The organism is Bradyrhizobium sp. BWA-3-5, from assembly GCF_032917985.1.
Classification (GTDB): domain Bacteria; phylum Pseudomonadota; class Alphaproteobacteria; order Rhizobiales; family Xanthobacteraceae; genus Bradyrhizobium.
The window spans coordinates 997,501-1,112,843 of sequence record NZ_CP136626.1 but is presented as its reverse complement, the minus strand read 5'-3'; the positions used below and the strand labels follow the sequence as shown (position 1 = coordinate 1,112,843).

Below are 115,343 nucleotides of genomic sequence, written 5' to 3'. Positions count from 1 at the left end.
AGGCAGGGAGGCCCCTGCCCTATGGGCTCAGCGCGCCGGTCAGGGCCTTTATATTGTGCCTGACCATCGCAATGTAAGTGGGAGAATCACCCTTTTCGCCCGTTAGACTGTCCGAATAGAGCGTTCCACCGACCCTGGCACCGGTCTCGGCCGAGATCCGGCCCATCAGGCGGGGGTCGGTGATATTTTCGAGGAACACCGCCGGTATTTTGGCCGCCCGGATCTGGGTGATGATCTTCGCGATGTCCCGCGCACTCGGCTCGGATTCGGTGGAAACGCCGAGTGGCGCGATGAACTCGATGCCGTAAGCCGCAGCGAAATAGCCGAAGGCGCTGTGGGTCGAGATCACCTTACGCCGGCCTTCCGGAAGCTTTGCGACGGCGTCGCGCACCTCGCGGTCGAGTGCATCGAGTTGTTCGATATAGCCTTGCGTATTCTTCATGAACTGCTCGGCGGAGGCAGGATCGGCGGCCGAGAGCGCGAGGCTGATATTGGCGACATAGACCTTCGCATTGTTGACCGATTGCCAGGCATGCGGATCGGCGGACGAACCCAATCGGAGGGGAGAGATGCCATTGCTCGCGGTCACGATCTTCGCCTTGCTGCCGGCGGATTGCACCAGCCGCGGCAGCCAGCCTTCGAAACCGAGACCGTTGACGAAGATCAGCCTGGCATCGGCGATCTTCTTGGCGTCAGCCGGCGTGGGCGTATAGACATGCGCATCGCTGTCGGGACCGACCAGCGTGGTGACGCTGACCCGATCGCCGCCGACATTGCGAACGAAATCACCGAGGATCGAGAAGCTGGCTACGACATCGAGAGGCTCCGCAGCGCGCGCCGGGTTGGCGGCCGCGAACATGGCGAGAGCGACGAGCCAGAACCGGATCATGCTCACGCCTCCAGATGCCGGCCGGGAAACATCTGCCGGATAAGCCCGCTGACGGAGCCGAACAGCAGCGACATCACGTAAAGCCCGGCAGCAATCAGGATGATGGCGGGGCCTGAAGGGATCGTGGTCTGGAACGAGAGCACCAGCCCGGCATAGCCCGACACGATCGCGCTGGCGACCGCGATGCAGATCATGCCGGTGATGTCGCGCGACCAGAACCGCGCGATGCCGGCGGGGAGGATCATCAGGCCGACGCCGAGCAAGGTGCCGAGCGCGTGAAAGCCGTTGACCAGATTGATCACGACGAGGGCCAGGAACGCCAGATGCGCGGGCGCACCGGCGCGGCTGACGGTGCGCAGGAATACCGGGTCGACGCATTCTATCACCAGGGGACGGTAGATGATCGCCATCACCAGCAGCGTGATCGTCGCATTGAAGGCGATCACCAGCAGCGTCTGGTCGTCCATGGCCAGAATGTTGCCGAACAGCACGTGCAGCAGGTCGATATTGGTGCCCTTGACGGAGACGATGGTGACGCCGAGCGCGAGCGAGACCAGATAGAAGGTCGCCAGCGAGGCGTCCTCCTTCAGCTCGGTATTGCGCGCGACGAGGCCGGCGAGCAGCGCGACGGTGAATCCTGCGATCAGGCCGCCGGTGGTCATCGCGAACAGATTGAGCCCGGAGACCAGGAAGCCGATCGCCGCCCCCGGCAGGATCGCATGCGCCATTGCGTCGCCGACGAGGCTCATCCGCCGCAGCATCAAGAACACGCCGATCGGCGCGGCGCCAAGCGCGAGCGCGATCACGGCGGCGAGCGCGCGGCGCATGAACTCGAACTCGGTAAAGGGCGCGATCAGCGCGTCGTACAGCATCAGGCGGCCTGCGACGGCATGTCGTCCGCGCATGCTGCGGCGCTGTCGTCGAACGCCTCGCACATCCGCAAGGCGACCATCAGGTTTTCGGCGTTAAGCACCTCGGCGGTCGGACCCCAGACGACAGGCCCGCGCGCGAGCAGCAGGGTTTCCGGAAAATGGTCGCGCACCAGCTCCATGTCGTGCAACGCCGCCAGCACCGTGCGGCCCTCTCCGTGCCAGCGCTTCACCAGCGCCAGCAGGTCGGCCGAGGTCTTGGTGTCGATGGCGTTGAAGGGTTCATCGAGCACAATCAGGCGCGCGTCCTGCAGCAGCACGCGCGCAAACAGCATGCGCTGGGTCTGGCCGCCCGACAGCGTGCCGATCGAACGGCTTTCAAACCCGTTGAGGCCGACGGCGGCGAGCGCTCTTGTGATCTTGTCCCGCGCCGGCTTTCCCATGCCGCCGAAAAATCCGACCGTGCGCCAGAGGCCGGTGCCGACGAAATCGAACACCGAGATCGGGAAGCTGCGGTCGATGTCGACGCTCTGCGGCAGATAGGCGATGTCCCTGACATCGAGGCCGCCGAGATCGATCGATCCGGAGAGCGGCTTCAGAATGCCGGCGAGGCCGCGAAACAGCGTCGATTTGCCGGCGCCGTTCGGCCCGATCACCGCCAGCAGCGCGCCGGCGGCCACCTCGCCGGTGAGATGATGCACCGCCGGATGTCGGTCATAGCCCAGCGTGACGTTGTGGAGTTTGAGCTGCGCCGCCATGCTCACCTCATCGCAACCAGCACGACCGCCCACAGCACAGCGGAGACCGCCAGCGCCGCCGCCAGGCGGGCGGCAACCGTCATCCGCAGGATCGACCAGGGCGCCGCCTGCGCCGGATGGGGCGTGGCCGGGTCATGGGAATGGGCGTGATGGGGGTGGTCATGGGTATGGGAGTGCGGCATGGAAAAGACGTTATAATATAACATTACGGGTGTCTACGCTGGGGCGGCGTAGCGGCCCGCCGATCGTCATTTCGGGGCTCGCGAACCCGGAATCCATTGCGCCACTGGCTCTGCCGCTCGATGGATTCGGAGCTCGCGCCGGGCGCGCCCCGGAATGACGAGCGGAGAGAGTTGGGCGGCCCCCCTTGAACGCGGCCACCGCCGGGGGCGACCAATCCCCGTGATGACCGTGAACCCCACCTCAGCGAACCTTCCTGCCGATCCCGAGCCTCGCCGCACGCTGCGCGAATGGCTGGTCGATGTGCTCGCTCTGATCATGGGCGGGTTGGCCGTTCTCTACTACAAGCCGGACGGCTTCGTCGTCGGCCTCCTTGTCTTCGTCGGCGCCTACACGATCACCAATCAACTGCAAGCCGTAAACTCGAATCGCTCGCCGGAATTTGCCAAATTCTGCTGACCTGGCTTGCCATCGTGATCCACCTGACGACGCTGATGACGGCCCCAACAAGCTTCACGGGACTGGTCCTTACGTTCCTGCTGCCCGGAATCGCACAAGCCTACTGGCTTTGGGAATTGTGGCCGGCGACGGGCGCCTTGTCTCACCCGCTGACTGCGATGTGCTCGGCCTGGCTGGCCCTGCTTGCTGGATTGCCGCGAAGATGAAAGCGAACTGACCTCACGGCTTGCCGATCACCATCGCGATCGCTGCGGCGAGAAACGGAAACGGTAGCGACACCGCCGCGCGAAACCAGACGAATTTTGCCGGCATGAACGGGATTTCCCAGAGGATCATGCGCTGAAATGCGAATAGCGCCCAGGCCACGACATAGGCGATCACCTGCGGCGATCCGCCGCCGACCTTCAGCGCCACCGCGCCGATCGAGAAACCAACCACCGGTCCGCCTGGCGTGGCCGCGCCGGCGATCACCGCGGTCAAAACGCCAAACCAGCCGCTGTCGGGCCCGAGCCAGCCGGTGATCACTTCCGGCGGAATGACGGCGGCGATGTAGCCCGAGCCGATCACGCCGAGCGCGATGCGCGGCACGATGTTGATGAAGTCCATCGAGCCTTCACGCACCGAGGACACCAGCACGACGCGCCCGCGCCGCCAGGCCATGAAGCCGAGGAGTGCGACCGAGCCCCACAGCGTGAGGTCGATGATCAGTGCCGATGCCGTCACTCGGGCTCGCCCTTCGGATACATCCGCACGAAGACGAGGCGGCCGAGCGCGCCGGCCAGCACCGGGATCGGCAGCGAGATCACGATACGCCACAGCGTGAAATCGGTGCCAAGGATCGGCAATTCCCAGGCGACCGCGCGGCCGTAGCCGATTAGCGTCCAACTCACCACCATGGCAATGGTGGCGCCGAAATCCGCGCCGACGGTCAAAAGCGCCGCCGCCACCGGATAGGCAGTGAACGGACCGCCGGGCAGGATCGCGCCGAACGCGGTTCCGATCAAAAGCCCCTTCAGGCCGGATTCCGGGCCGAGCGAGCGCGAGATTTTATCGTGCGGAAGAATTTCCGCGATGAAGGCTCCTAACAGGCAGCCGGCCAGCACACGCGGGATGATCTCGCCGAACAGCAGGAGATCGTGGGAGAGAATCTTGAGCACGCCGTCGATCCCGTCGCGCCGCCACACCAGCGCGGCGCTGACGGCGACGAGGACGCCGATGAAGATCATCGACCAGCCGACCGGCTTGCGGGCGCGCCTGGGTTTTGGCTCGGCGTCGTCGGCGGGCGCCGGATCTGTTAGCGAAGGTTCGGACAAGGCGATGGGGTTGGCGGGTGATGCTCTTGCATCCTGCTTAGTCCGCCGCTTGTGGCGAAGCAAACGGAAGCTCGCACGATACCCATGCGCTTCTCAGACATGCCCATGCGAGGATGTCACGCAGCTCCGTGTTCGCACGGATTCAGGCGAAGTGGCGGACCAGCGCGAGGCCGCCGAACAGGCCGGCGATCGAAAGCCCGACGGAGCCGATTACGTAAAGCGCCGCCAGCATTAGCTCGCCACGCTCCCAGAGCAGCGCCGCATCGAGCGAGTAGGCCGAGAACGTGGTGTAGCCGCCGAGAATGCCGGTCATCAGGAACAGCCGCCAGGGCTGCGACGCCTCGCCCTTGAAGGCGAGATAGCCGGCGATCAGCCCCATCACGGTCGAGCCCGTGATGTTGATGATGAAGGTGCCCCAGGGAAATCCGGTACCGATGAAGCGCGCGCAGGTGACGTTGATAAAGTGACGCAGCGTCGCGCCCAGGCCACCCCCGACAAAGACCAGCAAATAGCTCATTGCAGCAATCTTCCACGTCAGCGAAGTCACCCGGCAGAGTGCTTGTGCCGCAGGTGGGAAGTCTGTGCAAGGAGCGCAGCGGCCAAAATGAAAGGCGGCAGTCAGATGCTGCCGCCTCGTAGGCTCTATCCAGTGTCATTCCGGGATGGTCCGAAGGACCAGACCTCAGATGCGCAATTGCGCATCGGGGAATCTCGAGATTCTCAGGTGCGCAATCGCGCACCGTAGTTCGATGCTTTCGCATCGCCCCGGAATGACGGTACGTCAGGCACCGGCCTTGCCGAACAGCTCGTCGACGTAGTCCCAGTTGATCAGATGATCGCAGAACGCCTTGAGATAATCGGGACGGCGGTTGCGGTAGTCGATGTAGTAGGAGTGCTCCCAGACGTCGCAGCCGAGGATCGGCGTCGCGCCATGCACCAGCGGGCTTTCGCCGTTCCCGGTTTTGGAGATTTCCAGCTTGCCGTTCTTGACCGACAGCCAGCACCAGCCGGAGCCGAACTGGCCGACGCCGGCGGCGGCGAAATCGGCCTTGAACTTCTCGAGGCCGCCGAGGTCCTCGGTGATCTTCTTTTCCAGACGGCCCGGCAGCTTGCTGCCGCCGCCGTTGGGCTTCATCCAGTTCCAGAAATGTAGATGGTTGTAGTGCTGGCCGGCATTGTTGAACACGGCCGGATTCTTGCCGAACGAAGCCTTGACGATCTCCTCCAGGGACTTGCCTTCGAATTCCGTCCCCTTGATCGCGTTGTTTCCGTTGGTCACGTAAGCCTGGTGATGCTTGTCGTGGTGGTATTCCAGCGTTTCCTTGGACATGTGGGGCGCAAGGGCGTCGTGGGAATAGGGCAGATTGGGCAGCGTGAAGGTCATGGGGTGTGTCCGAACTGATGGAAGACTGGTCTAACGGGAAACTCTTATAGAAGGTTCCATTGCGCTTAAACACCGCAATTTGGCAAAACAACGCCGTTCTCCGGTAAGGCATCTCCGCGTCCAGCGTATGACGGGGCACCGAACGACCGGGATTTGGCGCAGCATGGCAATGAAATGAGCATCGAAATCGACGTTCTGAACGGGGACTCGTCATGGCCGCGGGCCGAGCCGCTGATGCAGGCGGTCTGGCCGCGCCATGTTCTGGAGAAATTGCCCTGGGGCCGCATCAAATGGGCCCATGCCGACCTGCGCGTGCTGATCGACGCACCGGAGGATGGGCCTAATCCCGGCCTGGCCTGCCACGTCGGCATCTTTTTCCGCACCGGCACCTGGGACGGTCGCAAGGTGCAGATCGGCGGCATTGGCGGCGTCTCGACCCGCGAGGATTGCCGCGGCCGCGGCTACGCCACGCTGGCGCTGAACGCCGCGGTCCGAATGCTGCGCGATCACGAGGCCGTCAGATTTGCGATCCTGTTCTGCGAGCCGCACAACGAGGCGTTCTACCAAGCCCGCGGCTGGCATCGCTTCAACGGTGAGGTCTATGCCGAGCAGCCGGAGGGAAGAATTCGTTTCGATGTGATGGCTCCGTACATATTCGATTTCACGCGCAAGCCGCGCGATGGAATAATCGACCTATGCGGCCTGCCGTGGTGACCCCTGCATTCGCAGCGGGTGGCTTGTGCCGCGACCGCTCGATAGTATGTCATCCATAATCTATTTTGATTTGGATGACGTAACGCATGACCATGGAGATCCCGATCGACGCGCGTCCCGCCGCAGTTCCATCAGCGCCGACCAATGCGATCCTCACCTCTCCGATCCTGCCCACTCTCCTGAAACTCGCGCTTCCCAATGCGATCGCGATGGTCGGCACCACAATGGTGGCGGTGGCAGAGACCTCCTATATCGGCCGGCTCGGTACCGAGCCGCTCGCCGGGATCGCGCTGGTGTTTCCCTTCGTCATGCTGACGCAGATGATGTCGGCAGGCGCGATGGGCGGCGGCGTTTCCTCCGCCATCAGCCGCGCGCTAGGCGCGGGCAATCGCGACCGCGCGGCGACACTGGCGCTGCATGCCGTCACGATCGGCGCCTGCGCGGGCCTGTTCTTCACGGCGATGATGCTGGTGTTCGGCCGTGCGTTCTACACGCTGCTCGGCGGCCGCGGTGGCGTGCTGGAGCAGGCGATGCAATATTCGCACGTGCTGTTCTCCGGCGCGCTCTCGATCTGGCTAGTCAACACGCTGGCGTCGGTGGTGCGCGGCACCGGCGACATGCGGATTCCATCGGTGACGCTGATCGGCACCGCGTTCGTCCAGATCGCGGTCGGCGGCGTGCTCGGTCTCGGGCTGTTCGGCCTGCCGCGACTCGGCATGGGCGGCGTCGCCGCGGGCCAGCTCACCGCCTTCACGCTCGGGGCGATCTTCCTGGCCTGGTATCTCCTTAGCGGCAACAGCCGCCTGGCGCTGAACTTCAAGGGGTTCAAATTCCAGCGCGAGATGTTCTTCGACATTCTCAAGGTCGGCGCGGTGGCCTGCCTGTCGCCGCTGCAGACCGTGCTCACGGTACTGATCTTTACCAAAATCCTCGCCGGTTACGGCACCGCGACGCTGGCCGGCTACGGCATGGGCTCGCGGCTGGAATTTCTGCTCACCCCGATCGCTTTCGCCTTCGGCGTCGCCTCGGTGCCGATGGTCGGCATGGCGATGGGCGCCGGCCTCGTGTCGCGCGCGCGGCAGGTAGCGTGGACCGCAGGCGCTGCGGCCGCCATCACGGTGGGCGCGATCGGACTTATCGTCGCAGTCATGCCCTCGCTCTGGGTCTCGATGTTTACCAGCGATGCCGGCGTCACCGCCGCTGCTTCCGCCTATCTCGCCCTGGCAGGACCGGCGTTCGCCTTTTTCGGGATGGGCGCATGCCTCTATTTCTCTTCGCAAGGCGCGGCGAAGGTCGGCGGGCCGGTGATGGCTGGCACCGCGCGACTATTGATCGTCGGCGGCGGTGGCTGGCTGCTGGCCGCAACGGGCGCGCCGGCATGGGCCTTGTTCGCGCTGGTCGGCGGCGCCATGGTCGTTTATGGCCTCGGCACGGCGCTGTCGATTCGCCTCGCAGACTGGGGCAAATAACCAACAGCTCACGCCGCACACACGCAATCGTACGTTGCGCAAATCTGATTTGTTGCTATGCAGGCCTGCTTTTTTCGAAGGAATGATTCATGGCTTGCACAAAAACTCTCGTCATCGCTGTTACGGCGGCATTGCTGGCCGCCACGCCCGCTCTTGCTCAAGGCGCCGCTGAGCCGAGCGGCGTCTGGCAGACCCAGGCCGGCGACGCGCGGGTGAAGATCAGCAAATGCGGCGGCGGTATCTGCGGCGTGATCGTCAGCCTGAGGGAGCCGATCGATCCTGCCACCGGCAAGCCGCAGGTCGACGACAAGAATCCGAATCCGGCGCTGAAGAAGCGACCGATGCTCGGACTGCCGCTGTTCAGCGCCATGCAGCCTGTCGCTGCCAACAAATGGTCGGGCCAGATCTACAACGCCGACGACGGCGGCACCTATGCGAGCAGCATCTCGGTGGCAGGGCCGGACACGCTGCGCGTCGAAGGCTGCGTCGGCGCGCTCTGCGGCGGCGAGACCTGGACGCGCGTGGGAAGGTAGATTTCGTAGGGTGGGCTGAGCGAAGCGAGCGCACCACATCAAGCAACGATATCGGAAAGACGGTGGGCACGCTGCGCTTTGCCCAGCCTACAGGAGCTACGCCGCCATCGCCTTCAGCGCGGTCGCGGCGGATGCGTAGCCGCCACGGGCGCCGTCGATGAAATGGACGTGATCGCTGCGCATTACTGACGGCGTAAAGCAGGTCATCATCGCTGCGTCCTGCCGGTGCAGGCCGTAGCGCACGATCTTTTCCGACGCCGCCTTGGCCAGAAGGTCGGCGAGCGCGCTCTCCAACTCTATCGTGCAGTCGAGGATCATCCGCAGGCCGTCGTCATATTTACGGAAGTCGGAATTCTCCACCACCTGCTGCACATAGTTCTTCGGCACGAAATTGCCGACCTTGATGCCGAAGCGCATCACGACATAGGCCCACAGCGTCACCGCGAGCACGACGGTACGCCGCTTCAACAGCGGGCCGCCGCGCGCGGCGCGCGCTTCATACTCGACGCCGGCCGGCGGCCAGCGCAGCGGCGGCCCGCTGGAGGGCACCGGCCGCCCGGCATCCGGCGAGTCTTCGACCAGGCTGATGATATCTTCGATTACCTTGCGGAAGGCGCGCGGATCCGCGCCCTTGGCGGGCACCACCAGCACGGAAAGAATGAGCCCGCGCGTTGCGGGAATTTCCTCGAAGCGGCACGACAGGCCGGACAGGTCAGGCTGCGAGCCCGGTGGCGCCGCCGGCACGGCGAACTCGCCGCGCTTCATCGCCGCATCCGCCCAGCCCAGACCTCCGCCGGAAAACATCGCATAGGAAAGATTGGCCGACGGACCGAAGCGGGCCACCCTGATATCGAGGCCCTGGGCGCGAATATCCTTCACCGGCACCAGCGCCACCCGCATCGAGAGGTCGAGATCCTCGCGAACCCATGCGGCTGTCGCCGCCAGCGCCTCGCGGGCGCGCGCGAGGTCGCTGGGCGCTACCGCAAAGCTCGCGCCGTCGCCGCCGAACACGAACGGGAATTCCCGCCCGTCCAGCGCATTGGTGACGGCCGCGATCACAGCGGCGCCAGCCATGTTGACCGCCTTGTAGCGCTGGTTCGCGATTGCCTTGGTCGATTCCACGATGTCGGCGACGCCGACCGACCAGTCATCCGGCAACGGCGCATACATCGCGGGGTCCATCAGGCGGCCAAAGCCGCGAAAGACCGGAATTGATCCGTAGAAGATGTCAGTGCCGTCGGACGTCATCATGGTAATCTGGGCTACCCCGGTTCCAGCGCTGTGGCAGATACGGCCGGATTTGGAATCCGGTTCAGCGCGCGGCGAAACGCCCTACCCCTTCACGACCCCCCGCAGCACCAGCTGATTGAGCCGGCTCGCAAACGCGGCCGGATCTTCCGGCAGTTCGCCGTCGAGAATTTGCGCCTGCTCCAGCAGCAGGAACGACAGATCCTTCGCGGCGTCCTCGTCGCCGGCAATCGCCGCGACCAGCGGATGGCGCAGATTGATCTCCAGGATCGGCTTGGTCACCGGTCCCTTGTTCTGCATCGCGAGCAGCCGTTCGAGCATGCGGTCCTGTGCGCCGCCGCCGGCGACGAGACATGAGGCGCTCGAGGTCAGACGCTGCGAGGCACGCACGTCGGAGACGCGCTCGCCGAGTGCATCCTTGATCAGTGCGATCGTGGTGGCTTCATCCGCGCCAGGCGCGTCCTTCTTGTCCTCGGCCTTATCGTCGAGCAACGGGATCAGACCGAAATCGATATCGCCCTGACTCAGCGACTTCAGCGGCTTGCCGCCGAAATCGAGCGGCGCCGAGGTCCAGAACGCATCGACCGGGTCGGTCAGCAGCAGCACCTCGATGCCTCGGGCGGTGGCGGATTCCAGCTTCGGATTCGACTTCAGCCGCTCGATGCTTTCGCCGGTGAGATAGTAGATATCGGTCTGGTTCGGCCTGATGTCGTCGACATATTGCTTGAGCGAGCGGTTCTCGCCCTTTGTCGTCGTGAAGCGCGACAGCGCGAGCAGCTTCTCGCGCCGCTCATAGTCTTCCCAGAGACCTTCCTTGATCACGGCGCCGAATGCGTCCCAGATCTTGGCGAACGCCTCCGGCTCCTTGTCGCCGAGCGTTTCCAGCTCCGAGATCACGCGGCCGGTAACCGCTTTCCGTATCTGCGCGAGCTGCGGATTGTTCTGCAGCATCTCGCGGGAGATATTGAGCGGCAGGTCCTCGCTGTCGATCACGCCGCGGATGAAGCGCAAATAGGCCGGCAACAGATCGGCGTCGTCGGCGATGAAGACGCGGCGGACATAGAGTTTGACCTTGCCCTTGCGCGCCTGGTCGAACAGGTCGAACGGCTTTGTCGACGGCGCGAACAGCAGCACGGCGTAGGACTGTCGGCCCTCGGCGCGGTAATGCAGCGTCATCGCAGGCTCGTCGAAGGCGCCGGCGGCCTGCTGGTAGGCCTGCTTGTAGTCTTCCGGTGTGAGCTCGGATTTCGGCCGCTGCCAGAGCGCAGAGGCCGAATTGATCTGGCGCGGCTCGCCCTCCTCGGGCACCAGCTCGATCGGAAACTGGATGTTGTCGGAATAGGCGCGGACGATGCGCTCGATCTCATAGGTCTCGAGATATTTCGCCGCGTCCTTTTTCAGGTGCAGGACGATCTCGGTGCCGCGCGTGATGCGGGCGGCATCCTCCTCGCTCGCCGGCGCGATTTCAAATCCGCTGCCGCCGGAGGACGACCAGACGAAGACCTGGTCGGAACCGGCGCGGCGGCTGGTGACCACGATACGCTCGGCGACCATGAAGGCGGCATAGAAGCCGACGCCGAACTGGCCGATCAAATTGGCGCCATCCTTGGCCTCGGTGAGGCGGGCGAGGAACGATTTGGTGCCGGAGCGCGCGATGGTGCCGAGATTATCGATCAGTTCCTGCCGGTCCATGCCGATGCCGCTGTCGAGGACGGCGAGCGTGTTGGCCTGCTTGTCCGGCGCGATGCGGATTTTCGGCGGCGCGCCGTCGGCGATCAATTCGGGCGCCGAGATCGCTTCATAGCGCAGCTTGTCGCAGGCGTCCGACGCGTTCGAAATCAGCTCGCGCAGGAAGATGTCGGTCTCCGAGTAGACCGAGTGCACCATCAGGTTCAGAAGCTCGGCAACCTCGGCCTGGAACGGCTGGGATTCGGGGGCGGTGGTCGTGGTCATTGGGATCTCGCAATCAACGCAAAGGCAGGAGGGAAAGCTCTGATATAGCGCCGCCATCTGAAGTGGCAAGATTGCGGGAACTCTCCGTTCAGCTCTCGTGTCGTCGTGGCCGAGCTTGTCCCGGCCATCCACGCCTTACTGTGCGACCAGCACGTAGAATGCCCGGTCAAGCCCGGGCATGACGGGTTTGCAGGCTACCGCTCGACGAAGGCGCGCTGGAACTGGTCCAGGATGGGCTTGAACAGGTAGCTCAGCATGGTCCGACTGCCGGTCTGCATGAACACTTCCGCGGGCATGCCGGAGACGAGCCGCAACCCCGCGAGAAGCCGGCGCTCCTCTTCCGGCAGCATGATCCTGACCGTGAAATAGGACGTGCCGCCCTGCTGGTCCTTTGTGGTATCGGGCGAGACGAATGATACCTGGCCGATCAACTGCGGCGTAACCCGCTGGTTGAAGGCCGAGAAGCGGACGAACGCCTGCTGACCCTTGCGCACCTGATCGATATCGTTCGGCTGCAAGCGCGCCTCGATCTGCAGATCGTCGGAGTCAGGCACCACCTCCATGATGGTATCGCCGGCGCGAATGACGCCGCCGATGGTGTGGGCCGCAAGCTGGTGGATCACGCCTGAGGTCGGCGCGCGCATCTCGATGCGCTCGAGCACGTCGCGCGCGGCGACTGCGCGCTCGGAGAGTTCGGCTTCCTTGCCCTGCGCCTCGCCGAGCTCCTTGACCACTTCGGTACGGGCGTCCTGGTCGAGCCGGACCATTTGCAGCTTCGCCTCGTCGACCTTGGCTTTGGTCTCGGCGATGGTGGAGAGCAACTGGCCGCGCTCGCCCTCGATTCTCGCGCTCTCGCGCTGCAGGGTCGTGAGCCGCGCCAGCGGCACCAGGCGCTTGTCGAACAGGTCCTGAACGCCGGTGAGTTCGCCGGTGATCAGCTCGAGCTGCTTGGCTTTGGAAACGACCTGCGCGTCGAGGCCGATGATCTCCTCGCCGAGCTGCGACACCTTGCTCTGCAGCAACTCCTTCTGGCTCTCGCGCGCGGTCACCCGCGCCCTGAACAGCGAAGCCTCGGAGGCCAGCAGCGTCTTGACGTTGGCATCTTCCAGCCGGGTCGACAGTTCGGGCGGTATCGCCGGCTTCGGCTGGCCGTCGCGCTCGGCAACCAGCCGCGCGATCTTGGCGCGGACTTCATCGAGCTGCTTGCTGACGACCTGCAGGCTTGCCTGCGCCTGCGTCGAATCCAGCCGCAGCAGAAGATCGCCGGCATCGACCCGCATGCCGTTATGAACAGGGATTTTCGCGACCACGCCGCCGGTCGGATGCTGGATGGCCTTGACGTTGGACTGCACCACCAGATTGCCCGGCACCACGACGGCGCCCGACAGCGGCACGAAGGCCATCCAGCCGCCCGCCAGCCCGCCGACGATCAGCAGCGCCCGCAGGCCGGTGCGCAATTCATTCTCGTAGGCGCGCCCTGCCCGTTGCGTGATGCTCTCGCCGGGCTCGGCCGTCTGCGCCGATGCGTCGCGATTGGCGAGGAAAGCGACCCCGGCAGTCACGCCGTTGCGGACGATTCTCGCCACCGAACGGTCGGACGCCACACCGGCCGGAGCCGGCGGCGCCAATTGGGGCGCCTCGATGCGCGGCGGCTCCCGTCGCTCCTCGATCTGCAGAACCTCCGGACGCGACCGCGGTATGTTCAGGAGCGAGGGATCATCGGGCGCGATGATCGGACCGCGCGCCTGCCGCTCGTTCCGCAAGGCGTGATCCAACGGCGCGGCTCGCGCACGGCTGCGCGGTGGCGCTTCTGGCGGTGGCGTGAACTCCGGCTCGCGCGCGCGGCGGGCGCGCGGCGGCGGAGGCTCGATATCGACATCGTCCGGCTGGGACGATCCGAAGGGACCGAGCCACGCATCGAGCACGCGTCCCATCTTGCCCTTCTTCCGCCACTTCGGACGACCCGGGCGCGGCCGGCGCGCGGCGGCGCGGCCGTCCTGCGGCGGACGACGAAGCGGCTGCCGCTGCACCGGCAGATTGTCCTGCTCGAACGCCTGCCGCAGCCGCTGCAATTCAAGGATCAGCGCCTGGCCCTGCGGCGCAGCAGCCTCGGCCTCGGTTCCTTCGAACCGGCTCCGCACCACTCTTTCATCGGCGCGATCGAAACTAGTCATGATGGAACACTCTCGGCAAGTGACGCGCGTGGTTCGGCCTTGGCCTGCGCCTGCGGTGGGGGCTGCTGCGCCGGTGCAGGCGGGCCCTTGCCATTGGCCTTGCGGACGCGCGCGAAGACTTCCTCGCTCGGCCCGAACGCGATCGCCTTGCCCTCATAAAGCACCATCGTCATGTCGAGCGCGGAGAGCGCGCTCGGGCGATGCGAGATCACGACGACGATCGACTTGTTCTGGCGCATGATCCCGATGGCGCGCGTCAAGGCATTCTCGCCGTCGGCATCGAGGTTGGCGTTGGGTTCGTCGAGCACCAGCAGAAACGGATCGCCATAGACGGCGCGCGCCAGGCCGACGCGCTGCTTCTGGCCTGCGGACAGCGATATGCCGCCGGCCCCGATCCGGGTCGCGTAGCCTTCCGGCAGGCGCAGGATGATGTCATGGACGCCGGCGATCTGCGCCGCCCTGAGGATGGCGTCCGAACTAGGATTCTCCTCGAAACGGGAGATGTTCTCGGCCACCGTCCCGTCGAACAGGCCGACATCCTGCGGCAGGTAGCCGATATGCCGGCCGAGATCCTCGTTGCGCCATTGATCGAGAGATGCACCGTCAAGCCGCACCGCCCCGCGATGCGCCGGCCAGATTCCCACCAGCGCCTTCGACAGCGACGTCTTGCCCGACGCGCTCGCCCCGAGCAGCGCCAGTCCTGAGCCGGCCTTAAGCGAGAACGTGACGCCGGCGACGATCGGCATATCGCGGCCCGGCGCAGCGACCGCGAGATTCTGCACGGACAATTCGCGGGTCGGACGCGGCAGCATCACCGGCGGCGTCGGCGGCGGCGCCGTCGCCTTGCAGATGTCGCGAAGCCGGGCGAGGCCCTGACGCGCCGCAGACAACTGCTTCCAGGTGCCGAGCGCGATTTCGACCGGCGCCAGCGCGCGCCCCATCAGGATCGAGGACGCGATCATGATGCCGCCCGACGCCTTGTCGGCGATGACGAGATAGGCGCCCATGCCGAGCATGCCCGACTGCAGGACATAACGCAGCACCTTGGCGGCCGAGCCGAGATTGGCATGGACGTCGGTCGAGCGGATGTTCTCCTGCAGGTAGCGCTCATTGGCCTCCGACCAGCGTGCCGTCAATCGGTCGGTCATGCCGAGCGCCCGCACGATTTCCGCATTGCGCTGGGTCGCATCCGCCAGCACCTGGCGCTGCGCGTTCATGTCCATCGCCGCCTTGGCCGCACCGCGCGAAATCCGCTCGTTCAGCAAGGTCATGGAAATGATCGCTATCGTGCCAAGCAGCGCAGTGAAGCCGATCGCCGGGTGAAACAGGAACAGGCCGATCAGAAAGACCGGGATCCACGGCATATCGAGGAATGCCGTCGGTCCCATGCCCGACATGAAGGTGCGCACCTGATCGAGATCGCGCAGCGGCTGCTGCATCAAGACCGGCTTGACACCGCGCAGCGGCAGGATGGCGAGCGCCCAATGGATCGAGGACTGCAGGCCGGCATCGAACAGCGTGGCGATCCGGCACAGCATCCGCGACCGCATCGCGTCGAAATATCCCTGCACGATATAGGCGATCAGCACCATCACCGACAGGCCGAACAGGGTCGCGAGGTTGCGGCTCGGAATCACCCGATCGTATACCTGCAACATGTAGACCGATCCCGACAGCATCAGGATATTGATGACGCCGCTGAATACGGCGACGCCGATCATGCGGCGTGCGCTCGCGCGCAGCGCGGTCGCGACCGGATCGTCGGCAGCCAGCGTCGAACGCAGGCCGGAAATTGCGCGCGACACCTGCACTGCTCGCGCCTGTGGCTGGCCTTGAGCCATACTCATTGCATTGCCCTTCGACCCGCGACCGACGGATCTCCCTGATGGTCTCCTTGACGCGCGATGCGGACCATTTTTCGGCGAGAATGCGACGAATGCCGATTGTTCGCGTTCGCTCGTGGGTAGAACGATGGCAAACCGCGCCTTGTGTCGCGTCGCCGCGGCGCTGAAGAAGGGAAATCCATCGGCACCTCGGCTTGTTACAAAGCGTACAAAACACACGCCTATTGGCACGTGCCTCATTCGTCATGTTTTGGCGCGGTGTGCGTCACGGATTCGTCCGTCTATAACCTTGCTTCGGCGCTCAATGGTCGCGGTGTCGGCCGAAAGACGCCACGAAGCTCGACGATCCTTCACCCTGCGCGCATCCTGCTCCCCGGCGGATGGCCGCGCCCATACGTCAAGAATTCCAAGGAAATAACAGGGGACCAACAATGGCTCGCTTCGCTTCCGGAGATCAGCCCAACGCCGATACCGATCTCCCGATCGGTGACGTCGCCAGTCCGCCCGTCGCACCGGCCTCACCGTCGCCGACGTTGCCGGAGGAAACGCAGCTTCCCAACCAGCCGGCGGCACGACCGATCGGCTCAAGCTTTTCCAATCTTGGCGCCACTTCCATCGGCACGACCTCGCCGGCGATGGATGATTCGTCGCCAAGCATCGCCGACCCGGGCGCCGTCAGCCTTGCACCTCGTACCAATGATCTCGCCATGGTGCAGAATAATCTGCTCGCCGAACTCAATGCCGGTCAGTTTTCCGGCGCCGCCGCGGTCGGCCATGTCCAGGCGATCCTGTCCGATATCACCAGCGCCATTTCAGCTGCCAACGCCACCACGGCCGTGGCAGGGGCGCTGGTCAGCGCCGCCGGCGCCCAGCAAACGCTGCGCGCCAGCAGCATTATCAATGCCGTCAGCACCGATACGGCGCTGGCGAATCCCACGCCCGACGTGCCCGCCGCGCCAGCCCCAACGCACAGCCTCGCCGAGATCGGCGCGCTGTTCGACGATGTCGCCAGCCAGATCCTTGGCGGGGTGAACGACGACAACCGCGCGCAGATCACCGATGACATCAATGCCGTGATATCGGATATCCAGGCGCTGATGGAGGCCGACCCAAAGCTGTTCGACGGACTGACCGCCGTCCATGCCGACAAGATCGTGCAGCAGTTGCAGCTCGAACTCGTCTATGTCAACGATGCCGAGGTAAGTCCCGCGGCGGCGCAGGCCAGCAGCGACAACATCCACGACATCATCGAGATCATTCAGGGCGACGCCAAGCTGGCCGACATGGCAATGCAGGGCGGCGTCAGCAGCATTCCGCGCTTGCCGGATGCCACCGGTCCGGGACATCTCGACAGCCCCGTTGAGACGGCGCTCGTCGCCAACTTCATCGCGCAGTCCAACTCGCTTGGAAAGCAGGCCGTCGACCTGGTGGGCAGCCAGGACGGCAAGGCGATCGCCGCGCTGATCGACGATCTCAGGGCATTCGAGAAGGCCGCTGGCGAACTCGACGGCACGCTGGGCGGCGAGATCGCCGCGATGATCAAGGGATTGCAGACGGGCAACGCGGCGCTGGTCACCGCGGCAGCGGACCAGATGCATGGCAATGCGGCCGATATCGGCGGCCACAGCGTCCCGCTGACCGGGGGTACCTATAATGCGGACGGCGTGACGGTCGCCGAGGTGCTGGGGACGCCGGCCGCGCCGCCGCTGGCAGCAGATACACCGACCACCGCCGAGCCAGCGGCGCTTGCGACCGCCGACGTCACGGCGCCGACGAGCGTCGACTACGACCATTCACCGGCGCCCGAATTGGCGCATTTGCATCATATGTGGGGATAGCGGCGCGCGGCGCGGCCTCCGGCATTCCCGATGCTGTCGGGGACGCTGGAGGCCGATACATCCAGAAAAGCGCGTTCGCCGATCCGGCTCACGCGGCGGGCATGAAGGCATTCTCGTCATCCTGTGCCCGCCAAAGGACGATCCAAACGAGAGTCTCGGCTACGGCCCAAGAGACCATCATCGATACGGCAGCGACATCGGCGGTTGATGGGATCGGCGCGGTTGCTGCTTCGGAAGTGAAGTAGTGGGGCGTATGCGTGCGGCAGCGTAAGACGGATTATGGGACCATTATTCTACACTGGACGTTCGTCGCGGCATTCGTCGTTGCGCTCGTTACCGGTCTGCGCATCGCGACCGAAACACCCGACCGCACCTGGATCAACTGGTTCGATGCCGTATTGCCGCGCGACAGCATATGGATCGCCCACATGCAGGCGGCCATCGTCCTGGTCGCCGTGGCGATCGGTTACATCGTCTACATGCTCCGCTCCGGCCTCGGACGCCGCGTTCAGCTCGACAGGGTTCGCCTGCGCGGCCTGTTCAGGCGCGGCCAAGGCAGGCTGAGCGCGGTGATCGCCCTGATGTACTGGATCTTCTTCATCACGATGTCAGGCCTGCTGGTCAGCGGCGGCCTGCTCTATTTCGGCTTCTATTCCGGCTATGACGTCGCGATGCTGCACTGGGTGGGGACCTGGGTAATCCTCGCCTTTGTCGTGCTTCACGTCCTGACGCAGTATAAGAGCGGCGGCGTTGCGCAGCTCCTGCGTATCTTCCGGCCCGCGCCCCTGCCCGCGCCACCGCCGAAGCTCGATGCGGTCGAACTGCTGGGGCTGCTTGTCGAGAAATCGGCGCGCCGGGCGGAACACGAGGCCGAGGCGCCGCCCGAGGTGTCCCACCCGCTGCAGCCGCGCGTCGACACGCGCCGCGACAGAGCGCCGGATGCGGGTCCGGCGCCGCGGCCGAAGGGAGGGCCGGCGCGCTCGCGAAACCCGACCCTGCAGGCCAACGCTTTCGTCGTGGCCGCCGCCGCTGCGATCACCGGCGCCTCGCTCTTGGTGGCGACCGACCGGCTCGCGGTGGACAGCGTGCAGATTCGCCGCATCAGTCCCGCCGACGCTCCCGTTCTCGACGGCGACACCTCCGATCGGGCCTGGCGTAACGTCAAACCGTTCTCGCTGCTGACAGGCGAAGGCGGAAACTTCGACGGCAAGGGCGAGACCCGGATCGAAATCCGCGCGGTGCATGACGGCACCTACGCTTACTTCCTCTTCACCTGGGAAGATTCGACGCGCTCCCTAAAACACCTGCCGCTGATCAAGCAGACCGACGGATGGCACCTTCTGCATTCCGGCTTTCAGGTCGGCGACGAGCACCAATACAACGAGGACAAGTTCTCGGTGCTGCTGACCACCTCCGACGTCACGCTGGCCGGCGGACGCACCTTCCATCCCGGGCCGCAACCGGTGGCCGGCGCGCCGGCCACCATGAGCGGCCGCGGCCTGCACTACACGGCGTCAGGCTATGCCGATGTCTGGCAGTGGAAGGCGACCAGCAGCGCGGCCGGATGGATGGACGATGCCCATTTCGGACCGCCGCTCAATCCGACACCGATGCAGGCGGCGAACGTCGTGCCCTACAAGGGCGGCTTCGCGCCCGATCCGGGAACGGCGAACTACCGCGACAATTTCACGGTCGAGCCCGATCTCACCGGCGGTCCGCGGCGCAGCCGCCTGGTCGCCCCGCTGCGCCTGCCGAAAGTTGTGGCCGCCACATCAGACGCATTGGGCGACATCGATCTCGATCCCGATCACGGCGAAAGCGACGGCGCCCGCTGGTTCATGACCGAACAGGACTCTGTTCCCTATTCGACCGAGCTGGATGGGCGCATCCCGATCGGGACCGTGATCCCCGGCGTCATCCTGAGCGGCGAATTCTCAGGCGACCGCGCCGACGTTCGATGCGCCGCCCGCTGGGCCTCCGGCCTGTGGGCGCTGGAGGTGAAGCGCCGGCTCGACACCACAAGCGAGTTTGATGTGCCGATTCGAAGCGGCGTCCACATGCGGGTCGCCGCATTCGACCACAGCCAGATCAGACATACACGGCACGTCCGGCCTATTCGTATCGAGGTGGAATAAATGACGAAGATTTGCAAGGTCACGATCAACGACGAGCCGTTCCTGGCGAACCGCGGCGAGCTGCTGCTCGATTGGGCGTTGATGAACGGCGTTGATCTCCCGCATGATTGCCGCTCCGGCATTTGCGGCGCCTGCCGCGTTCGCCTGGTCGACGGCCAGGTGTATGGCGGCCACAGCCCGGGCGACGAGATGATCCATGCCTGCCAGGCGCGCATCGTCTCTGATCTCGCGATTTCGATCGAGGCTGCTCCCGAGCCGGTGGCACTGACGGCGGAAGTGGCGCAGACGGTTCAACTCGCGCCCGATGTGGTGGGTGTCGACATCGAACTGCCGAAGCCGCTCGACTATCTTCCCGGCCAGTACTGCAAGCTGCAGTTTCACGGCTTCCCGGCAAGGTCCTACAGCCCGACCTTCCCGCTGGAAGGATCGCCGCACGACCACCTCCTGCATTTTCACATCCGCAAGGTTTCAGGCGGGCTGGTCTCCTCGGCGCTCGGCCACGACATCCGCCCTGGGCACCGCGTCAAGTTGATGGGGCCGTACGGCCGCGCGTTTTTTCGGCAGGGTCATGAAGGCCGTATCGTGCTGGTGGCGAGCGGCACCGGCTTTGCCCCGATGTGGTCGGTCGCGGTTGCTGCGATCATGGAGCAGCCGAAACGCGAAATGGTGTTCATCGTGCAAGCGCGGAGCCTGCGCTCGCTCTACATGCACACCGCGCTGTGCCGCCTGGCGCTGTTTCCCAACGTCACCCTGATCCCGATGGTGTCCGAGCCGCAGCAGGTCTCGCACGCCGTCCGCAGCGGCGGCCGCCCGACCGATCATCTGCCAAAGCTTACGCCCAACGACGTGGTCTATACCGCGGGCGCGCCGGCAATGACGGACGCGGTAGCGCGGATCGCCAAGGCCGCGGGCGCCCAGTGCTACACCGACCCATTCGTGCAAGAAGCCCGGACGGTCGAGCAGCCGGGCCTGATGTCGCGCCTCACCGGCTGGCTCAACGAGCCCAAGAGCGCCATCCCGCTGCAGCCGTCGCAAAAGCCGGCGCCGATGCCGCGCGGCGCAGCCGCCATTGGGGTGGGCAACCGCTAGCGCGCGTCCCATTCAACCCGAGATCGCAGCAATATAGCGCTTTACGGACCTATCGAAGGCGGCCTTGGCGCCGCCTTCGATGTTGCGGCCCCACCACGCGCCATAGATGCGGTCGAACACCAGCGGCGCGACCGCGCTGACGATGCACCGCACCGCTGCGGCATTGAGCGGAATGTAGTTCGGATAGCTGTACATAAAGGACAGCGAGCGGCGATCCATCGCGACCATCGCGATATCCCCTGTGAGCAAGGCGCCCTTCCCCTGCGCGCCGGCCCGCCAATGCAGGACGGTCGCACCGGCGAAATGGCCGCCGGTTCGCACCAGCAGAATGTCGTCCGAGAGCCGGTGGCTGTCGCCGGTCCACGGCACGATGGTTCGATGCGGCCGCGTGACGAAGGCGCGATCGTCGCCATGCAGATAGACCGGCACGCCGCCGAACGCCTCGCTCCAGTCGGCGACGGCGCCATAGTAATGCGGATGCGAAACCGCGATCGCCTTCAGGCCGCCAAGCGAGCGGATGTAGTCGATGGCCTCGCGCGTGACCATCGGAACGCAGTCCCACATCACGCACCCGTCGGCCGCCGGCACCAGCAGCGCGCGTTGCCCGATCGCAAAACCCGGCTCAACGGCGATGCCGGGAATCCCGAGGTCGTCGCGCCAGGCAAGCTTGTGCCCCTTCGCCAGCTCTTCGCGCGTCAGCCATCTTTGGCCCTTCCAGTTCACAAACTGCCGCTCGTCCTCACAGACCGGGCACGCCGGCGGCGGCCCGGCACTTTCGGGAAACTGGGCGCCACATTGTTCGCAGGTCCAAAACGGCATCGGCGTCACTCCACTCACAAGGAGTGGTAGCGCAAAACAAAGGAGCAGGCCAATGACAGCCCTGTGCTAATAACCGATCGCCGCGCCATCGCTGCGCGGGTCGGAACCGCCGCTCAAGGTGCCGTTCCGTGGATCGATCGTGATACCATGCGCGTGGCCGGCCATTTCGTTCCACGCTTCCCAACGATTGATGATGTGGCCGCGCTGCGCGAGCGTATCGATCGTTGCGTCTGAAAAGCGGCTCTCGATATGCAGCGTGTCGCGCGCTTCGCCGAGCGCGAAACGGCCGGACAGGAATCGCGGCATCTCGATCGCTTCCTGGATATCGAGACCGAAATCGATCATCGCCGAATAGAGCTGCAGCTGGATCTGCGGCTGGCCGTCGGCACCCATGCAGCCGAGCACGCTCAAGAGCCTTCCATCGCGCTTGGCCATCGATGCGATCAGCGTATGCAGCGGAATCTTGCCGGGCTCCAGGCGATTGGGGTGGTTGCGGTCCAGCGAGAAATAGGCGCCGCGATTTTGCAGGATGACGCCCGTGCTTCCCGCCACCACGCAGGAGCCGAACGCCCCGTACAGGCTCTGGATCAGTGACGCCGCGTTGCCGTCGCGATCGACGGCGGCGACATAGACCGTGTCGCCGGCCAGGCTGCCGTAGGACGGCACCATATCCCACCTCAATGCCGATCGCCCGTCGATCAGCCGGCCGCGCGCGGCCGCATATTCCTTCGAGACCAGCCGCGCGACCGGCATCTCGGCAAAAGCGGGATCGGCGAGCATCTGGTCGCGGTCATGATAGGCGATCTGCTTGGCCTGCACCATCAGATGCACATGGTCGGGCCCGAGGAAATCCTTGCGATGCAGCTCGTGAGGCTCGACGAGGTTGAGCATCTCCAGCACGGTGAAGCCTTGCGTCGGCGGCGGCGTGTTGAAGACCGTGACGTCGCGGTAATGGCCGACGAGCGGCTCGCCCCAGACGGCCTTTTGCCGGCCGAAATCGCCAAGGCGGAACAGGCCGCCATTTTCCTCCGAGAAGCGCGCCATCCCGGCAGCGACCGGGCCGCCATAAAATCCATCCCATCCATGATCGGCGATCGACTGCAGCGTGCGCGCGAGATTTGCGTTGGTCAGTTTCGCGCCGAGTGGCGCGGCCGTGCCTTGCGGAAAGAATAGCGCGGCGGCTTCGCGATCTTTCAGGAGATCATCACGCATCATCTCGATGAAGCTTGCCAAGCGGCCGGTGACCGGAAAGCCGTCACGCGCATAAGCAATAGCACTCTCCAGGACGCGGCCGAGCGGCAGGCGACCATGCACAGCGTGCGCCTCGATCCAGCTTGCCGCGGCGCCCGGCACCGTCAGCGTCGCTGGCACGATGCCGCGAAGCGGAATCTCGTTCAGCCCGCGCGCTTCGAGTGTGGAAATGGTTGCCGCCTCGGCGGCTTTGCCGCCGCCATTGAGGTAACGGATCTCGCCGCTGGCACCATCATGAATCAACCAGAACGCATCGCCGCCGAGCCCGGTCATGTGCGGATAGACCACCGCAAGCACCGCGCTGGTCGCAATCGCGGCATCGATCGCGGAGCCGCCGGCGCGCAGCACGTCGAGGCCGGCAGCGGAGGCCAGCGAATGCGGCGACGTCACCATGCAGTTTGTCGCCAGCGTGACCGGCCGGCCGGTGCGGATGTCCACTTTCCAAGCCCCCGATATGCCGGCCGTCAGGCGCGAATGCGCCTGATCATGTAATTGTCGTAGGTGGCCTCGCAGACCTGATGCCACTGATACTGCTCGTTGCGGAAGGCGACCACCGAATCATACAGTGCCTTGAACTTCGCGTTCTTGGCCGAAACCTCGGCGAACAGCTCATTGGTTGCCTTGAACGAGCCGTCGAGAATGTCGTTCGAGAACGGCCGCAGGTGTGCTCCGGCCGCAACCAGCCGCTTGATGGCAGCGGCGTTGCGGGCGTCATACTTGGCGGTGAGGTCGGCCGCGACTTGGCCTGCGGCAATCGTCACCATGCTCTGATAGAGCTTTGGCAGCTCGGCCCATTTTGCGCTGTTGATATAGAGGAAGCCGTTGGCGCAGCCCTCCCACCAGCCCGGATAATAGTAATAGGGCGCGACCTTGAGGAAGCCGAGCTTCTCGTCATCGTAAGGGCCGATCCACTCGGCGGCATCGATCGTGCCCTTCTCGAGCGCAGGATAGATGTCGCCCGGCGGAATCTGCTGCGGCACGACGCCGAGCCGGCTTAGCACCTGTCCCGCCACGCCACCGACGCGGAATTTCAGTCCCTTGAGATCATCGAGCGTCTTGATCTCCTTCCGGAACCAGCCGCCCATTTGCGCGGTGGTGTTGCCGAACGGAAGGCCGACAACGCCAAACGTGGCATAGAGCTCGTTGAGCATCTCGAGGCCGCCGCCATAGGTGAGCCAGGCATTCATCTGCCGTGTATTGAGGCCAAACGGAACGGCGGTGCCGAAGGCAAACGCGAGGTCCTTGCCGATGTAGTAGTAGGAGGCGCTGTTTCCCATCTCCACGGTGTTGTTCGCCACCGCATCGAAGATCTGGAATGCCGGCACGATCTCGCCCGGGCCAGATACGCCGATCTGAAATTTCTGGTCGGAAAGTTCGCCCATGGCTTTCGCGAACATCTCGCAGGCGCCATACAGCGTATCCAGCGACTTGGGAAACGAGGTGGCGAGACGCCAGCGCAAAGTCGGAGCTGATTGGGCGATGGCGGGCGCCGCGACGCCTGCAGATGCGATACCGGCACCGGCAATTCTGAGGAGCTTCCTGCGATTCATGGTCAGTCTCCCTGCTGAATCTAGTTGAAAAGCGAGCACCCACCGTCAGCCACAACACGAGCCTTCGTCGCGGTTGTCGCGGCTGGCGCTGTTTCGATCGGGCGGCAGGTCCATCGCGGGATTCTCGGCAAAAAAGCCGTTCGGCTTCAGCGTGAAGCCGACATACTCAACCGGCATCACCGGGAAATCCTCGGGACGGCAGACATGCGTCGCCCCGAAACTGTGCCAGACTACGATATCCTCGTTCTCGATCGAACGGTTCTTTGCAACGTATTTCGGCAAGCCGTCGCCGCCGGCATGCTGGTTCGGAAATTCGCCGCTGGCATAGCGCTCTTCGGCGGCATAGCGCGTCACCCAGATATGCTTGGTCGCAAAGCCGCCGCGCTCGGTCATGTAGCAGCCCGGCTGCGCCAGCATCGCGGGCGCGCTGTGCGCGATCAGCTTGTAGGCTGTCGGGCCGCCGACGCTGTTCTTTTGGTTGGGATTGGTGATCTTCCAGTACCGCCCGGTCCGGCCGTCGGCTTCGCGCACCGCGTCGCGCTCGCGCGATAGCACCCGTTTCGTGGTGTCGAACACGTTGCCATAGGGGTTATCAGTGCCCCATGGCCGCGGCCGGAACTCATGCTCGGTGACCGTGTTCCCCTCGCCGTCCAGCATCATGTGCAGGCGGGCGTTGAAGAAATGCTGGTGGGTGGGGCCGCCGAGATTGTCGGCGACCATGCCGCCCCACGGATAGGCCTTGCCGGATGCGACTGCTGCCGTTTGGATGATGCCGGTGAGCTTCACTTCAAGCTGGATGGTGCCGTCCTGGTAGAAGTACCAGAAGAACCCATAGTCGTAATTTCCAACCGTGGTGAAGAACGAGATGACAAGTCGGCGCGAGCGGCGTACCTCGAAGGTCTCGTTGCGGAATTCATAATGCTTCCAGAGGATGCCGTAGTCCTCCTCGTGCAGGCAGATCGCATTCTTCATGATCGTCGGCTGGCCGTAATCGTCGGCGACCGGCACGTCGAAATAATGGATGTGGCCGAGGCAGTCGCAGCCGAGCTCGAGCGCGTTGGCGAGCTTGCCCAGGCCATATTCCCCGGCATCGAAGGCGCATTTCCAGAAATGGTTGGCGGTAGGGTCCGCGTAGGGCACGATCATGTCAGTGATGCTGGCGCGATAGATGATCGGCCGTTCCTGTTCGCGATCGCGAAACGCGATCTGGTGCAACACCAGGCCTTCGCGCGCGGTCCAGCCGACGCGGAACGACCAGTTCTGCCAGGCGACGTTCCAGCCCTCGACCGTAAAACTCGGGCCACTCTTCTGCACGATATCGAGCGGCTTCACATCCTTGCGGGTGTGCGGGATCGATGCGCGGTCATAATTGCGCGATTTTTTCGGGATCGGAATGATGTCGGGCTCGTCGACCAGATGGACGATCCTGTTCTCGATCAGGTCGACCAACGCGACTACGCCCTCGATTGGGTGCGCATAGCCATTGTCCTTTGCATCCTTGCGCCAGTAGGACACAGCGCTGACCAGGCGACGGCCCTTCTCCACCTCACGGTCGAAATAGCCGGCCGAAAACGGATCGACCTGCACCAGCTCGATGTCCGCATCGTTGATGCCGCGCCGCGTCATCGCGCGCCGCCAATCCGCATCGGCCTTGACGATGTCGCCGACCTTGAAGACTTCCTCGATCGTGATTGGCGGCTGGCCGTAAGGATGGGCCTTGGTCGAATACTCCCGCCATTCCGTGACCGTCTCGTTGTCGAGATCGACGGTCGCGATGTGCGTCGCGCCGGTCTTGCTGTCGAACAAGGTGACGGCGGCGCGCCGTGTGGCGGAATCGCCAGGCTTCCAGCCAAGGACGTCGGGCTTGGCCGGCTCATCGAGCTGCACATGGGTAAACCGTGCGTGCGGCCCGAGCTGCTTTTGTCGCTTCAATATTTCGGCCGCCTGCGCGACTTCGGCTTCGCTGAGCGGGGCGAGCGGGTGACCGGCGGCGATGCCGGCAGACGGCTTTGTGCGTACCATATCGGACCAAATTCTCCGGGAACTGGCGGTCAGGCTACGGCTGCGCGGGCACCCCGTCTTGAATGAGCCTGCCACGTCACGCCGGTAGCCCTTGCCAGAGCCACCTCTCCTGGGCGACGCTGCGGGACCGCAACCGGCCTCGTGCAGCCAATGCCGATCAGCGTTTCCACCGACCCGATCCGTCCGACCGAACGAGCGGCCTATTGGACCGAGGCGATCTGCCGGTCGTTCGCCCATGTCGAGACCAGGCCGCTCGGTTCGGCCATGGTCAGCGGCCATTTCGAATTCGTCGAGATCGGCGGCGCCAAGCTTGTCCGTTTCGACAGCAGCCCGCAATGCTATACACGCGACGCCAAATTGGTGAGCCGCGCCGGCTCGGACGAATTCATGTTCGATTTTCAGCGACGCGGCCGAAGCTCGATGGTGCAGGCCGGCAATGAAGGCACGATCGATCCCGGATATGGCGTGCTATACGATGCACGACGTCCGTTCGAGGATCGCCTGTTCGGCCCTGGACAGCGTGTGGAGCTGCTGATCGCAACCGTCCCCGCCGCCTCGCTGTTGCGGTCCGTTCCCGGGGCTGAGCGGTTCTGCGCCAGACCCGTGCCGCTATCCGGTACGATGGCGCGTTCGATTGCCGCGCTGTTTCGCGAAACCATTGCGTTATCCGATGCGCCGGCGCAACAGAGCGAGTCCGATATCGTCGCCTATCTGTCGGCCCTGCTCCATCTCGCCGCCGGCGCCGGCCATGCGCTGTCACGGCCCGACCTGTTCAGCCTGATTGACAGCCATCTGCGGGCCAACATCGCCGCCATCCGGCCCGTGCCCGCGCTTGCCGCCGAATTCGGCATTTCCGAGCGGACGTTTCACCGCATCTTCGCCGACCGGGAGACCACGTTCGAACGGCACGTGCTTTGTCTCCGCGCCGACCTGTTTCGCGGCCTCTTGCGCCAGGCTTCGCTGGCGAATGTTCCGATCGCGCGGCTTGCGCATCAATGCGGTTTCGCCGATGCCGCCCACGCCACGCGCACGTTCAAGGACCGATTCGGCACGACGCCACGGGACTTTCGAGCAAACGTGGCCGGCTAGGCCGCGCAATAGCCGCGATACCAGGCCGCGAACCGCTGAATGCCGTCCTCAATCGGGGTCGCGGGGCGGAAGCCCACGTCGCGCACGAGGTCGTCGACGTCGGCATAGGTGGTCGGCACGTCGCCGGGCTGCATTGGCAGCATTTCCTTGTTCGCCTTGCGACCCAGCGCCCGCTCGAGGATGTCGAGCACGAGCAGCAGTTCCTGCGGCTTGTTGTTGCCGACATTGTAGATGCGCCAGGGCGCGGTGCTCGACCCCGGATCCGGCGCGGCACCCAATTGGTGCTGACCGCCCTGCGGCGCACGGTCGATCAGGCGGACCAGCGCTTCCGTCACGTCGTCGACATAGGTGAAGTCGCGCAGCATCCGGCCGCCATTGAACAGCCTGACCGGATCGCCGCGGCTGATCGCGTCAGCGAACACGAACAGCGCCATGTCGGGCCGGTACCATGGGCCATACACCGTGAAGAACCGCAGGCCGGTGCAGGGGATGCCATAGAGGTGGCTGTAGGAATGGGCCATCAGCTCGTTGGCTTTCTTGCTCGCCGCATAAAGGCTGATCGGATGATCGACATTGTCATGCACCGAGAACGGCAGCTTCCTGTTGGCGCCATAGACCGACGATGACGAGGCGAACAGCAGATGACGGCAGCCATTGTGCCGACAGCCCTCCAGGATGTTGGTGAAGCCGACCAGATTGGCATCGACATAGGCGTGGGGGTCCTGCAGCGAATAGCGCACGCCCGCCTGTGCCGCCAGATGGATGACGACAGGAAACCGGTAACGGGCGAACAGCGCCGGCATGGCGACGCGATCGGCGACGTCCAGCCCTTCGAATTGGAAGCGCGGGTCGTTCTGCAGAATCTCGAGCCGCGCCTCTTTTAGCCGCGGGTCGTAGTACCCATTGAGATTGTCAACCCCTACGACGCGGTGTCCGGACTGCAATAGCTTCTGCGTCACGTGGAATCCGATGAACCCCGCGGCGCCCGTTAAAAGAATGGGCTGATCCGGCATCATGCGTGCATGCTCCCACCGATGTCATGACAATGCATGTCAGTACGCCACCGATTTCGGGCGGCCCACGCCGCAATACAGAAACCCGTTCCGTTCGACCTCGTCCTGCGAGTAAATGTTTCTGAGATCGACGATGACGGGACAGGCCATGACGGCCGACAATTCCTTAAGGTCCAGCGCCCGGAACTGCTCCCATTCGGTAACGATGACGAGTGCATGGCATCCCTTGGCGCAGCGATAGGCGTTCTCGCAGAAGGTGACGTTTTCGAACACCTTCTTTGCCTGCTCCATGCCCACGGGGTCGAAAATACGGACCTCGGCGCCCATATCCTGCAGCGCAGTGATGAGCGGAATGGAAGGCGCGTCTCGCATGTCGTCCGTGTCGGGCTTGAAGGTGACGCCGAGCACCGCGATCGATTTTCCGCGGATGTTGCCGCCGAACGCGTTGGCAACCTTGCGCGCCATCGCCCGCTTGCGCTGATCGTTGACGGCGACCACCGTTTCCACGATCCGCACCGGCGATTCATTGTCCTGGCCGGTCTTGATCAGCGCCATCGCATCCTTCGGGAAGCAGGAGCCGCCGAAGCCCGGGCCGGCGTGCAGGAATTTCTGCCCGATCCGGTTGTCGAGACCGATGCCGCGCGCGACTTCCTGCACATTGGCGCCGACCTTTTCCGCAAGATCCGCGATCTCGTTGATGAAGGCGATCTTGGTGGCGAGGAAGGAGTTGGCGGCATATTTCGTCAGCTCCGCAGTGCGACGGTCGGTATAGAGGATCGGTGCGGCGTTGAGGTGAAGCGGCCGGTATACCTCGGCCATCACGCCGCGAGCGCGCGTATCGTCCGTTCCGATCACGATCCGATCGGGATGCTTGAAATCACGGATCGCCGCCCCCTCGCGCAAGAACTCGGGATTGGAGACGACGGCGACGGCAGCGCGCCGGTTCTCTTCGCGGATGATGCGCTCGACTTCGTCGCCAGTGCCGACCGGCACCGTCGATTTCGTCACCACCACCGCCTTCTCCGGCAGCGCGATCGCGATCTCGCGCGCCGCCGCATAGACATAGGAAAGGTCGGCATGGCCATCGCCGCGGCGCGACGGCGTGCCAACCGCGATGAACACGACGTCCGCCTCGCTGACGGCCGATTTCAGGTCGCTTGCGAACGACAGCCGGCCCTGGGCGACATTCCGCGCCACCAGTTCGGCGAGGCCGGGCTCGTGGATCGGCATCTCTCCCTGATTGAGGCTCGCCACCTTCTCCGCGTTGCTGTCGATGCAGACCACCTGATGTCCGAAATCGGAAAAGCACGCCCCTGACACCAGCCCGACATAGCCGGCGCCAATCATCGCTATATGCATTACGGTTCCTGTCTGAAGAGGCCGCGGCGCGGCGTCGCCGCACCGGCGGAGATGTAAGGTGAAACGGCGAGCTAGCTGCTCAGTAGCGATTCACCGTCGAGATGGCGGGGAAAGAAAAAGAAGTTGTTGACGTAGAACCGACCATCCTTGCGGCCGCCGTCCGGCCGCAAGGCATCTGCATCCTGGAGCCTGGCGGGATCGAACTGCTCCACAGCGATGACGTCATTGTCCTTCAGGTAGAAGCCGCGATAGGCCTTTTCCCGAAAGAACTCGAATACCGACCCCGTTGCCTCCGCGCGATGGCGATCCTCCGCCTCGACCAGGAAGACCGGCTGGCAGCGTTCCACGAGCTCAACCGCACCATTGAGGACATTCAGTTCGTGGCCTTCGACGTCGACCTTCACAAACGCGACATCCTGGTCGATGACGGCGTCGAGCCGCGCGATCGGCACATGAGCGGAGATTGCTCTGCCCGACGTGCCGACCCGCTCCTCGAGCGAGGCAAGGCCATAGACCAGGCCGTCCTCGCCCTGCGGAATGAACAGCTCGGCACCGCCGTCATGGTCCGACAGCGCGATCTCGTGAATACGCACGTTGCGCGCCGAGGTCCGGCGCAGCAGCCTTGCCATCTGCTGCGACGGCTCGAAAGCATGAACCTGCCGGGAAAGCCGCGCCAGCCGCCGCGTGTAGAGGCCGCAATTGGCGCCGACATCGACCGTCACCGCGTCATCGGGAATGATCTTGTCGAGATAGGAAAGTTCCCGTTCCGCCGATTTCGGACGCCGCATGAAATGCCACTGCAGCCATACCGAAGGAAACGCATCCTTCACCAGTTCCTTGACCTGTTGCTTGGCGCTCATTGCCGCCTCCCTTCGTAGCGCACGCAAATGTGACCATCGGCGCGCGGCGTCCTCGATGCGAATGCTGCCTCCCCAAGGCGCATCTCAAACGCGGTCATAGATATCCTGAACACGGACGATGTCGTCTTCGCCGAGGTAACTGCCCGACTGCACCTCGATCAGATTGAGCGGGACCTTTCCCGGATTCTCCAACCTGTGCATGCATCCCAGCGGCACGAAGATCGATTCGTTCTCGCGCAGGAGGATCTCTTCATCATCGCGCGTGACGATCGCGGTGCCGTTCACCACGACCCAATGCTCGGCGCGGTGGTAATGCTTTTGCAAGGACAGCTTGGCGCCGGGATTGACGGTGATGCGCTTGACCTGAAAACGCTCGCCGGCATGGATCGACTGGTAGTAGCCCCAGGGGCGATGAACACTGTGGGTCTGGGTTGCCGAGCGATGGCCATTGGCTTTCAGGCGTTCGACCAGCTTTCCGACGTCCTGGTCACGCTTGCGGCTGGTCACCAGCACCACGTCGGGCGAGGTGGCAATGACGAGATCCTCGACACCGAGCGCCGCGACCAATTGCCCATCGCCCCGGACGTAACAGCCCGATACGTCTTCCACGACGGCATCACCGATCACGACATTGCCGGACCGATCCTTTTCGGCCATCGACCACAGCGCCGACCAGCTTCCGACATCGCTCCAATCAAACGTGGCGGGGACGACCACCGCGTTATCGGTCTTTTCCATGATCGCATAATCGATCGAAATCGACGGGCACGCTTCAAAGGCCCTCGCGTCCAGCCGCAGAAAATCGAGATCGCGCCTGGCGCCGGCCAAAGCGTTGCGGCAGGCCGCGAGAATTTCCGGTGCCCGTTTTGCCAGCTCGTCGATGAATTTACGCGCCGGCAGCAGGAAGATGCCGCTGTTCCAGACGTGTTCGTCGCAGGCCAGCAGGCGCTCGACCGTGACCAGATCGGGCTTCTCGATAAAACTCGCTACGCTGCGAATATGCGGCGCGGCCTCCAGCTCGTCGCCCATCCGGATGTAGCCGAACCCGGTCGCGGCTGATGACGGCCGCACGCCGAACAGGACGAAGCGGCCATAGCTTGCCGCGGTAATGCCGGGCGATATGGCCGCGCGAAACGCGGCGTGATCGTGCACCCAGTGGTCCACCGGCATCGCCAGGATCACGGCATCGGGATCTCTTTCGCCGACGAGCAATGCTGCGATGGCGACGGCAGGCGCCGTGTTCCTTCCGAACGGCTCGAGCACGATGTTCGGACGCTCGATGCCGACGGCGCGCAACTGTTCGCCGATAGCAAAGCGATGCTCGGCATTGGCGATCACCACCGGATCGGTAAACAGCGTGCCATCGTCGACCCGCAACGCTGTCTGTTGCAAAAGCGTGTTGTCACCGAGCAGCGACAGCAACTGCTTGGGATAGGTCTCACGCGACAGGGGCCATAGCCTCGAGCCGGTGCCACCTGACAGGAGAACGGGTACGATACGGCCGCGCGGCTCGATTATCGCCATTGCATGGTCCTTCGATGCTGAAGCTAAGGGGATCAGAACCCGCTGCCCGACAAGAACTCTTTGCGGATCGTGCGGATGATGATCATGATGTCGAGGCGGAGCGACCACCGCTCGATGTAGTGGAGATCGTAGTCGATCCGCGAAACCGCGGGCCCGAACTCGGCCGTGCTTCCCCTGCAGCCCGAGACCTGCGCGAGTCCGGTGATGCCCGGGCGCGCCGTGTGGCGCTGAAAGTAGTAGGGCACGAGGTCTTCGTAAGGCAGATCGGCCGCCAGCATTCCCGGCACGTGCGGCCGCGGCCCGACCAGCGACATGTCGCCCTTGATGACGTTGAGCAGCTGCGGAATCTCGTCGAGGCTGGTCTTGCGCAGAATCCTGCCGATGGACGTCACGCGCGCGTCGCCCTGCACCGTCTGCGTGACACCGCGCACGTCGCATGCATCACTGCGCATGGTGCGGAACTTGTAGATTTTGAAACGGCGGTTCCGATAGCCGTAACGATACTGAAAGAACAGCACCGGGCCCGGCGACGTCGCCTTGATCAAGACCGCAATGGCGATGAGCAGCGGAGAAAAGAACATGAGCGCGGCGCTTGCCGCGCTGACGTCGAAGATGCGCTTGGCAATCGACGCTGACGGCTCCCTTCGCGCGATGTGGCGTGACCGCCGACGGCCTCTGTGCGCGCGATGCGCACCACCGCCGGCGAGCTCAACAGGACGGACCGATATCTGGGTTCGCTCCCTTCGAATCGGCGCAACGTTGCTGTTCCGATCGAAGTTGGCTGTCACGATCGAGGCCATGACTCTCCTCTGTGCTGGACACAAATGCGATGCACTGCGCGCACCGATCGGCGCGCGCGACGATTTCGCAGCAGCGAATATCCGCTTTCGCAGCCGCTAAGACTTTCCAAAACTTTGAACGAAATTGGGCGCGAACGTGGAAGTGATGGCGATGACGCGCGGAACTGAATCGTTAAGAAGATATTGCGACGCGATATTCCGATTTGTTCGGAGATGGTTAGTCCCAATATGCCTGGTTAACGAGCTGCGCGTTGTTTGACGCAGCTATGCATAATCAAAATTTTCGGAACAAAATCAGTTCTTGCATTCTCGACTCACAATTGAACGAACGCAGCGACTATATGCGGCAACAAATCGCCGTCACGTCGTTGTCGTGAAACGAGATTGGTTATCGAAAGCCAGGCGATACGTCCTGACTTGTTGACCATCGACGCGACATTCGATGGACAACTCGGAAGAAACAGAGGCGGCCACGATTTGTGAGCCACCCGCTCGCGGAACTTCCGGGAGGCGCCCATGACGGCAGAACGCTTGCATAGCCGCGCGCTGGTGCAACACGGCAGGCTGTTGCCCGACCGCAGACTAAGAAACCGAATCATTATCGGGAACGCGATTGCATGGGTGACGATCGCCGTTCTGATTCGCGTGATCTTCTTTTAGAGCCGCATCGTCCCATACACATCTCGATTGACGGCCGCGCGGTTCCATGGTCGACGTTGCGGATCATGCATCGATCTGTGGCATCTTCGCGCACTGTGCCCGCGTCAACACCGGCCGACACGCGGATCTATGCCGTCGGCGACATCCATGGCCGCGCCGACCTTTTGAGTGAGATCACCTCACGAATCGATGACGACATCCGGCGTCGACCAGTCCCGCATACGGTCGAAGTCTATCTGGGCGACTACATCGACCGCGGACCGCACTCCAAGGAGGTGATCGATCTGCTTGCGATCCGCCTCGTCGCCAATCACGCAGTGTGTCTGCGAGGCAACCACGAAGCTGTGATGGAAGGGTTCCTTCAGGAGGCAACCATTCTTCCGTACTGGCTGCAGTTGGGCGGCACCGAGACGCTTGCATCCTATGGCATTGAACTGCACGACGACAACGAAACGGCGCTCGACGTGCATCGCCGCTTTGTCGACGCGTTTCCCCGTGCTCACGAATTGGTCATGCAATGCATGCGCCATCAATTCATATGCGGTGATTTCCTGTTCGTGCACGCCGGCATTCGCCCGGGCATTCCCCTCGATCAACAGGATATCAATGACTTGATCTGGATTCGAGACGAGTTCCTCGACTCGACGCGGAAGCACGAACGCTTCGTCGTGCACGGTCACACGCCGGTGCCGCACCCCGATATCAGGCACAACCGAATCAACATCGACACCTGCGCGTGGCGAACGGGATCATTGACCTGCATGGCGATTGAGGGATCGACTGTTCTCTTCCTATGATGTGTATGCGACTTATGCTGCGTACACGAGTTGTGAACCATGAAGCGCGCGCGACTCGCTTTCACCAAAATGGAACTCGTGTCTCACATTTTTTTGCCGTGTTTACTTCCATAACATCGGAGGCTGTACGCGCATTCACGGAGATGCAGCCATGCAGCAACGGTCGTCCAGCGCCGGCCTTACGCTTCACCTAGTTCTCTTCATCCTTGCGATGGCCGGCCTCTGTGCCGGTTTTTCGCTTCGAGCTTTGGCACAAACGCCTTCATCTGCGTCATCCGCGGAGAGTTACGTACTCGGGCCGAACGACCGAATCAGGCTGAAGGTCTATGGCGAGCCCGACATCACCGGTGAGTATGAAATCAGCAACAGCGGTCAGGTTTCGATTCCGCTCGCGGGCCATATCAAGGCGGCAGGCGCCACGACGCGGCAACTCGAGAAGGCAATCGCGGCCGCGCTCGCGAAAGGTATCGTGCGCGATCCGCGGGTCAACGTCGAGATTGCGCAGTATCGTCCGTACTACATCCTCGGCGAGGTCAAGAAGAGCGGCGAGTATCCATATCGTAATGGATTGACAGTACTGGATGCAGTCGCGAGCGCCGGCGGCTTCACGTACCGCGCCAATGAAAACAAGGTCTTTCTGCGGCGGGCGGGCGCCGGCGCGGAAGAGACGTTCCCTCTCGATGCTCCCGTTCCGGTTTATCCGGGCGACAACATCAGGATTCCGGAGCGCTACTTTTAGCTGGCCACGCAAGTGATGAGGTGACTGCTGCTCGCGCGGCGAATGGCGACGTTCGTGTTGCGCGATCGTCACGACATTTTGCATTTGCGAAAAATTTTGCAACGCGGGGGAAACTTTCCCGGCAAGGCGCGTTGCAGGCGTGCGCATCACTTCAATCTCACACAACTCAATGACCTTGCGCCCGCGTACCGAGTATGAGGCCTGCCTTTCTTATGCGCAGTCGACGATCATTTTCTGAGCGATGGTCTTCGCCCGTTAAGTGTTCGCCGCCTTCGCGCTCCCGCAAGAGATGGGTGATGGGATTCGAATCTGAACTTGCATCGCTAGAGGGAGGCGGAGAACGATTCGGTTCGACGCGCTTGCTGGATCGGGGCCGCTTCAGCCTACTGCCCGCACCGGCGGCCGCAATCTTGCTGGGTCTTGGATCGTCGGCGAATGCGCAAGCAATTCCGTGGGTCAACGGAGAGTTCGCTTCGCCATGGAACGCGCAAAAGATCTTCGAGCCGTCCTCGCTGCCGGATCGAACCGATCCGGAGACCCGCGAGGAGGTTCCGCCCGAGGACATGCCAGTAAAGAAGCGCCAACAACCCGGCTATGAGCCGGTGGGCATTCGCTCCGGCTCGTGGATGTTCAACCCGTCGGTAACAGCCGGAACCTTCTACGACAGCAACGTCTTTTCATCGAACACGACGCAGCGTTCCGATATCGCGGCGGTGATCGAGCCGACGCTGCGCGCGCATTCGCTATGGGGACGGCACGGCCTCGACATCAAGCTCGATACGCAGTCGACGGTCTATAACCAGTTCTCCAGCCTGAACCAGACCAATGCCAGCCTGAAGGGCAATGGCTGGATCGATATTGCAAAGGACACGATGCTGCTCGGCAGCTTTCAGATCGCGCATCTGAATGAAGGCGTCGGCACGCTCTCTTCGCCCGGCAACGCCATTTCGCCGACGCCGTACAATCTGATGTCCGGCGACGTCACGCTGCGCAAGGAATTCAACCGCCTTACGACGTCGATCGGCTTTCGCACCGATTCATATGACTATGGATCGACGCGCGCGCAGGACGGCACCGTCATCAACCAGGACGCCCGCGACGGCCAGATCTACTCGCTACATAGCCGGATCGATTACGCCATTTCCTCCACCCTCGGCTGGTTCGGCGGCGTCGAGGGCAATCAGCGCGACATCAGGGGCACGCCGGGCCACACGCTCGATTCGCAAGGCTATCGCGCGCTGACCGGCGTCACCGTCGGCCTCAGCAATCTGGTGACCGGCGAATTCGGCGCCGGGTATGTGCAGCAGCGGTTCGACGATCCGTCGATCGGCATGATCGAGGGTCCTTCCTATCGCGCGCGGCTGACATGGCGGCCGACGCGCCTGCTCGACGTTCATTTCAATGCCGAGCAGCTCGTCACGCAGACGTCCGATACCAGCGCCACCGGCGTGCTCGCGAACGCGATGCAACTCGGCGTCGATTACGAGCTGCGGCGGAACATAATCGTATCGCTCGCCGGCGGGTACGAGAACGACAAGTTCTTCGGCCAGCTCCGCAAGGACAACGTGCTGACGTCGGACACCCGCGTCAAATACCTCGTCAACCGGTTCGCCGCCGTTTCCGCCTACTACCGCTATACCAAGCGCGACAGCGACGTTCCCGTCTTCAGCTTCGACAAGCACCTGGTAGGAATGAATGTTACAGCGCAATTCTGACCTGCCCTATGTGATTCCCGACGAGCCTCCGCCCCGCCCGGCCGAAGGCTGGCAATATCCGAGCGTCGATCTGCGGGAAATGGGCCGCATCCTCCGCCGCCGCTACAGGATGGTGGCCCTGCCGGCCGTTGTCCTGCTCGGCCTCGCGCTGACTTATCTGCTGTTCGCGACGACGTTATACACGGCGACCTCGACCGTGCTGGTCGATCCGCGCCGCGCCAATGTCGTTGAGACCAACCAGTCCGTGCTGTCGAACTTCGGCACCGACGATGCGACGATCGAAAGCCAGACGCTGCTGATCCAGTCGGTCGCGATCCTGACCCGCGTCGTTGGCAAGCTGAAGCTGACCGAGGACGAGGAGTTCACGCCGAAGCCCGGCCTGCTCGACCCGATCAAGAGCCTGTTCCGTAGCAGCGGCCCAAGCGACGGCGCCAGCCCGGAGGAAGCCGCCAAATCCCGCTCCATCGATATCCTTCAAAAGCGAATGAAGGTGACGCGGCAGGGCACCACCTTCCTGGTCGATATCGCCGTCAGCTCGCAATCGCCGCAGAAGGCCGCCACCATCGCCAACGCGATCGCGGATGCCTATTTCGACGAGCAGGTCCGCGCCAAATATGACGCCACCCGCATTGCCGCGAACTGGCTCGGTGGCCAGATCGAGGATTTGAAGGCGCGCGTCGTCGCCTCCGAAAAGGCCGTCGAGGACTATCGCTCCGCCAATAATCTCATGGTGTCGCAGGGCGTCACGCTCAACGATCAGCAGATCACCGATCTCAACGGCAAGCTGATCGCCGCCCGCGCGCAAACCGCGGAGGCGCGGGCGAAGTACGAGCAGGTTCAGGACATCGCCAAGTCCGGCGGCGATCCCGGCGGCATCAACGCGGCGATTTCCTCGGAGATGATTACCAAGCTGCGCACGCAATATGCCGACATCGCCAAGAACGAGGCGGAGATGTCGAGTAAATACGGCGCGCGTCATCCTGCCGTCGCCAATGTTCGGGCGCAGCGGCGCGACACCCAGAAACTGATCAACGAGGAAATCCGGCGGATCCTGGAGAGCACCAAGCACGACTACGACGTCGCCCGCTCCCGCGAGACCTCGCTGCAGCAAAGCCTCGAGCAGCTCCAGGGCGTCTCGACCTCCTCGGGACAGGCGCAGGTGCGCCTGCGCGAGCTGCAGCGCGAGGCCGAGGCCAATCGCACGCAGTATGAATCCTATCTGGCACGCTCCAAGGAAACGACGGCGCAGGAGAGCCTGGAGATGCCGGATTCCCGGATCGTCACCAAGGCCAGCGTTCCGATCAGGCCGTCATCGCCCAAGACGATGCTGATCCTCGGCCTCGCCTTGACGCTCGGCCTTGGCGCGGGCAGCGTGCTGGCGTTCCTCGCCGACTATCTCGACGACCGCATCAAGACGCTCGACCGGGCCGAAGCCATTGCGGGCGTGCCCGCCCTCGCCGCGGTTCCGCTGATCGGCTCGCGGGAGCTCGCCGGCCTCGCCCGGCGTGGACGAAAAGAGCTCGGCCGCTATGATCCGAAAACCATGAAACTGCTGCCGGCGCCGCTGCAGCCGCCATTGACGCGCTATGCGATCGACGAGCCCGGGACGTTCTTCGCGGAAGCGATCCGGGCCGTTCGCCTCGCGCTGCAACGAACGATGCGGTCGCAGCCGGTGAAGGTCGTGCAGGTGACCTCCGCACTCGACAGCGAGGGCAAGACCACGCTTGCGATCAACCTGGCGCAGTCGCTGGCAACCCTCGGCATCCGCACGCTGCTGATCGACGGCGACCTGCGCAATCCGCAGGTGACGCATGCGCTCTGCCCGCGCGCCGATGCCGGACTGCTGGAAGTCGCCATCGGGCACGCCGCCCCGGAGCGCGCGATTCTCGTCGACCAGAGCACGGGACTTTCGATCCTGCCGTCGACCAAGATCAAGCAGGTCGAATACATCACCGAGTTGATGTTCTCCGAGCGGATCGTCGACGTACTGGATCATTTCCGCCATCGCTATGAGCTGATCGTGATCGACTCGCCGCCGCTGGTGCCGCTGGTCGACGGCCGCGCGCTGGCCGAACTTGCCGACCGCATCATCCTCGCGGTGGCCTGGGACCGGACGCCGGGCGAAGTACTGTCGCACGCGATGGATCTGCTATCCCCGGTCAGCGACCGGGTCATGGGCACGGTGCTGACCCGCGTCGATCTCAGTCGCCTGCAGTTCTACGACTATTACCGCAGCTCGGCCTATCTCAAGCCCTACGGCACTGCGAGCCTGCACGCCGGAGCCGCGCGGTGAGAATGCGCGGACCCTTGCCCGGATCGACCGGAATAGCGCAGGTGCATCGCCGCCCTTCTGCGCCAGCGGTATCGCGGCCGGCTTCCCGCCGCGCCGCCCGCGCGGCGAATGCCGACGCTTTCATCGAACGGCTCGCCGCCGGCCTGATGCTGTTGGCCGTCACCGCAACGTTCACGCTCTCGTCTTCGGTTCTGACCAACTGGAAAATCCACTACCTGACCGCAGGCGGAAACTTCTATGAAAAGCTGCACCCGGCGACCTACTTCACCCTGCTCGCGTTCGGTCTGCTACTGCTGCGCAGCCGCGGCCCGGTCGGCGAGATCAACCGGACGTTTTCCGAATCGAAGCTGCTGCTCGCCTATCTCCTTTGCTGGCTGTTTCTGCTGATCCAGGTGTTCGTGCTGGAACGCCCGTTCACGGTGATCATCGACACCTTCCTGCTGCCGATCGTGATCGCTATGGTGATGTGGCAGTTGTCATCGGCACAAAGGCGCCCGCTGGCCTGGGCCATTCATTTGACGATCCTCGTCAACGTCGTGCTCGGATACTATGAGTACTTCTCCGGCCACCGGCTAATCCCGTTGACGCTCGGCGACGTCGTGGTGGTTGGAGAGTGGCGTTCCGCGGCGCTGCTCGGCCATCCGCTGACGGCATCCGGCATCGTCGGCGCCTACGTGCTGGCGCTGGTGCTGCGCCCCGCGGTCTGCCCGCCACTGCTTGTGAGGCTGCCGCTGATCGCGTTCTGCCTCGCCTCCCTGATGGCCTTTGGCGGCCGGACCTCGCTGGTCACGGTATTGGCGGTGATCGGATTCGTCGGGGGATTCGAGGTGCTTCGCCTGATGCAGGGAAAGCGAACGCCGCTTCCCGCAGCCATTCTCGCCATCTGCGTGCTGTTCGCCGCCGGAGCCATCATCTTCGCCGCCCTCGACCTCGGCATTTTCGACAAGATGTTGCTGCGCTTCTCGTCCGACAAGGGCAGTGCGCTGGCGCGCTTTGCCACCTTCAGCCTGCTCTCGCATTTCGACTGGCATGAGCTGATCCTCGGCCCCAACCCGGTGCGGGTGAATGCCCTGCAGTCACAGCTTGGCCTCAACTACGGCATCGAAAACTTCTGGATCTCCTCCATCGTGCAGTTCGGCCTCGTCCACACCATCCTGATGACGGTCGGGCTGGTCTGCTTCTTCGTCGAGCTGTTGCGCCGCTCGCACCGCGCGGCGTGGGCCATCATGGTTCTGATCGTCATCATCGCCGCAAGCTCGGTGAGCTTTTCATCGAAGAACATTCAGCTCGCGCAGTTCGTGATCCTGATATCGATCCTGCTGCCGCGTGAGCCGCGGCGCGCGCCTGCGCCCGCACAAGTCCGCATGCCCATCCGCTACCGGTCCGTTCCGGCCTAACACGGGATCTTCCTTCCGCATGGCTATCTACGTAGACAACACCCATCTTGGACGTCACGTCACCGGCCTCGAGCGCATCACGCTCGAACTGTTCTCGGCCGCGGCGCTGGCGCCGCTCGACGTCGTCCCGGTGAGGGCGCAGGGGCTCCGCCAGATGCTGACGACGCAGACGCTCGGCCTGCCGATGCGGCTCGCCGCGTCGTCCTCTATCCTGCTGTGCCCCGGCTTTCCGCCAAGCCCGCTGCTGCGGCCGTTTGCATCGCGGGTGCTGCCCTATATCCACGATGACTTTCTGATCACGCGGCGCGCCGAGCTGAACATGCGGGCGCGGCTCTATATGGCCGGACCGTTCAAGCTGGCGCTGCGGCATTATCCGCGCTTTCTCGCCAATTCCGGCGACACAAGGCGCAAGCTGGCCGCGCATTGCCGCTCCGACGCCGAGGTGACGCTCTATCGGCCTTCGGTCCGCAACGTCTTCGGGCTCGATGTCGGACACCGCAGCGCGCGAAATGCGCAGCTCCAGCCGCTTCGGCTGATCGCACTCGGCACGGTCGAGCCGCGCAAGAATTTTGGAGCGGCGGCGAAAATCCTCGCCGCGCTGCGCATGCAGGGATTTCCGGACGCGACGCTGGATATCCTCGGCAGGCCGGGTTGGGGCGACGACTGGCAAACCCTGGAGGGGCAACCGGGCGTCACGCTGCACGGCTACCAATCGGCGGAGCGAGTTAATCAACTGCTTGATGGCGCCGACCTCTTCATCTGCACCTCCCATGACGAAGGCCTGGGGCTTCCGCTATTGGAGGCGCAGTATGCCGGCCTGCCGATCATCGCGCCCGATGCCGCCATCTTCCGCGAGGTGCTTGGCGAGTCCGGCATCCACATCGATACAGCCGATCCTGCTTCCGCGGCCGCGCATATCGCCGCCGCGCTGTCGGACCAGAACTGGCGCGCCCGCTATGTGGCGCTGGCCGAGCGCAACCTGGCGCGTTGGAACGACCTGGCGCACGGCGATCGCGAGAACGTCATCGACCTGATCGCCCGCCTTGCCCAGCTGCGCGAAAGCGCGCGCCCGGAGTATCGCCGCCTTGCATGATACCGATGGTACAAGGCACCAGGATGGTTTGCGGATCATCGCCGCCGGCGCGGTGGTGATCCTGCACTATTCCGATTACTTCAAGGACGTGCCGGTCGGCCGCTTCATGGTCGCGCACACCTGGCATTTCAACCTGTTCGTCGATTTGTTCTTCGTAGTCTCCGGCTTCGTCATTGCCCGGCAATATTTCGGCCGCGTCAATGATGCCGCATCGGTTAGCCGCTTTCTCTGGCGCCGCCTTGCCCGCATCTATCCGCTGCATCTCGCCACGCTTGCCTTTTATGTCGCGCTGGCCGGCGCGCTGCATTTCGGCGCGGCCCGAACCGACAATCCCGCCCGCTATCCGCTTTCCGACATCCCCGCGCAACTGCTGCTGCTTCACGCCTTCGTCGGCGAGCGCCTGACATTTAACTTCCCGAGCTGGTCGCTGTCGGCGGAGATGTTCTGCTATCTGCTGTTCCCGGCCCTTGCGCTGCTCGCCCAACGCCGCAAGGAGGCTATTGTCGCGCTGGTGATCGGCACCGCGCTCGCCAACTCGCTTTGGGCGTGCGCCGCGGGAACGACGCCGTGGGCCGACTGGATCAATCAGGGTGGCGGCTTCAGGGCGCTGCCTGCCTTCAGCCTCGGCATGGCCTGCCATCTGTTTCGCGAGCAGATCGCGCGCTGGCCTGCCATTCCCGGCGCACTGGCCGCATCACTTCTGGCGTTCATCCTGTTCGGCTCGCTATTGCCGACGATGACCGCGCTGCTCGCGATCTACGTCATCGCGCTGCTTGCGGTTCAGGCGGACTGCGCGAGCCGCGAGACCCTGCTGTTGAAGTTCGGCTTCGATCGCTGGTCGTCGCTGACCTATTCCTGCTACATGCTGCATATTCCGGTGGCGACCGTCGTCATCACCCTCGGATCGCGGCTACTTTCCCTGTCGCCGAATGAGCGCCTGATCCTGGCGCCGGTCGCAATCATCGTTCTTGCCGTCGCCAGCACCCTCTCGCTGCGCAGCTTCGAAACGCCGCTGCGGCGATATCTGACCGAGGCCTTTGAGCGCCGCGCCACCAGGCCGGCGCCGGCTCCCGCGATCTCGCGGCAGGAGAGCCCGCGATGACGGTCGTCGAACGCCTTTCGGCCGACACGTCGCCCCTGAGCCTCGCGCATGCGGCGGCAAAAAGCCGCGACGGCACCATCGACACGATGCGCGGCATCGCCATCCTGATGGTCATCGGAATCCATTCGCTGCCGCAGCCGCTCGATGCCGTCTGGGTCAAATCGCTCGACGCGGCGCTGCGGCCATGCGTACCGGTGTTCCTGTTCGCGTCGGGATACCTGACGGCGCTCTCGGGCCGCGTGCCGCTCGCAAAACGCCTCAAGGCGGCGATGATCCCCTACGCAATCGCCTTTGCCGCCGCCTATACCTATATGGCGCTGCATAATCCGGCGATGGACCATCGCTTCAGTACGACGTTGGCCCGCTTCGCGCTCGGATACGTCTTCGTCTACTATTACGTGTTCGTTTATGTCTGCTGCACGCTCGGTCTGTGGTTTGTCTTTGCGGCTAGCGCAGATTCAAGAAGTCGGATCGCCGCGCTGCTGATACTTGCGATCGGCTGCGGCCTGCTGGCGGGCAGCTATCTCGATCCGGCCTTGTCGCAGCTTGGCGCCTCCGACGCCTTGCTCGACGAAATCCGCATGCGCGACATTCCGTTCTGGTTCGCATTCACCGCGCTCGGCGCACTGACCGCGATATTCGTTGACCTGACCGATCGAAGCATCCGCCGCGTGCTTCCCGGTGTCATGCTGGCCGCTTACATCATCTACGCCGCCGTCCGCATTGTCGGCCTCGGCGATGCCGCCACCTATGATTCGACCGCCTTCTTCTTCTATGCCGCACTGTTTTGCATTTCGCTGTTCGCCTACCAGCCGAGCTCACCGCTGCTCGGCCGGATCGGCTCAGGCAGCTACTTCATCTATCTCTGGCACATCTTCATCATCATGGCGCTGCGCGATCACACCGCACTGCGCCAGCTTGGCGGCGTCGCCAGTTTTGCGCTGGTTCTCGGATTGACCGTCCTTGGCAGCGGCGCCGCGCTGCTGGCCGTCCGGCAAATGGCCTCTCCGCGACTCTGCCGCTGGTTGGGGGCGTAGCAAATGCTCCTAAAACACACCCTGCTCTATCTACCCGCGCAGTTCGTCGGACCGCTGTTCCAGCTGCTGGCCATGATCGTGTGGACGCACGTCGTCGACGAGCACACGCTCGGCATCATCACGCTGATCACCGCGACGCATGAACTGCTGCAAATCGGCTTCCTGGCTTGGTGGTCGCAATATGCGCTGCGTTTCCTCGGACGCTATCAGGACGCCAGCGACGCACCGCGCTTTTATCGTACCGAAAATGCGGTCCTGCTGGCCTCGGTCATGCTGCAAAGCGTTGTTGTCATCGGCATTCTACTTGTGGTCATCGCGCCCGGCGCCAGAACAGGCCTTGTGCTTGCCACCGTCGCCTATGTGATCACCCGCTCGCTCAACCTCTATATCGGCGAGCGAGCCCGCGCGCAGCAGCAGATCGCGGTCTACACGATCCAGCAGATTTTTGGTCCCTCCGCCGGGTTCATCGCCGGGCTCGCCTTGATCTGGGCATTCGGCCAGTCACCTGAGTGGCCGCTCGCCGGCTATGCCGTGGCGCAGCTCGCCGCCGTGTTGATCGTCCTGCCGGCAATCCGCTGCGGCTATCGGCTCTGGCCGGTCGACCGGGAGATCGTGGTCCACGCGCTGCGCTACGGCCTTCCGCTGATTGTCGGCGGTGCGCTCGGTTGGGTCGGGCTCAACGCGTCGCGCTTCATCGTCAACGAAATGTCCGGCGTTGCCGCCGCCGGCCTGTTCGCGGTCGGCTATGGCCTCGGCCAGCGGGCCGCGGCGGTCGCGGCCATGCTGGTCACAGCGGCGGCATTCCCGCTGGCGGTCAAGAGCATGGAGCATGGCGGCCAGCAGGCCGGCATGCAGCAGCTTGCCAATAACAGCGCCCTGCTTGTCGCCATCCTGGCGCCAAGCCTTGCCGGCATCGTCATGCTGCGGACGGAGATCGTGCATCTTCTGATCGCCGCTCCCTTTCAGGCGGTCACGCTCGCGGTCCTGCCGCTCTCGACGCTCGCCGGCGCGATCCGCAATTTGCGCGCCCATTTCGGCGATCAGGTCTTTCTGCTGCAGAACCGCACGCGCTGGATGATGGCTGTCGCAGCGATCGACGCAGCGACCACCGTGGTGCTGAGCACCCTGTTCCTGCCGCACTGGGGACTGCCCGGCGTCGCCGGCGCCACGGTGCTGGCGGCGCTCGCCGCGGCCGGCGTCAGTTTCTCGATCGGATTTACGCGCTTCGGCCTGCGCCTGCCGGTCGGCCATCTCATCCGCATCGCGCTCGCGACAATCGCGATGTCGGCCCTGCTGCGGATTTTTCCAGTGGCGCCGACAATTCCGACCATGGCCGTTCACATCGCTGCCGGCGCAGCCGGATATTTTGCGGCGCTCGCGGTGCTCTACGCACCGACGCTGCTGCGGATGCTCCGCCCACGCCCCCAGCACTCAGGGGCGTGAGCACTTTGGCCTTCTCGCGCCTATGACTTCCTGTTGTTTTCGAATGCGCGCGCCATCGCGAACCAGAGCGGCTTTTTCTGCATCGATGAATCGAATGGCAGCGGCCGCGGCAGCCGTTGCGCCAGCGGGTCCTTCTTCTTCGCCGCGTCGGTATAGAAAGAGTAGTTGTCTGCCAGTTCCCAGGCGATCACCACCTTGACCGCGGGAACGCGCAGCGCGTTGTTCAGATATTTCTCGGCCGTCTCGGCGATCATGGCATCGCGCGCCGCGACGTCATCGGGAAACGTGTCATCGCGCACGTCGAATTCAGTGAGATAAATATCGACGCCGCGCCCGGCGAGCGCATGCAGGAACTCGGCGAACCGTCCGGGGTCGTGCGGGTAGCGTGGTTGCAAATGGCTCTGCAATCCGACGGCATGCAGCGGCACGCCGGCCTGCTTGAGTTCGTCGACCAGTTGCAACAGGCCGCGGCGGACGGCGAGGCCGACATCGTCGTCACGCTCGCTCTGCGCCTCGTTGAGAACCAGTTTTGTCGTGCGATCGACCGACGCCACGCGCTCAAACGCACGACGCACGTAGCCGGTGCCGAACGTGTCGTACCACGGGCCGAGCCGGTAACCGCCGGGCGCCTTGTGCCCAGGCCAGAACGGTTCGTTGACGACATCCCATGAGTGCAGCTTGCCGACGTAGCGCGCCGCCACGTCCTCGACATAAGAGTCGAAAAATCTCTCGCGCTCGGCGTTGCTCAGAGTCTTGATCCATTGCGGAACCCATTCGTTCCAGATCAGACAATGACCGCGCATTGGGATCCTGTTGGCTGCACAAAATTGCAGCAGGCGATCTGCACTTTCAAATCGCTTCGGTCCGGGTTGCGGCGCGATGGTTCCCATCTTCATCGCAATGTCGGTTGTCACGATGCGAGTTTGCGTCTGATAGAGCTCGCGATAGGCACGGTCCTTGTCGATGACAGGGCCCGCCGCCGCGCCGAACACAATTCCGTTCTTCGCTGCGATGGCGCCAAGGCTTTGTGTTTGACTCTGTGTTGGCTGCGCGGCGAGTGCGCTGCTGTTGTGTGACGCAACGCTTGCGCCCGCGATGAGCGCGAGCGCACTTCGCCTCGACCACTCCTGCATAGCTGATCTCCATCATGTGAACGCTTCGTCGTTATGTCTCGTCATTCGCAACGCGACATCGCCATCGTTGCGTCGCATTAGTTCGATTTCGTGACGAATGCTGGTTGAGGAGTTCACGATGCAGTTCCCGTCGCAAGCAACGGGCCTGTCGATTGGTCCCCGCGCACACAGTCTCGCGCCCACATCACCAACAAGGAGGTCAACGTGTCGGAACCACCGCCGCAGTTGCAGCCCAGCCTCACTGTCGATGGAATTATCATCAATGTTCCATCTCTTCCGGAAGCGGTCTCGTCGATCGTGTCAGCCGCGCAACAGAGTGACAACTTCAGCGTCTGCACACTCAATCTCGATCACGTCGTTCAATTGCAGCAGCACGCCAATTTTCGCGCAGCCTATCGTCGCGCCCGATTCGTTACGGCGGATGGGTTCCCCATCGTCGTGCTGAGCCGTCTCCTGGGCACGCGTATCGAGCGAACGACCGGCGCCGATCTCGTCGAGCCGGTCTGTGCGGAAGCACGAAAGAAGGGACTCTCCGTCTTTTTGTTGGGCTCGAACGATCGCACGCTGCAAGTGACGGCGCATCGTTTGTCGGAGCGATTCAAGGGATTGCAGATCGCAGGACGTCTTGCGCCCGGACCTGGGTTTGATCCCTACTCCAGCGAAGCCGATGCCGCGATCGAGCGCATTCGCGATTCCGGCGCAAGATTGTGTTTCGTCGCACTGGGCGCACCGCGGCAAGAACTGTTCGCGGCACGATGCCTCGACGAGTTGAATGGAACCGGCGTGCTGTGCATCGGCGCCGCACTGGATTTCATCGCGGGCACACAGAGCCGCGCACCGTCGATTGCGCGCAAGACAGGCCTTGAATGGGCATGGCGCATGCTGCGCGAACCGCGCCGGCTCGGCCCCCGCTACGTCAAGTGCATGACGGTCGTTCCGCGTCTCGTTGCACGAACCATTCCGCAAATCGTCCAGGCACGCATGAGGAAAGCGGCATGACTTCAACTTTGACCCTGGCGCTACGCGCGCGAAACGCCAACCGGATTAAGCCACGCTATCAGATCTGCCTGATCCACCCCTTCGATCCCCGTGGAGAGAAGGTAGGCGGCCTCGAAACATACATCCGCGATTTCATCACCTTCCATCCTGTCGACACCGACATTCTCTTCATCGGCGTCGATTCGACGGGTGAGCTGGAGCTCGGACAGCTTCATCGGCTGACATTCCGCGGCCGCGGCTTCGACTTCCTGCCGATCCTGCACTATTCGGACCAGCAAGCGCGCGAGGCGGCACGCACCATCCGTTCGTCGCTGACCGGACAGTTCTTCGTGGCATTGCTTCGCCATTTCGGCACGATCGCAAAATTGATCCGCGCCCGACGATGCTCGGTCGACTTGCGGCGGGTCGAATTTTCATGGCTGCCGGCGATCCTGCGACTTCCCTTCGTGCAGATGCTTCACGGCGAGGGCGCGCCGAAACTGCAGATGGATTCGCTGTTGCGGAAATATGCCTTCGTCCACAACACCGGCGAGCGCTTTGCGGTGGCCATGAGCGAGAAATTCCTCTGCGTCAATCCGTTCATCACCGAGCGGCTGCAGCAGACCTATCCGCGCCGCCGGTACAAGATCGACACGCTGTGGACCTGGGTCAACACCGATATCTTCAAGCCGCAGGTCTGGCCGCTGCAGTCTTCGCCATTCCAGATCGTGTTCGCGGGCCGGCTCGACGAGTTCAAGGACCCGCCGCTGATGTTCCGCACGATCGATCGGCTCAGGCAGCGATTGAACGGCGAGGTGCGCTTTCATTATATCGGCACCAGCGATCCGCACCGGTTCGAAGAGTTTGCGGCGATCGAGGAAATCACCGTGCGCCACGGCTTCAAGGATGCCGCGGGCATGGCAGAGACGCTGGCAGCCGCGCATGCCGGCATCCTGACGTCGGAGTTCGAAGGCATGCCGCGTTGCGTGCTCGAAACGCTGGCAGTCGGACGTCCCGTCGTCGCCATGCATCTGCCGCAGCTTGAACCCGTCATCCGCCCCGGTGTCAGCGGCTATCTGGTGGCGCGCGACGGCAGCCGCGACGAGATGGCGGAGGCGCTCGTCCAGCGGTTTATCGATGTGAGGGACGGCATCGAGATGGGAGCGATAAATCCGGTGCGCGTCGCCGAGGCCATCAGGGATTTCACCCCAACCACGCAGCTTGCGCGAGTCTATCGCTACCACCAGGAGATTCAGGATGCGCGCGGCCTTGCCGCGGCGGCGCCGATCTGTTGAGGGCGCCGGCTTGAACATCCTGCTGCTGACGAGCGAGTTCGCTCCCGCGATGGGAGGCATTGGGACCTACGCCCGCGAAATTGCCGCGGCCGCGAGCCGGCTCGGCGCCGAGGTCACCGTGATAGCGCCCGATTACGCCCGGCAGACCGACGCGGCCGACCGCTCCCTGCCCTTCGAGGTCGTCAGGTTTTCCGGCGGCCTCCATTCCATGCGCGACTTGCCGCGCAAGATCCTGCTGGCGCGCCGCAGCGTACGCCGGCGCAATTACGATGTGGTCCACGCCGCCGACTGGCCGTTCTTCGTTCCACTTGCGCTTTCGAGATGGCGGACGCCGGCGCGCGTCCTGATGACGGTGCACGGCACCGAGATCAACGAAACGCAAACGCCGCTGAAGCGCTTGGCGATCCGCGGCGCCGGCGTATTCGGGCCGCGGACGGAAGTCGTCGCCAACAGCCGCTTTACCGAGGCGCTGTTCCGCGAGCGCTTCGCTGTCAGCCCGGGCAAGATCAGCGCAATCAATCTCGGCGTATCGGAATTCTGGTTCGGCGGGCAAAGGACACGCCGCGAGATTCGCCTTGCTCATCGCCTGCCCGAGGACCGGGTGGTGATGGTCACGGTGGCACGGATCACGCGCCGCAAGGGCCATCATCTGACGCTCGCCGCGCTTGCGAAACTTCCGGAGAATGTGCGCAGCCGCATCACCTGGCTGGTGATCGGCCCCGGTGGCGAAGCCGACTATGTCGCCGAGTTGCGGCAGTCTGCCGCCCAACTGGCCTGCGACATTCGTTTCCTGGGGGCGCAAACCAACGAGGAGATCCGCGATCTCTATATGGCTGCGGACTTCTTCTGCCTGACGGGTCTGCCCGACACGACCGGCCGCGTCGAGGGATTCGGGCTCGTCTATCTCGAGGCCGGAGCCGCCGGTTTGCCGAGCGTTGCGAGCGAGGTTGGTGGGGTGCCGGATGCCGTGCTCGCCGACGAGACCGGCATTCTGGTGCCGCCGTCGACGGAGAATATTTCTGAAGCGATCGCGGAGCTGGCGTCCGATCGCGGCCTGCGCGCCATCCTTGGCGCAGGCGCGTCCATCCATGCCCGCGCGCTCTCGTGGGAGCAATGCGCCGCGACAACCTATGGGCTAGCCTATCCGGACAGGCAGACGGCCGCGGACCGCGCGGTCGGGCTATCGGCATGAAGCTGATGATCGCAACCACGATGCTGCTGGCGCTCGCGACCGGCGCCGCGCGCGCCGATAGCGAGAACTGCCGCAAGAGCCGGGAATATCTTCTCGGCACGCCCGGCGGCGATCAATCGATGACACCGCAGGCCTATAACGACCTGTTCAAGACCTGCATCGCGGCCTCAGCCATGCCCAACGTGAAGGAGGCCTACATGCTGAGGGACGGCGGCATCGCCGTCGTCCCCAAGCAGGACAGCGTTTCGGCCACGGCCTCCACCCTCGCGCAGTTCTGCGATGCCTATCCGCGTGGCGTGCTGCGATTCATCACCCGCAAGGAAAAACTCACCATCCGGTCGGTCGCCAATGTCGCGCAGATGTCGTCGACATCATCGACACCGTGCAGGAAGATCAAGGGCCTTTCGTAAGGCCCACGCGCTTCGAAAGATTCATTTTTGCCGGTTGTAATAGTCCGGCATGGCGTGGGGGTCCATCGCCTGCTCGGAGCGGCGACCTAGGAAGAAGAAGCCACTGGCGGCATCCGCGGCAGCCCGGCCGCGGCCGAACGCATCGAGATATCTGATCCAGAAGAACGGCAGTACGATCAGGCGCGACAGCTTGTTGCCCGCGCCGAGCGCGCGCGAGAAATAGCGGATCGACCATGCCAGCGCCACCCCGGCGCCACCAACCGGGCCGGCGTCGAGCTCGGAGAACCGCCTGAACAGCCAGCGGTGACCGCTCTGCGTGAATCGCGAGAAGTCATAGGCCTGCTCATGCACCTGCTGCATGAACGGCGTCTCCGCGTAGACGAGTCCCTCCATCCGGAGGACCCGATGCAGCTCGGCCACGACGGTTGCCGGTTCCAGCACGTGTTCCAACACCGCCTGCACCCAGACGCCGTCGAATACGCCGTCCTCGAACGGCAGGCGGTGGGCATCGGCAACCAGCACGGTGTGCGGCGAGGCGTAGACATCCGTACCGACCAACTCGATGGAATCGTCGCGATAAAGTTCTTCCGCGCCCAGTCCAATCGTTCCGCCACCGATCACCAGCACGACCGGCCGCCGCGACTCGCGTTTCAACCGATCGATGAACTTCGCGCAGTTGGAAACCGCCACCCGATTGCCCCCAAAGGTAAGGCGATGCAGCCGCGAGCCAAGGGAACGGCGGCCAATATCCCGCTGCAACGCCGAGCCGTTCTCGGACTCATATAATCCGCGCTCAAAAATGCTGGCAGCGAAATCGATCAGAACTGGCTGCGTGCCGGCCATTGGGAACCCTGTCTTGCTGTAATCGCAAGCGCGATTAGAGCAGGACGGCCGCGACCACGCGTTCCGCAGCGGTGACGAACAGCGGGGACAGCGAAGACACCTTTTCCAATGCGCAGGTTCCGTATTCGCTACCGAGTGATCGACGGCAGAAAGCTGCAAAGAAGGACCTCGTATGTGATTTCTGCCCTGCCCGCCTCCGGTTCGCGATTGATGCTATTTCGGATGCGGTGACAGCGCAACGATGGGGGTGGAACAATTCGGCTGGTAATTTGGACGTCGCGGGCGGCTGCCGCCGGATGCCCCCTGAAGGCACACGAAAACCCAACGCCCGAACCGGCCATACTGTTTCGAGCAAATTTCAGGATTTCTCGGGCACGCGTTCCAGCTGGCCGGGTCGGCCTCGCCCAGCCAGCACCTCAGGCGAAGAGCAGATGATCTGACGTCAGGAAGCTGGCGACGCTAGACGTCATTGATGCATCATGACCGGGGTCGACGACGGCCTGATGTGCTGCGATATGGCCAGGCGGATGCACGGCGTCGGCAATGATCGTGGGTTCGATCCTGAAATCGCTCGCTGCGCCGTGCCCAGGCATCTCGCGGAATATAAATGCGTCGCGGCCGGCGCCGCTCGCCAACGGCTCGACGACCGCGTCGGCCATCGCAAACGAAGAGAGAGCCGGCGCGTCGTCATGGCGAAGCGATTGGTCGGGGGCCTTGCTGGCATTGTCGATCGCCAGTGCCCGGGGCATGCCGCCGGACCGGACTGCCAGATCGCGGACGTCGATCGTGACATCCGCGAACCGCAGGAACTCCAACTTCGTGAGATGGTCACTGCCGTCACGCCCTGCGGTCCGGTCATGCACCACGATCCGGCCATCGACGTTCGCAATGTCGTAGTCGCGGATATTGCCGGTGAAGATGGCTGTGTCGATACCCTCCCCGCCGTCGATGATGTCGTCGCCGATGCCGCCGGTGATGAGATCGTTACCCGCACCGCCATCGATCACATCGTCGTCCGTCGATGCGCCAAGGAACCAATCCTGATGATTGGCGGTGTCGACGTGGATGTTGCGGACGTAAAGGTCGAACGTGCCAGGTGAGCTTGCATTGGCGGCATCGCCGGGGGCGACGGCAACGCCGTTGATCTCGAAATCCTTGATATGCAGCGCGCGGCCGGGCGTGGCATTCGCCAGCGAGATATCGATGCTGGTGATGACGTCCGGATTCGCAAAGCTCACTGTGAAGGTCTGGTAACCGGAAGGGTCCGACGCGGGCTTGAATTCCAGCAAACCGGACACCGGCTTGCCGTTGACCAGGATCTGCGCCTGCGCGCCGACGCCTCCGACGACTGAGCCATAGCCGACCAGGGTGACGGTCGTGACGGCCAATTTTCCGGCAGCCGCCGGCCCGCCCACAACCACATCGTCGCCGACGCCGCCGCTGATGATGTCGTCGCCGAGACCGCCGCTGATGGTGTCGTCACCCCGGCCGAGGTCGATGACGTCGGCGGCCGCCGATCCCGTCATGGCAAGATCGGGCACGAGGCCGCCGCCATGAAAATACTGCGAGACGATTGTCTCGGCCGGTTTTCCCATCACCGAATAGCCGGTGCTCGAATATTTATTGCTGAGATCCCACTGCCAGAGCTCGGCGCCTTTCAGCCAGCTGCCGCCATGGGCGGACCAGACCTGGAAGAAGGCGTTGTAGGCATCCGCCTGCTCCATCACGTCGGCCGTGCCGCTTCCGGTCCATGACCCCGGCGCGATCGCGGTGCCGTCGACGCTGCGATAGCCGACCTCCGTCATCAACAGCGGCTTGCCGTATTGGAGCGCGAGCGAATGAAGAAATTCGACCGGCGATTTGTAGTCGAAGGCCGCCGCGTAGTAGGGATTGAACGGAACGGAGGTCCAGGCGTCGACCAGATCCTGCATGGTCGGCGTCGTGCTGGCTGTCAGCGGCGGATAGGTGTTGACGCCGATGGTGTCGAGCTGGTCCCAGAAGCCGACATGAATGGCTTCGTCGGTCGCCGCGGCATAGGTCAGTTCGCCACGATAGACCTCGCGGACCGCGGCGATGAGATCGACCCAGTAGGAGCGATACGCCGCGCCGGAAAGGCTGCTCATCTCGTTGCCGATCGCGAACGTCTCGACGCCGCCGGCCTGCGCGACGGTGGCGAGATGGACGATCTCGGTCTTGTAGGAGGCGAAGAATGCCGCGACATCCGATGGCGCCAGGCTCGATACCCTGGTTCCGTTCAACGCCGAGAGCGCCGCCTTGAACAGCACCGACAGACCGGCATCATGCGCGGCCTGAAAGCCGGTGAGCAGGCTGGCGTCGCTCTCGGTCTTGGCGGGTTCGGCAAAGACCGCGTTGGAGCTTCCGCTGTCGGTCCAGATCCGCGCCGTCAGCTCGACCGAATTGGATCCGAGCGAGGCGATCGATTGAAAGGCCTGTTTGGCTGAAGCGCTGGAGAATTGTCCGTTCCATTCGGACAACGCACCGAAGCCTTGTACGTCGAAAAGATTTGCCACACGCGCCCCCGTCTCCGTTCGACGGATAGCGCGAGGGATTAACGTTCAGCTTAATGACGCTGCGGGTTCTGCTCCCTTCGCGAAGAATTTTCGCGCGCGAGCTTCGCCGGCTGCACCTGCCTATCGCAGTTCCGGGCGCGGGAACTTTTTAAGCAGTACGTTGGCGGCCACGCTTCACCACGGCTCCTTGAATGGCCGGATCTCCATTTCGAAAGTCCAGGCGCTGCGCGGCTGCTGATAGAGCTGCCAATAGGACTCCGCGACCGATGCCGGCGGCATCAGCGCATCGGGATCCCTGAGCGCGTCAGGTCCATGGGCCTCGATCCGCCGTTGACGGACCCACTCGGTATCGACGCCGGAATCGATGATCAGGTGAGCGACATGAATGTTCTTCGGCCCGAGTTCGCGCGCCATCGCCTGCGCCACCGCGCGAAGCCCGAATTTGGCGCTGGCAAAGGCCGCATAGCCGCGCCCGCCGCGCAGGCTGGCGGTGGCACCGGTGAAGAAGATGTTGCCCTGCCCGCGCGGCAGCATCAGGCGCGCGGCCTCGCGTCCCGCCAGAAAGCCGGAATAGCAGGCCATCTCCCAGACCTTGCGAAACACCCGCTCGGTGGTCTCGAGGATCGGGAAGTTGACGTTGGCGCCGACATTGAAGATGCAGACTTCCAGCGGCGCTTCCTTGTCGGCATCATTGAGGAAGGCGGTGATTTCCTCTTCCTTGCGCGCATCAAGCGAGCGCGCGAAGATCGTGCCGCCGGCGGCCTGCACCTCGTTCACCAGCGGGGCCAGCTTGTCGCCGTTGCGGCGCCCGGCGAGGACCGTAAAGCCCTCGGCGGCGAATTTCTTGGCAATCTCGGCGCCGATATAATCTCCCGCACCGATGATCGCCGCGGTCGCGTTTCGCTTGGCCATGGATTCTCCCCTGTTCGCCACGCGGACAGATGCGATTGGCAAACGTCGTCCCCATCCGCTGCTTACGCAGTGCCCGAATGACCGCCTGAGTGGCGCCGGTTCAACAAAACTATAGTTCCAAAAAAGAACTGTCAATGGATGATGGGCGACATATAATCGTTGAAGGACCGGATCGAGCGGAAGTCGACTCTTTTATGTTGGCTCAGTTCCGGTATTCCAGCCTTGGTATCAAGCGCCAGATTTTCACAACTAGCTGCGCATCTGCGCGAGGTAAAACAATTTGCCGTGCAGTTTGACGTGTTGGTCACTTCGGAGCAAACCAAATCCTACAAGCCCAACCGAGCGATTTTTGACCGAGCCGTCGAGCTGATCGGCGAGCATCCCAGCAGGACTATCCATATAGCCGAGGCGCGCTGCGAAGCTTCGCCTGTCCGCGCACTCGGGATGCAAAGCATTTGGGTCAATAGGTCTCAGCGATCTGATGATGGAAGTAACGCACAACCAAATGCCGTCGTTGCGAATTTGACCCAAATAACTGAAGCGATCTGGTAGACGGCTTTAATTCACAAGCGGCGGTCCGGCCGCTCAAAGGCAGTCGGCTGCGGGTCTCAAGCGGACTTTGGCTGGCGCTAGCTCAGATCAGCTGTGGACCAAATGCCAGACAAACGCCACCACTAAGGTGTTCGAGGGAGGTGAGGCAAGAGAAGCCGCTGGCCGAAACGGATAAAGCATTGGCAGAGCGGAAGCGAGTCGCCGACGCTTCTAAGCGAACTATGAGCGGCTAAGGGCCGAACGGCTTGCCAAGCCCTCGTAGAAGGTCTCCGGTGCCACTGGGGCGCCTTTTGCGAGGAACGCTCCGCCCCGTCACATTCACCCTTTTTGCTTTTCTTCTGCGCTTTTTCCATCGGAGCTTTTAGAGCGTTCTTCGAAGCGATCAGCGCCCTTAGCTAGATCGTGCCCTGTCTTGCTCTCGGTTTTCGCTTCTTCTTTAGCAGTCGCCTCGCGCAAGTCTTCAGCCGCCCGTTCCCCCGCTTTTGATGATTTTCGTTCGTCTTCCATTTGAATGCTCCTTACCTGAGAAAGACGCGTCACCAGGAATAGGTCTAGCCCGGCTCAGCCGTAACAGTTTCCAATCAGATCGCCTGGACCTTGTTCCAGTTCCGTTGAGGCTGCATTCAGGAAGTGAATTGCCATTGGGATCGATACAGGAAAATCAGCGGGCACCGGTCGTTGGGGTGACAAACCGCCTCCTGGAGAGCGCTGGTGCGCCGATCGCTTCTGCGTCTTTGACCTTTCGCCGACGTCGCTTCCGTCCTGATAGCTGTCCGCATGGTGGAGCATTCAAACCGATCTGTTTGTTCGGATCGGTCGTAGCAGACGCTCAGAAATGCTTTTCCTTGCGCTGCGTCCTTGCTCAGTTCGAACAGTAGATGTGCAAGCGTGGAGGTTCAGAGAGGAACGTTTCTTTCCGTACGAATCAAATCAAAGCTTGGCGGCTGATTTCTCCAGAGGAGCCCCCCAAGGCCGTCAGGTGCGGCCCTAGCTATGCCCCGTCAGAGGCCCCCGATGGCGCGGAAGCTAAACCAAGAACTCTCTAAATAGTTCCATCCAGCTCTTCCCAAGGGGCAGGAACTAATCCGGGGCATCCAGCATTCGTACGTATGTCTTGATGCTGCCGCGTTGCCATCACCGCCATGAGCGCTCCTGTAAAGCAGGCTTTTCATATCGAGGAGATTTTCCCCTCAATTGATTGCGGCCGCTTTCCTGTCAAAAGAATCGTGGGCGAGACCGTCGAGATCTGGGCAGATATTTATCGCCACGGTCACGATGTCGTTGCCGCGGAATTAATATGGCGCCGCGAGCCCGATTCCGATTGGCAGCGGACCGCCATGATTCACCATGGCAATGACCGCTGGGTGGGATCCTTCGTGCCTGAGCAGACCGGCCGCTACAGCTACGCGATTGAGGCCTGGACTGACGAATTCGCGACGTGGCGCCATGGCTTTGAACAGAAACGCAAAGCCAATGTGGCCACCGAAGTTGATGCTATGGAAGGAGCTTCCTTGCTTACGCGCGCCTGTCGCGGTGGTCAGGAAGCCACAGCAAAGATTGCGCGTGCATGCGAGAGCTTCTTGCAGTTGGGCAAGTGCGAGAGCCTGCTCACCGATGACCTTAAGAAAGCAATGGCCGAAGGGCAAGATCGGCCGGATCTCACCCGATCGAAGCCGCTGTCGCTCGTCGTCGATAGGCCCAAGGCCCGCTGCAGCTCCTGGTACGAAATGGTGCCTCGCAGCCAAAGCCCTCAGCCAGGACAACATGGTACCTGGAACGATTGCATCAATCGTCTTCCCGACATCCAGGCCATGGGCTTCGATGTCATCTATTTGACGCCCATCCACCCGATTGGACGCACGAACCGCAAGGGACGCAACAATTCGCTCAAAGCTGACGATGGTGACCCGGGGAGCTTTTACGCGATTGGCTCAGATGAGGGCGGACACGATGCCATTCATCCGGAGCTCGGAAGCCTGAATGAATTTAGGCGGTTTGTTGCGGCATGTGCGGCCACCGGCATGGAGGTTGCGCTCGACTTCGCTATCCAATGTTCACCGGATCACCCCTGGCTCAAGCAGCATCCGGAATGGTTCAAACGCCGTCCAGACGGCTCGATGAAATACGCGGAGAACCCCCCAAAGAAATACGAAGATATCGTGAATGTCGATTTCGAGTCGGACGATGCTGAAGGGTTATGCCGAGCGTTGCGCGATGTCGTCCTGTTCTGGGTCTCGCAAGGCGTCAAGATCTTTCGTGTCGACAACCCCCACACCAAGCCCTTTCGATTTTGGGAATGGCTGATCAAGGAGGTGCAAGCGCGAGATCCTGACGTGCTTTTCCTCTCGGAGGCATTCACCAGGCCCAAAGTGATGAAGGGGCTTGCCAAGCTCGGCTTCACGCAGTCCTATACCTACTTTACGTGGCGCACGGAAAGATGGGAGATCGAGCAATATGTGAACGAGCTCGCCGGCTACCCTGAGCGCGAGTTTTATCGTCCCAATTTCTTTGTTAGCACGCCCGACATCCTGCCGTACCACCTTCAGCGCGGCGAGCCATGGATGTTCAAGACGCGGCTTGCGCTGGCTGCGACATTGTCGAGCAACTACGGCATCTATAACGGTTTCGAACTTCTTGAGCATGAGCCGATACCGGGCCGCGAGGAATATTTTAATTCCGAAAAATACGAACTGAAATGCCGCGACTGGAACAAGCCCGGAAATATCAAGCCCTATATCGCCCAGATCAATCGCATCCGGCGCGAAAATCCGGCACTGCAACAGACCTCCGCGATCCGGTTCCTGCCCGTGGAGGACAACTCAGTCATCGCCTACGTCAAGCATTCCGCCGATCAGACAAACGTGGTTGTGACGATCATCTCGTTGACGGGCGGTTTCCGCGAATTCTGGCTTCCACTCGGTGATGTGCAGGTGCGGCTAGGCAGCGGCGACTTGAAGCCGGTGACCGCGCTCGAAAACCTGAAATCTGGTCCGACCTCGCCCGTCACCCATGGCGGTATGCGGCTTTGGATTGATCCCGTGCACGATCCCGTGCTGCTTTTTCGGTGCTTGGGCTAACGGAGATGGGCACGGCCGGTGAACGCCTCGCATTTTTGGAAATACCGGAAGGTTCTTCATGGGTGGCAAGTAGCGAGGTAACCGCAGCTCTCGAAAGACGGTTTCTTCCGACCTATCTCGCCAAAGCCAGGTGGTTCCCCGGCAACTCTGAACGGCGGATAAAGCCAAAGATCATTGCAAGCCTTCCTTTCGCCGCGGATTCAACCACCTTCGTCATTATCGAGATCAACCATCGTGCCCGCTATTTCCTGCCATTACGGGTCGACTGGTCCGCTGAAGCGGGTCCCGAGCTGGACAAATCCATCGTGGCTCGCTTGCATCAAGGCGATCGTGAAGGACTGCTGTGCGACGTCGCTGCGAACCCGGCTTTCATCCTACGGCTCCTTGATCACCTTCGGCGGGAAGCTTCCATTGCCGGCTCGGGTTGGCGGCTCGACTTCAAGCCCACAAGCAAACTCGGGAGCCAGCCACCGAACACTCCATCCCGGATCCGCGCCATTGCCGGCGAGCAATCCAACAGTACGGCGCTGGTTGACCAGGACTATGTGGTCAAGCTGTATCGCCAAATCGAGCCCGGCCAAAACCCCGAAGTGGAAATGGGACACTTTCTGACCGAGGCGGCGAATTTTCCGCATACGCCTGCGCTGCTCGGCCACCTCGAGGCTGCTCATACTTCCACGAGTTATGCCCTTGGTATCGTCCACGCATTTGTGCCGAACCGCGGTGATGCCTGGACCTGGTCGGCCGAGCGCCTCAGCATTTACCTCGATTCAATTGCGGAAGGCTCTGAAGAACGCGACAGCGCGATCACCGCACGGCGGGATTACCTCCAGTGGGTACGGCGTCTGGGATGTCGTGTGGCGGAGATGCATCGCTCCTTGGCAAGCCGCGATGATGTACTTTCGTTCAAGCCTGAGCCGATCGACGAAGGTGATCTCGATTTCTGGATCGGCGATGTCATGGAGCGCTCGGCTCGCATCTTTGAGAGGCTGAAGGGATCGTCGCTGGATATGGACGACCGCCCTCTCATGGAGCGCCTGCTTCAGTTCAAACCCAGACTGCATGATTACGCAGCTGACCTCATCCGTCCTTCGCTGGGCCGCTGCAAGATACGCCATCACGGCGATTTGCATTTGGGCCAGATACTTGTAGCCAATGAGGACGCAGTCATCATTGACTTCGAGGGCGAGCCCAGCCGACCCTTGGCAGAGCGGAGGCGCAAGGCTCCCGCTGCGCGAGATGTCGCAGGTGTGTTGCGCTCACTGGATTACGCCGCCATGGCCTCGAGGCAGCAAAGGCAGAAATCAGAAAAACTCAACCCGCCGACGTCTCGAGCGCTACTCACTTGGCGCCAACAGTCCACAGACGGCTTTCTGAGCGCTTACCAGGAAGCGATGGGCGCCTCGGTGCTGTGGCCCGACCGCGTCGAAGATACGAAATCGATGTTAAACTTCTTTTTGCTCGAAAAGGCGCTCTATGAGGTCGAATATGAGCTTTCCTACCGGCCGGCTTGGATTTCCGTTCCATTGCAAGGCGTCCTGCGCGTTCTCGAGGAAGGAGGCGCGGGCTAGACCGTAAGTGGAAACTCGGCAATGTCCATGATGGCACTAAGCCCCTGGCGGAGCCGTCGCGTCATGGTCTCTTCCGTCGCGAGGCCGAGCGCCAGCATTGATCGACCAGCGGCGTTTAGGCGGTGACCAAAAGGATAAACCGTCACCGTCACATCGGGTGCATGCGTATCAATGAGCCCGGCCCAGGCCCGGCCCTGTGGCACTTCGGGCAACACGAATTCCACTAAATCATGATGCGCGTTATAAATAAGCAGCAGCGTCGCATCCGAGCCATGCCGTTTGACGCCGGTTTCTTGCGCTCTTCCGTCAAGCAGCATACCGAAACATCGCGTGGCCGGATTGTCCCAATCCTCGGTTGTCATCTCCCGGCCGCTCGGAGCGAGCCAGCTTACGTCCTTGACGTCCAAATCTTCATTGACGTTGCCGATGACAAACCTTGAACGATGCAGGATTGGAAAGGCCTGCCGTGTCGCGATCAACTTGCGGACGAATTCGCGCAAGGCCCGGCCTTCGGCCGAAATCCCGAGCCAGTTTAGCCACGTGGTATCATTGTCCTGGGCATAGGCATTGTTGTTGCCACGCTGGGTGTGACCAAACTCGTCACCCGCGAGGATCATCGGGGTCCCGTGCGACAGCAGCATCGTCGCGAGAAGATTGCGTTTTTGCTGCTCGCGAAGCTTGGTGATCTCTGGATCAGAGGTCGGCCCTTCCGCGCCGTGATTCCAGGAGTGATTGTCCGAGTGTCCGTCGCGATTATCTTCGCCGTTGTCCTCGTTGTGTTTATCATTATAGGAAACGACATCGTTTAAAGTGAACCCGTCATGCGCCGTAACGAAGTTGATCGACGACCATGGCCTGCGGCCCCGCTTGTTGAAGAGGTCGCCCGATGCGGTGATGCGCCGCGCAAATTCGGGCGCCATGCCTTCATCTCCTTTCCAAAAGCGCCGCACCGCATCCCGGAATTTATCATTCCATTCCGCCCATCCAGGGGGAAATTGGCCGACCTGATAGCCGCCCGGTCCTATATCCCAGGGCTCGGCGATCAGCTTGACTGACGAAAGGACCGGGTCCTGCCGGCAGGCATCTAAAAAGCCGCCGCCTTCATCGAAGCCGTAGGGCTCCCTCGCGAGAATGGTTGCAAGGTCGAAGCGGAAGCCATCCACGCGCATTTCGGTCGCCCAGTACCGTAGGCTGTCCGCGACCATCTGGAGCACGCGCGGGTGCGACAGGTTTACCGTATTTCCAGTGCCGGTATCATTGATGTAATAGCGTTTTTGATCCGGAAGCAGGCGATAATAGCTCGCATTATCGATGCCCTTGAAGGACAGCGTTGGCCCGAGTTCGTTGCCTTCGGCAGTGTGATTGTAGACAACGTCAAGAATCACCTCGATCCCATGGGCATGGAATTGATTGACGGCTTCCTTGAACTCATTCGCAAACGGCGTCTTGAGGTAGCGCGGCTCGGGCGCGAAAAACGCAAGCGAATTATAACCCCAATAATTTCGCAGGCCCTTATCCGCCAGGTAACTATCATCCACAAAAGCATGGATAGGTAGAAATTCAGCGCTCGTGATTCCAAGCGCACGAAGATAGGCAGGGATATGCGGATCGCAAAGTCCGGCGAAGGTCCCGCGGTCGCCTTCCGGCACAAGCGGATGGCTTTGGGTAAAGCCTTTGACATGCATCTCATAAAAGGTGGTGCGATCCCAGGACACCTCAGGCTTTGCCGCACGGCCCCAGGTGAAGGCGGGGTCGATCACACGACATTTTTGCATAAGGCGCGCGCTATCGCGTGAATCGAAGGACTTGTCTTTTTCTGAGTGACCGAGCTCATAACCGAATAATTCCGGCCCCCAGCGCAGCGCGCCCACAAGCTGCTTCGCGTAAGGATCAATCACCAGCTTGTTGGGATTGAAACGGTGCCCCGCATCTGGCTCGTAAGGGCCGTGGACCCGGTAGGCGTAGACTGTACCAGGACGTGCGGTCGGTATGTAACCGTGCCAGACTTCATCGGTGTATTCGGGCAGCTCGATGCGTTCGATCTCTTTCTTCCCACCATCATCGAACAGGCAGAGCTCGACTTTCGTCGCATGAGCCGAAAAGAGCGCGAAATTAACTCCAAGGCCGTCCCAGGTCGCTCCAAGCGGAAAGGGCTTACCTTCCAGCACCGGGGAATGCCGAAGGCTTGCAGCCGTCAGGGCCAGCTTCTCAACCTTGAGCTTGCTCATGAATAATCCCGGCCGCATCCGTGCGACGGCCGCTTTCACCTAAGCAGTAAAAGCACCATCCATGCTTTGGTTCCAGCCAGCCACGAGTCGCTCGGGTTCGAAGCGGCTCTTTCAAACTTTCGCATTTTAACGATCCAAAGAGTTTATAGCTCTTCGATGCTAGGCGTTGTCGGGTTTGGAGGGGATCCGAAGCTATCCGCTACATTTTACAGCGAACGCTACGGCCGGCGTACCCATGAGCTAAAGGCGTTCGCAGCCGCGCCGCCAACTTACGCAGCATGGGACGCTGCGAACTAAGTCAACTTCGCGACGCTTCGCCAAACTGGTCTGGATGAAGCTTAGCCTTCTCTTCCTCGTATTTCCTAATGAGGTCAGCGACAGCTTCGCGCGTTAGCTCGTCATTGGTTGAGCTCTCTAATCTGCGACACGCTTCAATCTTATAGTCCAGCTCGCGGCACAAATCGCACATGCGAACCTCCCGTACCGCGGCGGGGCACACATGTGTCCAGCCGGGCTTCTGTCGGCCTCTTCAGTTGGTAACCATGATTTCTCTGCGCGGCACGCTCCAGATCACGCGCTCGCTGGCAAAAGGGCCTTCGGTCAGGAAGAACCCTCTTCATTCGAGCAAGTTCCCGCGTCACTGCCGCAACGCCCAGGGTTATGGGGCATCATCAGCAGGTCTTGATACAGCCCGGCACGCAAGAGTGGAACGACCCTCGACGATCTTTATTTGACGGCCACACTAACAATCACAAGGATACGTCTCATGAAGATTGCAACAGTCACTTTTCTGATGCTGCTTCTTGCAACTTCCGCCTCCGCTGCGGAAAAGGCCAACCAGTCCTTCCTGAAGAAAGCCATTCAAGGCAACTACGCCGAAGTCGACATGGGGAAGCTGGCTCAACAGAACGGCCAGAGCGACGATGTGAAGAGCTTCGGCAAGATGCTGCAAGCCGATCACACAGCAGCAAATGAGAAGGCCATCGATGTTGCAAAGTCGATGGGCGTGACGCCGCCGGACGGCCCAAATGCCAAGCAGAAGGCTGACTACGAAAACATGTCAAAAATGTCTGGGCCACAGTTCGATCGCGATTTCGCAACTCATATGGTCGCCGACCATCAGAAGGATATTGCAGAGTACACTAAAGCGTCAAAAAGCGCCGATCCTGCTGGGGAGTACGCGAAGGGGAATATCCCAGTCCTGCAGAAGCACCTAGAGACCGCGAAGTCATTGACCTCAAAGAAGACCTCGAGCAGGTAGGACGACCTTTGTCCTCGCCAACGACAGGGTGCGACCTGCTTTCCGAGAAAGAGAGAACCGAAGGTGTTGCCGCCACAGGAAAGTCGGTCACTTCCCGAAGGAGCGATTTCGAAAGAGACTGCAAGACTCAAGTAAAGACATCTTTGATGCGACTGCATTGCCACAGTGCGACTGCTTCAGCGGAAATGTCCGAAAGCGCACAGACGGTTAGAGCAAGCAGCGGCGCCGCGTTCGTGGGCTCATCGAGAGTCTCTTCCAGCCTCGATGAGCCCGTTTGTCGGCGTAAAGGTCACCGCGGCTATTCGACGGCTCTGTCGTCGGAAGATCTACCTGGGTCGCAGCCTGGTCGCCGGTACGTAGGATCCCTTATCAACTCATTTCAGAGCCGGATAGATAAAGCCCCCTCAGCTGACAATGCACTCCAGCGGTCGAAAGTCGCGACTTCAACGCGACCATCGGATGCGAATTTCTCCATCTCGGAAGACCATATTCGGTCGCTGCGCACGTCAGGGGCAACATTTGTTATGGACTCGGATCAGCATCCGCCCCACATCCCGCAATTCGGAGCAAACATACCCTCCGACGTCTCACTCTCCGAGCAAGAACAATCCTCTATGCCACGTTACCACTTTGATTTGGTAGACTCGAAGACTGTCGCTGACGAGGGTGGTCAGTGGCTCCCCGATAATGATACTGCACAAAGAGTGGCGAAACAGATCGCGCAACGGCTATGGGAAGATCGTCCGCAACTTAGAAATCGCAGTTTCGCGATTTTGGTTACGGACGAGGACGGCGAGCGGGTTGCTTGGGTCCCCATCGATCCCCCTCACTAGCAGACGAAACCTGCCACCGGACCAAGTAGACTTTCTATTGATCACTCGGGCCGTGTTGTTGGTCTTGCTTAGCCGTACCGGCCAGCGTGATCGTAAAGAACATCTTCTCCTCGCACGGTCTGGATCTTCTTGGCGGGCCCTCAGTGAGAAATGTTCAACACTCTCGATACATTTTGCGCGTTGCAAACGCCCGTTCAGAAACGCAGCAGCCCCAACATGAAGAGCAGTGCGACCGTGACGAGGGCCGAGATCAGCAGCGAACCTAAACAGCCCAGACGGTTCGAGAAAAAGAAGAACATGTTCGCGGTGAGGCTGCGTTGGATCTAGTTCACACCGCTATCCAAAACCGGCCAATTCTGAAACCGTTCCCGGCAACGCCGCCGAGCCTTCCTGACGCTTGTCAGTCGTCGACCAGGGTGCCGATCAACTGGAGTAAAGCCTGCTGTTCGGGACCGTTGGCGCCAACTCGAAGGAATTTTCCGATTTCGATCAGGGACGCGCGTCCCCCGGAGCTGGCATTCGGCTCGTGCTCCACCTTCGCGACACCCGATTGCGTATCGCGGACCAGCCGCCAGACGTCGCCGTTGGCACTTTCGTAAAGAACTCTTGTCATGCCTTTCAACCAGGTGATCTCCGGGGGGTTCCTGGCGCGGCGGCCGGAAGAACAAAAATCCCCGATCGACGTTGGATCCGTATGTCTGACGCGTTTCATTATTTCCGGGCCCATGCTGTCCGAGCCATTTGCAAGGCTCGGGCAATGCCCGTCGGGCGGATGAGGCAACTTCAGATCGTCGCAGCAAGAATCTATCACCTTCTGACGAAGGAAGCCGCGTACGGCCCGAACCTACATCAGATGGATGACTTTCGGGCGGCACAAAAGCTCGAGAAATCGCTCGATTGATGGGCTCGGCAAATTTGTCAAGGGAAGCTGCGCAAGCGAAGAATTGGGTCCGCCGCGGAATGGAGGTGTCCGGCGGAAGACGAGGTGAGTGATGGTTGCCGACGGCCAGACGGTCGCAAGGCTGCTGCGGGAGTATGCGCAGCGAACCGCTTTGCGCGGCGGCAATCCATATCGTGCAAAGGCCTACTCCCGTGCGGCGGACAGTCTTTCCGCACTCCGGTCCCTCTCCATGTGCTCGTCGACGAGGGTCGCCTCACCGAAATCCCTGGCGTGGGAGAAGCTAACGCCGACATTATCACAAAGCTGTATCGGACGGGCGCGCATCCAAGCCTGGAGAAGCTGCGCAAGGAGATCCCGGCGGGCGTCCTTGAGATCCTGACGGTACCGGGCTTGCGACCCGAGAAGGTGGTTCGACTTTACAAGGATCTCGGCATTACCTCCCTTGCGGAACTTGAGGCCGCGGCCAAAGACGATCGCATCAAGAAGGCGAAGGGACTCGGCGCCTCTTTGCAGACGAAGATCCTGCAGAACCTGACCATCGCGAAGAGCGGAGAAGGTCGGCTGCATCTGCACCGCGCAGCCGCCCTCCTTGAGCACGCGGAGGCATCGCTTCAACAGGCCCGGCTCGGCCTGAAGCATGTCACTATCGCGGGCGATTTCAGGCGCGGGTGTGAACTGGTGGGCGATCTCGCTCTCGTCGCCGAAGCGCCCGATGTGGAGGGCGGGCCTACTGCTCTGGGGTCGGACAGGCTCACGGTGCACTTCACGGACCGGAAGCACTTCGGCGCGATCCTGCTTCACGCAACAGGATCAAGGGATCACCTCGAGCAGCTTCGGGTGCTTGCCGAGGATAAGGGGATGAAGCTTGAGGCGGACGGGCTTAGAAAGGGTCGGCGCCTGCTGGCTGCGAAGGAAGAAGAAATATATGGTGCGCTCGGCCTTCCATTTGTCGAGCCGGAGCTTCGCGAAGGGCGCGGCGAAATAGAGAATGCGCTGAGAGGTATGCTCCCGAAATTAGTCGCCGACCACGATCTGCGTGGGATCCTGCACTGTCATACCAATGCCTCTGACGGCACCGAGACGCTTGAGGCAATGGCGAGCGCCACTCGCAAGCGGGGCTTTCAATATTTCGGCGTGGCTGATCACTCGCAGTCAGCGCATTACGCAGGCGGACTCTCACCTGAGGAGATCGACGCACAGCACCGCGAAGCCGACCGGCTCAACAAAAGCTTCGGCAAGGAATTCCGGATCCTCAAGGGCATCGAGTCCGATGTCTTAGCCGACGGCTCCCTGGACTACCCGGATGAAATTCTGAGTATGTTTGACTTCGTGGTCGCAAGTATCGATGGTCGCTTCAAGCTGGATAAGAAAGAGCAGACCGCCCGCCTACTCCGCGCGATCTCGAATCCACGCACCACGATCCTGGGTCATATGACCGGACGCCCAGCTGATGCGTCGTCCGGGCTACGACATCGATATCGAAAAGGTACTGCGCGCCTGCGCAAGATACGGCGTGGCTGTCGAAATAAACGCCCATCCCTGGAGGCTCGATCTCGACTGGCGATGGACCAGGCTGCACTCGATTTTGGTTGCATGTTGAGCATCAATCCGGATGCTCACTCGATCGCAGAGCTGGATCATATGCACTGGGGCGTCGAGATGGCTCGCAAAGGCGGCGTACCAGCGGATCGGGTATTGAACGCTATGAGCCTGCCACAGCTTATGAAACATCTGAAGCGCCGTCGGTAAGCGATCTCTCTCCCACCCATATGTCAGGACACGTGCATGGAGAACTTTTCGCTGACTACGGTCCAACTCAAGCAGCGTGCGCCCGCCGCTTGCTGGGCGATTCTGTGAGATCGGTCCGTTCCGACCGCTCTGCTTGTCTGGCGAGCCTGCCGCGGAGTAGCGCGAGCACGGCTGCTTCCTCCGGTTTCATATTCTCGACGGCGCTCCGAAGCTCATTCTCGACTTTTGACTTGATCTCAAGGACCAAATTTCCATCCATATAAGAGTTAAGTACCTCCGGGTGGATGTAGCACTTCCTGCAGATCGTAGGTGTGTTGCCGAGCCGCGCGGAGACTTTTTCGATTGCACTGCGCAGATTGCGCTTGGCCTGTGCGGCGTTGTCGAAGCTCTGAAGTTCGCTCAGTGTCATGGCGGCCAGCACCGTTCCCGCCCAGGTTCGGAAATCCTTTGCGGTGATATCTTTTCCAGTGATTGCCTTGAGATAATCGTTCACGTCGGTCGACGTGACGTCCTGGCAATTACCTTGCTCATCGATGTATTGAAGGAGTTCCTGTCCAGGGAGCTCCTGACATGCCTTGATGATCTTGGCGATGCGCCGGTCTCGTATGCGCAGCGACCATTGTTTGCCACCTTTGCCCGTGAATCGAAAACGAACCTCGTTTCCCTCGACCGCCGCGTGCCGGTTCTTCAACGTCGTCAGACCGTAGCTATTGTTCTGTCGGGCATAATCGTCATTGCCTACGCGGATCAAGGTGGTCTCCAGGAGATGCACGACCGTTGCCAGAACTTTTTCACGCGGCAGGCCGCGCAATGCCATGTGCTCGCGCACTGTTTCCCGAATGGAAGGAAGTGCGTCTGCAAAAGCGACCACCCGCTCATACTTTGTGCTCTCGCGCACTTCGCGGAACCGGGCATGGTAGCGATATTGCTTACGCCCTTTCGCGTCTCGGCCGGTTGCTTGAATATGGCCATCTGGAGACGGGCAGATCCACACGTCGGTCCATGCTGGCGGGATCGCGATGGCCTTGATCCGCTTCAGCGCGTCTGATCCGGTCAGCTTCGAGCCGTCGGGTCGTACATAGCTGAACCCCGTGCCCGCCTTCTTGCGTCGAATTCCGGGCCGTTCGTCGGACACGTATCTTAAGCCAACAGATTCGGCCGCATCCCGCGGGTCGACGATCGTCTGCGCAGCGTCGGGTGAATCGACTAGCAATACGCACCTCCTGGGGATGAACTTTCCTGACGGGGGGCGGTTCCTAAGGAAGCGTAGCGAGCCAAGCTGCCGGCCTGATTCCGAGATCAGACAAGCCGCAGGTGAGCTCTGGCCCAAGAGATCGGCTGTCACGCATGATCGCATTTGGTACCGGTTCTGCGCCGGCGCGCGTCGCGCCCCGCAGTGGCCGGCTTTCCGGAGCGGCCACGGGTAGCAGGCTTTGGCGAGCGCTCCGCCGCGAGGCTTCGCCGGAGCGCATCCATAAGGTTGACGACGTTCTCGCGTGAGGGTTTGACTGTAGGTATCTTCGCAGGGCGTTTCGCCTGCTTTTTACGCAGGATTCGCACGAGCGCGCTGCGATAGTGATCTTTCAGCATACTGGGATCGAAATCGGCCGATTTTGTCCGGATGATGTGCTGCGCCAGCTTCATCATTTCGGGCGGAAGCTTCATCTCGGGAATCTCGCTAAAATATTCCGAGTCGTTTCGTACCTCGTGCGCGAAGCGCAGCGTTACGCCGCGAAGGCCTCGGCCCATCGGCTCAAGCAGAAACGGCCGCTCGCGTGAGGACAGCACGATGCGAGCCAAGCCGCTAACGGCCTCCCGGCTCATTGCATCTCGGATCACCGCAAAAGATTCCTGGCTGATCTCCTCGCGAGGCAGGATGTAGTACGGCTTTTCGAAATACCGCGCATCGATCTGCCCGGCCGGAAGGAAATGCTCGATTTCGATTGTGCGCGTATTCTTCGGCCGTTGGAAAGTGACGGCTTCCTCGTGCGCCTCCTCTTCATCATCATAGTCGCCGGCGCCCTCTTTGGCGGCCTCGTCGTAGAGGTTGGCGGGGACGGTTGGCGGGCTTTCACGGTGAGGCGGCGTGACGAGCTCCACCTCCCCTGGCGCCCGTCGCTGAGATCGCGCCTGCTCAAGATCTCGGTCCTCGACCAGTAGAAACGCGTTCTCGCCGACCTCATAGCCGCGCGCCTTTTCGGCAGCGTCTACGGCTTCTCCCGTAACGGAATCGATGAGCTTCTGTTTGAGGCGATAGCCTGTTCGCCGGTTGACCTGACGAAAGGAGATCCGCTCCGCCGCCGAGATTGCGGGGTAGAGCGCGATAGGGCACGACACGAAGGACAGTTTCAGATAGCCCTTCCAGTATGCTCGGGATGCCGGCACCGGAAACTCCAACGCAACAGGGTACAAGGGCCAAATGGCCGGGGAGTCAACGGACGTGAGGGGCTGAAGTTTCAGGCACACCTGCGTTCATAGCCGCAGGAATGCTACCGCTGGCCCTTTGGCGAAAAAGTTTCGTCCGATCCTGTCGAGCATGCGCTGCAGCAAGGCTTCCGCTACCAAAGGCGATATCACGCCCTTTGTCCACGTGCCGTTCACGGCGTCCGCCTGGCGGAGGGTCTGCTTACCCTCGGGTCCATCGCAAGCGCGGCTTGCAGTGGCGAATGTGGCTGGCTCCATTTGGACGAAAGAAAGGGATACGCAACACGACCCACGAGATCGCCACCGCTGGGGTTGAGCCAGCGGCGGCAGTTCGAACGAACCTCGCGGATGACCGCGATTGATCCTGATCTGGACTGTAATTTCCCGCGTGCGCTTCGGTACTCACTGGCAATGGCGCCTACCGAAACGCTTTCAAGCGCCGGTCGCCTTCCTCAGGTGTCCGTCCTAACATTATTGAACTCACCATCCGCCATGGAAATGGCGATGGCCCCACCCGTGACGCCACCTGGGACCAACGTACGCATATACGGGAGGCGCAGCGTACACTCGCGGTGCAGCATACACAGGGTATTCTTCGACTACGACACGCGGCGGCGGCACAACGACGGGCCGGCGAACGATGACTGTATCGGTGGTGACGGGCCCCGGCTCCGCTACAACGACGCGGGGCCCGGTTCTGGTGCTCTCGTACGTATGAGTTTCACGCTCATAGGTTGGACCGCCGCCATAGGGAGCTACGGGCAGATCGGAGGCCGCTGCTGGGCAGGCCATGGCCAGCGCGCTTGCAGCAGCTAAGATTGCTCTACGGATGTACATCTTTTTCCCTCTTCTGGTTCTTTGTCGCCCCAAGAGCAACGCGAAAGTCCCCCTGTAAGGTTCATGAACAACTACCGTCGATGCTGGATAGGCAAGCGGTTGTTTTAGCTCGCGTAGAGCTCTGGCCCCTCGCATGCCTTCTCAGGAAACTTCTAATAGGAACGAACAGACCGGTCTCACCTTTGTAGTACAAACGAAAATGCAGCATGTGATCAACCAGCCTCGAACGGGTGCATTATGGCAGCACAGATTGTGATGGATCAATCAGGTGACACACGGTTCTTCTTTAATCACAGTGACGCGACAGAGCTAGCGTCAGCAGAAAAGCGATTTATGGAATTGACTGGCGCGGGCTTTACTGCGGCCGTGCGCCTCGGACCGGGTGAATGCCGGGCCGTCAAAAGTTTTGACGGGACTGCTGAAGAGACGTTGTTCTATCCGCGCCTGATCGGTGGCTGACTGTTTGTCCGTGTTCGGCTTTGGGTCGATATTGCCTCAGAATCGCTCGCGTGTAAGAGCCATCAGAGCCCTGTTCATAAAACACGGCGCGGAGAACACCCCTGAAGGAAGGTCGCTGATTCTTCTGCGGAGGTGTCTGTCTCCAGAGCAGCTAAAGCAATTCGCCGCACGAGGCTACTTCGAGGTGACGGGTGGCGATAGCAAGAAACGTTATAGGATCCATGCTGGAGCATCGGTGAACGTGTGCGAGGTCGATGAAAAAGGCCGCCGACAGGAAGGGCTGTGCTTTATGCCAATCGGCTCTCTCCCATTAGGTGACGTGATGCTTGCTCAGAAGATCGCATTGGAGAGCTGTGAACGGGAGGTACGTGCGGTTGCCAATAGGTTTACTCCCGACAGCTATTATTTCCGGCAGCCCCGACGTCTCGGCTAAGCTGCGAACTCACCGTAGCGATGCTCGCCGGCATCGTCATCCAGCTTGGAGCTTGAGTTGGAAGGGCGCTCGCCTAGGCAGAGCCGGGGTGATCGGGCGGACGTCGCATACCCGAGCGATGATTGCCGTAGGGCGCAAACTTGAAGGCGGCGCGCTGCGATCATGGAGGTTAGCCGGCGAACAGGTCAGGCTGTGGCGGGCCGGTCGGCCGGATAGACCAGGAGATCGCTGCGCAGCGGCCAAGCCACTTCGTTGATGACCGCCGGCTCTATCTTCTCCGCCGAAAGGATATGAAACACCTGCTCCCCGGCGGCCAGCAGATAGTCGGTGATGATTCGCCGGTGGCAGCGCCACCACACCGTTTCGGCGCACATGATGGCGCAGCACTGCGTCTCGCCGAGGCAGCGCAAATGCGCAAGCCCTTCACGGAAGCGTTCGCCCATCGCGTAGTCGGCATAGTTGTGAAAACTCTCATTCGTCCAGAACTCATTAATGGTGGGCGCCACCTCCCGCACGCGGCTGCGCAGGCCCCCCAGCGCGGCCATGTGCTCATAGCTTATTCCGTGCGGCCGCAGAGAATCCGGCAGTGCCTCCCGATTGTATTGTGGTTTGGTCCGGGAACGCGGCACGGTGCGCACATCTCCAAGCAGGGTCACCTCGACGCTTTGCAAGAGGCAAACGAATTCAGCGAGCGGCCGTGTGCCATGGCCGATGGTATAGAACGGGTGCGCCATCACCAGATCTCTCCTCTTCAGTTGAACGCGCTGAACCGAAGTTGAGTTCGCCTCCTACATGAACGGGAACGTGCTCGGTCATCGCGCATTGATCCTGTCCCGAAGAGGATGCCGATGAGCGATCAACTAGAACTGGCAACCGCGATGCTGGCGATCACCCTCTCCGCCGTACTGCTAGTGACGGGCTCGTTCCATCTGGAAAGACTTGGTACGGATGAGGCGCGCAGCCCGGGCGCGGCTTTGGCCCGACAAGCGGGTACGCGAGAGGGACTTGATATTCGGCAGGTTAGCGAACGGAATCCGTACATGAGGTCGGAACGGTAGAAATTCGGCAGCGGCGCGGTGCGACGCAAGAAAGGACTGAAAATGCGGAAGCTGGTTTTGATCGCCTTGTTGCTCGCATTGGACAATTCGGCGAGCTTAGCGCAAGGCCACATGGGCACGCCCCAGGAGCAGAAGGCCTGCTCCCGCGATGCCTCGCGCCTCTGCAGGAAGCAGCTAGGCAACGACATGGCGGTGCAGCAGTGCCTCCAGCAGAACCGGAGCAGGCTCGGGTCCGCCTGCCGGAAGGTTTTCGAGAGCCACGGCATGTAGGGAGCGAGCACCGAACGCGAGGTTCTTCACGTCTCCGCAGCGAGAACGAGGCGCTTTCGACCAATTCGGTGGGATTCCGCGGCCGGCAGCTCGCCGGAACAAGCCTTCGCCGGGACCTGAACGTGCTGGATCCGATCGGGACACCTGGCCGCAGTGCCCGTCCCTGCCTTTAGCTTCGCGCGCGCCGCAGCGCGGCTTGCAGCTGCTCTCTCTCCTGTTCCCATCTATCGTTTTCGGCCCGTGATCGCTTCTCGAGCGTCTCCATTTCTGCCTCGATAGAAGCGGCCCTTTCGGCGTGCTCGCGTTCGGCCTTGTCCAGGGCCGCCTGCGCTTTCGCCGTCGCCTTGTCGCGACGTTCGCGATCCTTCTGCCGAGCGGCCTCTTCTCGCCGGCGCTCGGCTTCCCGGCGCCGCTGCTCCTTCTCGAATTCGGCTGCGGCATTTCGGGCCTCTCGTTCGCTGATCTCGGGAGCAGCCCGCTTTGCCGGCTTCCGCCGGTCCTTTTTACGCCCAGCTCCGTTCTCACCGGACCCCAGCTCGGTGGGTAGATCTGAGTGCTCGGCAAAACGCCCGCTCGATCCCGCCGGCCGCTTGAGCACCACGCCAGGCTTGGACATCGTCGCGGCGACCACGTCCGGATCGTCGGTCTCCTTGGCGATGCCTTGATGAAAGAGATTGCTGCCGGCTCCCCACGCTTCGAGAGCGGCCTTCATCGAAGGCGCAGCGATCGCCAAATCGTAGAAACCCAGTGAGGTCTGGAAGGTTTTCAGCTTCCTTGCCATGAAGCGTTTTGGCCCAGCCCGTCTCTAGCGCCGGCGTGCGACCCAGACGCCCAGCAGGAATGCGACAAAGAGCGACTGCAACGGGGCCCTGACGGTCACCTGGCGCAGCCAATCCGTCCAGCGAGCTGCGGCATCCGACGAGGTTGGCCTCGCAGTGATCCCGTCTTGATCGTTCACAAGCCCGGAGGCTTCAGTCATTGCCGAGGCTTCTTTCATATCCATGCGGCTCTCCTACTCTGGGTTCAGGCCGACTTGCGCTGCGGCCTGGCTGCCGGCTTCTTCGCCTCGGGCTTTTTGCCGGCGATCGGCATCAACATTTCCTTCTGTCCGGCTGCCGCCTTGCGCGACTTTTTCACCGGCTTCTTCGTGGCCTTCGTTTCGGCCGCAGCCCCGCCGACGCTTCGTCGCAGCGCTTCCATCAGATCGACCACGTTCTCGCCACGCGGTCGCTCCTTTGGCGTGATCGGCTTGCCGGCACGCTTCTGGTTGATGAGATCGATCAGGGCCGTTTCGTACTGATCCTCAAACTTCTCCGGCTCGAAGCGTCCAGACTTCTGGTTCACGATATGCCTGGCGAGATCCAGCATGTCCTTCGTAACTTTAACGTCCTGGATGTCGTCGAAATACTCCTGTTCGGAGCGCACTTCGTAGGGATATCGCAGGAGCGTCCCGAGCAGCCCTTTGTCCAGCGGCTCAAGCGCGATGATGTGCTCGCGATTGGTCAACACCACACGGCCGATCGCGACCTTGTTCATCTCGCGGATGGTCTCGCGGATGACCGCGAAGGCGTCGTGGCCGACCTTTCCGTCCGGACGCAAATAGTAGGGGCGGATCAGGTACCGGGGATCGATCTCGGACTTCTCGACGAACTCGTCAATCTCGATGGTGCGCGTGGACTCCAGCGCGACCTCTTCGAGCTCTTCCTTGGTCACCTCGATGAATTGGTCTTTTTCGAGCTGGTAACCCTTGATGATATCCTCGTTCGGCACTTCCTCCCCGGTGTCCGCGTCAACCTTGAGGTATTTGATGCGGTGGCCGGTCTGCCGATTGAGTTGGTTGAACGAGATTTTCTCGGACTCCGAGGTGGCTGGATACAGCGCCACCGGACACCTGACGAGGGATAGACGCAGAAAGCCTTTCCAGTTGGCGCGGGGGGCCATGTACGCAGAACTCCGTTTCGGGGCAGCTCGGATTCAAGACGATCGAAAGAGGCTGGTTCCGACACGCCGGCCTGTTTGGAATTGTTAATTGGACAGGGCCGATCGCGCGACCCGAAAAAATCCGTCCCTGCCCTCCGTTAGTCGGACTCGACATTTGTTCTTGATATGTTCTAATTATGCCATGAATGATCGACCCGCGAGTTGGCGGATGCCCACCCCTAAACAAACGGAAAAGCTGGCCGCTTCAATTGGCAGAAAGGCAGTGGTGACACCCCCTCTCGGTCCGCAGGATGAGATGCCGGACGAATATTGGCGTGCCGTTCTGAACGATGCGGAAGTCGAAAGCAGATGTTCGGAACGATCGAGCGCAGGGCAGCGCCTTTCCGAAATCCCGCAGCATGTCCTGCGAGTGTACTGCCGCAGATGCGAGCGCATCGTCGAGATCCAGAAGGCGGACGCCATCCGCCTGTACGGACAGCAGGCCAGTTGGAGGGAGGTCGGGCAGCGACTGCTAGACAACACCTGCCAGAACCGGACTGGTCGCTACGAGGAAGACGGCTGCTGGCCGGCCTTCGAGCCCGTCTGAGCTCGGCGTCGTTTCGGATGGCTCCCAAGCATCACCCCACGCCTCTGTCTGGAGGAGATCGTAAAGAAGGAGCTTGGCAAGGCGCGAGCGATGACAGGAATTTTGGCCTCGCAATCGGACGAGCTGCGCGCCAAGGCGGATGCCCTGATACGCCAAGCCGATCGGCTCCTGGTTGAAAGCTGGAACGAGCGGATGTGGGCGGACGGAGAACCGATCGATCCCTCTCCGACCGTCGACCAGGCTATAAACGGCGGCTATCCTTGGCTCCAGATTGAGTGCTCGCGTTGTAAGGCGCCGAGCCAAGTCGATCTCGCTGCCCTGCCCCATCCACCGACAACCTTCGTTCATGATCTCGCCGGCAGGCTGCGCTGCCAGAAATGCGCCAAGGCGGGCCGGCGCCCCTCGGCGACGCTGCTGCAACTAACCCAGCGGCCGCGCAACGTGCCTCCGGAGGACTGACCGTGTGCAATCTCTATTCGATGACCAAGAACGTTGACGCGATCCGTCGCCTGTTCAGCGCGCTCAACAGTCGCGTTGGCAACCTGCCTTCAATGCCCGGCATCTTTCCGGACTATCCGGCCCCGATCGTTCGCAACGCACCCGAGGGCCGTGAGATCGTCATGGCTCGATGGGGCATGCCATCCTCCCAGCAGGCGCTCCTGGACGCCACCAAGAAGCGAGCCCAGAAGCTCGAGGCGAAGGGTAAGCCGGTCGATTTCAAAGAATTGCTGCGTATGGAACCGGATAGCGGCACCACCAACATCCGAAACGTGGGCAGCGCGCATTGGAAGCGGTGGCTCGGGACCGAGCACCGTTGCCTGGTCCCCTTCACATCATTCAGCGAGTACGACACGATCGATGGCAAGAAGGTGCCGGTATGGTTCGCTCCGGACGAAAGCCGCCCACTGCAGGCGTTCGCCGGCCTCTGGACGAACTGGACCAGCATCCGGAAGGCCAAGGAAGGAGAAGTCACGATCGATGTCTACGCCTTCCTGACCTGCAAGCCGAACGCCGAGGTGGAACGCGTCCATCCGAAGGCGATGCCGGTGATCCTGACCACAACGGAAGAGTACGATGTCTGGCTGCGCGCCCCTTGGGACGAGGCCAAGGCGCTCCAGCGGCCATTGCCGGACGGGGCCCTGAAGATTGTTGCGACCGGCGAAAAGGAAGATCCCGCGCTGGCCGCCTGACATTTTTGCACGGGCGGACGGAACACGTGGAAAAGTAATAGTCATGCAATTCGGAATCTCTGACCTGTGTTAGCAGCCCGGAACGACGGCGAGGCGTGAGGATTCGCCCGGTAGGAGCGATTTCGAATGCTGATGACCAAGGAGAGGCAACCAGCGATCCGGACGCTCCGCGGCTGGGCGATTTCGGTGCTCAGCGAGGCCGGCGCCATTTGCGAATGCGAGGACCACGGGTGGATGCAGGACCGCGCCGACCCGCATGCCAGCAACCGCGCATTCCAGATCGCTCGGACGGATCCGCCGGCCGGCGTTTCATCGCAAGCGGCTGCCATCGCGATCGCCGAGGTACTGGACTCGATCGGTGACACGTGCCCTGAATGCCCCTCGCCGGATTGAGGCTGACTTGGCCGCGACTTGGCTTGCGGTGCCCGGTACAATCCGCCCATGGTCCCTCCCGATCCGGAAATCAGCGTTTCGACCGCGCCTCACCGCAAGATCATCCATATCGACATGGATGCCTTCTACGCGTCGGTGGAGCAGCGCGATAATCCGGAACTGCGGGGCAAGCCGGTGGCGGTGGGCGGTTCGGCCGAGCGGGGCGTCGTCGCCGCCGCGAGCTACGAAGCCCGCCAGTACGGCGTTCGCTCGTCCATGCCGTCGGTCACCGCGAAACGGCAGTGTCCGGATCTGATCTTCGTCAAGCCACGCTTCGAAGTTTACAAGGCGGTCAGTCGACAGATTCGCGAGATCTTCGCCGAGCACACGCCAATCATCGAGCCGCTTTCGCTCGATGAGGCCTACCTCGACGTCACCGGAAACTTGCAAGGTATCCGGCTGGCCAGAGACATCGCGCTGCGGATCCGCGAGAAGATCAAGGCTGAAACCGGCCTGAACGCGTCGGCGGGCATCTCCTACAACAAGTTCCTGGCGAAGCTCGCCTCCGATCATCGCAAACCCAATGGCCAATATGTCATCTCGCCGGAGATGGGGCCGGCCTTTGTCGAGACGCTGCCGGTCGGGAAGTTTCACGGCATCGGGCCGGCAACCGCCGCCAAATTCAACGCCTTCGGGATTTGGACCGGCCTCGACATTCGCAACCAGTCCCTCGCGTTCCTACAGGAGAACTTCGGCAAGTCCGGCGCCTACTACTACTGGATTTCACGCGGCATCGACGAACGCCCTATACGGGCCAATCGCATCCGCAAATCGGTCGGGGCCGAGAACACGTTCTCTGCCGACCTCAGAGAATGCGACGCGATGGTGGCGGAGCTCAAACCGTTGATCGACAAGGTCTGGCGGCACTGCCAGTCGACGGGCACCCGGGGGAGAACGGTCACGCTCAAAGTGAAGTTCGCCGACTTCGAGATCATCACGCGCAGCCGATCCGTGTCCGCGGTTGTTGGGAACCGCGACGATCTCGCGCGCCTAGCGATCGACCTGCTGGAAGACGCCATGCCCCTTTCAAAAGCGGTGCGCCTTCTGGGCGTGTCGCTGTCATCCCTGCAAGGCGAGAACGACACGGAGCCGCAACTGGATTTCGGGATCTGAACCGGAATAGAGCACTGCGGTTAGCATCCAGCTAGTCTACGTGATGGGCATCGGCCGACCGGCGTGATTAGTCTGAAGATGCAGCTACTCCTTTGAGTCTTGGTTCCAAACCGTTGGAACTGCACGCCAGAGTCGCCCGGGTGTCGGCCCTTTGATCAGCGATCACTTGCGCAAGCATCGTGTTCCGACGGCGGACACGTCTGTATCCAAAGGTCCGTCGATAAGCGCAAGGAGACAAAGGGGCAGCCGACGCGTTAGCATCCGGACCTCCTCGGCGTTTTGTTAACTTAAAAGCGGAGAGACCATGCGGGTTGTGATTTGCGGCGGCGGCGTAGTGGGTGCCTGCACAGCCTACTTCCTCAGCCGACGCGGCGCCCAGGTGATCGTGGTTGAGAGCACTGATGTAGCCGCAGCAGCATCTGGAAAGGCCGGCGGATTTCTGGCACTCGACTGGTGCGCGGGCACGCCGGTAGATGCGCTGGCCCGACGCAGTTTCCAGCTGCACGCGGCTTTGCCGCAGGAGATCGCCGACGGTTGGGGCTATCGTCCCATGACCGCTTACAGCGGCTTCGTCGCTTCCGAGCGCGACCCGCGCCGCCAGAAACCTTCGGAGCTCGATTGGCTCTCCAACGGCGTTGTTATTGCTTCGCGATTAAGCACCACTGAGACGACGGCAATCGTTCATCCCCGCTTGTTCACCTCCGCTATGATGCGCGCCGCCCAAGCGCGCGGCGCCGAACTGCGCCGCGGGCGCGTTACTGGCGTGGTGAGGCATACTTACGCCACGACCGTCCGGGGCGTCGAAGTTGACGGCGACATCATTGAGTCAGACGCCGTCGTTGTCGCCATGGGACCGTGGTCATTGCTGGCGGCCGAATGGATGAGTTTGCCGGCCGTTTTCGGGCAGCGCAGTCCCAGCCTTGTCTACGACACCGGCGCAGACGTTCCTCCACACGCACTATTTCTAGATTATCACGACGAGACCGGAGACATGGTAAGCGTTGAGGTGTTCCCGCGCGCAGACGGCAGCACCCATATTACGGCTTTATCCGACGTGGTCCCGCTGCCGATCGACCCCGCCGCGGTAAAGCCGGATTCAGAGGCCATCGGTCGCCTGCAGGCCATCGCCGAACGATTATCGCCGGTCTTCCGCCCAGAAAGGATCCTAGCGCGGCAAGCCTGTTTCCGTCCGGTCACACAGGACGGCTTGCCGCTGATAGGCAAAGTCCCGCGCAGCGAGGGGCTCTATGTCGCTACCGGGCACAATGTCTGGGGTATCCTCAACTCACCAGCGACAGGCGAAGCAATTGCCGAATTGATCGCTGACGGCTCAGCACAAACCGTCGATCTGGCGCCGTTCGATCCGATGAGGCTGCCTGCGCTCGACCCGTCGCTGCTGCATACGAGTTGAGCATCGACTGAATTTCGCAAATCAGTTGTTATGGAAGAAGCCGGCCAATGGCCGAACCAAAGGCCCACTAGACGGTGTTGTCGGTCTGTGACGGATTTACGTTTGCGGAACCGACTAAGTTGTCCTTCCCACGGGAACCGTGATCATTCGGGCTGGCGCCCGATTTCCTTTCCACACCCGAAATGCAATCTGCGGATCGAACAATGCTGCAGGCAGCCGCATCAGGTTTGCCACCTCCAAAAATCTACTGGCCAGCACAGCATCATCCTGAGCGGCGCGATAGAATTTTGCGATGTACCAGTTGATGAAGCGTATCTGAGCCGTGCGCTGGCCTTCGACACGCGGGTGCTGAAGATCGCTACCGACGGCAATTTGCCACGGGATATCGATGAGTCGGCTGGCTGCCCCAAAGAAACGTCCAGCGACTTCCTGCGTGCCGGCCGCCAGGCATTCGCGCAAGGCCAGCGATTCCATGCAGGCAACGGTCATCCCCTGACCGTAGACAGGATTGAAGCTGCATAAGGCATCGCCAAACACCAGAAAGCCCGCCGGGAAGCGGGAAAGCTCTTCGTAGTGCCGGCGCAGGTTTGCACTGAACTGATAGGGCATGAGCGGGCAAAGTGGCTCCGCAACCCTGACAACATCGAATATCTCAGGCTTTTGCAAGCTTCGCGCAAAGTCGACAAAACCGTTATCATTTGTCGGGGCGTGGTCGCCCAAGTAGCCTCCCAAAGTCACGATCCAGCGGTCACCTTCCTGCGAAAGAATAACGCCAAAGCGCCAATCCGGCGGGCAAGCTGCGATGATTGCGCCGGATTTGCCGCGCAAATGTTCCGGCAGCCGTCGGTATTGCCGGGTCACGTAGCCGAGGTTGATCTTGATCAGCTCCTCCCGCGGCCTGGGGTAGCCCCACGCGTCCAGCCAGGCCGGACTGGACGAACCGCGCCCGCTTGCATCGACCACGAAGTCGGCGTTCATCATCTGAGCGACGTCCGAGCCGCCTTGGGATTGAACCCTAACACCCGTCACCCGACCCTGAGCCCCATCGAACGCGGGCTCCAATACAGCACAGCGCTCCCGCAATCGAACGTTCGGAAGTTGCAGCAGCCGGCGCCGCACGTTGCCCTCCAACATCGGCCGGCTGATTGCGAGCCCGAAGAGTTTGCTGGGCGAGTTGCACAAATAGAAGCCGTGGTTGAACCAGAGAACTTTATCGACGATGTCGCCAGAGGTGGCGCCTTGCGCGACCATTTCTTCGGTGAAGCCTGGAAACAACTCCTCGAGCACCTCTCGTCCCCGGGCAAGTAGGCCGTGCGCATGTCGTCCTTGAGGAACGCCCTTCCTGGGCTCATGCACGTCGGGGAGCGCATCGCGTTCGACTACGGTCACTTCGTCGAAGTAATCGGCGAGGGCCCGAGCCGCTAGCAGACCGCCCATGCTAGCGCCGATGACGATTGCGCGCTTGTTCGGATGATCTTTTGGCATCGCTGCACCTCCGCGACGAGGTATCGGTTTACAAAAACTCTAGCACGCGGCGACCGGAGCGGATGTGATATGCTTCATAGGTGAGCGACCCTCGCAGCAGTGCGCCTCGGCGTGCGTTTCGTGCGCTAATCGATGACTGCTTTGGGTAATTTTCGGAAATCGACGCCCGCATCGGCGAGGTTTGCCTTGCCCCCATAAACGGACTTCGTCAGTCCGGTCTGTCAGGTCCGAAAAGGGCCAGAAACAGTCATGGCACTCCTCGGCGAGATACAACAGGATCGCGCTTGCGACGTACCCGCCCTAGGTGATCAAGAATTCTGATGCGCCGTCCTAGAACACCTACATACTCATCGACGGCTCGGTGACCTTTATAGTCTTCGACTGTAACGACAAACCGCGGACCATGAGTATCAACTGAGTAGCGCGCGGTAAGCTCACGGAACATATTGGGAGAGCCGCGATGCTTTGCGCATAAATCGGGCAGCGCCTTTCCGTAAAGGGCAATCGCATCTGCGAGAGAACGCGAAGCTCTGCCCTCAACAATTTCCCCGGTCAAAAAATCGACGACAATGCAGTGCTCAGGGTTTCGGCGCGCCTCACCAAAGACGTCCGTTTGATAGATGCCGATAAGAAACCCAATGCCGCTTGCCAAGGAGTCCGCGATATTGTGTCCGATGGACCTGAGTTCGTCGAATTTCATGCTCGCACCATTACACCTAAGAGCAGCCTTCCACTATACCCGACACAGGCGAGGTCTGCTTCGGGTCACAAGCGGCGGTCCGGCCACTCATCTCGTCAGGTCCGGTTCTCCTCTGAGAGCGGCCTTTCCGACCGCTCAACGGCAGTTCGGCTGAGGGCCATAAACGGAAATAATCGAGAACCCTTCTCCTCGGAAAGACCTTTGGAGAAAACTATGATCCAAACCGGCGGCGTGGAGCCGCGATGCCGTGATTGCGTTCGCGTTCTGCCTCGGTCCAGATTAAACGCTTGAAGAAAGCTTTGCGCCCTTGGCTAGTTCCGCCAGTCTCATACCCGTGTAAGCAGCGCTTTATCTCGGCATTGAACCACGACAAGGGCATGCCGCGAACATCTGCCGACGTTTCAGGCGCTTTAGATCGCTTTCCCGCCACTTGTCGAACTCTCTCGCCCTACTTCCCCTGAAACTCAAACCCCTTTGGGCCAATATCAGAAATCATTCTGGGCGGTGTTTTCTGACCCAATCCGGGTTACCACGCGGGACCGTTTGTGATCGAATTGGTGGATCGGACTGATCGGACGATATTAAGCGTACCCTGAGTTCGTCGCCGATCTTCAACTGATCCGTCTCGTACCAGTCGACCGAAGCAACGCCTTCAATTCCACCCACCGCACACTTAATCCCCGGGATAGCTTCCGCTGACGAAGCTGCGATTGATGAAGCGTCCGGCCCTTTGCCTACCCAGTGCAAAATGACGGACACCACGCCTTCAGGCACAACCGCCGTCGTTAGCTTTTCACCATTCCTCCAAACCTCGAAGCAAAGCAGTCGCCTCTCCCTTTCGCAACATTAGGTTGTACAATCGGTTCGTTACTCAAGAATAAATTCAAAGGTAAAAATGTCCGCATCGGGTCACAAGCAGCGGTCCGGCCGATCACCTCGTCAGGTCCGGTTTTCCTCTGAGAGCAGCCTTTGCGGCCGCTCAAAAGCAGTTCGGCTGAGGGCCAATTGCGGCCATTACGCTGCTCGCCAATCAGTGGGATTTCAGATCGCGCCGCTCTTTGAGCTTGCGTCCGACCAGGTATCCCACAGATGCGAAGGCCAAAATCGGTGGCAGTGCAAATACTGCGGAATAGGCAAGCAGCTCGATCAAATTTGGAGGGTGGCGGAAGCCTTGGTGCACGCGCGTAAGAGCGAGGAGCGCTATTGCGGCGGCATAGCTGAGAAGGACGCACAGAAACCATCGTCCCACAAGCCGTCCAATTGCTGCGCCAAGGATCAGGGCAGGAATAAAGGAGAGTAACGCTACGGTACTCCATAAGTAGACTAGGTCTCTAAACCATCGAATATCCCACACCGGAAAGCTCCGCGTCTCCGTCCGGTCGTAAGGGGTGGAAGTTAATGCGACCTGACGTTGGGTAATTACACTTCGCTGCCATGGTCCGTCGAATTTCGGCGTTAGCTCCATGCGGCATGTCGTCTTTGGATCGCTCACCGTACCGACTGGCTGAAACCGTCTGCTTTGGATCAACAGTCGACCTCGGCAATCCATCAGGCCCTAGTCCGCTCCACCCCCACAAACCGGACATCTGCACGCTTGTCACGCAGGTCAGCAACGGGCCCACAAGCAGTCATCAAGACTAACAGCAATCGACCAAGGGACAGCGGCCTCATAATTGAAATTGTTCGATCAATATCTCTAGAGAGACAAACGAGCTTACGATCATCATCGCGTCGATCAACACCCATGCAGTGAGCACGCCGTAGAACGCTTCGGGATGTTCCACTCGGTCATACACCCGCCTTGCTCCCGCTTCGACCGTCCCTGTGCGGACCGCTGAACGAAACACACGGGCAGTGAGATAGAGCGAACACGCTCCCCCAAGGAGTGCGAGAGAAAGATAGAGTGCTGGTACGAACATCGGATGAAACCTAAGGCCAAGAGCGGCCGTCTACCATCAAGAACTGCCGTCGATAACGTCTCGGCTCTCTGAGGTGATCGATAGCCATCGGCGAAGCTCAGGCGTGGGCCGCCGAATGCCCCGCCTTGCGCGTCGGCCAATCGATTTGGAATGCCGGAAGAACCCGTAAGCGGTGAGCAGGAGCGTAAAGATCGCGGTGACGATGTAACCAGCTGCGAGAAGCACAAAACAAGCTATCGCCACAACGCAGAATACTGCGTTCCACAGTAAGACGAAGCCAAGACAAGTTCTCCCGGTTGGGATGCCGCTGCTCATGCTGATCACTTATGCTTCCTTGTGATCCGCCGCACCTCCAGTTTGGCCCACGCGGCCGTGCTGACGCAGCCATGGTAAAGATCGCATTAGCGCCCAATATGAAGCTCGGGTCGAAGTTTGCTTGCTCAGTTCCGCTTCGGGTCACAAGCGGCGATAGGGGCGAACACGGACCTGCGTCCGGCCTGCCCCTATCAGCCGACATGACAAAGGCTTCGGCGGTCTTCGGCTTAGGGCCGATTGCAGCACTAGGGTTTATCAGGCGTAGCTTTGTCGGCTTCATCGGAACAATTTAGTCTGGGGTCTGGATAGCTTGGGCACGGCGGCCACTCACGAAAGCCCGCCCGAACCTGTCGGGACTTTTCGGCCAATCCGTAATTGACATATGCTGCCAAACCAAGGACGCCGCCGCAGATCAGGCTAGTCGCAATTACAAGCGCAAAGAAAACGCGCCGACCGTTTGTCATTGCTTATTTCTCTTCCATTGCGATCCAGCGGTCCGCCTTAGGTGCGGGCCTGAGCGTGAACTTCGGAGCGCGCAAGTGGCATCAACGCGATGGTGGCACGCACGCCCCGAACCTTAGTACGATGGCGCGAGGATCATCGGCTACGTAACCGTCCAACTGGGCCAGATTGAAGCGATGTAGCCTCTTATCAAAAACGAAGAGCTGAAATGGGCGTATACACTGAATGACATCGTCATGGACCGCTGAGCATGAAAACTCCTTTTCGCCTGACCCTGAAAAATTCAAGTAGGCGTTCCGTTCAGTCAGCCTGAGTGCAGTATGGGTGCGCATGAAATTCTGAGCCTTTGATTTGTCATGGGAAGAAGGCCGCTTTGGATCGAATGCGTAACCCGCCGATCCCTCGTCCAAGCACCAAAGAGATGCTCATCCGGATAACCGGGGACGATGCTCAAGGTTGTTAATGGCTAGTTCGGCAAGTTGGAACAATCTCTTGCTTTCAGAAAAACTTGGGACGTACCTGAGAGGGCGCGATGTCGGCTTTGGGGCCAGAAGGCGACATTAGCGAGCGCCTCCGTCAGTCCTCCGGTCTGACTTCAGTTACGGGTACCGCTCTCCCGTTCGCGTTAAGTGGCTGCTGCGGGTCTTCTAGTCGGATATGCCACGTCAAACCTCCATAGGCAGAATCCGAAAACTCCACCCAAGACTGCGCCAGCGATTGCGCTCGCGAGAACAAAGTGAAGGTGGCTTTGTGGATTTACGTAGAAGATCAAGTGAGTGACGAATCTAGCGTAGGTGATCGATGCCCCCAGGAAAGCCCCACAACCGCTGATAACGAAAACGGTTGAGATGGTCGCAGGCTGTCGAACGAGACCTATCAAAGGGAAAAGAATGCAAGTCACTGGCCAGGCGAATTGTGCCCCGATCATGCTCGGGCCGATCAGCAGCGCCAATGTGGCCTTTGCGCCGCCGACAAATATCGAAGTCAATAAACTCCAAAACCAAATCACAACTAACCCAGGGAACGCCAGAGATCCAATGTAGCCAGCTAAGAAAGTGAGCGAGACCCCGACAGCTACGCTAAAGAATATCCGAGAATGCGACCTCGCCATGGTGCCCTTTGTGCCCAAGCAGGCTGAATATTTCATGTGAGATATCGATCAAATGCGTTAGAAGCCATACAAGGCTCACTTCGGCTTTGGGGTCAACAGCAGCGGTAGAGGCGAGCATAGATCGGCGTCCGGTCTGCCCCTGTCAGCCGACATGACAAAGGCTGGGCGGGTGTTCGGCTAAGGGGCCAGTAAGGGGACCCAGGTCTTCCGCGGGTGCAATCAGATCTTGCTCGATGGCGTTTGGCAACACGACGTGTGAATACACCGCCAGCTTGGGCCTTGTCCCCTCCCGCGCATAAGGTCTGGTTGCTGGTTCGAGTTCTGCCGGGCCCCACCAACCTTTCGCTCGCGAAGCGAAGGTGGCCTATCTGACGCAGTCGTCCGGAGGTGTTTTCCGGGCGAAGCGGTCAGTCATCCAGTTCACCGCCGCCATCGTGCTCGCTTGTGCGGCGCGTCCATGGCCGATACCGGGCAGCATGATCATCCTGACCTTGCTGCCCGCCTTGCACAGCCTGTCCATGTAGGCCTGGGTAACCGCCGGCTGGATGATCTGGTCGTTGGTCCCCTGCGCCAGAAAGATGGGGATCTCAGGAGAGAGCACACCGGTGCTGTTCTGTTCAAGAAGCGAGCGCCAAGGTTCGGCCTTGGTCGGATCTTGCACCATCAGGAAATATTGCTCGAGCGGCCTCCCTGTTCTTTGCCTGACGATCAGGTCGAAAGGCCCTTCGATGCATTCTTGCGCCAGCCTGTCAATGGCAGGCATGGCGCGCGGATCGACGACATTGTCGATAGCGGCTCCATAGACCCGGTGCCACGACCATAGCGTCATCGCTGTGATGTTCTTGCCACCGATCGAGTTGATATCGTCACTCATCAGCTTCGCAAGATCCGTCGCTGGCGCCGCCGCAGCGACTCCGAGAAGTTTCAGCTCAGGGGCGTAGTCGTTTGCCATCATCCCAGCGAAGAGCGCGGCTTGCCCGCCTTGCGAATGTCCCCATACAATGAAGTCCTTGCCCTCGCCTACCCGGGGAAGGGAGCGTGCGGCGCGCACGATATCGATCACGGCGCTACCTTCGCTCTCACCCACCAGATAAGGATGCGGGCCCGGCGTGCCGAGCCCCGGATAATCGGTCGCCACCACGACGAAGCCACGGGCGATCATCGAGCGAAGGCCCTGGATCTGCTGAAACAGAAAAATCGCCAGCGACGGCGCGCAGCGCGGGACGATGCCCGATGTAGGATGCGCCCAAGCAACGATCGCACGACCGCCGGGCGGGGGCGCACCTTGCGGGACGATAACGACGCCCGACACAAAGATCGGCTGGCGGTTCAGCCCCGTCGATCGATAGAGCACGCGATAGGTGGAGGCGCCAAGCGGAGCGCCGTCCATCGACTCCTGCCGCACCAGGGTGCCCGGCGCACCAGCGAGCAATGATTCCGGCGCATCATAAAATGCCGTCTGGGCCGACGCGATCCGGGCCAGGCCAAAGATCGCTGCGGCGACGAGCGCATTTGACATCCGTTTGCGCCGCCAGCTGCCGACGAAATTGAGGTACCGCATGGTCCAGCTCACGTGCTTACAAGCCGTGAAGTATCTTCAGACCGCCGCTGGCATGAAGAGCAATCAGGATTCCTTCGCTCAACAACTGCACTTTCTCGAGCCTTGCCGAGTCGAGGTGCCCCTCCATGCGAAAGCCATCCTTCAGTGGGCGCGTCAGGCGCTCATTCGCCGCCATGAGCAGGTTCTGATAGGAGATGCCGTAGTCGAGATTAGCAACATTCTTCAGCTGCGCCGCCAGCTGTTGCACGGCAGATCGAATCTGGCTGTCATCTGACGAAGTTGTCAGGTCGATTTCGCCGAGACTGAAGGTCCTGGCGTTAGTATCGACTTTTGGCGTGGCGGAGAGATAGGTCCATTGGCCTGCGCTGGAATCGGTGTCCGAACTCTTTGCGAGGCGCAGGCCGATCACGAGTTTGCCCGATGACGGATAAACCTGAACCTCGCGCACGGAAGTATCCTGGGCCGGCGCGGCTGCCATCGCCTGGCTGATCTTGTCCTTGAGCGTGTCGTAGTTGATGCGGATGGGAAGAATGACGTCGAAAGTTCCCGGCTCCGCCACCGCGGTGCCGAGCTGCGGCAGTTCTGTCGGCGTGACAGCCGGCGGCTGCTGCCCTATCACGGTTCCGGCGGAGCCGGTAAGTTCAAGCGATCCCCACAATAGCTTGGCGTTGGCGCGGACCCCGGCGAAAGCCGCGCTCTGCGGGGTCAGCTGCAGCCAGGTCGGTGGATCCTCCGCGAGTTTAATGGGTTCAAAAGCGTGACGCCACGCCATCTCCGCTTTGCCGTGCAGGTCGAGTGCGCGCGCCGCCGCCAGCGCGCGCGACCGGATGCGGCCAAGTTGCGTCCGGATGTTGGGCTCGACATAGGGCGCCAGGTCAAACTCGCGGCCGAGCACGTGAAGGTAGGGATGTTCGCTCCAGCGGAAGGAGTCGCTGATGTTTAGCTGCAGCGACCCATCCCTCCGCAGCTCGGGGCGCGCTTCAACCTCGATCGTCGCGCGCGCCTCGGTGTCGCCGCGAATGCGCGCCGTGAAACGATTGGCTCCTTGGCCTTCGGCGGCGCCATATATCGAGACCGCTCCGAAGACGCGGTCGCCCCGGCCATACAGAGAGACCGGGCTGGTCCGGTCGACGAAGCCCCAGACATCGCAGTTGGCGTTGACGCGGAAAATGAGAACACGACGATGAACGCAGTTGACGCGTTCGTCGATGGTGGCAAGCCGCTTTGGAATATCCCGCTCGATCGCCGCAGCGAGAGCCGGCAGCCCGAACTCGACCGTCGCAGAGATGCGTGAAGTCGTTACGAGCGGTGTTGCCGTGTCCGGGCTCAGCGCCGGCTTATCGGCGCCGAACGCGACAGACGGGAGCGCAAGAGCGAGCGCGGTCAGACGGGCTATGCCCATGCGCGATCTATTCGCGATTGAATCGTATTCCGGCTCATATCTGCGTGATCGAGGATTCATTCTAGTGCTCCAGCTTCAAGGAAAACCAGAACCACAGTCTGTGCTCAATGCGCTCGCGAGCGATAATAATGCGATACGTTAGGAATGCACGATCGGCGGAGCTGTTTCGCGATCCGGGCTCGGCAAGTTGGCAACCCCGAGATGGAGCTACCGCCGTTCTGTATCCGGTTTTCGACGGGTGCTGCGCGGATCCCCCACGAGCTCGAGAACCTCAAAAAGCAACCTGACGATGAACGTCTGACGTCTCACAAGTCAATGAAAAATGACGCAAAATGATGGCCTTGCAGACCGTTCGCGTTACCGCACAGTTTCACACCAGAAATGGCCTCGACAAAAGCGGAGACGCGGCCAAAATCGACCGAACCAGAAAATCAACGAAAGTAACTTATCCTCCCGATCATACGCCATTATTGCAGCGTATGGCGTTGAAAAACTGATTGGCCGTTAAACGCGTCCGCGCGGGCTAATGCAGCTCGTCAAGACCTCAAACAGCCAGGCGATCCCAGCATCGGCCATCGCGGCCCGCGACGACGCGCACCGACTCGGCTGTCCAGCGAAAAGGCACAGGGCGCGCCACGAGATGGAAGCGCGTCGCATGCTGCTCGACGAGATGGCCCGGCAACGTCGCGATCAGATCGCTTTCGGCGAGCTGCGCCAGCGCCATCATGAAATTCGGTACTGTCAGCGCCACACGCCGCGAATGTCCCTGTTCGGCGAGCCGGATATCGACGATCCCCAGCGCATCACCGATGATACCAGAAGATGCTGCGCTTTCACATAAGAGGTCAGGCTCAGTGCGCGTGGCAGCGGATGTCCCTTACGCATCGCGACGACGAAGTCTTCCTCGAACAGCAGCCGTTCGGCGTAGCGCGGCGGAAACGCACAAATTGGCAAGACCGAGTCAGTGCGAGTCCAGTTCCGCCAACGTATCTTGCCAGACCTGGCTCGTCGCTTTGCCCCGATGTTGCGGCATCAGTTGCCGCAGTCGAATGTCGATCCCTGGCGCATCTCTCGCCAACCGGGAAATAAGGGGCGCGAGAAAGACAGCCGCCACGGCATCCGGCGCGCCGATTTTGAACGACCGGCGCGCGGTTCGCGCGTCGAAGGGGCCGGCCGCCGACATGATCCCTTCGACGCGCGAAAGAAGATCGGCGATCGGACCGGAAAATGCGATGGCACGCTCCGTGGGCTTCACGCCAGTCGAGGTTCTGAGGAACAGCGGGTCATGAAGCAAACGCCGCAGACGACCGAGGCCGTGGCTTACTGCGGAAGGTGTGAGATTCAGCTTTTCCGCAGCGCGCGCGACGTGGCGCTCCTCGAGCACAGTGCTGAACACCACAAGGAGACCGATATCGACGCGCAGGAGCTGAGCCGGATTCAGCATGGTGCTGAGATCTTATCACTGGTATATGCGCCACACGACGCGGCGCTGCTGGACTACTTCCGATCACACGTCCGCGACCCTGAGCTGGTTCGGGCAGTATGGTCCGCGCGAAAGGTGTTGATGGACCTAAGAGCATCGACCAGAGAGGCGAACGTCGGCTTCGGATCACAAGCGGCGGCGGAGGCGAGCATGGACCGGAGTCCGGTGTGCCTCTGTCAGGCCGCGTGGGATGTGTACGTTCGGCTCGAAGCAGCTGCCGCTTCGTCTCGCAATGTCACTTTGACGCGAAGACCTCCTTCAGAAAGCCGCGAACATCTGCCCGTGCCTTCGCGGTGGCAGCTTCGTTGAAAAGAACGGTCGGGCCGCTCTTCTGCACGCAAGCATCACCAAAGGTGAATGGCTTGTTTATCTCCTTATTCAAGACAAGACCATTTTCATCTTCGATTATCTTACAATTCTTCCAGACTTGTGCTGACGGAAGCTTTATCGGATCACGGAGTACCGGCGCGTCGAAAACATGGTACGCATCGGGATACTCGATGAGACGAACGTCCCGTCCAGCCTTTTGCAGTCGATCCACATACGCACGACAAGAAGCAATCGGCACGTAATCATCTGAACTTCCGTGCAGAAGCCGAACGGGCTTTTCGATATCTTCGTCATCGCGGTAGGCAGCGCCGCAGTCGGCATATAGACCGATGTGCGCAACAAATCGCGCTTCCGAACCATGCATCTTTCGGAAGCGTGTCAAGCTGGAATATAGCGCGGCCGCGCCGCCCCGAGAGAAGCCCATTACGACTATCCGCGTAGGGCTAATCTGCCGGTGTTTCGCAAGGAGGTCGAGCGCGCGGTACGCATCGATAATCATGGCAAGTCTGCCGAGCTGAGACTGATCGGCTACGGTCTCGATGATCCCGCGGCCGGAGAAACTATCGACCGCAAACGTTGCGATACCCTGCTCATTTAGCTCTTTCGACCACTCCTCAATTAGCCCGCCGCTTCCTTGGAGACCGCCAGAAGGATGAAGCAGGATCACGGAATCTTTTCAGAACCCAGCTTTGGCAGTCGCAAGTGCGCTGCAAGAGTGACTTGGGAGCCGTCCTTCTTCCCCTTCAAGAAGTCAGTGTCGGACATGGTTACCGACTGAAACGCATGAAACTCTTGACGCGCTATCTGCGCTTATGTGTTAGCGCTGAACAGCAATAGGACGGCGATGGTGATCGCGCAAGCAACTCGCATGGTGCCCTCCCTGATCGAAGGCGCCCCCGAAACCCTGATAGCTTTGTGGTCGACTATAGCGCTGGCTGCTTTGGAAACAAACCTGGCCCATTCGCCGCATGTCTCCTGTGGGTTAGCAGGCGAAGAACTCAACCTGAGCAATTCTAGTCCGCTATGCCCAATGAGCAGACCTCAATGAGAGCTGCGGCCACTTCGCTGATGGGCCAACAGCAGTCGTTTCAGCAAACGACTCGCTGGCCTGCGAACCCGAAAAGTGAGCCGGCGGCTTGACCCTGCCGTCAGTTATTGAGAGCGACCCACTGTTCCTTTCGGGCATGCGGTCTGACTCACTGGGGTTACAGCCTGGTATTTCCTTTCGACGATGATGTATTGAATCGTGGTGTCTCCCACGTTTGCAAACTCATGCCATGGGGTCGGAGGTGCATCGAACAATGCGCCGGCGGTTACATTGATCTTACGTATTCCTTTCTCGTCCTCGATCTGTCCTTGGCCTCCGCTTACCACATAACTAAGGTAACCCGGGTGTGAGTGGCAGACGTGCACAGCCCCCGGTGGAAACGTGCACCGAGCGACGCGGACATGCGCGTCCTCAAAAAGTTTCTCGCAAGGTTTCTTGCCCTGCCACTCAACAGATAGCCCGTCGGGCACGTCGTCGGCCCTTGCCGCATCGACTCCGCCGAAGATAACGAACGGCGCGAGGAGCGCAGCGGCAGATAAAGCGATCAGGGCGCGGGTGAATGAAATGTTCATGAATTCCCTCCCTTGTTATCCGACGTTCCAGATGACCAAGGATCGGCGTGAACGATAGCGGTCGCTCACTAAGAAAAAGCGGCTTCTATTGATTGTCCGAGTGCTTGGCTGCCTATCTGAGCAGCCGAAAAAGCAAGGGGCAATTTCGCCACCTTGGAGCTTTAGGTTACGTCGTGGCAGCCGCCTCTTCAAGAGATTGTGGGCGCGCTCGGCTATCGGAATCGGATGTGTACTTTGGCCGTGTGCCGGCCCCTTCCGATCTACCCTCAACTCCGGACATTTCGTTGCATCGCATCAACTGACTCGGTGGGCCATAAGCGGAAGAGATCGACCGATGCTTGCTGCGTCATGTTTACCCAAGGCTAGGGCTTCTTATAGCACAACCGCGGGCTGCCAAAGCGGGCGTGGGCTCGAACGCTCTTCGCGATAGCACTTCTCTTCCTGACAGCTATAGGAGGGCTTCAAGCATGAGATTTATCGACAGCTTGCCCTATGCTTTTGTTGTAGCAATTTGTGCAGCGGCCGCACCCCTGTTGGTAATGTTACCCTTTGCTACCACGGAAGTCCGGCCGTTGGTTGTTGTGCCCGGCATGTGGCTAGTCCTTGGATTTTTTGCAGCGATCATCATCCTGAGGAGCAAGAATCTTCGCTGGTCGGCGACTACGGGCGAAATGAGGTCAGCGATCCGCGCAGAAGGCGGAGCCTATAGCGGGGCAACCTGGTTGTCGGTACAAGAGGACTATGAAGTTGAGAATGGAAGGTTTGTGCGCCCAGTCAGCTTCCGTGATTTCCAGTCCTTGAACCGACCACGAATTACTCGAATGCTGATGAGCGATTGGCTCACCGGAATTCCGGGTTGGAGCGTGACCTTTCTTCTTTTCAGCGAGCCAAGTTTTGCGCTGACTGTGACACTAGCTGGCTTGCTGGCAGTGCATATCACCCGGATAGCGTGGCTAGTACGCCAGCACAATTTGATGCTGACACTCCATCAATCCACAGTGACGATTGCGGTATACTGGCCACGAGTTGCTTCCTGATCTGACTGGAGACAGTGCGTGACCACCCGGTGCCAACCTTGCCCAAATAGACAAGGTCTTTGCCCTCCTGTTTTCCGAGATAGAGCGCCGCGACACCACTAGGGTCTTTTATAAAGCCGATGACCGGAAACTTGCCTTTGTGGACAGCCTTGATCTTCAGCCAGTTCTCATTGCGCTCGGAACGGTAAGGGGCGTCAACCCGCTTAGAGATGATGCCTTCCCAGCTCAGCTTGGCAGCATGTTCGAACATCTGTTGGCCATCGCCGACGAGATATTCGGAGAACAGCACTGGGTGTTCAACACCGCTCTCGCCAAGCAGGTCTAGCAGTGCCTGCTTGCGTTCGATCTGAGGCAGCTTGCGGAGGTCACCATCCCGCCACAGCAGGTCGAAAGCGTAATAGACCAGCCGATCCTGTCTGCTTGCCGCTAGCTCCGCCTGTAATTCTGAAAAGTTGGTGCGGCCTTCGGGGATAACAACCACCTCCCCATCAATGATCGCCTCTCCGGGAATGTCGAGAGCGGCAGCAATGGTGGAGAAGCGCTTGGTCCAATCCAGACCATTGCGGGTGTAGACCTTCTTCCGGCCTCTACTGGCATGAACCTGGACCCGGTAGCCATCGTACTTGATCTCATGCAGCCACTGTTCGCCATTCGGTGCTTTGGACTTCAACGTGGCTAGCTGGGGCCGGATGAATCCCGGCATCGAAATACGCTTCGACACAACGCAAACTCATAAAAGAAAATGCCCGCCGCGCTTGGAGGGCCACGGCGAGCATTCTTACCGACTTCGGAGGAAACTCGAACAATCTAGGGGACGTAGTCCTTCTTGTCACCACCGCACTGTGAACCAAATCCTGCCACCCGAATTACGTGGTAAAACGGAGGTGCGTATGTCCAACTTCGTGGTCCTCTTAGTGGAGGACGATATGTTCCAGCGTGAGGTGCTGGCCGAGATGCTGAAGGACGAGGGATTTGAGGTGATCGAATGCACCACCGGCGAGGCTGGCGAGTTGATCATCGGGTCGACTGGAACCGAATTGCAGGCGCTCATTACCGACCACAACCTAGCGGGCAAGATGTCGGGAGCCGAACTCGCCCACTATGCCCGCTACCGACACCCGCATATGAACATTGTCATCATGTCCGGCACCACCGTGAAACCCATGCCGGTCGGCACGGCGTTCTTGCAAAAGCCTTTTCCTCCCGAACGGCTGCTAGATATGGTTCGTGAGTAACAAAGCGTGGGGGCCTCGCTCCATAGATCGCGAGCATACCCCACGCCTTCAGTCCACCGCCAATTCCTTGCGAACAGCGGCGGCTGAAACCGCAATCTTCATTATCGCGTTGCGACGCGGATTAAGGGTGTTTTCTCTGGGGGGCTTTCTGAGTTCAATCCTGGCGGTCGCGTTCCGCGCAAAGGCTGTCAATCTTGTCTAGCATGCGCCCGTGAGCACGGCGCGTTCACACTTGATGTGGACGTTCTGACGCGCATTTCAGCGGTATTCGGTATCCACCAAGCACTGGGGATCCTCTTTCCCCAGGAACGGCTCGGTGTTGACTGGTTGCGAACTCCACATAACGAGATCGTCTTCGGTGGACATGCGCCGCTCGATCTAATCACTAATGGCTCCCAAGATGGGTTGCTATCGGTGCGTCGTTTCCTCGACGGCGCGCGTGGCGGCCTGTACATGCGGCCGAACGCGATAGACGACGCCTTCACGCCTTACGACGATACGGAGATCCTCTTCCGGTGACGGACGCTTTCGCACCCTCGCCGCGGCCTGCCTATCGCTTGATCCCCTCACAATTCCCCCCCATCGGACTGTTCGATACGGTCGCGACAGCAGCTGATCTTTCGCCCGTGATGGAACTCGTAGGTTGGACGAATGACCGTCTGGTGGCCGAACGTATCGATCGGCTACCGCAGAGCGAATGGGGATATGGCGCCCCGAACTCCAGCATCGTCATGGCGGCCTTTCTTCACGTCGCTCCCGGCGGAATGAGATTCAACGGACCAGAGCTTGGCGCCTGGTATGCGGCTGACGATCTTCGAACGGCGGCTGCCGAGGTCGGTCATCACCTTCGGCGCGAAGCGGCTGCTCGCAACGCGGCCACAATGAGCCGGACTTACAGGGCATACACCGCTACGCTTCTAGGAGATTATCTCGACATCAGAGGGCAGCAACTCGCACTTCCCGATGTGTATGCGAGCGAACGTTATGATGCTTCGCAGAAGCTTGGCGAGGATATACGCGCGTCAGGTCGTTCGGGGCTGCTCTACGACAGCCCAAGGCGTCGCAACGGTATCAACGTCGTCGCGCATAGACCGCGCAACATCGTAGATATCTTGCAGACGCACCACTTTGAAATCACTGTGCAAGCAGCAGCGCGCACGATCGACGTCCGACAACTATCCAATCAGTAGTACGCGGACCGAATTGAACCGCACTCTCTACATCGTGAATTCTGGTATGATCTGATGAAGCAATTAGTTCCCCATCAAGCCGAAACGCGCAAGTTTCCATACTACGCCAAAATGCGATTTGGCGCGCTCGGACCAGAAGTCGTCCGATCGAACACACCCGGTGTATCCGGCGCCCGCATCGAGTTTCTATCATTGTCGTCTATCGTAAAGCTGATGGTGCTGGGGATTATCCCAGTGCGACCGACGGTCAATGGCATTACGATGAAAGACGTTGGCGCTCAAAAGCGCAAAGACATCGCCAGGTGCAACGAACCGGGGTTGACGCTTGCACCACAGAGCGGCAACGCTCCCGATCCCCGTCTCGTCGAATTCGTGCGTCTGCTAGCTCGTCATGCGGCGCGCCGCTGGTACGAACAAGCCAACAAGGAGCACGGGTCGAAGCGCTCCTGACTTTGCCGGAGACCGTTTCATGAAGGTCGCGCTTTACGCCCGCTACTCCAGTGACAACCAGCGCGACGCGTCAATCGCGGACCAATTTCGCGTCTGCCGTGCCTATGCCGAGAAGCAGGGTTGGCGAGTCGTTGAGGAGTATTCCGACCACGCGATTTCCGGTGCGTCGCTTCTGCGTGCCGGCGTCCAAGCACTCATTACGACGCCTTGCGCGGGCGATTTCAAGTGGTGCTGGCGGAGGCGATGGATCGCCTCTCACGTGATCAGGAAGACATCGCTGGCGTGTTCAAGCGCATGGCCTATGCCAACGTAAAGATCGTTACTTTATCCGAGGGTGAGGTTACGCACCTGCATGTCGGGCTGAAGGGCACGATGAACGCCCTCTTCCTCAAGGATCTTGCCGACAAAACGCGCCGAGGCCAGCGCGGACGCGTCGCGCTTGCCAAGTCTGGCGGTGGCAACTCCTACGGTTATGATGTTGTGAAGCACTTCAATGAAAATGGCGAGCCGCTACGCGGCGATCGCATGATTAATTCTGCGGAAGCCGAGGTGGTTCGCCGGATCTTTCGCGACTATGTCGTTGGCAAGTCGGCGAAGAGGATCGCTGTTGAGCTAAATAGGGATGGCATCGCGGCGCCGGGCGGCGGCGATTGGGGCTTCAGTACCATCAATGGCAACACGAAGCGTGGCAACGGCATCTTGAACAACGAGATGTATATCGGCCGGATCGTTTGGAATTGACAGCGGTTCATCAAAGACCCGGAAACTGGCAAGCGTCAGGCGCGCCAAAACCCCGCAGCCGAATGGATAATTCAGGAAGTACCAGAATTGCGCATCGTGGATGATGGGCTCTGGAAGGCCGCAAAGTCACGACAAGCTGCCATAAAGACAAAGCGCCAGGACGATGGCACTGAGGTGCAGAATAGCTTCCGCGACCGCCGCCGCCCAAAATGCTTATTCTCAGGTTTGATAAAATGCGCATGCTGCGGCGGCGGATACGCCATGATTTCGGCCGACCTCATCGGCTGCTCGACCGCAAGAAACAAGGGAACGTGCGATAATAGGAGGAGTTTCCGCCCCGCGCGGCTGGAGGCACGAGTGCTGAACGCGCTACGATACCACCTAATGGACCCGGCTCTGTTCAAGGAATTCTGCGACGAATTCACTCGTGAGATGAATCGTCTTCGGACGGAAGGCTCGGCGTCGATCGAGGCTGCGCGGTCGGAGCTGAAGCGGATCGAGCGCGAGCTGGACACGCTGCTTAATCTGATCCTCAAGGGCGGCGCGGCGGACAGGATCAACGCCAAGATGGTCCAACTTGAGGACCGGAAGGCCGAGCTTGAGCAGCAGCTTACCGAAGAGATGCCGCCGCCCCTTCTTCATCCCGAGATGGCGACATTCTACCGGGAAAAGGTCGGCGCCCTCCACGAGGCGTTACAGGCCGATACCGAGGCAACCCGGCTGAAGGCTGGCGAGATTCTGCGCTCCCTCGTGAAGGAGATCATCCTTACTCCCGAGGCTGGCGAATTGAAGATCGACGTCCGGGGCGATCTAGCCGGAATCTTGGCGATTTCCCTCAAAACAAAAACCCCGGCCACTGGGACCGGGGTTTCGCAATTCGAGATGGTTGCGGGGATAGGATTTGAACCTATGACCTTCAGGTTATGAGCCTGACGAGCTACCGGGCTGCTCCACCCCGCGTTAAATCGTTGCGACGCCTTCAAAAAAACCGGAGCCGGCGTGAAACCGGCCAACGCGTGTTCGCGCCGATCGATCCCGTCCGGAGGCTTCCTGAGAAGGCGACCCGGGCAAAGCCATCGGGTGCGAGGGGTATGTATCAACGTCCCCTCGCTTTGGAAAGGGGCAAAGATCCCCTTTTGCAGATTTTATGACAGCAAAAACGAGCACTTGGAGCGCCAAAACCACCCCTTGGAACCGCTCTTGCCAGAAACGCCGCAAAAGCGGAGTTTTGCGCCCGAAAGCGCCGCTGGAACGGCGCAGCAGAACAAAAAGCAGGGGGATGCCAGTGGGGGATATTTTCGATTTCGTGGTTGTCGGCGGCGGCTCAGGCGGCTGCACCGTGGCGGGGCGGCTTTCGGAAGATCCGAGGACGTCGGTGGCGCTGCTCGATGCGGGCGGGCGAAACGACAATTGGGTGGTGACGACGCCGTTCGCGCTCGTGCTGATGGTTGGGGAACGTCAACAACTGGGCCTTCAACACCGTCCCGCAAAAAGGCCTCAACGACCGCATCGGCTACCAGCCGCGCGGCAAGGGGCTCGGCGGCTCGTCCGCCATCAATGCCATGGTCTATATCCGCGGCCACCGCGCCGATTACGATCAATGGGCTTCGCTTGGCAATGCTGGGTGGTCGTTCGCCGACGTGCTGCCCTATTTCAAGCGCGCCGAGAACAATTCCGATTTCGACGGCGAGTATCACGGCAAGAGCGGCCCACTCGCCGTCAACAAGTCACGCACCGGCAATCCGGTGCAGCAGATTTTCCTTCAGGCGGCGCAGGAGGCGCAATTCCGCCTGCGCGAGGATTTCAATGCCGACGACCACGAGGGCCTCGGCATCTACCAGCTGACGCAGAAGAACGGCGAACGCTGCAGCGCAGCCCGCGCCTATATCCATCCGCATATGGGTAGCCGCGCCAATCTGCGCGTCGAGACCCACGCCCACGCCACCCGCATCCTGTTCGACGGCAAGCGCGCGGTCGGCGTCGAGTACAGGCAAGGCAAGGAGCTCAAGCAGATCCGCGCCCGGCGCGAGGTCATCCTCGCCGCCGGCGCATTCCAGACGCCGCAGCTCCTGATGCTCTCAGGGGTCGGCAACAGTGCCGAGCTCGCCAAGCACGGCATCGCCGCCGTACACCATTCGCCCGGCGTCGGGCAGAACCTGCAGGATCATCCGGACTTCGTGTTCGGCTACATGTCGGACAATCCGAACTTCAACGGCATTTCGCTGAAAGCGCTGCCGCGCCTCTTGCGGGCGATCCGCCAGTACCGCCGCGAGCGCTCGGGACCGATGACGTCGAACTTCGCCGAATGCGGCGGCTTCCTGAAGACGCGGCCCGATCTCGACATCCCTGACATCCAGCTCCATTTCGGCATGGCGATGGCTGATGACCACGGCCGCAAGCGCCATCGCGGCACCGGCTTTTCCTGCCACGTCTGCCTGCTGCGGCCGAAGAGCCGCGGCAGCATTGCGCTGCTCAGCGCCGATCCGCACGCCCCGCCTTTGATCGATCCGAATTTCTTCGGCGAGGAAGACGATCTGAAAACCATGGTCGCGGGCTTCAAGACGACGCGGCGACTGATGGAGACGCCGGCGCTACGCGCGCTGCAGAAGAAGGAGATGTTCACCGAAGGCGTGCATCGCGACGACGACATCCGCAAGCTCCTGCGCGCGCGTGTCGACACCGTCTATCACCCGGTCGGTACCGCCAAGATGGGCGTCAACGATCCCATGGCCGTGGTCGACCCGAAGCTGAAAGTCTACGGCGTCGAGGGGCTCCGCGTGGTCGATGCCTCGATCATGCCGACACTCATCGGCGGCAACACCAATGCACCGACGATCATGATCGGGGAAAAGGCCGCAGACATGATCAAGGCGGAGATGCGGGCGGGTTGATCGGAGCTATCGCACTCGATCGTAAACTGGCCAAGGCTGCCTGTCCGCCGTAGTCGAAAAACGAAGGCCAGAAGCGGGCCCAGCAGCTCTCACACTGGTCGTTGATAGGATGGAGGGCGCGTCGCTATCGCGCGCCTTTGCCAGCCCTCTGCTCCCTGCGATACAAACGATTTTAGCGATCGCCAATCCGATTGATTGACGAAGCATCGGTATCATGATCCCGATGGAATGCTTCCAATGAACAGTTTCGACGCCGCCGTCTATGCCGGCCTGATGATTGCCATGGTCATCGGTTTCAACACCGGGCTATTGCGCAGTGCATTACGATTCTTGCCTATCTCGTCGCGATGCCGATTGCCGTGGGGCTGGTGGCGCAATTATCGCCGCAGATCGGCGACAAGCTTGCCTTGCCATTTGTGCAGAATCCGCTGCTGTTCTTCGGAGCCTTTATCATCGTTGGCATGGTGCTCGGAAAGATAGCGCGCACGGCCCTCGACGACGCTATCGGGCCGGAAGCCGGTGTGATGGACCGCGTTGGCGGCGCCGCGCTTGGCGCTGTGCGCGTCGCCCTGATCGCGATCACGCTTGTGCTGATGTCCGACCAGCTTCTGCCGGCAAACCAGCAGCCGGCGTTCATAGCCGGTTCGCGGTTGCGACCGCTGCTATCGGCCGCGGGGCAATTGGGCGTCAGGTCCTTACCGCCCGATCTCATGGCTGCGATCGACCGCCTGAAGAAAGACCGGCACATCTAATCGACGTGGCTTCCCAGATATGCGTTTCGACGGTAGCCGCTCCCTTATCATGGCCGTCCGACTTGGCTAGAGTGCTCGCATCACACTTCAGAAAATCACCTGATACAACTGGAGAAGAAAAGTGGATCTTGGCATCAAAGGCCGCCGCGCCATCGTCTGTGCATCGAGCAAGGGGCTGGGGCGCGCCTGCGCCGTCGCGCTGGCCAACGAAGGCGTGCATGTCACGCTGACTGCGCGCGGCGCGGAGGCGCTGAAAAAGACCGCCGACGAAATCCGCATGGCTAATCCCGGCGTCACCGTTACCGAGATCGTCGGCGACATCACCACGCCGGTCGGCCGCGAGGCCGTGCTGAAGGCCTGCCCCGAGCCTGACATCCTGGTCAACAATGCCGGCGGCCCGCCGCCCGGCGATTTCCGCAATTGGACCCGGGACGACTGGATCAAGGCGATCGACGCCAACATGCTGACCCCAATCGAGCTGATCAAGGCGACGGTCGATGGCATGATGGCGCGAAAGTTCGGCCGCATCGTCAACATCACCTCCGCCGCGGTGAAGGCGCCGATCGACATCCTCGGACTTTCCAATGGCGCGCGCGCCGGCCTCACCGGCTTCATCGCAGGCCTGTCACGCAAGACCGTCATCAACAACGTCACCATCAACGGCCTGTTGCCGGGCCCGTTCGTCACCGACCGCCTGACCGGGACGGCCAAGCCGGAAGCCGAGAAGCGCGGCATCACGATCGAGCAGGTGCTGGCCGAGCGCGCCAAGCTCAATCCGTCCGGCCGCTTCGGCGACCCCGAGGAATTCGGCCTTGCCTGCGCCTTCCTGTGCGGCGCCAAGGCCGGCTTCATCACCGGCCAGAACATCCTGCTCGACGGCGGCGCCTTCCCGGGCACGCTCTAGGGACGCCGGATGAAAGCGGTCTGGTACGAACGAACGGGGCCAGCACAAGAGGTGCTGGTCCACGGCGAGATGGCGTCGCCGGTCGCCGGTCCGGGCGAGGTGCGCGTGCGGCTGGAAGCCTCCGGCGTCAATCCGGCCGATGTCGGCCGGCGCGGCGGCACCTACCGGCCGATGGAATATCCGCGCGTCATTCCGAACAGCGATGGCGCAGGGATCATCGACCAGGTCGGCGACGGCGTTACGCGCCTCAAGCTCGGCCAGCGGGTCTGGCTGTTCAACGGCCAGCGCAACGGCCGCGCCTTCGGCACCGCCGCTGAATATATCGCACTCGCCGAACATCTGGTGACGCCACTGCCGGACAATCTGTCGTTTGCCGAAGGCGCGACGCTCGGCATTCCCGCCATGACCGCTTGGTGCTGTCTTTACTGCGACGTGCCGATCGTCGGACAGACTGTGCTCGTCACCGGCGGCGCCGGGGCGGTCGGGCACTACGCCGTGCAGCTCGCCAAATGGGGCGGCGCCAAGGTGATCGCGACCGTGAGCTCGGCCGCCAAGGGCGAACAGGCGCGGCTCGCCGGCGCCGACCTCGTCGTCAATTACAGGACGGAGGATGTGGTTGCGAAGGCCATGGCCTTCACCTCCCAGCGCGGCGTCGATCGCGTCGTCGACGTCGATTTCGGCGGCAATATCGAGACCACGCTGAAGCTGATGGGAATGAATTCGACGATTGCGCTCTACGCCACCAACGGCAACCGCACGCCTGTCGTCCCGGCGCGCGAGCTGATGGAAAAATGCATCGCGATACGCGCGCTGGTGCTGTTCGCCCTGCCGCGTCCGCTATTGGCGGCGGCACAGGCGGATATTTCAAAGTGGCTGGCAGCCGGCCGGCGCATTCACAATGTCGCTGGACAGTTCGCGCTCTCGGATACCGCGCAGGCACATCTGGCGGTCGAGAAAGGCGACAAGCTCGGCACAGTCATCGTGGATTGCGCTCGTCTTCTTCCCGCTGGCTGACGCTGGAGGAGTCTGCGGTCGTTCGCTCCTCATCCCAGGTGAGGCCGAACTCGTCGAGGCCCTGCGCCAGAAAGTCCCCGAGCAGCGGTTCGCCCAGGAGATAACGCGCGGTGCGGCGTTCTCGTTGACCAGCGGCCTCGCTGCGTAAATCGTCCCACTCGTCGATCGTGGCATCGCCGCGGCCGAGTCGCATCAAGGCGACCAGATCAGTCCGCTCGTCCTCAGAGAGCGCATTGATGAAGCCGGTAATCTCGCGGACGACCGGATCCTGCCCGCTGTCCTGCAACACATCGATCATGTCGTCATCGGTGGCGTTCGATCCGGAGTCCGGATCGGAGATCGCCTCCTTCACGTCGAATTGCCGCGCCTTCTCGATCAAAAAGCCGACCTTTTCCGTGGAAATTCCGAGTTCCGGCATCGCGCGCTCCTGGTCTGACGTGCCGATAACGTTCCATCGCGCCATCCGATCCATTGCACCCGGCAACAGAAACCCGCATCCTCGCGGCCAACAACATCAATAAAGGAAAGCGCCGATGCAATGGACCGTGGGCAGGGTCAAGATCACGAAGATCGTGGAAACGGAAACCGTCGGCAGTACCCGCTTCATCCTGCCGCTCGCGACCAATGAAGAAATCCAAAAGTTGCCCTGGCTCATTCCGCACTTTGCGACCGCGGAAGGCCGGCTGAAAATGTCGATCCATTCGCTCGTTGTCGAAACGCCCTCGCGCCGGATCATCGTCGATACCGGATTGGGGAACGACAAGCAGGGCCGCAACGTACCGACCTGGAACAACCGCAACGATCCATTCCTCGAAAAGCTGACCGCCGCCGGCTTCCCGCCGGACAGCATCGACACCGTGCTGTGCACGCATTTGCATGTCGACCATGTCGGCTGGAACACGAAGCTCATTGACGGCAAATGGGTGCCGACCTTCGCCAACGCCCGCTACGTGTTCGGCAGGACCGAATACGAATATTGGCGCGACCACAGCGATGCGCCGGATAAGCGCGCCGTATTCGGCGATTCCGTGCAACCGATCGCCGATGCCGGCAAGGCCGAACTCGTCGCCAGCGACGAAAGGCTGACGGATGAGATCGCCCTGATCCCGACGCCCGGCCACAGCCCGGGCCATATGAGCGTCCGTATCAGGTCGGACGGCGAGGAAGGCCTGTTGGCAGGGGACACGGCCCATCATCCCTGCCAGATGGCCCATCTGGACTGGTCGTCGACCGCGGATTCCGATCCCAGGCAATCGGCCGAGACCCGCCGCGAGCTGTTCTCGCGCTTTGCCGACACGCCGACACTGGTGATCGGCGGGCACTTCAGCGCCGGCCATATCAGGCGCAAGGGGGATGCGTTCAGCTTCGTTCCGGTGGGGTGACGTTGATCGCCCTCGCCCACCTACCCTGCGCTTTCCGCAGTTGAATTTCCTGCCCCGCTGTTCCAATAAGCGTCCCGAGGTATACCACCAATTAGTCTGATAACCCGCAGGGAGTGATAAAATGAAGCTTGTTCGTTACGGCGCCAAGGGTTCGGAAAAGCCCGGCCTGATCGATAAATCCGGCCAGTTGCGCGACCTTTCGGCCCAACTGAAGGATCTCGACGGCGAGGCCTGTTCGCCGGCCTCCCTGGCCAAGCTGGCCGCTCTGGATACCTCCAAGCTCCCCGCCGTCGACGGCAAGCAGCGCTTCGGCGCGCCGGTCACCGGCATCTCGAAATTCGTCGCCATCGGCCTGAACTACAGCGACCACGCCAAGGAAACGGGATCGCCGATCCCGACCGAGCCGATCTTCTTCATCAAGGCCAACACCTCGCTGTCTGGCCCGAACGACGCCGTCGAAAAGCCGCGCGGCTCCACCAAGCTCGATTGGGAAGTCGAGATCGCCGCCATCATCGGCACCCGTGCCAAGTATGTCTCGGAAGCCGACGCGCTCAACCACGTCGCCGGCTATTGCGTCTGCAACGACGTCTCCGAGCGGCATTTCCAGCAGGAGCGCGGCGGCCAGTGGACCAAGGGCAAGTCGCACGACACGTTCGGCCCGGTCGGCCCGTGGCTGGTGACCAAGGACGAAATCGCCGACGTGCAGAAGCTCGGCATGTGGCTCGACGTCAACGGCCAGCGCCGCCAGACCGGCAACACCTCGACCATGATCTTCTCGATGGCGAAGTGCATTTCCTACGTCTCGCAGTTCATGACGCTATTGCCCGGCGACATCGTCACGACCGGCACCCCGCCCGGCGTCGGCCTCGGCATGAAGCCGCAGCAATTCCTCAATGTCGGCGATGTCGTTACGCTCGGCATCGACGGCCTTGGCGAGCAGCGCCAGGAAATCATCGCGGCCTAGCTGTCATACCCGCGAAGGTGGGTATCCAGTACGCCGCGGCCTAGGTGAGAAACCGAACCGCTGCGGCGTACTGGATCATCCGCTCCAGTGTCAATTGCGCACAAGGCGGATGATGAGGTCTGAGTGGTTGTCATGACCGCGTATAACAAGAAGAAACCTCCCAAGGGAAACTCCCAGCATGAAACTCACCTTCTCGCCCGCCTCCCCATTCGCCCGAAAAGTCCGCATCGCCGCCATCGAGACCGGCCTGATCGACAAGATCGAGTTCACGCCCGCGACCGTCGCGCCGGCGCAGCCGAACGAGGAATATTCCAGGATCACGCCGCTGAAAAAGCTGCCGGTGCTGATCCTCGACAATGGCGATGTCATTCTCGATTCCTACGTCATCGTCGAATATCTCGACGAACTCGCCGGCGGCGGCAAGCTGCTCCCGGCCTCCGGGCCCGAGCGCTGGAAGGTCAAGAGCGACCACTCGCTGCTGCAGGGCATGCTGGATGCCATGCTGCTGTGCCGCTACGAGGGCATGGTGCGGCCGGAGCCGCTGCGCTGGAAGGCGTGGTCGGACGATCACTGGAGCCGGGCCTGGGCCGGCATGGCGCGATTCGAGAACAAGCCCGAGGTGCTGTCGCGACCATTCGATATCGTGCAGATCGGCCTTGTCTGCGTGCTCGGCTATGCCGATTTCCGCTTCGCCGATTGTGGCTGGCGCAAGGCCTTTCCAAAACTCGACGCCTTCCATCAGAAGATGATGGAGCGGCCCTCAGTGAAAATCTCGGTTCCGCCTGCGGCGTAAGGCAACAACGGAGACGGCGGCATGCGCGAGGGTGGCAGGCAATTGCGGCGCCTCGGCCTCGCCGCCGCCTTCGCGCTCGCGGCATCCGCCGCCGGCGCGCAGACCCAGCAATTCTCCACCGGCCAGCGCAGTATCGCCTGCGGTAACCCGGCTGCGATTGGCGACGGCTGGTTCACCGCGAAGCCGGAAAGCGTCGGCCTCGGCGAGCGCCTGTGCGGCATCGCCGCGCGGCTGGCCGCCACCAATGCCAACGTCCATGCTGTGGTCATCGTCAGGCGCGGCGCGCTGGTCTTCGAGCAATATTTTCCGGGCTATGATGAGCCCTGGGGAATGGGTGGCGGGCTGCATCAATTCGATGCACAGACCAAGCATGACATGCGCTCTCTTTCGAAGAGCGTGATCTCGCTGCTGGTCGGCATCGCGATCGATCGCGAGCTGATCAAGGGCGCCGACGAGCCGGTCGTTAAATTCTTTCCGAATTATGCGGCGGTGAAATCGGCGGGCTGGGACAACATCACGCTGCGCCATCTCCTGACTATGTCGTCGGGCATGCAGTGGGACGAGAACCTGGCCTGGAAAGACCCAAAGAACGACGAGCCGCGTCTGGGCAGCGAGGCCGATCCCTTCCGCTATGTCCTGTCGAAGCCGATCGCAGCGCCGCCAGATGCGGTATGGAACTATAACGGCAGCGGAACGGACCTGCTCGGCCACGTCATCGAGCGTGTATCCGGCAAATCACTCAATGAGTTTGCGCGTGAAGCGCTGTTCGCGCCGCTCGGCATCTCCGACTGGGAATGGATGAAGTACCGGAACGAGCACGTCGCCTCGGCGGTAGGCCTTCGGCTTCGTCCGCGCGATGCCGCGAAGATCGGCCAGCTCGTGCTCAGTAAGAGCGCATGGAACGGCAAGCAGATCATCTCGGCGAAATGGATCGAGCAGTCGGTCACGCCGCGCTTCCAGGCGATCGGCTATTTCGGCGGCCTGTTCTACTACGGCCAGCAATGGTGGATGGGGCGCACGTTGTCCGGCGACGGGGAAGTGAGGTGGATCGCGGCCCAGGGGCTCGGCGGCCAGCGCATCATCATCGTCCCCGAATTCGATAATAACCACATCGGGCCTTTATGGCAGCCGACTGCAGGGCCGGGCCGCGGCCGACATGCTCGCCAATTTCATCATTCCCTCGATCAGAGACAAATAACAACGCGCCTCGTCAGCCGGGAAACAACATGAGCCTGAAATTCACCGTCGGCGATCTCACCATTCATCGCATCATCGAGCAGGAGACCACTTTCCTGCCGGCGCTGGAAATGCTGCCAAGCCTCACGCCGGAAGTTCTCGCGGAGAACCGCGCGTGGATGCAGAAGGCGGGCGCGCTCGACGACAAGGACGTGCTGATCCTGTGCTTCCAGTCCTATGTGGTGAGGACGCCACATCACACTATCCTGATCGATAGCTGCATCGGCAACGACAAGCCGCGGCCGCAGCGGCCGAAATGGAACATGAAGAGCGACGACACTTACGCGCGCGCATTGGCTGCCGCAGGGATTTCAGTCGGCGATATCGACTACGTCATGTGCACGCACCTGCATGTCGACCATGTCGGCTGGAACACGCGGCTCGACAATGGCCGCTGGGTGCCGACCTTCCCCAAGGCGCGCTACGTGTTCGAGAAGACCGAGTTTGACTACTGGACCGAGACGCACGCGAAAACGCCGGTGCCGCCGTTCGGCGACAGCGTGCTGCCAATCGTGGAGGCGAAACAGGCCGAGATCGTGCGCAACGACTTTTCGATCGGCGACCACACCCGCATCCTGCCGACGCCTGGCCACACGCCGGGCCACGCCGCCTTCACCTTCGGCCGCGGCAAGGACGACGCCGTGTTCTCCGGTGACCTCATGCATTCGCCGCTGCAGACGCACTATCCGGAGATGTCGGTGAAGTTCGACGTCGACCAGGCGCAAGCGGCGAAAACGCGTCGCGGATTCCTGGAGCGGTACTGCGACACTGATACGCTGTGCTGTACCGCGCATTTTCCTTCCCCCTCAGTTGGAAAGATCCGGCGCAAGGGAGATGGCTTCTTGTGCGAGGCGATATGAGCACTTTCGAGACACTGTCGATCGAGCCGGTCGATGAGTATGTAGCCATCGTTCGGCTCAATCGGCCGGAGACCTCCAACGCGCTCAACACCCAGATGGGCCGCGACCTCGTGCACTATTTCGAGGACGTAGCGCTCGATCCGAAAAGCCTGCGCTGCATCGTGCTTTCAGGCACCGGCGACAAAGCCTTCTGCGCCGGCGGCGATCTGAAGGAACGGCGCGGCATGACCGATCAAGCGTGGACGCGCCAGCACGTCCTCTTCGAGCGCATGGTGCGGGAGCTGATCGACTGCCCGGTCCCGATCATCGGCGCCATCAACGGCGCAGCCTATGGCGGCGGCTGCGAGATCGCCGGCTGCTGCGATTTTCTCTACGCCGCCGAGACCGCACGTTTCGCTCTGACCGAGGTCACGCTCGGCATCATGCCGGGCGGTGGCGGCACGCAGACCCTGCCGCGCGCGGTCGGTGAGCGCCGCGCCAAGGAGCTGATCCTGACGGGCAAGCCGTTTACCGCGGCGGAAGCGCGCGACTGGGGTCTTGTGAACGAGGTCTTCCCGTTGGCGGAGCTGTTGCCCGCGGCGCTGGCGACCGCCGCCAGCATCGCCCGCAACGCGCCGATCTCCGTCCGCCAGGCAAAGCTCTCGATCCATCGCGGCCTGCAACTGTCGCTGCGCGACGGCCTCGCGCTCGAGATCGAGGCCTATAACCGCATGGTGCCGACGGAAGATCGCCGCGAAGGCGTGCTGGCCTTCAACGAGAAGCGCCCGCCCAGTTTCAAGGGGCGTTAATCGAACAGGCTCGGCGTGTGGTTCACGACTGCGCCTTCGATCGCCAGCATCTTCAGCTTCGTCACCACGCCGCCATTGGCGGAGAAGCCGCCGGGCTTGTTGCCCGCGGCCAGCACGCGGTGGCACGGCACCACGATCGGACAGGGGTTGCGGCCGAGCGCCTGGCCGACGTCGCGCGACAGCTCGACGCCACCGAGCTTCTTGGCGATGTCGCCATAGGTCATGGTCTTGCCCGGCGGAATGGTTCGGGCGATGTCGTAGACGCCGCGGTTGAATTCGGGAACGCCTTCGAGATCGAGCACGACCTCGGCAAGGTCGTTCGGCTTGCCCGCGAGCAGTTCGACCATCCCGTCGATCGCGGCCTGCACCTTCGCGGGCGGCTCCGCCTCGACCAGGTCGCCGTGGCGCTGCTGCAGGCGGGTACGGGTCTTCTTCTCGTCGCCCATCGGCAACTGCACCGAGGTAATGCCGCGCTCGCCCCACACCACGCCGCAGCGGCCGATCGCGGTGTCGAATATCGTAAAATGGTGCCCGGTCATGGCTGGCTCCATCATCCCTGTTCAATGCCACCCAGCTTCCTCTCGAGCTTAAATCTAGGCTTGGAGATTGTTGCTATCCACCCGAATTCCGGGGAACTTGACGGCATGAACAACTTCCGCTGATTTGGGGCCTCCGCTGGGGCCATTCAATGGCCTACCTTTCATCCCGCACGAGTTCGCCATGCAAACCCTTCACGTCAACGGCTATGACATGGCCTATCTCGATATTGGCCAAAGCGCCGATGGCGGCCCGCCACTGGTCTGCATCCATGGTTCGCTCTGCGATTTCAGGATCTGGTCGTCGGTGTTGGGGCCGCTGACGCGCCGGCACCGCGTGATCGCCCCTTCGCTGCGGCATTTCTTTCCCGAGCATTGGGACGGCGACGGCGACACCTATTCAATCGCGCAGCATGTCGATGATGTCATCGGCTTCATCGAGAAGCTGGATAGCAAACTGGTCGACCTGATGGGCCATTCCCGTGGCGGCCACATCTGTTTTCGCGTCGCACAGCGCCGGCCGGATTTGTTGCGCAAGCTGATCCTGGCCGAGCCCGGCGGCGAACTCGACGGGACCCTCGATCCCGCCTACAGGCCTGACCCCTCGCCGCTGGCCGGCATGATCGCGGCGTCCGCAGAGTTGATCGCCAAGGGCGATATCGATGGTGGCCTGCAGATTTTCCACGATGCACTGGAAGGACCCGGTGCCTGGAATCGCCTGCCCGCGATGCCCAAGCAGCTCCTCCGCGACAACGCCACGACGCTGATCGGGCAGATGCGCGACCACCGCCCGCCCTTCTCCAAGGCCGACGCGGAAGCAATCAGGACTCCAACGCTGTTCATCGGCGGCGCCAACACCAGGGGCTCACCGCCAAAGGTACTGCATGCGTTGGCGGCTAACGTGAACGGATCGCGTGTCGAGATGATCCCGAGCACCACCCATACGATGTTCGTGCAGGCTCCGCAGAAATACTGCCAGATCGTGCTGGCCTTCCTCGCAGCGTAAGAGATCAGCTACTTCTGATCGAGTCGCCACGCGCCATCCCAATCGGCGGGCGGCGGATTGGCGCTGAAATTCTCCACCCGTTCGGCCATCGCCTTCGATGGGCTGTCGCCGGGAACAACTTCAAGCGCCGCCCGGAAGGAACGGCGCGCGTCGTCCCAGCGGCGTGCGCGATAGGCAGCGAGCCCCTCGGCATAGCGCGTTTGCAGCACGAGCTGCTGCTCAGTCAATTCGCCGGCGCGGCCGATGATCTCGAACACCGTTTCGGGATGGGTCTGGCCGACGACGATCACACGGTCGACCTCGCGCGCTTCGACCGCATCGCCGGCCGCTTTGATCGCCGCTTCCGAGGCCAGCGAATGGCTGCCATAGATCTTGTTGGCGTTCTCCAGGCGGGACGCAAGGTTCACCGCATCGCCCATCACGGTGTAGCTCATCATGAATTCGGAGCCGATGCTGCCGACCAGCACCTCTCCCGTCGCAATACCGATGCGCACCTCGCAGTCGCTCGGCACGGTACGCACGCCGATCAGCTCCGGCAGCTCGGTGCGCAGCGCTTTGCCGCGGTCCGCCATCTCGACGGCGGCGAGACAGGCGAGGCGCGCCTGCTCGCTGTCCTCGGTGAAGGGAGGACCCCAATAGGCCATGATGGCGTCGCCGATATATTTGTCGATGATGCCGCGATGGCTGCGGATCGGTCCCGACATGGTCGAGAGGTAATGGTTCATCACCTTGACGAGGCCCTGCGGCGTCATGCCCTCGCTAAGGCTGGTAAAGCCTTTCATGTCGCAGAACAGCACCGTCATCACCCGCCGTTCGCCGCTGCTGGCGGCCAGCGACTTCGGATCGATCAATCCTTCCACGACGCGCGGATCGACGTAGCGGCCGAACGTCTCGCGCAAACGCTCCTTGTGGCGCAGTTGCTCGACCATCTTGTTGAAGGCGGCGGTGAGTTGGCCGATCTCGTCACGCGTGGTGACGTCAATCGATCCGTCGAGCTTGCCTGCCTCTACCTCCCGCGTACCTTCCAGCAGCCGTCGCACGGGCCGCGTTATGCCGATAGAGACGAACATCGCAAACAACAGCCCCAGCACCGATGCCAGAATCGTCAGGATCACGGAGATGACGATGGCGGTTTGCTGATTCCGCATCGTGACCTTGGCGTCGGCGCGAACCTGGCCCAGCATGTCCCCGCGGATTTCATCTACCTTGCGATTGAACTCGTCGCGAAGCTCGTCGGAGCGAGCCAGGCTGCTTCTGGCCTCCGAAAAATTGCGGGCTTCGAGCAGCGACATCAGGCGCTTGTATTCATCACGAAGATAGCGCGCGAGATCGTTGGTGACATTCTCGATCCGATCGTCGATCCGGCCGAGCCGTGCGTTGTCTGACGCGGTCGAGGTGTCTTCGATGATCGCATTGATCAGCGTACGCGCGGCTTGCGCCTCCTTTTCGATCTCTAGCCCCATGGCCTCATAGGCTTTTTGGCGCTCGAGAAAGCCGGCCTCGTCGGGTGGCATTTGCATCTTGGCGATCACCATGCGGCGCAGCGCCAGCGCCTGCTCTAGCGAGCGGACGTTCGTCCGCGCCAGGTGGCCGTAGGCCTCGACATATTTGGAGCTGAACTCGTCGAGCTGATGCGCGACCTTTCGCGTCATCACCGTCGACAAGGCCGACGTGATCGCCATCAGAAAGATCAAACCCAAGGCGATGCCGATGATCCGCTTGCGGATCGTCGGGCGCAGCATGGATAGATTTTCGAAGGTGACGGCCATGATCGCGAAACGAATGCAACAAAACTACCGGAACCTGGTGTGTTTAGCGCGTCGCACCACTTGGCCGATAGGCTTGACTGATGTGGGAGGAGCCGCTAGCTTCGAATTCGGAATTCCGTATTCCAAATGGATACCGATATGATCCCCTTGGATCCGCTTCCGAACCTGATTGACCAGGTCTATGCCCGGATCCTGCAGGCGATCACGGATCGGACGCTCCCCCCCGGTCACCGCATCCGGCAGAACGAGCTTGCGGAACGGCTCGGCGTCTCGCGCCAGCCGGTGTCTCATGCGCTGCATCTGCTGCATCGGCAGGGGCTGGTCGCTGAAAGCGGTCGCCGCGGCTTCGAGGTGACCCGACTCGATCCGGAACGCATCCGCCAGCTCTATGAGGTGCGCGGCGCCATCGATGCGCTGGCCGCCAAGCTCGCCGCCGGGCGCGCCAGGACCGATGCAAAAGCGCGCGCGCAGCTCGAGGCGGCGCTGGATGCGGGGCGGACCATCCACAAGGACACGCCGCTGGCGCGGCTGATCGCGCTCGACGTCGATTTTCACAGCGCGATCTATCGCCTCGCCGGCAATCCCGCGATCGAGGAGATGATCGCGCCGCAATGGCCGCATATGCGCCGCTCGATGGCGACCGTGCTCGTTGAGCTTGACTACCGCGAAAGCGCGTGGAGCGAGCATGAAAACATCGCCGCGGAGATTCTTGCCGGCAACATTAAGGCCGCGGAAGCCGCGGCGCTCACGCACGCGCAGACAGCGGGGCGAATGACTGAGGAGCGACTGAGAGCGGTTGATAGGGCGGCGTAGCGACCAGCAAGTCCTCATCCTGAGGAGTCGCGAAGCGGCGTCTCGAAGGATGGGCACCGGGCCTCATGGTTCGAGACGCGCGAAGGCGCGCTCCTCACCACGAGGGGAGACAAAACAATAATCAACAGGAGAGAACGCCATGAAACTGACGCCACAGCAGATCGAATTCTTCAATCGCGAAGGATGGTTGTTCCTGCCGGAGCTGTTCAGCCAGGAGGAGGTGGACTATCTCGCCCGCGAGGCCGTCAGCATCTACGACGCCAATCGTCCCGAGGTGTGGCGCGAGAAGAGCGGCGCGCCGCGCACCGCGTTTGCCGCGCATCTCTACAATGAAGCGTTCGGCGTTCTCGGCGCGCATCCGCGCATGATCGAGCCGATCGAGCAGATTTTTGGCGAAAAGCTCTACATGCATCAGTTCAAGATCAACGCCAAGGCCGCCTTTACCGGCGATGTCTGGCAGTGGCATCAGGATTACGGCACCTGGAAGCGCGACGACGGCATGCCGCTGCCGCGCGCGATGAACATTGCGATCTTCCTTGACGAGGTGATGCCGATCAATGGTCCGCTGATGCTGGTGCCGAAGAGCCAGCACGCCGGCGACCTCAAGGCCTCGCACGATCTGGAAACCACCTCCTATCCGCTGTGGACGCTGGATGAGGAGACCGTCACGCGCCTCGTCAAGGAAGGCGGCATCGTGGCGCCGACCGGCAAGGCCGGCGGCATGCTGATGTTCCATGGCAACCTCGTGCACGGATCGAGCGGCAACATCACGCCCTATCCGCGCAAGATCGTCTACCTGACGCTGAATGCGGTTTCGAATTACATACGTACTCCGACGCGGCCGGAATATATTGCGCATCGCGATTTTACCCCGATCGAGCCGGTGGACGATGATGCGCTGCTACGGTTGGCGCGGGCGCACCGTCAGGCGGCAGAGTAAGGTCCATTGCTCGTGCCCCGGACGCAGTGCATCATGAAATGATGCACTGCTGAGCCGGAGCCCATTTCTTCCCGGCCTCCCTATAGGTCCCGGCTCTGCGGAGCAGCACTTCGTGCCGCACCGCGTCCGGGGCCCGACAGCTTGGATCACTTCCATGAACCTTCACCGCCTCCTCTCCGCCCGCCATGCCGCCGGCAAACCGGTTCGCGCCGCGCTGATCGGCGCCGGAAAATTCGGCTCGATGTTTTTGTCGCAAGTGCCGCACACGCCGGGACTCGAAGTATCCGTCATCGTCGACCTCGATCGCGATCGAGCGCGCGAAGCCTGCCGCACCGTCGGTTGGGACCAGGCGATGATTGCGCGAACCGCCTTCACCGATGACGGCGTGCGCGCGATTGCCGGCGGCGCGATGGATGTCGTGGTCGAAGCGACCGGCAATCCCGACGTCGGCATCAAGCACGCGCGCGCGGCGATTGCCGCGGGCAAGCATGTCGTGATGGTCAATGTCGAAGCCGACGTGCTGGCCGGCCCCCTCCTCGCGGAGGAAGCGCGCAAGGCCGGCGTGGTCTATTCGCTGGCCTATGGCGACCAGCCGGCGCTGACCGCCGAGATGGTGGACTGGGCGCGGGCCACCGGCTTTCGCGTCGTCGCAGCCGGCAAGGGCACCAAGTATTTGCCCGCCTATCACGACGTGACGCCGGACGGCGTGTGGAGCCATTACGGCCTCACATCAGGCGAAGCGCAATCGGCCGGCATGAATCCGCAGATGTTCAACTCGTTTCTGGACGGCACCAAATCCGCGATCGAAATGGCGGCGATCGCCAATGCATGCGGCCTCGACGTGCCGTACGACGGCCTGCTGTTTCCACCTTGCGGCGTCGACGATCTGCCGCATGTGATGCGGCCGCGCGATAGAGGCGGCGTGCTGGAGAAGGCAGGCCTTGCCGAGGTCGTCTCCTCGCTGGAACGTGACGGCCGACCGGTGTTCCGCGATCTGCGCTGGGGCGTCTATGTCGTGCTCGAAGCGCCGAACGACTACGCGGCCGATTGCTTCAAGCAATACGGATTGAAGACCGATGCCTCGGGGCGTTATGCGGCGATGTACAAGCCGTATCACCTGATCGGCCTCGAGCTGAACATCTCGATCCTGTCGGCGGCGCTACGCAACGAGCCGACCGGACAGCCGCATGATTTTCGCGGCGATGTCGCGGCCGTCGCCAAGCGCAATCTGCGCGCCGGCGAGATGCTCGACGGCGAAGGCGGCTACACGGTGTGGGGCAAGCTGATGCCGGCGGCGAAGAGCCTGGCGTCCGGCGCGCTGCCGATCGGCCTCGCACATCGCGTCAAGCTCAAGAACGATATCGCTCACGGCGCAGTGGTGTGCTGGAGCGACGTCGAGGTCGATGCCGATAACGAGACGATCAGGACACGCCGCGCGATGGAGGCAGCGTTCTCCGCACGGCAATGATGGCGCGATGCGCAATCATTCAGGAGCCGTGGTTTGAATTTCGGTCGCCGTGCGCGGGCACGCTCAGATTGACGACGGAAGGCGAGCGGCAGTGCTCGCCCGGCGGAATTACTGCAATGCGGCATTTCCCCTGCCCGGCTATCACGCGCCGTCTTATCCCTTCGTCGGGGGATGCAGCTCGATCGGCCAGTATTCAGGCAAACCTTCGCATTGCGGCCGAACCAGAAGCCTTGATTATCAATCACTAATTCGTCATCCTGCCCGGCAGGTCCACAAAGCCGGGAAATTGATTGCATTGAAAAACCAAGAGCCTTGGTTTCAGGGCCGACATTCCTAAACAACAGCCCGCTTCCATCCATAGGAAAACTAGAGAAGACGACAGAGATCGTCGTCCGTTGGTCGGCCGGCAATTACAGAGGGGAAACAAATGAAACGTCGTGATTTCTTGAAAGTTGGCGGCGTCGGTCTCGCCGCGAGTGCGGTGGCTACGCCAGCGATTGCGCAATCCAATCCTGAGATAAAGTGGCGATATACCGCGAGCTGGCCGAAATCGCTCGATACGCTCTATGGAGGCTGCGAATATTTTGCCAAGCGCGTCGCCGAAATCACCGATAACAAATTCCAGATTCAGCCGTTCGCAGCCGGTGAAATCGTGCCCGGCCTGCAAGTGCTAGACGCGGTCTCGAACGGCACGGTCGAGATGGGCAACACCGCGCTGTATTATTATTGGGGCAAGAACCCGGCCTTCACCTTCGGCACATCGCTGCCGTTCGGCCTCAACACGCGCTCGCACATTTCATGGCTCCGCTTCGGCGGCGGCATGGACATGCTCAACGACCTCCTGAAGGAATATGGCTGCGTCGGCGTGCCGACCGGTTCGACCGGCGCTCAGATGGGCGGCTGGTTCCGGAAAGAGATCAAGTCGATGGACGATTTCAAGGGTTTGAAATTCCGCGTCGGCGGTTTCGCCGGCACCATCATCGCCAAGGTCGGCGGCGTGCCGCAGCAGATCGCGGGCGGCGACATCTATCCGGCGCTGGAAAAAGGCACCATCGACGCCGCCGAGTGGGTCGGCCCCTATGACGACGAAAAGCTCGGTTTCGTGAAGGTCGCAAAATACTACTACTATCCGGGCTGGTGGGAAGGCACCGGCC

The 115,343-nt window shown here is 61.6% G+C and carries 101 protein-coding genes, 1 tRNA gene and 6 pseudogenes (1 of these 108 running past the window's edge); 58 read left to right on the top strand and 50 right to left on the bottom strand.

The window, feature by feature from the left end:
* Positions 1–19: 19 nt before the first annotated feature.
* Genes RX331_RS05320 through RX331_RS05305 form a run of 4 tightly spaced genes read right to left on the bottom strand, consistent with a single transcriptional unit; the run spans position 20 to position 2,722 of the window.
* Complete coding sequence (locus tag RX331_RS05320; protein WP_317255580.1) at positions 20–889, bottom strand: metal ABC transporter substrate-binding protein; 870 nt, start codon at positions 887–889, stop codon at positions 20–22.
* A 2-nt stretch (positions 890–891) separates the two neighbouring features.
* A complete protein-coding gene (locus tag RX331_RS05315) occupies positions 892–1,761 on the bottom strand; it encodes a metal ABC transporter permease (RefSeq protein ID WP_317258023.1) in 870 nt (289 codons plus the stop codon).
* Entirely contained in the window at positions 1,761–2,516 is a 756-nt protein-coding gene (locus RX331_RS05310; protein WP_317255579.1) for an ABC transporter ATP-binding protein, read from the bottom strand. The genes RX331_RS05315 and RX331_RS05310 overlap by 1 nt, the downstream gene beginning before the upstream one ends.
* 2 nt (positions 2,517–2,518) lie before the next feature.
* Positions 2,519–2,722 (bottom strand): hypothetical protein, encoded by a 204-nt coding sequence (locus RX331_RS05305; protein WP_317255578.1) that lies wholly within the window; start codon positions 2,720–2,722, stop codon positions 2,519–2,521.
* Between the two features lie 196 nt (positions 2,723–2,918).
* Between RX331_RS05305 and RX331_RS05300 the strand changes: the two genes are divergently transcribed.
* Positions 2,919–3,155 carry a hypothetical protein gene (locus tag RX331_RS05300; protein WP_317255577.1) on the top strand — a complete coding sequence of 79 codons (237 nt, stop codon included), beginning with the start codon at positions 2,919–2,921 and terminating at the stop codon, positions 3,153–3,155.
* Positions 3,156–3,374: 219 nt separating this feature from the next.
* Here RX331_RS05300 and RX331_RS05295 read toward each other — a convergent pair whose 3' ends face one another.
* From RX331_RS05295 to RX331_RS05280, 4 genes are all read right to left on the bottom strand, one after another.
* Positions 3,375–3,815 (bottom strand): hypothetical protein, encoded by a 441-nt coding sequence (locus tag RX331_RS05295; RefSeq protein ID WP_317258022.1) that lies wholly within the window; start codon positions 3,813–3,815, stop codon positions 3,375–3,377.
* Positions 3,816–3,874: 59 nt separating this feature from the next.
* Positions 3,875–4,468 carry a permease gene (locus RX331_RS05290; RefSeq protein ID WP_317255576.1) on the bottom strand — a complete coding sequence of 198 codons (594 nt, stop codon included), beginning with the start codon at positions 4,466–4,468 and terminating at the stop codon, positions 3,875–3,877.
* A 142-nt stretch (positions 4,469–4,610) separates the two neighbouring features.
* The gene (gene crcB / locus RX331_RS05285; protein ID WP_317255575.1) at positions 4,611–4,985 is read right to left on the bottom strand and encodes a fluoride efflux transporter CrcB; all 375 of its coding nucleotides are present in this window, start codon (positions 4,983–4,985) and stop codon (positions 4,611–4,613) included.
* A gap of 264 nt (positions 4,986–5,249) precedes the next feature.
* Positions 5,250–5,852 (bottom strand): superoxide dismutase, encoded by a 603-nt coding sequence (locus tag RX331_RS05280; protein WP_317255574.1) that lies wholly within the window; start codon positions 5,850–5,852, stop codon positions 5,250–5,252.
* Positions 5,853–6,026: 174 nt separating this feature from the next.
* Between RX331_RS05280 and RX331_RS05275 the strand changes: the two genes are divergently transcribed.
* The 3 genes from RX331_RS05275 to RX331_RS05265 all read left to right on the top strand — a co-directional run bounded on the left by RX331_RS05275 (position 6,027) and on the right by RX331_RS05265 (position 8,568).
* Positions 6,027–6,566, top strand: coding sequence for a GNAT family N-acetyltransferase (locus RX331_RS05275; protein ID WP_317255573.1), 540 nt, complete (start codon positions 6,027–6,029; stop codon positions 6,564–6,566).
* Between the two features lie 86 nt (positions 6,567–6,652).
* Complete coding sequence (locus tag RX331_RS05270; RefSeq protein ID WP_317255572.1) at positions 6,653–8,035, top strand: MATE family efflux transporter; 1,383 nt, start codon at positions 6,653–6,655, stop codon at positions 8,033–8,035.
* 89 nt (positions 8,036–8,124) lie between these two features.
* Entirely contained in the window at positions 8,125–8,568 is a 444-nt protein-coding gene (locus tag RX331_RS05265) for a DUF2147 domain-containing protein (protein WP_317255571.1), read from the top strand.
* A gap of 96 nt (positions 8,569–8,664) precedes the next feature.
* Here the strand turns inward: RX331_RS05265 and RX331_RS05260 are convergent, their stop codons facing one another.
* From RX331_RS05260 to RX331_RS05245, 4 genes are all read right to left on the bottom strand, one after another.
* The gene (locus tag RX331_RS05260; RefSeq protein WP_410708128.1) at positions 8,665–9,819 is read right to left on the bottom strand and encodes a DUF3095 domain-containing protein; all 1,155 of its coding nucleotides are present in this window, start codon (positions 9,817–9,819) and stop codon (positions 8,665–8,667) included.
* An 81-nt stretch (positions 9,820–9,900) separates the two neighbouring features.
* Positions 9,901–11,769, bottom strand: coding sequence for a molecular chaperone HtpG (htpG, locus tag RX331_RS05255; protein WP_317255570.1), 1,869 nt, complete (start codon positions 11,767–11,769; stop codon positions 9,901–9,903).
* Between the two features lie 194 nt (positions 11,770–11,963).
* Positions 11,964–13,943, bottom strand: coding sequence for an HlyD family type I secretion periplasmic adaptor subunit (locus tag RX331_RS05250; RefSeq protein WP_317255569.1), 1,980 nt, complete (start codon positions 13,941–13,943; stop codon positions 11,964–11,966).
* Positions 13,940–15,664: a type I secretion system permease/ATPase gene (locus RX331_RS05245; RefSeq protein ID WP_317258020.1), complete on the bottom strand. Its 1,725-nt coding sequence runs from the start codon at positions 15,662–15,664 to the stop codon at positions 13,940–13,942. The genes RX331_RS05250 and RX331_RS05245 overlap by 4 nt, the downstream gene beginning before the upstream one ends.
* A gap of 554 nt (positions 15,665–16,218) precedes the next feature.
* On the opposite strand from RX331_RS05245, the gene RX331_RS05240 reads away from it, so the two are divergent.
* The 3 genes from RX331_RS05240 (at position 16,219) to RX331_RS05230 (ending at position 20,849) form a co-directional block, all read left to right on the top strand.
* Positions 16,219–17,625, top strand: a complete 1,407-nt coding sequence (locus tag RX331_RS05240) for a hypothetical protein (RefSeq protein WP_317255568.1) — start codon at positions 16,219–16,221, stop codon at positions 17,623–17,625.
* Positions 17,626–17,882: 257 nt separating this feature from the next.
* Positions 17,883–19,760, top strand: a complete 1,878-nt coding sequence (locus RX331_RS05235) for an ethylbenzene dehydrogenase-related protein (protein ID WP_317255567.1) — start codon at positions 17,883–17,885, stop codon at positions 19,758–19,760.
* Complete coding sequence (locus RX331_RS05230; protein WP_317255566.1) at positions 19,761–20,849, top strand: 2Fe-2S iron-sulfur cluster-binding protein; 1,089 nt, start codon at positions 19,761–19,763, stop codon at positions 20,847–20,849.
* Between the two features lie 12 nt (positions 20,850–20,861).
* Here RX331_RS05230 and RX331_RS05225 read toward each other — a convergent pair whose 3' ends face one another.
* The 4 genes from RX331_RS05225 to RX331_RS05210 all read right to left on the bottom strand — a co-directional run bounded on the left by RX331_RS05225 (position 20,862) and on the right by RX331_RS05210 (position 26,491).
* Positions 20,862–21,668 carry an MBL fold metallo-hydrolase gene (locus tag RX331_RS05225; RefSeq protein WP_317255565.1) on the bottom strand — a complete coding sequence of 269 codons (807 nt, stop codon included), beginning with the start codon at positions 21,666–21,668 and terminating at the stop codon, positions 20,862–20,864.
* A 66-nt stretch (positions 21,669–21,734) separates the two neighbouring features.
* Positions 21,735–23,357 (bottom strand): gamma-glutamyltransferase, encoded by a 1,623-nt coding sequence (ggt, locus tag RX331_RS05220; RefSeq protein WP_317255564.1) that lies wholly within the window; start codon positions 23,355–23,357, stop codon positions 21,735–21,737.
* Positions 23,358–23,383: 26 nt separating this feature from the next.
* The gene (locus RX331_RS05215) at positions 23,384–24,469 is read right to left on the bottom strand and encodes a TRAP transporter substrate-binding protein DctP (RefSeq protein ID WP_317255563.1); all 1,086 of its coding nucleotides are present in this window, start codon (positions 24,467–24,469) and stop codon (positions 23,384–23,386) included.
* 45 nt (positions 24,470–24,514) lie between these two features.
* Entirely contained in the window at positions 24,515–26,491 is a 1,977-nt protein-coding gene (locus tag RX331_RS05210; protein WP_317255562.1) for a primary-amine oxidase, read from the bottom strand.
* Between the two features lie 150 nt (positions 26,492–26,641).
* Here RX331_RS05210 and RX331_RS05205 point away from each other — a divergent pair, with 150 nt between their 5' ends.
* Positions 26,642–27,580 carry a helix-turn-helix domain-containing protein gene (locus RX331_RS05205; RefSeq protein WP_317255561.1) on the top strand — a complete coding sequence of 313 codons (939 nt, stop codon included), beginning with the start codon at positions 26,642–26,644 and terminating at the stop codon, positions 27,578–27,580.
* Here RX331_RS05205 and RX331_RS05200 read toward each other — a convergent pair.
* The 5 genes from RX331_RS05200 to RX331_RS05180 form a co-directional block, all read right to left on the bottom strand.
* The gene (locus tag RX331_RS05200) at positions 27,577–28,593 is read right to left on the bottom strand and encodes an NAD-dependent epimerase (protein WP_317258019.1); all 1,017 of its coding nucleotides are present in this window, start codon (positions 28,591–28,593) and stop codon (positions 27,577–27,579) included. The genes RX331_RS05205 and RX331_RS05200 overlap by 4 nt on opposite strands.
* A 39-nt stretch (positions 28,594–28,632) precedes the next feature.
* Positions 28,633–29,952, bottom strand: a complete 1,320-nt coding sequence (locus RX331_RS05195) for a UDP-glucose/GDP-mannose dehydrogenase family protein (RefSeq protein ID WP_317255560.1) — start codon at positions 29,950–29,952, stop codon at positions 28,633–28,635.
* A gap of 71 nt (positions 29,953–30,023) precedes the next feature.
* Positions 30,024–30,812, bottom strand: a complete 789-nt coding sequence (locus tag RX331_RS05190; RefSeq protein ID WP_317255559.1) for an FkbM family methyltransferase — start codon at positions 30,810–30,812, stop codon at positions 30,024–30,026.
* 84 nt (positions 30,813–30,896) lie between these two features.
* Positions 30,897–32,336: a mannose-1-phosphate guanylyltransferase/mannose-6-phosphate isomerase gene (locus tag RX331_RS05185; RefSeq protein WP_317255558.1), complete on the bottom strand. Its 1,440-nt coding sequence runs from the start codon at positions 32,334–32,336 to the stop codon at positions 30,897–30,899.
* Between the two features lie 32 nt (positions 32,337–32,368).
* Positions 32,369–33,136 carry a sugar transferase gene (locus RX331_RS05180; protein ID WP_317255557.1) on the bottom strand — a complete coding sequence of 256 codons (768 nt, stop codon included), beginning with the start codon at positions 33,134–33,136 and terminating at the stop codon, positions 32,369–32,371.
* 516 nt (positions 33,137–33,652) lie between these two features.
* On the opposite strand from RX331_RS05180, the gene RX331_RS05175 reads away from it, so the two are divergent.
* From RX331_RS05175 to RX331_RS05130, 10 genes are all read left to right on the top strand, one after another.
* Positions 33,653–33,796, top strand: coding sequence for a hypothetical protein (locus tag RX331_RS05175; RefSeq protein ID WP_317255556.1), 144 nt, complete (start codon positions 33,653–33,655; stop codon positions 33,794–33,796).
* Complete coding sequence (locus tag RX331_RS05170; protein WP_317255555.1) at positions 33,754–34,593, top strand: metallophosphoesterase family protein; 840 nt, start codon at positions 33,754–33,756, stop codon at positions 34,591–34,593. Before RX331_RS05175 ends, RX331_RS05170 begins: the two co-directional genes overlap by 43 nt.
* Before the next feature lie 211 nt (positions 34,594–34,804).
* Positions 34,805–35,332, top strand: coding sequence for a polysaccharide biosynthesis/export family protein (locus tag RX331_RS05165; protein ID WP_317255554.1), 528 nt, complete (start codon positions 34,805–34,807; stop codon positions 35,330–35,332).
* 410 nt (positions 35,333–35,742) lie between these two features.
* The gene (locus RX331_RS05160; protein WP_317255553.1) at positions 35,743–37,047 is read left to right on the top strand and encodes an outer membrane beta-barrel protein; all 1,305 of its coding nucleotides are present in this window, start codon (positions 35,743–35,745) and stop codon (positions 37,045–37,047) included.
* Complete coding sequence (locus RX331_RS05155; protein ID WP_317255552.1) at positions 37,028–39,340, top strand: AAA family ATPase; 2,313 nt, start codon at positions 37,028–37,030, stop codon at positions 39,338–39,340. The genes RX331_RS05160 and RX331_RS05155 overlap by 20 nt, the downstream gene beginning before the upstream one ends.
* Before the next feature lie 2 nt (positions 39,341–39,342).
* The gene (locus tag RX331_RS05150; protein WP_317258018.1) at positions 39,343–40,737 is read left to right on the top strand and encodes a VpsF family polysaccharide biosynthesis protein; all 1,395 of its coding nucleotides are present in this window, start codon (positions 39,343–39,345) and stop codon (positions 40,735–40,737) included.
* 19 nt (positions 40,738–40,756) lie between these two features.
* The gene (locus tag RX331_RS05145; RefSeq protein ID WP_317255551.1) at positions 40,757–41,830 is read left to right on the top strand and encodes a glycosyltransferase; all 1,074 of its coding nucleotides are present in this window, start codon (positions 40,757–40,759) and stop codon (positions 41,828–41,830) included.
* Positions 41,823–42,932, top strand: coding sequence for an acyltransferase (locus RX331_RS05140; RefSeq protein ID WP_317255550.1), 1,110 nt, complete (start codon positions 41,823–41,825; stop codon positions 42,930–42,932). Before RX331_RS05145 ends, RX331_RS05140 begins: the two co-directional genes overlap by 8 nt.
* The gene (locus RX331_RS05135) at positions 42,929–43,969 is read left to right on the top strand and encodes an acyltransferase (RefSeq protein WP_317255549.1); all 1,041 of its coding nucleotides are present in this window, start codon (positions 42,929–42,931) and stop codon (positions 43,967–43,969) included. The genes RX331_RS05140 and RX331_RS05135 overlap by 4 nt, the downstream gene beginning before the upstream one ends.
* A gap of 3 nt (positions 43,970–43,972) precedes the next feature.
* Positions 43,973–45,412: a lipopolysaccharide biosynthesis protein gene (locus RX331_RS05130; RefSeq protein ID WP_317255548.1), complete on the top strand. Its 1,440-nt coding sequence runs from the start codon at positions 43,973–43,975 to the stop codon at positions 45,410–45,412.
* Positions 45,413–45,432: 20 nt separating this feature from the next.
* Here RX331_RS05130 and RX331_RS05125 read toward each other — a convergent pair whose 3' ends face one another.
* Complete coding sequence (locus RX331_RS05125; protein ID WP_317255547.1) at positions 45,433–46,545, bottom strand: endo-1,4-beta-xylanase; 1,113 nt, start codon at positions 46,543–46,545, stop codon at positions 45,433–45,435.
* Between the two features lie 297 nt (positions 46,546–46,842).
* Here RX331_RS05125 and RX331_RS05120 point away from each other — a divergent pair, with 297 nt between their 5' ends.
* From RX331_RS05120 to RX331_RS05105, 4 genes are read left to right on the top strand one after another with little or no spacing between them, the layout of a single operon-like run.
* The gene (locus tag RX331_RS05120) at positions 46,843–47,544 is read left to right on the top strand and encodes a WecB/TagA/CpsF family glycosyltransferase (protein WP_317255546.1); all 702 of its coding nucleotides are present in this window, start codon (positions 46,843–46,845) and stop codon (positions 47,542–47,544) included.
* The gene (locus tag RX331_RS05115) at positions 47,541–48,818 is read left to right on the top strand and encodes a glycosyltransferase (RefSeq protein ID WP_317255545.1); all 1,278 of its coding nucleotides are present in this window, start codon (positions 47,541–47,543) and stop codon (positions 48,816–48,818) included. Before RX331_RS05120 ends, RX331_RS05115 begins: the two co-directional genes overlap by 4 nt.
* Positions 48,781–50,010 (top strand): glycosyltransferase family 4 protein, encoded by a 1,230-nt coding sequence (locus RX331_RS05110; protein WP_317255544.1) that lies wholly within the window; start codon positions 48,781–48,783, stop codon positions 50,008–50,010. The genes RX331_RS05115 and RX331_RS05110 overlap by 38 nt, the downstream gene beginning before the upstream one ends.
* Positions 50,007–50,420 carry a hypothetical protein gene (locus tag RX331_RS05105; protein WP_317255543.1) on the top strand — a complete coding sequence of 138 codons (414 nt, stop codon included), beginning with the start codon at positions 50,007–50,009 and terminating at the stop codon, positions 50,418–50,420. The genes RX331_RS05110 and RX331_RS05105 overlap by 4 nt, the downstream gene beginning before the upstream one ends.
* A 21-nt stretch (positions 50,421–50,441) precedes the next feature.
* Here the strand turns inward: RX331_RS05105 and RX331_RS05100 are convergent, their stop codons facing one another.
* The 3 genes from RX331_RS05100 to RX331_RS05090 all read right to left on the bottom strand — a co-directional run bounded on the left by RX331_RS05100 (position 50,442) and on the right by RX331_RS05090 (position 54,706).
* Entirely contained in the window at positions 50,442–51,263 is an 822-nt protein-coding gene (locus RX331_RS05100; RefSeq protein WP_317255542.1) for a class I SAM-dependent methyltransferase, read from the bottom strand.
* Positions 51,264–51,679: 416 nt separating this feature from the next.
* A complete protein-coding gene (locus RX331_RS05095; protein ID WP_317255541.1) occupies positions 51,680–53,794 on the bottom strand; it encodes a glycoside hydrolase family 113 in 2,115 nt (704 codons plus the stop codon).
* Between the two features lie 174 nt (positions 53,795–53,968).
* Positions 53,969–54,706 (bottom strand): SDR family oxidoreductase, encoded by a 738-nt coding sequence (locus RX331_RS05090; RefSeq protein WP_317255540.1) that lies wholly within the window; start codon positions 54,704–54,706, stop codon positions 53,969–53,971.
* Positions 54,707–54,865: 159 nt separating this feature from the next.
* Here RX331_RS05090 and RX331_RS05085 point away from each other — a divergent pair, with 159 nt between their 5' ends.
* A complete protein-coding gene (locus RX331_RS05085; RefSeq protein ID WP_317255539.1) occupies positions 54,866–55,258 on the top strand; it encodes an HAD family hydrolase in 393 nt (130 codons plus the stop codon).
* Positions 55,259–55,576: 318 nt separating this feature from the next.
* On the opposite strand, the gene RX331_RS05080 is transcribed toward RX331_RS05085, so the two are convergent.
* On the bottom strand, positions 55,577–55,765 hold the full coding sequence (locus RX331_RS05080; RefSeq protein ID WP_317255538.1) for a hypothetical protein: 189 nt from the start codon (positions 55,763–55,765) through the stop codon (positions 55,577–55,579).
* A 635-nt stretch (positions 55,766–56,400) separates the two neighbouring features.
* Between RX331_RS05080 and RX331_RS05075 the strand changes: the two genes are divergently transcribed.
* Positions 56,401–58,335 (top strand): alpha-1,4-glucan--maltose-1-phosphate maltosyltransferase, encoded by a 1,935-nt coding sequence (locus RX331_RS05075; RefSeq protein ID WP_317255537.1) that lies wholly within the window; start codon positions 56,401–56,403, stop codon positions 58,333–58,335.
* Between the two features lie 5 nt (positions 58,336–58,340).
* Complete coding sequence (locus RX331_RS05070; RefSeq protein ID WP_317255536.1) at positions 58,341–59,906, top strand: putative maltokinase; 1,566 nt, start codon at positions 58,341–58,343, stop codon at positions 59,904–59,906.
* Here RX331_RS05070 and glgX read toward each other — a convergent pair.
* Positions 59,903–62,134 (bottom strand): glycogen debranching protein GlgX, encoded by a 2,232-nt coding sequence (glgX, locus tag RX331_RS05065; protein ID WP_317255535.1) that lies wholly within the window; start codon positions 62,132–62,134, stop codon positions 59,903–59,905. The genes RX331_RS05070 and glgX overlap by 4 nt on opposite strands.
* 766 nt (positions 62,135–62,900) lie before the next feature.
* Here glgX and RX331_RS05060 point away from each other — a divergent pair.
* A complete protein-coding gene (locus tag RX331_RS05060; protein ID WP_317255534.1) occupies positions 62,901–63,395 on the top strand; it encodes a DUF4142 domain-containing protein in 495 nt (164 codons plus the stop codon).
* A gap of 146 nt (positions 63,396–63,541) precedes the next feature.
* Positions 63,542–64,228 carry a DUF6894 family protein gene (locus RX331_RS38675; protein WP_410708249.1) on the top strand — a complete coding sequence of 229 codons (687 nt, stop codon included), beginning with the start codon at positions 63,542–63,544 and terminating at the stop codon, positions 64,226–64,228.
* A gap of 400 nt (positions 64,229–64,628) precedes the next feature.
* Here RX331_RS38675 and RX331_RS05055 read toward each other — a convergent pair whose 3' ends face one another.
* Positions 64,629–64,850, bottom strand: a complete 222-nt coding sequence (locus tag RX331_RS05055; protein ID WP_410708126.1) for a hypothetical protein — start codon at positions 64,848–64,850, stop codon at positions 64,629–64,631.
* Positions 64,851–65,220: 370 nt separating this feature from the next.
* Between RX331_RS05055 and RX331_RS05045 the strand changes: the two are divergent.
* Positions 65,221–66,878, top strand: a pseudogene (locus tag RX331_RS05045) (helix-hairpin-helix domain-containing protein).
* 67 nt (positions 66,879–66,945) lie between these two features.
* Here RX331_RS05045 and RX331_RS05040 read toward each other — a convergent pair.
* Both RX331_RS05040 and RX331_RS05035 read right to left on the bottom strand, forming a co-directional pair.
* Positions 66,946–68,091, bottom strand: coding sequence for a DNA topoisomerase IB (locus RX331_RS05040; RefSeq protein ID WP_317255531.1), 1,146 nt, complete (start codon positions 68,089–68,091; stop codon positions 66,946–66,948).
* A gap of 128 nt (positions 68,092–68,219) precedes the next feature.
* Positions 68,220–69,275 (bottom strand): Ku protein, encoded by a 1,056-nt coding sequence (locus tag RX331_RS05035; protein ID WP_317255530.1) that lies wholly within the window; start codon positions 69,273–69,275, stop codon positions 68,220–68,222.
* A gap of 1,101 nt (positions 69,276–70,376) precedes the next feature.
* Here RX331_RS05035 and RX331_RS05030 point away from each other — a divergent pair.
* Positions 70,377–70,598, top strand: coding sequence for a hypothetical protein (locus RX331_RS05030; RefSeq protein WP_317255529.1), 222 nt, complete (start codon positions 70,377–70,379; stop codon positions 70,596–70,598).
* 618 nt (positions 70,599–71,216) lie between these two features.
* On the opposite strand, the gene RX331_RS05025 is transcribed toward RX331_RS05030, so the two are convergent.
* A complete protein-coding gene (locus tag RX331_RS05025) occupies positions 71,217–71,765 on the bottom strand; it encodes a DUF488 domain-containing protein (RefSeq protein ID WP_317255528.1) in 549 nt (182 codons plus the stop codon).
* Between the two features lie 366 nt (positions 71,766–72,131).
* Between RX331_RS05025 and RX331_RS05020 the strand changes: the two genes are divergently transcribed.
* A complete protein-coding gene (locus tag RX331_RS05020) occupies positions 72,132–72,359 on the top strand; it encodes a hypothetical protein (RefSeq protein ID WP_317255527.1) in 228 nt (75 codons plus the stop codon).
* Between the two features lie 169 nt (positions 72,360–72,528).
* Here the strand turns inward: RX331_RS05020 and RX331_RS05015 are convergent, their stop codons facing one another.
* From RX331_RS05015 to RX331_RS05005, 3 genes are read right to left on the bottom strand one after another with little or no spacing between them, the layout of a single operon-like run.
* On the bottom strand, positions 72,529–73,140 hold the full coding sequence (locus RX331_RS05015; protein ID WP_317255526.1) for a cell envelope biogenesis protein TolA: 612 nt from the start codon (positions 73,138–73,140) through the stop codon (positions 72,529–72,531).
* 24 nt (positions 73,141–73,164) lie between these two features.
* Positions 73,165–73,362 (bottom strand): hypothetical protein, encoded by a 198-nt coding sequence (locus RX331_RS05010; RefSeq protein WP_317255525.1) that lies wholly within the window; start codon positions 73,360–73,362, stop codon positions 73,165–73,167.
* Positions 73,363–73,382: 20 nt separating this feature from the next.
* A complete protein-coding gene (locus RX331_RS05005) occupies positions 73,383–74,300 on the bottom strand; it encodes a Ku protein (RefSeq protein ID WP_317255524.1) in 918 nt (305 codons plus the stop codon).
* A 208-nt stretch (positions 74,301–74,508) separates the two neighbouring features.
* On the opposite strand from RX331_RS05005, the gene RX331_RS05000 reads away from it, so the two are divergent.
* The 6 genes and pseudogenes from RX331_RS05000 to RX331_RS04975 all read left to right on the top strand — a co-directional run bounded on the left by RX331_RS05000 (position 74,509) and on the right by RX331_RS04975 (position 79,032).
* Complete coding sequence (locus RX331_RS05000) at positions 74,509–74,886, top strand: hypothetical protein (protein WP_317255523.1); 378 nt, start codon at positions 74,509–74,511, stop codon at positions 74,884–74,886.
* A 17-nt stretch (positions 74,887–74,903) separates the two neighbouring features.
* Positions 74,904–75,345 (top strand): annotated as a pseudogene (locus RX331_RS04995) (hypothetical protein).
* A 2-nt stretch (positions 75,346–75,347) separates the two neighbouring features.
* A complete protein-coding gene (locus RX331_RS04990) occupies positions 75,348–76,076 on the top strand; it encodes an SOS response-associated peptidase (RefSeq protein WP_317258016.1) in 729 nt (242 codons plus the stop codon).
* A 126-nt stretch (positions 76,077–76,202) separates the two neighbouring features.
* Entirely contained in the window at positions 76,203–76,469 is a 267-nt protein-coding gene (locus RX331_RS04985; protein ID WP_317255522.1) for a hypothetical protein, read from the top strand.
* 48 nt (positions 76,470–76,517) lie between these two features.
* Positions 76,518–77,621, top strand: coding sequence for a DNA polymerase IV (dinB, locus tag RX331_RS04980; protein WP_317255521.1), 1,104 nt, complete (start codon positions 76,518–76,520; stop codon positions 77,619–77,621).
* A 304-nt stretch (positions 77,622–77,925) separates the two neighbouring features.
* Positions 77,926–79,032 (top strand): FAD-dependent oxidoreductase, encoded by a 1,107-nt coding sequence (locus RX331_RS04975; protein ID WP_317255520.1) that lies wholly within the window; start codon positions 77,926–77,928, stop codon positions 79,030–79,032.
* Between the two features lie 114 nt (positions 79,033–79,146).
* Here the strand turns inward: RX331_RS04975 and RX331_RS04970 are convergent, their stop codons facing one another.
* From RX331_RS04970 to ligD, 11 genes are all read right to left on the bottom strand, one after another.
* Complete coding sequence (locus RX331_RS04970) at positions 79,147–80,517, bottom strand: FAD-binding monooxygenase (protein WP_317255519.1); 1,371 nt, start codon at positions 80,515–80,517, stop codon at positions 79,147–79,149.
* Positions 80,518–80,764: 247 nt separating this feature from the next.
* Positions 80,765–81,217, bottom strand: coding sequence for a hypothetical protein (locus RX331_RS04965; RefSeq protein WP_317255518.1), 453 nt, complete (start codon positions 81,215–81,217; stop codon positions 80,765–80,767).
* 1,667 nt (positions 81,218–82,884) lie between these two features.
* Complete coding sequence (locus RX331_RS04960) at positions 82,885–83,136, bottom strand: hypothetical protein (protein WP_317255517.1); 252 nt, start codon at positions 83,134–83,136, stop codon at positions 82,885–82,887.
* A gap of 2,252 nt (positions 83,137–85,388) precedes the next feature.
* Positions 85,389–86,585 carry an alpha/beta fold hydrolase gene (locus RX331_RS04955; RefSeq protein ID WP_317255516.1) on the bottom strand — a complete coding sequence of 399 codons (1,197 nt, stop codon included), beginning with the start codon at positions 86,583–86,585 and terminating at the stop codon, positions 85,389–85,391.
* Positions 86,586–86,601: 16 nt separating this feature from the next.
* On the bottom strand, positions 86,602–87,987 hold the full coding sequence (locus tag RX331_RS04950; RefSeq protein WP_317255515.1) for a DUF4403 family protein: 1,386 nt from the start codon (positions 87,985–87,987) through the stop codon (positions 86,602–86,604).
* Positions 87,988–88,531: 544 nt separating this feature from the next.
* The gene (locus RX331_RS04945) at positions 88,532–88,711 is read right to left on the bottom strand and encodes a hypothetical protein (protein ID WP_317255514.1); all 180 of its coding nucleotides are present in this window, start codon (positions 88,709–88,711) and stop codon (positions 88,532–88,534) included.
* Positions 88,712–88,728: 17 nt separating this feature from the next.
* Entirely contained in the window at positions 88,729–88,941 is a 213-nt protein-coding gene (locus RX331_RS04940; protein ID WP_317255513.1) for a hypothetical protein, read from the bottom strand.
* Between the two features lie 7 nt (positions 88,942–88,948).
* Positions 88,949–89,431, bottom strand: coding sequence for a LysR family transcriptional regulator (locus RX331_RS04935; protein ID WP_317255512.1), 483 nt, complete (start codon positions 89,429–89,431; stop codon positions 88,949–88,951).
* A gap of 274 nt (positions 89,432–89,705) precedes the next feature.
* On the bottom strand, positions 89,706–90,467 hold the full coding sequence (locus tag RX331_RS04930; protein ID WP_317255511.1) for a dienelactone hydrolase family protein: 762 nt from the start codon (positions 90,465–90,467) through the stop codon (positions 89,706–89,708).
* 485 nt (positions 90,468–90,952) lie between these two features.
* Positions 90,953–91,420 carry a cupin domain-containing protein gene (locus RX331_RS04925; RefSeq protein WP_317255510.1) on the bottom strand — a complete coding sequence of 156 codons (468 nt, stop codon included), beginning with the start codon at positions 91,418–91,420 and terminating at the stop codon, positions 90,953–90,955.
* A 936-nt stretch (positions 91,421–92,356) separates the two neighbouring features.
* Positions 92,357–93,178, bottom strand: a complete 822-nt coding sequence (gene ligD, locus RX331_RS04920) for a non-homologous end-joining DNA ligase (protein ID WP_317255509.1) — start codon at positions 93,176–93,178, stop codon at positions 92,357–92,359.
* 169 nt (positions 93,179–93,347) lie between these two features.
* Here ligD and RX331_RS04915 point away from each other — a divergent pair, with 169 nt between their 5' ends.
* The 7 genes and pseudogenes from RX331_RS04915 to RX331_RS04885 form a co-directional block, all read left to right on the top strand.
* Positions 93,348–93,692, top strand: coding sequence for a response regulator (locus RX331_RS04915; protein WP_317255508.1), 345 nt, complete (start codon positions 93,348–93,350; stop codon positions 93,690–93,692).
* A gap of 207 nt (positions 93,693–93,899) precedes the next feature.
* Positions 93,900–94,211 (top strand): annotated as a pseudogene (locus tag RX331_RS04910) (MbcA/ParS/Xre antitoxin family protein); the annotation flags it as partial.
* Complete coding sequence (locus RX331_RS04905) at positions 94,208–94,882, top strand: RES family NAD+ phosphorylase (protein WP_317255507.1); 675 nt, start codon at positions 94,208–94,210, stop codon at positions 94,880–94,882. The pseudogene RX331_RS04910 and the gene RX331_RS04905, both read left to right, overlap by 4 nt.
* Positions 94,883–94,936: 54 nt before the next feature.
* Complete coding sequence (locus tag RX331_RS04900; protein WP_317255506.1) at positions 94,937–95,332, top strand: hypothetical protein; 396 nt, start codon at positions 94,937–94,939, stop codon at positions 95,330–95,332.
* Positions 95,274–95,645: a recombinase family protein gene (locus RX331_RS04895; RefSeq protein WP_317255505.1), complete on the top strand. Its 372-nt coding sequence runs from the start codon at positions 95,274–95,276 to the stop codon at positions 95,643–95,645. Before RX331_RS04900 ends, RX331_RS04895 begins: the two co-directional genes overlap by 59 nt.
* Entirely contained in the window at positions 95,558–96,073 is a 516-nt protein-coding gene (locus tag RX331_RS04890; RefSeq protein ID WP_317255504.1) for a recombinase family protein, read from the top strand. The genes RX331_RS04895 and RX331_RS04890 overlap by 88 nt, the downstream gene beginning before the upstream one ends.
* A gap of 261 nt (positions 96,074–96,334) precedes the next feature.
* A pseudogene (locus tag RX331_RS04885) lies at positions 96,335–96,388 on the top strand (hypothetical protein); the annotation flags it as partial.
* Between the two features lie 66 nt (positions 96,389–96,454).
* Here the strand turns inward: RX331_RS04885 and RX331_RS04880 are convergent.
* Together RX331_RS04880 and RX331_RS04875 are read right to left on the bottom strand one after the other, a co-directional pair.
* Positions 96,455–96,760, bottom strand: a complete 306-nt coding sequence (locus tag RX331_RS04880; protein ID WP_317255503.1) for a hypothetical protein — start codon at positions 96,758–96,760, stop codon at positions 96,455–96,457.
* A 196-nt stretch (positions 96,761–96,956) separates the two neighbouring features.
* Positions 96,957–97,033 (bottom strand) — tRNA-Met (locus RX331_RS04875).
* Positions 97,034–97,358: 325 nt separating this feature from the next.
* On the opposite strand from RX331_RS04875, the pseudogene RX331_RS04870 reads away from it, so the two are divergent.
* The 4 genes and pseudogenes from RX331_RS04870 to RX331_RS04855 all read left to right on the top strand — a co-directional run bounded on the left by RX331_RS04870 (position 97,359) and on the right by RX331_RS04855 (position 101,634).
* Positions 97,359–98,964, top strand: a pseudogene (locus RX331_RS04870) (GMC family oxidoreductase).
* 237 nt (positions 98,965–99,201) lie between these two features.
* Positions 99,202–99,716, top strand: a pseudogene (locus RX331_RS04865) (CvpA family protein).
* 121 nt (positions 99,717–99,837) lie between these two features.
* Positions 99,838–100,620 carry an SDR family oxidoreductase gene (locus tag RX331_RS04860; RefSeq protein ID WP_317255502.1) on the top strand — a complete coding sequence of 261 codons (783 nt, stop codon included), beginning with the start codon at positions 99,838–99,840 and terminating at the stop codon, positions 100,618–100,620.
* 9 nt (positions 100,621–100,629) lie between these two features.
* The gene (locus tag RX331_RS04855) at positions 100,630–101,634 is read left to right on the top strand and encodes an NADPH:quinone reductase (RefSeq protein WP_317255501.1); all 1,005 of its coding nucleotides are present in this window, start codon (positions 100,630–100,632) and stop codon (positions 101,632–101,634) included.
* Here RX331_RS04855 and RX331_RS04850 read toward each other — a convergent pair.
* Positions 101,597–102,052 carry a DUF3775 domain-containing protein gene (locus RX331_RS04850; RefSeq protein WP_317255500.1) on the bottom strand — a complete coding sequence of 152 codons (456 nt, stop codon included), beginning with the start codon at positions 102,050–102,052 and terminating at the stop codon, positions 101,597–101,599. The two genes, RX331_RS04855 and RX331_RS04850, sit on opposite strands and share 38 nt — an antisense overlap.
* A 115-nt stretch (positions 102,053–102,167) precedes the next feature.
* Between RX331_RS04850 and RX331_RS04845 the strand changes: the two genes are divergently transcribed.
* From RX331_RS04845 to RX331_RS04820, 6 genes are all read left to right on the top strand, one after another.
* The gene (locus RX331_RS04845) at positions 102,168–103,016 is read left to right on the top strand and encodes an MBL fold metallo-hydrolase (RefSeq protein WP_317255499.1); all 849 of its coding nucleotides are present in this window, start codon (positions 102,168–102,170) and stop codon (positions 103,014–103,016) included.
* A 121-nt stretch (positions 103,017–103,137) separates the two neighbouring features.
* Positions 103,138–103,980 carry a fumarylacetoacetate hydrolase family protein gene (locus RX331_RS04840; protein ID WP_317255498.1) on the top strand — a complete coding sequence of 281 codons (843 nt, stop codon included), beginning with the start codon at positions 103,138–103,140 and terminating at the stop codon, positions 103,978–103,980.
* Positions 103,981–104,158: 178 nt separating this feature from the next.
* Positions 104,159–104,773 carry a glutathione S-transferase family protein gene (locus RX331_RS04835; RefSeq protein ID WP_317255497.1) on the top strand — a complete coding sequence of 205 codons (615 nt, stop codon included), beginning with the start codon at positions 104,159–104,161 and terminating at the stop codon, positions 104,771–104,773.
* Positions 104,774–104,794: 21 nt separating this feature from the next.
* Positions 104,795–106,003 (top strand): serine hydrolase, encoded by a 1,209-nt coding sequence (locus RX331_RS04830; RefSeq protein WP_317255496.1) that lies wholly within the window; start codon positions 104,795–104,797, stop codon positions 106,001–106,003.
* Positions 106,000–106,869 carry an MBL fold metallo-hydrolase gene (locus tag RX331_RS04825; RefSeq protein ID WP_317255495.1) on the top strand — a complete coding sequence of 290 codons (870 nt, stop codon included), beginning with the start codon at positions 106,000–106,002 and terminating at the stop codon, positions 106,867–106,869. The genes RX331_RS04830 and RX331_RS04825 overlap by 4 nt, the downstream gene beginning before the upstream one ends.
* Positions 106,866–107,657 (top strand): enoyl-CoA hydratase/isomerase family protein, encoded by a 792-nt coding sequence (locus RX331_RS04820; RefSeq protein ID WP_317255494.1) that lies wholly within the window; start codon positions 106,866–106,868, stop codon positions 107,655–107,657. The genes RX331_RS04825 and RX331_RS04820 overlap by 4 nt, the downstream gene beginning before the upstream one ends.
* On the opposite strand, the gene RX331_RS04815 is transcribed toward RX331_RS04820, so the two are convergent.
* Complete coding sequence (locus tag RX331_RS04815) at positions 107,654–108,196, bottom strand: methylated-DNA--[protein]-cysteine S-methyltransferase (RefSeq protein WP_317255493.1); 543 nt, start codon at positions 108,194–108,196, stop codon at positions 107,654–107,656. The two genes, RX331_RS04820 and RX331_RS04815, sit on opposite strands and share 4 nt — an antisense overlap.
* Positions 108,197–108,377: 181 nt before the next feature.
* On the opposite strand from RX331_RS04815, the gene RX331_RS04810 reads away from it, so the two are divergent.
* Positions 108,378–109,199 (top strand): alpha/beta hydrolase, encoded by an 822-nt coding sequence (locus tag RX331_RS04810; RefSeq protein ID WP_317255492.1) that lies wholly within the window; start codon positions 108,378–108,380, stop codon positions 109,197–109,199.
* 8 nt (positions 109,200–109,207) lie between these two features.
* Here the strand turns inward: RX331_RS04810 and RX331_RS04805 are convergent, their stop codons facing one another.
* Complete coding sequence (locus RX331_RS04805; RefSeq protein WP_317255491.1) at positions 109,208–110,941, bottom strand: adenylate/guanylate cyclase domain-containing protein; 1,734 nt, start codon at positions 110,939–110,941, stop codon at positions 109,208–109,210.
* 165 nt (positions 110,942–111,106) lie between these two features.
* On the opposite strand from RX331_RS04805, the gene RX331_RS04800 reads away from it, so the two are divergent.
* From RX331_RS04800 to RX331_RS04785, 4 genes are all read left to right on the top strand, one after another.
* Positions 111,107–111,781, top strand: coding sequence for a GntR family transcriptional regulator (locus tag RX331_RS04800; protein WP_317255490.1), 675 nt, complete (start codon positions 111,107–111,109; stop codon positions 111,779–111,781).
* Positions 111,782–111,920: 139 nt separating this feature from the next.
* A complete protein-coding gene (locus tag RX331_RS04795) occupies positions 111,921–112,721 on the top strand; it encodes a phytanoyl-CoA dioxygenase family protein (RefSeq protein WP_317255489.1) in 801 nt (266 codons plus the stop codon).
* Between the two features lie 154 nt (positions 112,722–112,875).
* Complete coding sequence (locus RX331_RS04790) at positions 112,876–114,189, top strand: NAD(P)H-dependent oxidoreductase (RefSeq protein WP_317255488.1); 1,314 nt, start codon at positions 112,876–112,878, stop codon at positions 114,187–114,189.
* 427 nt (positions 114,190–114,616) lie between these two features.
* Positions 114,617–115,343: the 5' portion of a TRAP transporter substrate-binding protein gene (locus RX331_RS04785; protein ID WP_317255487.1), read on the top strand. The gene runs 362 nt beyond the window's last position; only the first 727 of its 1,089 coding nucleotides appear in the window; its start codon is at positions 114,617–114,619; the stop codon falls past the right edge of the window.

Bases quoted from the DNA above. Each gene is read 5' to 3' on its own strand.
- RX331_RS05145 (WP_317255551.1), top strand. From the start codon at position 40,757: ATGGCTATCTACGTAGACAACACCCATCTTGGACGTCACGTCACCGGC.
- RX331_RS05025 (WP_317255528.1), bottom strand. From the start codon at position 71,765: ATGGCGCACCCGTTCTATACCATCGGCCATGGCACACGGCCGCTCGCT.
- RX331_RS04945 (WP_317255514.1), bottom strand. From the start codon at position 88,711: ATGGCGCTGGCGCAGCTCGCCGAAAGCGATCTGATCGCGACGTTGCCG.
- RX331_RS05030 (WP_317255529.1), top strand. From the start codon at position 70,377: ATGGCAGCACAGATTGTGATGGATCAATCAGGTGACACACGGTTCTTC.
- RX331_RS05070 (WP_317255536.1), top strand. From the start codon at position 58,341: ATGGGCACGGCCGGTGAACGCCTCGCATTTTTGGAAATACCGGAAGGT.
- RX331_RS05100 (WP_317255542.1), bottom strand. From the start codon at position 51,263: ATGGCCGGCACGCAGCCAGTTCTGATCGATTTCGCTGCCAGCATTTTT.
- RX331_RS05195 (WP_317255560.1), bottom strand. From the start codon at position 29,952: ATGCATATAGCGATGATTGGCGCCGGCTATGTCGGGCTGGTGTCAGGG.
- RX331_RS05165 (WP_317255554.1), top strand. From the start codon at position 34,805: ATGGCCGGCCTCTGTGCCGGTTTTTCGCTTCGAGCTTTGGCACAAACG.
- RX331_RS04965 (WP_317255518.1), bottom strand. From the start codon at position 81,217: ATGAAATTCGACGAACTCAGGTCCATCGGACACAATATCGCGGACTCC.
- RX331_RS04855 (WP_317255501.1), top strand. From the start codon at position 100,630: ATGAAAGCGGTCTGGTACGAACGAACGGGGCCAGCACAAGAGGTGCTG.
- RX331_RS04950 (WP_317255515.1), bottom strand. From the start codon at position 87,987: ATGGGCATAGCCCGTCTGACCGCGCTCGCTCTTGCGCTCCCGTCTGTC.
- RX331_RS04820 (WP_317255494.1), top strand. From the start codon at position 106,866: ATGAGCACTTTCGAGACACTGTCGATCGAGCCGGTCGATGAGTATGTA.
- RX331_RS05075 (WP_317255537.1), top strand. From the start codon at position 56,401: ATGAGCGCTCCTGTAAAGCAGGCTTTTCATATCGAGGAGATTTTCCCC.
- RX331_RS05270 (WP_317255572.1), top strand. From the start codon at position 6,653: ATGACCATGGAGATCCCGATCGACGCGCGTCCCGCCGCAGTTCCATCA.
- RX331_RS05150 (WP_317258018.1), top strand. From the start codon at position 39,343: ATGCGCGGACCCTTGCCCGGATCGACCGGAATAGCGCAGGTGCATCGC.
- RX331_RS04955 (WP_317255516.1), bottom strand. From the start codon at position 86,585: ATGCGGTACCTCAATTTCGTCGGCAGCTGGCGGCGCAAACGGATGTCA.
- RX331_RS05080 (WP_317255538.1), bottom strand. From the start codon at position 55,765: ATGGAAGACGAACGAAAATCATCAAAAGCGGGGGAACGGGCGGCTGAA.
- RX331_RS05175 (WP_317255556.1), top strand. From the start codon at position 33,653: ATGACGGCAGAACGCTTGCATAGCCGCGCGCTGGTGCAACACGGCAGG.
- RX331_RS05185 (WP_317255558.1), bottom strand. From the start codon at position 32,336: ATGGCGATAATCGAGCCGCGCGGCCGTATCGTACCCGTTCTCCTGTCA.
- RX331_RS05180 (WP_317255557.1), bottom strand. From the start codon at position 33,136: ATGGCCTCGATCGTGACAGCCAACTTCGATCGGAACAGCAACGTTGCG.
- RX331_RS05190 (WP_317255559.1), bottom strand. From the start codon at position 30,812: ATGAGCGCCAAGCAACAGGTCAAGGAACTGGTGAAGGATGCGTTTCCT.
- RX331_RS04815 (WP_317255493.1), bottom strand. From the start codon at position 108,196: ATGACCGGGCACCATTTTACGATATTCGACACCGCGATCGGCCGCTGC.
- RX331_RS05105 (WP_317255543.1), top strand. From the start codon at position 50,007: ATGAAGCTGATGATCGCAACCACGATGCTGCTGGCGCTCGCGACCGGC.
- RX331_RS04985 (WP_317255522.1), top strand. From the start codon at position 76,203: ATGCTGATGACCAAGGAGAGGCAACCAGCGATCCGGACGCTCCGCGGC.
- RX331_RS05280 (WP_317255574.1), bottom strand. From the start codon at position 5,852: ATGACCTTCACGCTGCCCAATCTGCCCTATTCCCACGACGCCCTTGCG.
- RX331_RS05230 (WP_317255566.1), top strand. From the start codon at position 19,761: ATGACGAAGATTTGCAAGGTCACGATCAACGACGAGCCGTTCCTGGCG.
- RX331_RS05260 (WP_410708128.1), bottom strand. From the start codon at position 9,819: ATGATGACGTCCGACGGCACTGACATCTTCTACGGATCAATTCCGGTC.
- RX331_RS05315 (WP_317258023.1), bottom strand. From the start codon at position 1,761: ATGCTGTACGACGCGCTGATCGCGCCCTTTACCGAGTTCGAGTTCATG.
- RX331_RS05215 (WP_317255563.1), bottom strand. From the start codon at position 24,469: ATGAATCGCAGGAAGCTCCTCAGAATTGCCGGTGCCGGTATCGCATCT.
- RX331_RS04805 (WP_317255491.1), bottom strand. From the start codon at position 110,941: ATGCTGCGCCCGACGATCCGCAAGCGGATCATCGGCATCGCCTTGGGT.
- RX331_RS05245 (WP_317258020.1), bottom strand. From the start codon at position 15,664: ATGATCGGCGTCGCCGTATTCAGCGGCGTCATCAATATCCTGATGCTG.
- RX331_RS04935 (WP_317255512.1), bottom strand. From the start codon at position 89,431: ATGCTGAATCCGGCTCAGCTCCTGCGCGTCGATATCGGTCTCCTTGTG.
- RX331_RS05240 (WP_317255568.1), top strand. From the start codon at position 16,219: ATGGCTCGCTTCGCTTCCGGAGATCAGCCCAACGCCGATACCGATCTC.
- RX331_RS05200 (WP_317258019.1), bottom strand. From the start codon at position 28,593: ATGCCGGATCAGCCCATTCTTTTAACGGGCGCCGCGGGGTTCATCGGA.
- RX331_RS05225 (WP_317255565.1), bottom strand. From the start codon at position 21,668: ATGCCGTTTTGGACCTGCGAACAATGTGGCGCCCAGTTTCCCGAAAGT.
- RX331_RS05205 (WP_317255561.1), top strand. From the start codon at position 26,642: ATGCCGATCAGCGTTTCCACCGACCCGATCCGTCCGACCGAACGAGCG.
- RX331_RS04840 (WP_317255498.1), top strand. From the start codon at position 103,138: ATGAAGCTTGTTCGTTACGGCGCCAAGGGTTCGGAAAAGCCCGGCCTG.
- dinB (WP_317255521.1), top strand. From the start codon at position 76,518: ATGGTCCCTCCCGATCCGGAAATCAGCGTTTCGACCGCGCCTCACCGC.
- RX331_RS04795 (WP_317255489.1), top strand. From the start codon at position 111,921: ATGAAACTGACGCCACAGCAGATCGAATTCTTCAATCGCGAAGGATGG.
- RX331_RS05125 (WP_317255547.1), bottom strand. From the start codon at position 46,545: ATGCAGGAGTGGTCGAGGCGAAGTGCGCTCGCGCTCATCGCGGGCGCA.
- htpG (WP_317255570.1), bottom strand. From the start codon at position 11,769: ATGACCACGACCACCGCCCCCGAATCCCAGCCGTTCCAGGCCGAGGTT.
- RX331_RS05295 (WP_317258022.1), bottom strand. From the start codon at position 3,815: ATGGCCTGGCGGCGCGGGCGCGTCGTGCTGGTGTCCTCGGTGCGTGAA.
- RX331_RS05090 (WP_317255540.1), bottom strand. From the start codon at position 54,706: ATGGCCAAGCGAAACGCGACCGCGGCGATCATCGGTGCGGGAGATTAT.
- RX331_RS38675 (WP_410708249.1), top strand. From the start codon at position 63,542: ATGCGACTGCATTGCCACAGTGCGACTGCTTCAGCGGAAATGTCCGAA.
- RX331_RS05250 (WP_317255569.1), bottom strand. From the start codon at position 13,943: ATGACTAGTTTCGATCGCGCCGATGAAAGAGTGGTGCGGAGCCGGTTC.
- RX331_RS05320 (WP_317255580.1), bottom strand. From the start codon at position 889: ATGATCCGGTTCTGGCTCGTCGCTCTCGCCATGTTCGCGGCCGCCAAC.
- RX331_RS05000 (WP_317255523.1), top strand. From the start codon at position 74,509: ATGCCCACCCCTAAACAAACGGAAAAGCTGGCCGCTTCAATTGGCAGA.
- RX331_RS05170 (WP_317255555.1), top strand. From the start codon at position 33,754: ATGGGTGACGATCGCCGTTCTGATTCGCGTGATCTTCTTTTAGAGCCG.
- RX331_RS04975 (WP_317255520.1), top strand. From the start codon at position 77,926: ATGCGGGTTGTGATTTGCGGCGGCGGCGTAGTGGGTGCCTGCACAGCC.
- RX331_RS05115 (WP_317255545.1), top strand. From the start codon at position 47,541: ATGACTTCAACTTTGACCCTGGCGCTACGCGCGCGAAACGCCAACCGG.
- RX331_RS04835 (WP_317255497.1), top strand. From the start codon at position 104,159: ATGAAACTCACCTTCTCGCCCGCCTCCCCATTCGCCCGAAAAGTCCGC.
- RX331_RS04830 (WP_317255496.1), top strand. From the start codon at position 104,795: ATGCGCGAGGGTGGCAGGCAATTGCGGCGCCTCGGCCTCGCCGCCGCC.
- RX331_RS04810 (WP_317255492.1), top strand. From the start codon at position 108,378: ATGCAAACCCTTCACGTCAACGGCTATGACATGGCCTATCTCGATATT.
- RX331_RS05010 (WP_317255525.1), bottom strand. From the start codon at position 73,362: ATGGATATGAAAGAAGCCTCGGCAATGACTGAAGCCTCCGGGCTTGTG.
- RX331_RS05155 (WP_317255552.1), top strand. From the start codon at position 37,028: ATGTTACAGCGCAATTCTGACCTGCCCTATGTGATTCCCGACGAGCCT.
- RX331_RS04800 (WP_317255490.1), top strand. From the start codon at position 111,107: ATGATCCCCTTGGATCCGCTTCCGAACCTGATTGACCAGGTCTATGCC.
- RX331_RS05275 (WP_317255573.1), top strand. From the start codon at position 6,027: ATGAGCATCGAAATCGACGTTCTGAACGGGGACTCGTCATGGCCGCGG.
- RX331_RS04915 (WP_317255508.1), top strand. From the start codon at position 93,348: ATGTCCAACTTCGTGGTCCTCTTAGTGGAGGACGATATGTTCCAGCGT.
- RX331_RS04790 (WP_317255488.1), top strand. From the start codon at position 112,876: ATGAACCTTCACCGCCTCCTCTCCGCCCGCCATGCCGCCGGCAAACCG.
- RX331_RS05310 (WP_317255579.1), bottom strand. From the start codon at position 2,516: ATGGCGGCGCAGCTCAAACTCCACAACGTCACGCTGGGCTATGACCGA.
- RX331_RS05110 (WP_317255544.1), top strand. From the start codon at position 48,781: ATGCGCGCGGCCTTGCCGCGGCGGCGCCGATCTGTTGAGGGCGCCGGC.
- RX331_RS04850 (WP_317255500.1), bottom strand. From the start codon at position 102,052: ATGCCGGAACTCGGAATTTCCACGGAAAAGGTCGGCTTTTTGATCGAG.
- RX331_RS04895 (WP_317255505.1), top strand. From the start codon at position 95,274: ATGCGGCGCGCCGCTGGTACGAACAAGCCAACAAGGAGCACGGGTCGA.
- RX331_RS04960 (WP_317255517.1), bottom strand. From the start codon at position 83,136: ATGTTCGTACCAGCACTCTATCTTTCTCTCGCACTCCTTGGGGGAGCG.
- glgX (WP_317255535.1), bottom strand. From the start codon at position 62,134: ATGAGCAAGCTCAAGGTTGAGAAGCTGGCCCTGACGGCTGCAAGCCTT.
- RX331_RS04900 (WP_317255506.1), top strand. From the start codon at position 94,937: ATGAAGCAATTAGTTCCCCATCAAGCCGAAACGCGCAAGTTTCCATAC.
- RX331_RS05135 (WP_317255549.1), top strand. From the start codon at position 42,929: ATGACGGTCGTCGAACGCCTTTCGGCCGACACGTCGCCCCTGAGCCTC.
- RX331_RS04925 (WP_317255510.1), bottom strand. From the start codon at position 91,420: ATGAACATTTCATTCACCCGCGCCCTGATCGCTTTATCTGCCGCTGCG.
- crcB (WP_317255575.1), bottom strand. From the start codon at position 4,985: ATGAGCTATTTGCTGGTCTTTGTCGGGGGTGGCCTGGGCGCGACGCTG.
- RX331_RS05210 (WP_317255562.1), bottom strand. From the start codon at position 26,491: ATGGTACGCACAAAGCCGTCTGCCGGCATCGCCGCCGGTCACCCGCTC.
- RX331_RS05265 (WP_317255571.1), top strand. From the start codon at position 8,125: ATGGCTTGCACAAAAACTCTCGTCATCGCTGTTACGGCGGCATTGCTG.
- RX331_RS05005 (WP_317255524.1), bottom strand. From the start codon at position 74,300: ATGGCCCCCCGCGCCAACTGGAAAGGCTTTCTGCGTCTATCCCTCGTC.
- RX331_RS05130 (WP_317255548.1), top strand. From the start codon at position 43,973: ATGCTCCTAAAACACACCCTGCTCTATCTACCCGCGCAGTTCGTCGGA.
- RX331_RS05060 (WP_317255534.1), top strand. From the start codon at position 62,901: ATGAAGATTGCAACAGTCACTTTTCTGATGCTGCTTCTTGCAACTTCC.
- RX331_RS04825 (WP_317255495.1), top strand. From the start codon at position 106,000: ATGAGCCTGAAATTCACCGTCGGCGATCTCACCATTCATCGCATCATC.
- RX331_RS05305 (WP_317255578.1), bottom strand. From the start codon at position 2,722: ATGTTATATTATAACGTCTTTTCCATGCCGCACTCCCATACCCATGAC.
- RX331_RS05020 (WP_317255527.1), top strand. From the start codon at position 72,132: ATGCGGAAGCTGGTTTTGATCGCCTTGTTGCTCGCATTGGACAATTCG.
- RX331_RS05015 (WP_317255526.1), bottom strand. From the start codon at position 73,140: ATGGCAAGGAAGCTGAAAACCTTCCAGACCTCACTGGGTTTCTACGAT.
- RX331_RS04970 (WP_317255519.1), bottom strand. From the start codon at position 80,517: ATGCCAAAAGATCATCCGAACAAGCGCGCAATCGTCATCGGCGCTAGC.
- RX331_RS04845 (WP_317255499.1), top strand. From the start codon at position 102,168: ATGCAATGGACCGTGGGCAGGGTCAAGATCACGAAGATCGTGGAAACG.